Origin of the sequence: Alcaligenes sp. Me129, assembly GCF_050487245.1 — a bacterium.
GTDB lineage: Bacteria > Pseudomonadota > Gammaproteobacteria > Burkholderiales > Burkholderiaceae_B > Alcaligenes > Alcaligenes phenolicus.
In genome coordinates this window covers 115,344-229,643 of the sequence record NZ_JBKQGX010000002.1, presented here as the reverse complement: position 1 = coordinate 229,643, position 114,300 = coordinate 115,344, and the positions used below count along the sequence as shown (strand labels likewise).

Here is a 114,300-nt window from a genome sequence, read left to right as displayed (position 1 = left end):
CAATGCCCACAATCGTGAACATCAAGGCAGCGGTACGGCCATGCTTGTCGCCAAACCAGCCAAAGAAAATACCGCCCAAGGGGCGTGCCAGAAAGGCCCCGCCAAACACGGCCAATGTGGACAGCAAGGCCGCGTTCTCATTGCCGGCGTGAAAAAACAGCACGCTCAGCGTCACAGCCAGGACGCCGTACAGCTGAAAGTCGTAATACTCGATCATGGTGCCCAAACCCGCTGCGCTGGCAGCACGCCACGGCGATACGGGGGCCTCGTCCTGTGGGGACTGTTTCTTGCTCATGTCTCATCCATCCTGATACGCATAATGCGTCTATTCTGTTTAGTGTGGCTAAACAAATTATACGGATGAATATTTCAGCTTTCAATCACTGGGAAAACCCTAAAGGTCGGGGTCTTCGGCCCTGTCTTTGTCCATGGCTTCCTGAACCCAGCGTTGGGCCGGATGCAGACTGATGCCCTGTTGACGCAAGCGCCGCAGAATATCGAGCATCAGATTGCTGCGCACCCGGCGCTGGACTCGCATGGTATTGATGAAACAACGGGTGCTGAATGCCACCCCATCCCCAAAAATTCCGTCGCAAGACAAGATAGGGGCTGGCTCGGTCAGAATTTCCGGCTCGGATTGCACGGCCTCACGCAAAATCTGCATGACCGCATCCGCGTCCACATCCAGCGGAAACAGCAAGCGGGACTCAATCGCGCCCAAGGAGGTCGGGGTGTAAGTCAGATTACGCACCTGCCGCCCCATCATCTGGGAGTTGGGAACCATGACCATGGTGCGATCAAAGCGCTCAACATAGGTCGCCCGCAAGCGAATCTGGCGCACATTGCCTTCGCTGCCCTCTACCTCCACCCAGTCTCCCACTTTGACGGGACGCTCGACCATCAGCATCAGGCCAGAGGCAATGTTCTGCACAATGCCTCGCAAGCCAAAACCCAGACCCACCGTCAAGGCCGTAAAGATCCAGGTCACCGATTCAATCGGCACACCCAGCATGGACAGGCAGATCACCAACAGAACAAAATAGGCAACGTACCCAACCATGCCCACGATCGCATTTTGCAGGCCCGGCTCCAGCGTGGTGTTAGGCATGTAATGCTGACGCAGCCAGGTGCGCAGAAAATGAATCAGGACGGCCCCCACCAGCATCACGCCCAAGGCAATCAGCCACAAGTCCAGGCGCCACTGCACCGCTCCCAGACGCAAGGCCTCACGCGAGACATCCAGCCCCGACTCCAGCATCTGTTTGGGCTCAGTTAACCAATCCCCACTCACCATCCAGATCGCCAGAAGCAACACGCTCATCCGGGCGATAGCAAAAAACACAACGATGAACTGGCTTTGCACGCGAATCGGCGCAGCCTCTGGATCATGGCTGCGATTACGCAAATAGGTCAGCAAGGAATCCGCAATGTCCTGCAGCCACACCATACAAACGTAGGCCAGCAGCCCCAGGATCAAGGGCATAGTGATGAAATGCGACATCAAGTCATCCGACAGGCCTTGCCAGCCGCCGATGAACAAGCCCAACACCAGAATGTAAACAAGGACGCCGCCTTTAAAGGCCAGACGAGCCCAACTGCGTCCCGTTCGGCTCGCCCCCTGCCCCGCGACATCAGTACGATTGAACAGCTCGTCTCGCAGAACCCACAAACCATAGCCATACAGGATCAAATACAGCAGGCTGCTCACACCATCAGCCATGGACTGAAATGCATCCGATAAACCTATCGATCCCCGAAAAAAACTGCTTGTGATGTCCGCATACACCAGCAGAAAAAAAGCGGGTGCAAAGTAACGCAGCCTATGCTGAGTCTGAGTGGAAACGGGAATCAAACGCCAGGAAGCCCGAGGCTGAACCACCATACTCTTGAGGCAAGCCAGCGCCACTGCCGCAGCCCAAGCTCCTACTTTCAAATAAGCCAGAAGCTCAAACTGGGTGGGAGAAAGGCCTGGCCGTTGAAACACCAGTTCAACCAGCTGGTCCACTACCACCCAGGTAGCGATAAACCACAGGAAGAAATTAGCAATGATCAGACTGGAGCGACGCAAGCGTCCGGCTGGCAGATAACGGCTTACCCATAGGGGCATGACGCGGAACAAAGCCAGCATCACAAGCAGAACCGCCGCCGCCATCCACAATGAGGCGCTGCTTTGCTGCCAACTGCTATTGCTCCATGTTCCTCGCCACTGCTGGGCAAAGTCAGATAGTTTGGAACGGTCAGCGGGCCAGGCCTGTGCAAGTTCGGGCAAACTTTCCAGCAGGACCAAAGAGGCATTGCGTCGCCAACGCTTCGCTTTCTCATAGCGCACCGTCGCCTCTCGCAGCAACTGACGGGCTTGTTGCGCCTCCACCTGCACCAGACGCGCTACGCGCAGATCAGCCCGCAAGGCAGCATCGGCACGGCGCAATTGCATGCGTTCGTTATGAACGATGAGCTGCTCGGCCTCATCGCCCGAATCTTCGCCCAGCTCCTGCAAACGTGCCTTCAACAGGCGGCTGCGCCGCTCCAAAGACTGCACCACCCGTCCGGACAGCTCCTGCGTTCGCACCAGCTTTTGATCTTCCTCGTAGCTGCGCTCGGGCCGTATCGATACCTGGTTGCCTTCCAGGCGGTACTGCATCAGGCGGATTTCATCCTGGGCCTGCTGCAGCTCTCGAATCATCTCACGCTCTTGCTCTACCTCGGACAAGGCTTGTGCCTGTGCCTGTGGCCAGGCCCCCAGCAGAGCCAGAAACAAGAGCAAGACCTGCACACCTAGTCGTAGCGTCTTCATGGCTGTTGTCTCCCTGGGGCCTGCCTGTTTTTTTTATCGAGGTTCAATCATTCAGCAAGGGGTTGCCGCTTTCATTCTGGCTGGCGACCGGTGTATTGGGCAACACCGTCATGGTCTGAGTATGGTGCAACGCCAGACCTTCCTTGCGTAATTCATCCAGAATATCGAACATCAGGACACTGCGTACCCGGCTGCCAATGCGAGGCGAGCTTACATAGCAGGTCGCCGTGAACTGCAAGCCGTTGGCATCAAAGCCATCCAGCGTCACATCCGGCGCCGGGTCGGCCAGCACGTCGCTGTAGTTCTGCATCACATCCAGCATGATAGAACGTACCCGTTTAGCGTCTGTGTCGATAGGCATATTGATCTTGACCTTCACTACCCCCAAGGGATTGCTCAAGGTCACATTACGCACGGTTTTGGTGATGAATTCGGAGTTCGGCACGATCAAGGTGGAGCGGTCGAACATTTCAATTTCCGTGGCACGGGCATTGATCTTGCGTACATTGCCCTCTACCCCGTTCAGGCTGACCCAGTCCCCAATTTTGATGGGACGTTCGGCCAACAGAATCAGCCCCGATACAAAGTTCTGCACCACCGCTTGCAAGCCAAAACCGATACCCACCGACAAGGCTGAAATCACCCAGGCCATGCGCTCCAGACCGATTCCGAGAGACGAAATCGCCGTAGCCACCACAATAAAGTAGCCCACATAGCTGAACAGATTAGCAGTAGACACTCGCATACCCGGATCGATACGCGTGGCGGGCAAAAGCTGGTTGGCAACCCAGCGCTGCAAGGCTTTAACAAACAAAATCCCCAGCACCAGAATCAGTACGGCCAGCAGGACCGAGCTGGGTTTTAACTGAACCTGACCTAAAGAAAAACCTTTAACCAAAAAGCCCAAACGACGCTGCAGCCACTGCGTGGGGTCTTCCCCAAAAGGCAGCAAGACCAGGGTAATCGCCGTAATAATCAGGCATAAACGCAAGGCTCCGGACAGCACGATCACGATCTGGCTGCTGCCACGCAATTGCGTACTGGTCCATTCATTAGCGGCGCGCTTCTCTTTAAATTGCAGCAAGAGGCTTTGACCGATATCCGCAATCAGCGCGACCAGGACATAGCAGGTGCAAATCACCAGACTCAGCCACAACACCTCTTGCACAATCAGACTGCTCAAGGCGATGTAGCCCAGCAAGAAGGCAATCATCCCCAGCCCAATGACCACACCCAAGGTGATAGGAATGGCGCGTAACCAGGTCGCCCCCTGCTGAACCGGAGCCGTTTTCTGCGGGTCCTCGCCGCCCTCTGGAACGGGGGTCTTCTCACGCCCCTGGCTCAAGTTCCAGGCTGCAATGGCAATAAAGATGCTCAGTGTCAGCGTGTTAAAACTGTTGATCAGCAAGGTAGTGCTGAGCGTGGCATTGATCAGGCCCAGCAATTGCTGCGACATCCAGGTCAAGGCCACCATGATGCCCAGAGCAATGGGCAACCATGCCAGCTTCAAAGCCACATTGCTGGGAATGGGAGGCAAGCGCCAGCTAGGACGCTGCGCCGACAAAAGCACGCGGCCCATCCCGGTCACAAAGCCACCCAGATACAAGGCGAATACGGACTTGGACACAAAGCTGGACAGATCCGGAGCCAGATTGCCGTTCCAGTAAAACAGCCCTGCCGCCACCGATGCCAGCAAACCGGGCGTCAGGCTGTAGAGCACAATCAAGGCCGTCGCATAAAAAGAGCGTCGCAAGCGCGAGGGCTTGGTGTGGTTGATGGTAAAACGCTCCAGCCCCCGTACCGCCCACACTGACAGCCCCAACAAAACCAAAGCCAGGGCTCCTGCCGACCACAGCACATAAGCGGGCAAATCGGTTACCCGCTGAGCCAGATCCTTGCGCATGCGTTCGACCCTGGCCAGATCACCGGGCAAATCGCGCGACACATTGCGCCAGAAGCGCGGTGTCAACACGGACTGCGACTGCCGACCCAATTCCGCCTGGAAAATTACGCGGCGCTGCTTGGACACCTGATCCAGGCCTTGTGTTGTTTCCACGCCGATCAAACGGGCCAGCTTGATCATGCCGTCCAGCTCGGTCACCGCCTGCTGCAATTGAGCACGCTGACGCGCAATGTCCTCGGACTCCCCCGCCGGATCATCCACAGGCCCCAACTGATTCAGACGCGCGGTCACGCTCAACAGCTCAGGCTCCAGACGCACACTCATTTCCTGAGCCTGCTCTTGCGCCAGCAGCAACTGATTGCGCAAGGCAACCAGATCGGAATCGCCCAAGCCATCATTTTTCTGCAAACGGTCTTGGACAGTTTGCAGCGTGTCACGCAATTCATTCAGGGACTCACTGGCCTGCGCAGGCGTCAATGCCACCGTCTCGGCCGTCACAGGGACAGCGGTAACAGCCAGCACCACAGCCAGCAGCCACAAGGACAAAAAAGCACACAGGCGCGAACGGCGAAAAGCGTGCATCAATAAAACTCCGGCTAAACAATCAGGCCCCAAGCATGAAACCGCCAGGGCAGGAGAAAACATGCACAGAATACCGAACTATTGTGGGCTTGGCGCATGAGGTATTCACGAGAACCCTGTTTTTTTGGCGATAAACGCCCCGAACTGCTCACTTTTCAGGTTCCGGCTCCTTTACTCCCCCTCATCCCCTCTTCTGGCTGAATGCCAAGAAGCAAAAAAACCGGCCAGAACAGGTGCAAAACACCTACCCCGGCCGGTTATTCTGCCTGCAGGCATCAAGCCTCAGGCCCAGGAACAAGCAGGATTAACGAATCTGCTCCGCCACCATGAATCCGGACGCTCCCGCCAGACCTGGGCCTGGATGGGTGGACGCACCAATGTGGTAGACATTCTTGTACGGTGTGGCGTGAGACCGGGCACCGTTACTGGCGGCAAAGGGGCGCATCCAGAAGAATTGGTCAGGGGAGCAGATGCCCGAGTAGGGGTCGCCGCCCACCAGATTGCAGTTGATAGATTCCAGGTCCGCCGGCGACAGTACCTTCTGGCCCACGATTTGTTGACGCAAACCGGGCATGACGCCTTCCAGTTGGTCGATGATGCGCTCGGCCACGGCCTGGCCGACTTCTTCGGTCCATTTGCCGTCCTCCGGCACGTCGATCTTGCCAGCAGCATCACCGCGCAGCTTGGACGGCATGTCCTGCATCTGCATCCACAGTATCCATTTGCCTTCCGGCGCACGGCTGGCGTCCAGAGAGCAAGGCTGGCCGATAGCAACAGTGAACTTGGCCGGGATCAGGCCGTTATTGGCCTGGGCCACGCTCATGCTGACGTCTTCCAGGCTGTCGGACAGGTGCAGCAACGGTACTTTCAGCAGCTCTGGATCGCTCCAGTTAGGCATGCTGTCCAACGCCAGATGAATTTGCATGTCGCCACGGCCAAAGCGGTAGGCATTGGCTTGTTCACGTACTTGAGCGGGAGCACCCGGCAACAAACGACCATAGAGCTGTGGCGGTGTAACGTTGCACACCACATGGCTGGCTTCGTAGACTTGGCCGCCGGCACGCACGCCACGGGCTTTTTGTCCTTCCAGCACAATTTCTTCCACTTCGGTGTTCAACTGAATACGGCCACCGGCCTTTTCAATAATGGCGCACAGGGCACGCACCAGATTCTGGCCGCCGCCTTTCACAACAGGCATACCACCGGCCACCACAGCCGCAAAGGTCAGCTTGCCGATCAAAGCCGAGCAGGCGTCGTCAGGGCCCAGGCCCGAGTGCAAGACCCAGGGAGCCATCATGCCGCGCACACGGTCATCTTTCAGTTCACGATCGGCCCAGCGACGGAAGGACTCCAGGGACTCGCGACCATACTGCACCATGCCGTCCATGCGGCGCTTGCGCCATTGCGAGAACAGCAAACCCAACAAGCCACGGCTGTATGGCTCGGTGCCCAGCAAGCCGAAGGTCAGACCTGCATCGCGCTCGAACAACTGGCTGCACATGGCACCAAAGGCATCGCCATCACCAGCTTGCAAGCCATTGATACGCTGAATGGAATCGCCCACATCGTGGCGCAGGGCCAGGCCCTTGCCATCGCTGCCCACCACACCGGTGGTATAGCCGTTTTCCAGAAACTCCACGCCCTGGGCGGCCAGATCGTCTTTCAAACGGGCATAGGCAGCGCCGGATGTGAACAAGGGGTACCAGGACGACAGCAACTCATGGGTAAAGCCCGGAAACAGCTCCTCGGTACGGATACACCCGCCCGCACGGTCGTTACGCTCCAGCACCAGGACCTGCTTGCCCTTTTGCGCCAGCAAGGCTGCACACACCAGGGAGTTAATGCCACTGCCCACCACAATGACGGCATACGATTTTTTATTTGTTGAGTCTGTCATCCCACACCTTTTTTAAATTGCCCTGAACGGGGTCAGGGCTTGTGAACACGCCACAAGAAACAGCTGTCCACAAGCCCTGGACATCTTTTACCGCACTTTTCTATTTATGAGCCAGACGACTGCGCCTGCCAGCGTTCAAACCAGTGACGGGGCGACTTGCCCTGCTCTGGCCCGAGTACGGAAAAGCCACCATCGACGGGCAGATCAATGCCTGTCATCCAGGAAGCCGCTCCCGACACGGCAAACAGCACCACCTGGGCGACCTCTTCACCGGAGCCGACTCGGCCCAAAGGATGAACTTGCGCCCCAACCTGATTGGCCAGTTCGCGCGAACCGCCGCTCATGCGTTCAACGGATGGCGACCAGGTCCAGGCTGGCGAGACCGTCAGCACACGAATGCCCGAGGGAGCCAATTCCACGGCCAAGCTTTTTGTAAACTGCAGGATGGCCGCTTTGGAGGCGGGATACAGCGCGCGTCCGGCCACGCCGAATTTGCCACCTGTACTGCCCATATTGATGATGACCCCGCCCTGCCCCATATGCGGCGTGGCTTTCTGGGCCAGAATCGCGCTGGAGATCAGGTTCACATCCAGCGTTTGATGCCATAGCTCCCGGCTGGAAGCCAGGCCTTCGTCCCCGTAGGAACAGGCATTGTTCACCACAATGTCGATGCGGCCAGTTTGTGCCAGGGCGGCCTGCACGCAGGCATCCAGCTGTGCATCATCACAAATATTGGCGGCCATGAACTGGGCCTTGCCTACGGCCTGCAGACGCGCCTCGGTACGCTGACCTTCTTCCTGACTGCGACCCACGATCAGCACCCACGCACCGGCGGCACACAGAGCCAGGGCGATATCTGCCCCCAGCCCTTGCGTGGACCCGGTCACGATGGCGACCTTACCTTGTAAATTCACCTTCATGTCCTGCTGCATGTCCTTCTCCTACTGTGCTTGGGGCGCGCCGAACACCGTCGCCCAATCTTCGTCCCGGTCAATATGAGCAATCAGGCTCATGCTGGCCAGGGAGGCCTCATGGGTCGCGGGGGGAGCACCACAGGCGCTGGCCACCACCGCCACCTCATAGCCCATATCCACCGCATGGCGTACCGTGCTTTCCACCACGGAATGAGTGGCCACACCGGCAATCACCAGACGCTCCACGCCCAAACGACGCACCACCGGCTCCAACGCGGAACCAAAGAAAGCGTTGATACGCGTGTGGTGGACTTCAAACTCGTCAGGCAAGGGAGCCAGCCCGTCAAAGAACTGGGCTCCCCAGCTGCCAGTCTGCATGGCACCGATTCGTTTCACATTGTGCAGAATCGGCGCATTGCACAGCAGGTCGGCATAGTCAGGCCGATAGCCCACCCGCACATGCACAATGGGCACGCCCTGTGCGCGGGCCTGCGCCAGCAAACGGCCTGCGGCCTCGATCAAGGCCTGACGCTGGGGGCTATTGGCCTCTACCCCCACGCGGATCAGGCCATCGGCGTGCAGGACGTCGTTTTGATAATGCAGGGCCAGCAAGGCTGTGTGATGGGCTGCCGACATTAGATGTACACCTGAATAGCGCCGTGAACCGCGTCACGATCCACCAGGTTCACCTGCTTCATGCGCAGTTTCCAGCCACCGCCCTCCTGGGCCTGCAGCTTGTGAATCAGGCTGCCCACACGGTAGACCGGATCCTTGCCACGCCACTCCATGGAGTGGAAGCTGGAACGCACCACCAGATAGCCTTCCGGATCAGTGCCATCAATCATCACATTGCCCAGCACACGGCAGGACTGTGTGATTGGCTGCTGGGACCAGTTGCGGTGGTTTTCCAGACGACGGATACGCAGTTCACGCAGCAGCTTGTTTTCCCAGCACAGGGAAATGTGCTCGTAAGGGCTTTCCTGATCGTAGCTGTGAGGAATCCAGTACATGCCCTCCTCAGTCCACAGATCCAGCCATGCTTGCCAACGGCGCTCGTCCAGCAAACGAGCTTCGTGATAGATGAACTGCTCCACTTCACGGATGGCTTCCAGGCTCAGGTTCACAGGCGTGACCTGATCCACGCTGACGTCAAAATCAATATCAAACAACATAAGAATTCTCCTTGGCTCGAACAGCAGCCCGCTTAAGCCTGTGTTGCGGGGGCGATGGGCTCACCAGAAGCCGAACGCACCGTGGCTTTACCACTGTCTTCCGACTGCGCAGGCGCGTCGTACAGACTGGTAGTCATGAAATGCTTCCAGGCGCGGAACTGATTACGCATGGGCAATTCGCTGGTGCCGTTGGTGGCGACCATACCGCCTTCGATAGGCTTGTCGGTGCCGTCATAGCGGTGCATGCTGATCCAGTCTCCGCCATTGGTCTGGTTACCCTCCTGACAGCGGCCATAGACTTCGATATCGTCCGGCATCACGTTGGACGACGGCGAGTTGATCAGGTTGGCGTACATCAGGCCGCGCTTGTAAATATCGTCCGGCGCACCTTTCAGACGAAACAGCTGGATTTCCACATGAGTGCGGTCCACCGCCACTGGGCGAATCACACGGAACTGCTGGAATACGGTGTGGGGCGAGCCACTGCCGTAAATAATGCTGTTGTGACGGTTCTCGCCCAGAATGTTCAAGGCTTTTTCTTCACCGTAGGCTTCTTTCAACGTTTCGTAGTGCGCCTTGGTGATCGGGTCGGTTTCGATGGCACCTGGATTGAAAATCCCTTCCATATAGCCGTGGCCGTTATCAAAGGCATACAGGTCCAGCTTTTCCCAGAAACCGTAGGGCTCGCCGTTACCGTCCATGATGTGCAGTTCCAATGGCATGGAGCCGTAATCTTCGGCTTGCTCACGGGCGGCCACGTAGGACGACTCGTGCGTCACGTTGGCGTGCATGGTGTCGTGCAGGTTCTCGTAGAACACCTTCCAGTTGGAAGGCTGCCAGACTTTGAAGCTGCCACCGGCCACTTCCACTTCACCCACGGGTGAGCGATCGCACAGATTGTCGATGGAGGTGATGATGGGACCCAAAAACTCTTTCAGGTCCGGGCCGTGGGCGCTTTGACAGGCAAAAACAAAACCACGGTAGCTTTCCACACGAGCCACACGGCGCATGGAGAAGTCCGGGTGCTTGGGATCAAAACAGGTGTTTTCCAGGCCGTTTTTCATCGGAGCGGCCAGATGCTGACCGTCCAGCTTGAACGTCCAGGCGTGGTAAGGACAGCGAAAGAACTTGCCCGCGTTGCCACAGCCATCGGCCACTACTTTCGCACCCTTGTGCGGGCAACGGTTGTAGAGCACGTACACCTTCTTGTCGCTGCCGCGCACCAGGATGACGTCCTGGCCGCCCAACAAGGTGGTGTGGTAGTCGCCGGGATTAGGCACCTGGCTGTCGTGGCCGATGTAGATCCAGGCACGGCCATAAATGCGTTCCATCTCCAGACGGAAGATCTCGGGGTCGGTATAGACCGATTTATGTACGCTGTCTCCCCGCACCAATGCGGACAGCTGTTCGTTGCTATAGCTCATCATTACCTCCTTGCTGCCGGATGCTTGACGCACCCTCTTTATGACTTTTCCATCTTGCACTGCGGTGCAAAATGATCCTGGAACTGCTCGAATACGGTGGACACAATCTTGTTGCTCATCTGGCCCTTGTCATTCGGGGCCACTTCACGCATGTAGTAGGTCTGCACCGGATACTGGTTGTTGTTAAAGGCAAAGGCGCCGCGTACAGACTCGAACGGTGCACTGCGCAAGGCTTTACGCAGGGCCTCCCGGTCGGTAGCGGCCTTGGGGTCAGCCTTCAGTGCGCCATCCAGCAACAAGGCGGCGTCGTAGCCCTGGGAGGCGTACATGGAAGGCAGGCGACCGTAGGTCTTTTCAAAATCCGCCACAAAGCGTTTGTTGACCGGGTTATCCAGATCCGGCGACCACTGGGCGGCATTCGCCATGCCCTTCATGGATTCCCCAATCGCGGCAATCGTGTCCTGATCAGCCGAGAAGCCGGGGGTGTATACCGCCAGTTGCGTGGACAGGCCCGAGTTGATCAACTGCTTGATAAAAGACACGCCCATGCCGCCGGGCAGGAAGAAAAACACGGCATCCGCACCCGAAGCACGCATTTGTGCCAATTCGGCGGCGTAATCCATCTGGCCGACCTTCACATAGACTTCATCGGCAATCTCGCCCTTGAACAGACGCTTGAAGCCTTCAATGGACTCGCGACCACCGGGGTAGTTGGGGGCAATCAAATAGACTTTCTTGTGCGCCTGATCGGTCACGTACTTGCCCATGGCAGCGGGAATATCCTCGTTCTGCCAGGACACGCTGAAGAAATTGGGGTGACAACGTTCGCCCGCGTAATCGGCCGGGCCGGTATTGGCGGAAATATAGACCGTGTCACTGTTCAAAATCGTCGGCATCACGGGCAGCAGTACATTGGAGAAGGCCATGCCGGTAATCACATCGACCTTGTCGCGCTTGACCAGACGGTCCACCGCCTGGCGGCCTTCCATTGGTTTTTGCTGATCATCCAGCACCGTCAAGGCTACATCCACCCCGCCGAGCTTGCCGCCCGAGTGGTTCAGGCCCAGCTCGAAACCATCACGGATTTCTGCGCCAATGGCTGCACCAGGGCCAGACAAGGTGGTTAGCAGCCCCACCTTGAATACTTCCTGACTGGATGCCGGACTACAGGCCAGGGCCAAGGCCAGCGTGCTCATACAGAACGCCACTTGTTTTTTCATGTTTGTCTCCGTCCTCTGTCTTTTAAAAAACTGGACTTTAGTTCTGCCTTGGACTACCCCCAATACGCCGGAAGCTGTGTACCACTGACGCCCGTGATTTTTGCGGCGCTTGTCCTGCAAGCCAGAAAAGACGGGCCCAAGGGACTACGTGAATACAGCAATTCCCAGTCGTATCCCAATCTGCTAAGGTGCCGGGACAGGACTACTGTTTTAGGTTTGAAATACATTAGACCGGCGCAGAATGGGCGGCTATCCAGATATGGCAAGCCTTATCCCGAACCGGCAAAAATTTGGAGACACACATCATGCAAGCGTGGTTTATGTCAGGGCTGGCCCCCTTGCAACACAGTGCGCCGCGCTTTGAATCGCGCTGCCCGGACCAGACACGCAGCGAGACGGCCGGTTTTTTAACCGAGCACCGCTTGACCTGGAATGACGGCCCGGTCGATGCTTCCCTGCGCTATGCCAGCAGCCACAGCTTTTCCTTTGTCTTGCTGAAATATGGCGCGGCGGTGCAGGTGTCGCCGGGGATTCTGGAGGATTTCCTGCTGTTTCAGGTGCCTATACAGGGACGCTCCTGTATTCGGGTTGGTCGGGAGTATGTCCAGGCCAACCCTAAAATCGCCAGCGTGATCTCCCCTTCCCTGCAGGTTGAACTGGATTGGGAACAGGGCTGTGAACAGTTTTTAGTGAAGATTCCGCGCCACCGGCTGGAAGAAGTGGCCCGTCAGACCTTGGGCTTGAGCCTGGATCGGCCCATTGAATTTGCCGCTGGCATGTCTCTGGATTCGCCGCACGGCTGCGCCTGGCAGCACCAGATTGGCAGCTTGCTGGCGTACGGTGGGCATTTGCCGCCCGAAATGGACCAGTGGTCGCGTCAGGCCGAGGACAATCTTTTGCTGCATCTGTTTCATACCCAGCCGGGTAACTACAGCCAGCAATTGCAGCAAAGCGTGCGCCCGGCCAGTTCGCGCCGGGTACAAAGAGCCGAGGATTTCATGCGGGCCAGCCTGGACGAGGCCCTGACGCTGGAGCAGATTGCCACCGCGGCCTGTGCCAGTGTGCGCAGCCTGACGCTGGCATTTCGTACGGAGCGGGGGCTGAGCCCCATGCAGTTCTTGAAACAGATTCGTCTGGAAGCGGCCCAGCAAGCCATTCGTCATGCCGTGCCGGGTACCCAGGTCAGCGAGATTGCCTTGCGCTGCGGCTTCAACCATTTCGGCCGCTTCTGTGCAGACTACAAGTCCCGCTTCGGGCGTTCACCCTCGCAGGACTTGCGTATCGTGGATTAGTCCTTCAAGGCTTTGCCAGGAACCCACACACGGCCATCAAACAGGCGACGCGCCGTACGATAGAAAGAACCGGCCTTGGCAAACCACTGGCCGTCTTTCTTTTCCACTTCCGCGCCCACTGTCAGCACACCGGAAGGCATGCCCAGACGCAGTGGACCTTGAGGGGCAACCGAGTCGGACAGACATTGCGAAGGCAGGCTGCCCGTCAAACGAGCAGCCACAGCGGTGCACAGCGAGATCGTCAAGGGCAAGGCGCGGTGCGGCTGGCCATTGGAAATCACGCGGGCAACCAGATCAATCTCTTTGGCAGGAACCACGTCGCCAGACAAGGTCGGGTTGTCCTGAGCCGGCGACACGATGCAAACAAAGGGCACGATGCGAATCTGACGTGCGGCTTCCACATCGGGAGCAATGCCCATGCGTACCGACGCCTGCACACGAATTGCGTCCAGACGCTCCAGCACTTCGGGGTGCGCTTCCAGCCAGTCGGGCAATTCCAGACCGGTCAGGCCTACATCAGCAGCGCGTACAAAAACGGCTGCGTTGGCCGCGTCCACCAGCGACACCTCGATACGGCCTACGCCAGGCACATCCAGCCACTCGGTCAATTCACCGCTAGGCAGCAAGGAACCAGTAGAGGCACCGCCCGGTTCCACAAAGTCCAGACGGATAGGCGAACCCGTGCCGCCGACGCCAGGGATCGACAAATCGCCGTCATAACGGGGCTGACCATCTTCAACCGTGAGGTGGGCGTGAATGATCTTGTTGGTGTTGGTATTCAGAATGCGTACACACGCTTCGCCATCCTCAACCTTGACCATGCCCTGCTCTACTGCGTAAGGGCCGACGGCCGAGCTCATATTGCCGCAGTTGCCACGGTAATCCACCTTCTCTTCCTTGATGGCTACTTGCGCAAAGGTATAGTCCACGTCCGCGTCCGGATGGCTGGACGGGCCGATAATACAAACCTTGGACAAGGAAGAAACACCACCGCCCATGCCGTCCAGTTGGCGACCATAAGGGTCCGGCGTACCCATGGCAGCGGAAAACAGAGGCGTCCAGTCGTCGCGCTCGGCAGGCAGGTCTGCAATATTGAGCATCAAGGCTTTGCTGGTGCCACCACGCATGAACACGGCGGGAAGGGATTTTTGCTTCATCACGTTATTCCTGGTTCTTGGCTTGCGCCATTAAAGAAAATTGCGCCGTCTCCTCCATGGGTTCGGCGTGAGAGACCATCGATTCACTAACAGCGCCGGGCAGGCCGCTGCGTTGCTGCTGCTGCCGCTCCAGCTGCTGTACTTTCTCTTCACTGGCATTGCCCAGATGGCGGGCCAGCAGGGCGGAGGCCTGAGCGCGTTCGCCCTTTTCCAGCAAATCCAGAATTGCCAGATGCTCCAGGCATTGGCGACGAATACGTTCCCGATCCAGGGTTTCCTGATATTCCAGCAAGCGCCGCAACTGGTTCTGGCGTGTCACGGTCTGGGCGATAAAGCGGTTACCGGACAAGGAGGCCAAGGCTTCATGGAAGGTGGCATTGGCCTGATACATTTCCGCGTGTCCGGCATGACGCCAGCCCCCGTCGGCCAAGGCCTGCTGCTGCAAACGCACCCGACGCAAGACAGTGGAGTCAATGGCGAAGCCCGGCAGCAGCATGGCCGCTGGTTCCAGCATCTGGCGCAAGGTATAGCTTTCTTCGCAAGCCTGAGGGCCGTCAATCATGGGCAGGAAAGACCAGCCTTTGCTGGCGCGCTGTTCCATCCAGCCTTCATTGGCAGCACGAGCCAGAATGCGGCGCACACGCTCGCGCGTCAGGCCGTATCGACGCATGGCGTCGTTTTCTGACAAGGTGTCACCCCAAATGCCCGAGAGCTTGTCGCGGGCCAGTTGCAAGTAGATCTGGTCGTCCTGGCTGGTGCCCAACTCTTCTTCGATCACACCAAGCTGGTCGGCTCCTTTCAACAGATACAGGCCGCGCCGGGGCGGCTGCGCGCCCACAATGCCTTTTTCCGCCAGATAGGCCAAGGCGCCCCGTATGGGCGAGCGCGACGCACCCAGCGCCTCGGCCAGCGATTGTTCCGTCAAATGATGCCCGGCCTGCAAATGCCCTGCCCGCACGTAGTCCAGCAGGCGATGTGCCAAGGTGACATGCAAAGAATTGGATTGGCTTTTCATGCCGACATTCCTAAAAATCGAAGCGATCCCGGATCGTTTTATTGTATTATATACAAACAAAATACAATTTAATTGTTTTATCAAGGCTCCAGACGCATAATTTTATTGATTATTCTTGCTCAGGTTGGCCCCGCTTTCCTGGCTTCTTATTACGGATGAATCGTTTGCCATGTCTCAGTCTCTTGCCCTAGAAACGCTGTCCCTGAACGGACGTTCCGTACGTTACGTTCCTATCGCCGACATCCCCGGTATTGAAAAGCTGCCGTACTCGCTGCGCGTTCTGCTGGAAAACCTCTGTCGTCAAAAGGCCGTGCGTCACGCCGACGTGGATCAGGAAATTGACTCCCTGCTCCAGCGCAAGGTGGGCGACGGCATCACCTTCTACCCTGCCCGCGTCTTTGGTCAGGACATTCTGGGTTTGGTGATGCTGCTGGACATGGCCGCCTTGCGCGAAGGCGTACAAGCAGCCGGTGGTGACGCCAGCCGCGTGCGCCCTCAAGTCCCTATCGACGTGATTATTGACCACTCCCTCCAAGTGGACAGCTGGGCCAACCCCAAGGCAGCCGACATCAACCTGGCACGTGAATACCAACGTAACGGCGAGCGCTTTGCCTTCCTGCGCTGGTGTTCCAGCAACTTTGACGGCGTGAAAGTGGTGCCACCTGGCAAAGGCATCATGCACCAATTGCACATCGAGCATATTGGTCAGGTTGTATGGACCGAAGAAGGCAAGGACGTGGATCTGGTCTACCCCGACAGCTGTGTCGGGACCGACAGCCACACGCCTATGGTTAACGGCCTGGGCATTCTGGGCTGGGGTGTCGGAGGTATTGAAGCCGAAGCCGTGATGGTAGGCCTGCCCGTCGCCATCGCCCTGCCTGCCGTGGTGGGTATCGAGCTGACTGGCAAGCTCAATGACGGCGTGCTGCCTACCGACCTGGTTCTGGTCATTACGCAAAAACTGCGCGAACTGGGCGTGGTGGGCAAGTTTGTCGAATTTTTTGGCCCCAGCGTGGACGAGCTCTCCCTGGGCGACCGTGGCATGATCGCCAATATGGCACCAGAGTACGGCGCAACCGCGGTGTTCTTCCCCATCGACGACGCTGCCCTGCACTACATGCACATGACAGGCCGTCCACAAGAACAGATTGATCTGGTCGAGCAATACAGCAAGGTTCAAAAACTGTGGCGCGACCCGGCCGCTCCCGCTCCTGTTTACGACACCGTGTTGAAACTGGACCTGAGCAGCATCAAGCCTAGCCTGGCTGGCCCCAGCAATCCTGAAGATCACCTGGATCTGGACACCGCTGCCCAGTCCTTCCCCGCTCATCACCAGAAAATTGCTGGCCGTCCTTACGACCCGCAACGTACCGTACCCGTGGAAGGCGAGGACTTTGTGCTGAATGATGGCGATGTGGTCATTGCCGCCATTACTTCCTGTACCAATACCGCTAACCCCGCCAATATGATGGCCGCCGGTCTGCTGGCCCGTAACGCCGTGGCTCGTGGTTTGCGCAGCAAGCCCTGGGTCAAGACCTCGCTGGTGCCCGGTAGCCAAGTAACAGCTGACGTGCTGGAGCGCGCTCAACTGCAAGACGACCTGGACGTACTGGGCTTTAATATTGCCGGCTTTGGTTGCACCACGTGTAACGGCGGCTCGGGCCCACTGCCTGCCAATATCGTCAACGCGATTGAATCCGAAAAGCTGATTGCCACCGCCGTACTGTCGGGTAACCGTAACTTTGAAGGCCGTATCCACGCCAACGTGCGCGCTGCTTACCTGGCATCGCCCGCCCTGGTTGTGGCCTACGCCCTGGCCGGTAACCTGAATGTAGACCTGACCCGCGACCCGCTGGGCAAGGATGAGGACGGCAAAGACGTCTACCTGAGCGACATCTGGCCCAAATCTGCCGAAGTGCAAGAAGCCATCCACGGCGCTTACGACCGCGACCTGTTCATCGAACGCTATGCCGAGCTGTACGACGGTGGCGAACCCTGGGATGCCCTGGCCCGCGAAAGCAATGGTGGCCACTACCCATGGGAAGCCGACAGCACCTACATCCGCAAACCGCCTTACTTTGACGGCCTGCAGCGCGAACCGGCTCCCGTGGCCAACCTGCGCGGCATGCGTCCGCTGGCGATTCTGGGTGACTCCATCACCACCGACCACATCTCGCCATCGGGTTCGATCAGCCTGGGTACGCCTGCTGCTGACTTCCTGCTGTCCAAGGGTGTGGAGCAAAAAGACTTCAACAACTACACCACGCGCCGTGCCAACCACGAAGTGGTCAAGCGTGCGACCTTCGCCAACATCCGTCTGCGCAACAAGATTGTTCCCGGCGTGGAAGGCGGCGTCACCAAGGTGATGCCGGAAGGCGAAGTGATGCGTATTTTTGAAGCGGCCCAGACCTATCAGGAACGTCAGGTTCCCTTGCTGGTGATTGCTGGCAAGAACTACGGTTGCGGTTCTTCCCGCGACTCCGCCGCAAAAGGCCCTGCTCTGCTGGGCGTGAAGGCGGTGGTTGCCGAAGGTTTCGAGCGTATCCACCGCACCAACCTGGTCGGTATGGGTGTGCTGCCCTTGCAGTTCCAGGACGGCACCAATGCCGATACCCTGGGCCTGGACGGCACCGAAACCTTTGATGTGAAGGGCCTGGAAGAAAACCTGGGGGTACGCTCGCAGGCCGAGCTGATCATCCATCGCCTGGATGGCAGCACCCAGTCCGTGCCGGTGATTGTGCGTCTGGATACGGTCGAGGACATGGAGTACTGGCGTCATGGCGGTATCCTGCCACGCGTCTGGCGCAAATACCTGGAAAACTAAGCCTTTACAGGCTTAGCTTGTCCAGTTAGCGGTATCAAACGCCAGGGGTCACACCCTGGCGTTCTTGTTTAACCAGCCGCAACCAATGCTCGATGCGCAGCAAGGCATGATTCGCACTTTGCTGGCGGATTTCATCCCGCGTGCCATCGAAAACAATCGTTTCCGTATAGACGACCAAAGGATCAAATTTATCCTGTGGCTTGAACAGCCAGGCAAAACATTGCGTGCCGGCCGGAATCTGCGGCTCCGCAATATCGTCAGCCACCCCCGTATTGGCAATGATCAAATTGGCCGGGGTCAATTCTGCGGCTCCTTTGGCCATGGCCCGCGCCACTGCCTCACTGCACAGATTGTTTTCCGCCAGCACCCGCTGATCGACGCCCAGGCAGCGATACTTGGCCTGCGGAGAATACGTCACAAAAGCACAGTCCAGTACAGCTGCCGCCCCCGCTTGGTCAGCCAGCGTGGACGCAATCAACCCTGCCGTGCAGGATTCTGCGGTTGCCAGCGTCAGCTGGGCCTCGGTCATGGTTTTGACCAAGCGTGCAAGATCTACATCGTTCATGGCATACCCTCCTTATTGCTGAAACAAGGACGGTTTATTCAACCATAAAGTAAAAAAGCAGGAAACCAGCCCCTGCTTTCTGCTCACCATCTGGAACATGCGCTTACGCTGCCCCGCCCAGGCACTTGATCAATCCCCGAACAGGCTGGACATATCCGTTGCTTCCAGCCCCAGATTGCTGGCCAGCGCGTCAAAACAACGCAAGGCCGCTTCTATATCTGCGTCCGCAATCCCTTCAAACAGGGGAGCACGGGATTGGCGCAGCAATTCCAGCAGGCGTTCGTGAAAGTCCCGCCCTTTTTCAGTCAGACACAACAGGCGAGCGCGCTTGTCCTGCTCGTCGGGCACACGCTCCAGCAAACCGCCAGACTCCAACTGGTCGATCAGGCGCACCAGGGTGGGGCCTTCCAGACGCATCATGCGTGCTAACTGCCCTTGCCGTATGGGTTCCCCCAACTGGGCCAGATAGCGAATCGGCAGGATGGTGGCCTCGGACACGCCATAACGCACCAGCGTCTGATCCAGTTCACGACGATACAGGCGCGCCAGCACAATCATGGACAGGCCAAATCGTTCATAAAGTTGGTGATTCATCAGGAAGTCTCCACAGCGCGCGGCGTAGCATCAGGCGGGTAAGCATAAACCAGAACCGCTTGCGCCCCCTGCAAGGACTGCGCCACATCCATGATCGCCTGCCTCAATACCGTGTCGGTACAGGATTGGCTGATACGCAGCAATTGCTGGGCCAACTCCACGGGCTGATGCTCAAACCCTTCCAGCAACTCACAGACCAGCTCCACACAGGCTTGCTGCTCCGGTCCGCGTTTGGCCAGCCGCTTCAGCGCGACCACGCCATGGCCCAGGTTGATCAAGGACAGCAAACCATGGGGGGTCTGCTCGCCCATCCAGTGCCAGAGACGCACCCATTGACGCACTACCCGCGCACGCCAGACCCGGAACAGGCGCGGGCGCGAACGCTTGATCAACGGATACAGTTCGCGCACCACACGTCTGACCAAGGCTTGGCCACGAGGATGAGTCCGGCGAGGCAAAAGGAAGAAAGCACTGCACACGACCGCAGAGCCCGCCAGCAAAGGCAAGGACTCCTTCAAGATGATGGGCCAAGTAACCGCCGCCATCCCGGCCTGACTGGCCAGCTGGAAACACATATTCGCGTCCAATGCCCAGGTCGACGTAGGACGGTTGGCACGTAACAAACCGCCGACCACCAAAAAAGGAAGCACGGACAGAATGACCTGCCAGTCCGCAACCAGGTGTACCTGGACGAAATAGCGATAAAAGCTGGCTACCAGCACGCCCACGGCAATCCCGGTAAACATGGTTCGGCTCATCAATTGCGGACGCGGCATGGAGCCCAAAATAATGGAGAACGTACACACCCCAATCGCCATCAACTCCAGCGCGGGGCTGGCCAAAGCGTAAGCGATGCCACCTGCAGTGAAAGCGGCCAGGCCACTGACCAGGCCTGTGCGGATTGCCAAGGGCCAATCCACCGAAACAGCAGGCGTCGTCAGAAAACGGTGCCGTCTGGGCTGCACCCGTTCAGCGAACAACCCCTGCTCCGCCCTTTGTATTTGACCCATTGCACGGCGCAAGCGCGCCAGACTGATCTGCCCCTCGTGCCGCAAGGCTGTCTTGCCCAGCACCCGCAAACTCAGACCGTCCTGCAAGCGTTGTGCCTGTTCCTGCAAGTCGCGTGCGTAATCCGCGGCAGGCGAGAGGCCCTGCTCCCTTTGCTGGACAATCAGCGCACTGGCGGCCAAAAGCTCAATCACGGCGTACAGAAACGCATCCACATAAGGCAGGCGTCGATAAGCATCCAGAGAGCCGGCCGCCAGAATACGGGCTTGGGCATCCAGATCCACAATCTCCTGGCGAACACGGCTCCACGAGCTTTGATCCGGCTGCTGATAAGACGGCCCCAAAGCATGAGCAGCGATGCGCAAGGCATCCGCCGCCAGGACACGTACGCGCTCGTAATACGTTTTGCGCTGACTGCGCGGCGTTGTCCGCGAGCACAGCAAGGTAGTGACCACGACCCCGATCAGCGTGCACTCCACTCGCGACAAGGCCAAATCCAGTGACGCCTCCGGAGCCAGCACCGAGGGCAAGACCACCACGCCAATCGTGATCCCCGCCAGCATGGGCAAGTAAGAAAAAGCGCCCCGAAACACATGGGTCAAGGCCGAGGCCACCCCCACCACCAGGGCCATCCCCAGCAATTGCAGATAAGGATTGGGCAAGTGCAGGAACGCCAATCCCAAACCGGCCCCCACCAACGTTCCCAAAATCCGCCACAAAGCCCGCTCGTACACCAGCCCCCGATACGCTTGCGACAGCACCCACACCGGCATGGCAGCCCAAAACGGGTTATCAACGGAAAGCAAAACAGCGATGGTGAACGACAGCCACGCTGCCAAGGCCAAATTCAGGCCATGCAGGAGCGCAGGTCGATCCAGCTGGATCCAGGAAAATGAGGGAAACATAAAAGACAGGAGACAGAACAAAGGCTAAAGCATGATTATATAGATAGCTTACCTACCTATTCAATTACAGCTAGCTGAATATCGTGTTTATGGCAGCTCCGGCCCTGCCCGCCATACACAAGCCTCAAGGCGGAACACGCTGTTTCATGCTGCACCGCAACAGCCTCCCTGGTTTCCATCACGCCTTTCAAAGCTAAACAATTTGCGCCCTGCCCCGCCCTTTTTCAGCCACTCCGTGGTTGTTTGTTAGTTTTCATAAACTATCGCCATCCAGGCATGGTCAAACCGTACGGGAGCGTTCTATGATGTTGGCAGCCTGACCGGCAGGTACCCGAAATCCTGCCCGTCACCCCGTTTTCTTGGCAGGAGTCTTTATGCAAAAGTGGCTGACACGCTACACCGCCTTCTACATCATCATTGGCCTGACCGCCTTTTTCTTGCTGCTTTCCTTGTTCAGAAGCGCAAGCTGGCTATGGCTGGCGATACCAGGGCTGGCCCTGTGCATTCAGGGCTTGGTGGACATCACTCAAACTCGTCACGCCATTCGTCGCAACTACCCGGTTATCGGCAATCTGCGCTTTATCTTTGAAGCCATACGCCCTGAGATTCGCCAGTACTTTCTGGAAGGCGATGAGCAGCAACTGCCTTTTTCGCGGGCGGACCGCTCCCTGGTGTACCAGCGCGCCAAACAGCAGGTCGACAAGCAGCCTTTTGGTACTCACCAGGAGGTCTACAACAATGGGTACGAGTGGATCAACCACTCCATGACGCCCAAGCACATCAAGGACTCACAGTTCCGTATCACGGTGGGTGGGCCGGACTGTACCCAGCCTTATTCGCTGTCGGTGCTGAATATTTCGGCCATGAGTTTTGGGGCGCTGTCGGCCAATGCCATCCTGGCCCTGAACAAGGGTGCCAAGATGGGCAATTTTGCGCATGACACGGGCGAAGGCGGCATCAGCACCTATCACCTGCGTCATGGCGGTGATCTGATCTGGAATATTGGCTCGGGCTACTTTGGTTGCCGCGATGAACAAGGCAACTTTTCTCCCGAACGCTTTGCCGAACGAGCCACTCAGGATCACATCAAGATGATTGAAATCAAGCTGTCGCAAGGGGCCAAACCTGGCCACGGCGGCATCTTGCCCGGCACCAAGGTCTCGCCTGAAATTGCCCTGGCACGCGGTGTGCCGGAAGGCGTGGACTGTAACTCGCCCCCCAGCCACAGCGCCTTCCATTCTCCCGTAGAGCTGCTGGAATTCGTGGCCAAGCTGCGTACCTTGTCCGGTGGCAAGCCCGTGGGCTTCAAACTCTGTATTGGACATGCCTGGGAATGGTTTGCCATTGCCAAAGCCATGCTGAAAACAGGTATCACACCGGACTTTATTGTGGTCGATGGTGCGGAAGGCGGTACCGGTGCCTCCCCCGTGGAGTTCATTGACCACGTCGGCACCCCCTTGCGCGAGGCTCTGCGCCTGGTTCATAACACGCTGGTGGGTATCGGTTTGCGCGAACAAATCCGCCTGGGTGCCTCGGGCAAGATCATCAGCGCCTTTGATATGGCCCGCATCATGGCCCTGGGCGCTGACTGGTGCAATAGCGCGCGTGGTTTCATGTTTGCGGTGGGTTGCATTCAGGCCCAGGCCTGTCATACCGACAAGTGCCCCACTGGCGTGGCGACACAAGATCCGCAGCGTCAAAAAGCCCTGGTGGTTGATGACAAATCCCTGCGCGTGGCCAGCTTCCATGGCAATACGCTCAAAGCCCTGGCTGAACTGTTGGGTGCGGCGGGCCTGGAACATCCGGACCAGCTACGTCCTCACCATATTGCCCGCCGTATCAGCAACGGCGAAGTGCGCGTGATGTCGGCTCTGTTCCCGGATCTGAAAAAAGGCGAACTCTTGCGCGGCCACTATCGTCAAACGATTTTCCGTGTGGGCTGGCCTATGGCCAACCCCGACTCCTTTGAACCGGCCTATAGCCTGAGCAAAGCCTTGTCGTACTTGAATGATGAAGCTGATCCTGAAGAAATCATGAAAAAACAGGACGCAGCTGATAGCGCAGGCCAAGCCCTGGCCTGACGCGGCATGCGGCAGTCTCCCTAGCGGGACTGCCGCACCGTCCCTACCCCTGCATCCATTTCCCCATAGATTTCAACGCCGGAAGGTCGACTCCAGCTGCTGTCTGCAGAGCGATCCGGTGTTGAACACGCCGCCAGCCCCAGCACCATGACCAAGGCGCTCAGCACCCCATAAATCTGTCGCATATCAAGCTCCTTGATGATAGGCGTCTACTGTGCCACAGAATCTGGGCAAACTGATTTCCATCTGTACTAGAATGCTCTGATCATGATCAGGCACTGCGCATTCCCCACCTCAGGTACTCGCAGCCGGTTTTTACTGGTGCTGGCAATCTGCGCCCTGCTTTTGCGTGGTCTGATCCCCAACGGCTACATGCCCAGCGCCGACCCTGCCAATGCAGCCGCGCTCAGCCTGTGCGTTCAGGGCGACCCTTTCCTGGCGCAATGGAGCAGCCAGCTACCTGGTGGCCCAAAGCACGACGAGCAACATAGCCTGCATGCGGCCTGTCTGTTCGCCCAGGCCCAGGCGCAAAAAGCCCTGAATGATGATCCCAGCCCTGCCTGGAATCTGACACCTACACCACGACATACCTGGGACACTGCCCAACAGGCGGCGGCTCCCGTTCTGCCCCTGACGGGCCCGCCCCTGAGTGCGCGCGGTCCCCCCTCCACGCTCGTTTCCTGACCAGCCTCGGCTGCCCGGCGCAGCCACCTTATGTTGTCAATTAGCGGGATATTTCTATGAACGCCTCCTTCTCACGCCGCCAGCTCCTGCTTGCCATGCTGGCGACTCCTCTGGTCCTGAGCGCCTGCGGCGACAAGGCCCCCAAGCAGCCCGCCTTTCGTAATCTGGAAGGTGTAGACATGAGCAGTGCCGACTTTGCCAAGGATTTCAGCTTGCTGGATACCGAAGGCCAACGTCGCACCATGGCCGACTATCGCGGCAAGATCGTGCTGATCTTCTTTGGTTTTACCCAATGCCCCGACGTCTGCCCGACAGCCCTGACTCGTGCCGTCGACATCAAGGAACAGTTGGGCGAGGATGGCGACAAGCTGCAAGTCTTGTTTATCTCCATTGACCCGGAGCGCGACACGCCCGAACTGCTGCAAGCCTACATGCAGGCTTTCGACCCCAGTTTCGTGGCCCTGCGCCCCACCGAGGAAGAGCTGGCCAAAACCGCCAGCGACTTCAAAGTCTTCTATCAAAAGGTTCCTACCGGCTCCAGCTACACCATGGACCACAGCGCCTTGACCTATGTGTATGACACACAAGGCAAGTTGCAGATCGCCCTGCGTCATACGCAAACGGCTGAAGAAGCCGTGGCTGATATCCGCCAGGTACTGGCTCTGAGCAAGTGAACCCCAACAGGATTACCAACATGAAACGTACTATTGCTCGCTCTCTTTTTTCCCTGGCCGCCTTGCTGAGCCTGCCCACCCTGGCCCAGGCCGAAGTCACCGTTACCGATCCCTGGGTTCGCGCCACGGTTCCCGGCCAGCAAGCCACCGGCGCCTTCATGGTGCTGCAATCTACCGAGAACGCCCAATTGCTGGGCGCCAGCAGCAGCTTGAGCAAGCAGGTGGAGGTCCACGAAATGGCGATGGAAAACGAAGTCATGCGCATGCGCCAGGTTGAAAAACTCGACCTGCCCGCTGGCAAGGCTGTGGAACTGAAACCCGGCGGCTACCACATCATGCTGCTGGGTCTGGACAAACAGGTTGAGGCGGGCAGTTCCGTGGATCTCACCCTGGAAATCCAGAATGCCGCCGGTCAAAAGGAAGAGCTGAAAATCAGCGCTCCGGTCCGTGCCTTGAACACCAAGGCTGGCCAGGGTCACCAGGGCGCACACGGCCACTAAGGCCCTGTTCCCACCCCTTCAAACTGCCTGTTTTACCGGTTTGAAGGGCTTTGTTTCAGACTTCCGGGTTTTCCATAATTGGCTGGTTTTGATTAGCTAACGTACATTGAAACCACTGACATAGTGTCAGTAAGCTGTCTGAAACACAGCTTTCCCAAACTGTCATCATGACAGTTCACCGCCGCCAGAGCGGCCCATAGGCCCTACCGCAACGGTAGGGCCTTCGTGTTTCTGCAGCAGGCTCTTTGCATATCACTAGGCCCTTGCCCGGGTCTGGAGTAAAGTTAAGACCGTAGCGTCGGTTTAACCTTGCAAGGAGTACATAGATGGCTCTAAGTCCACATGACAACAATCGCTCTGAGTTGCTACGTCAACTGCCCTTGAAACCAGGATGGTTTATTGGTCTGGGCATCGCCCTGATTATTCTGGGTCTGATCGCCTTGATCTACGTGGTTGGCGCCACGGTTGCCAGCGTGGTGTACGTCGGCATCCTGATGACCATAGGCGGCGTGCTGCATCTGGCTCATGCATGGAGTTCCAAAGGCTGGCGCGGCTTTCTGTTCTGGAGCTTGAGCGGCATTTTGTACTTGTTCGCCGGTTTGATCGCCATCAGCAACCCCTTGGTAGGTGCCACCGTCCTGACCCTGATTTTTGGCGCCTTCCTGATTGCTTCCGGCGCATTCCGACTCTGGATCTGGTTTCAGAACCGGGCCCAGGCAGGTGGCGGCTGGATGGCCTTTTCCGGCCTGATTACACTGGCAGCCGGTTTGATCATTGCCGCAGGCTGGCCCGGCAATAGCGTATGGATTCTGGGCCTGATACTGGGTATTGATTTGCTGACCCAAGGTTGGGCCAGCTTGTTGATTGGTATGGCAATCAAGCGCAATCAGAACTAAACCAGCGGCCAGGATCAAACCCCTGCGTCGGGATTGATCTCCGCTGACTTAATCACTGCAAATCACTCCGAAAAAATGCCCGACCAGAAGCAGATTCTGGTCGGGCATTTTGCTATCTTGATCTCCCGCCCTGGACTGTAGGCCTGCCACCAGGCTGCCAAGCCTGCAACTAAAGCGGTACAGAGCAAACCCTACAATCGACTATCGGACTTCCAGCGCCGGCAGAGCGGCATCCCGTCCCCGCAGCCAGGGCTGACGCGTATGGGCCAGCATCTGCGCATCACCGGGGCTATCACCATAGGCCATATCCAGCTCCACGGGTTTATCGCCCAGCCACGCCTGCAAGCGATTCACCTTCTCCTGCCCCCAGCAATTGGCGCTGGCCATGCCCACACAACCTTGTTGATCATCAAAGGCCAACTCTGTCGCTAGCACCTGAGCCATTCCCTGTGCTTGCGCCCAGGGCTGTAAATAAATGGACGGCGAGGCACTGACCAGCACCACCGTATCTCCCCGCTCTCGATGGGCACGGACTCGTTCCATCATTTCCGGGCGGACAATCTGCGGCACATAGTCCCGCACATAGGTGTCGGCTAAAGCCTGAACCTGCTCCCGGCTCAAACCACCCAAGGCACTGCGTAGAAAACGATGCTTGATCGCCTGACGACGCTGCGGACCGCGATCCCAGACCAGGACGCGTGGCACGCAAGCTAAATAGGCACGAATACAGACCGGCCAGCCTCGCATGCGACGTATGAAGTCCTGCAAGCTGTCCCGGTCTGTAATCGTGCCATCAAAATCAAATGCGACCAGCACAGGTACCCCTTTGGTTTTCAGAAAAAGGGCTAGTGTAAAGGGGAACACCAGCCCTTCCCAAGCCCTGCTTTATAAGGCCCAGCCACCCAGGTAGAAAACAACCAGGGCAATGGCAATCAGAACCGTGCCCACATTCAGGCGACGCAGTTCACCCGAGAACAGGCGACCCAGCACCAGCGTGCAAAAGCCCAGCATGATGCCTGTGACGATATTGACGGTCAGCACGATAAACACGGCGCACACCAGACCCGCCATGGTGTCGACCGTATCTTCGGTATTCAGATGACGCACACCGCCCAGCATCAGCAAGCCCACATACATCAAGGCAGGCGCAGTCGCATAGGAAGGCACCAGACCGGCCAAAGGCGACAGGAAGATCAGCATCAGGAAACCCAGGCCAACCACCACCGCGGTCAGACCGGTACGTCCCCCGGCGGCTGTGCCGGCAGCAGATTCAATGTAGGCGGCGGCAGGCGAAGCCCCCAAGCTGGCAGACACCAAAGAGCTGAGCGAATCCGTCGTCAGGGCGCGGCTGCCATTGATGATCTGGCCATCCTTGTCCAATTGCCCGGCATTGCCCGCTACCGCACGAATCGTGCCGGTCGCATCAAACACGGCTGTCATCACCAGAGCCAGCACACTGGGCAGGACGACCGCATTCAAGGCCCCGCCTATGTCCATGGCACCGATCAAGGAGTTCTCGCCCAGCAAGCTAGGCATGGCAAACAGGCCAGTAAAGCGCACATTGGGATCGAAGATCAGGCCTACCGCCGACAGACCCAAGATCACCAGCAAGATACCGCCCGTGACACGACGGCGCTCCAGGCCAAAAATTGCTGCCAGACCCAGCACACTCAGCCAGACCGGCATGGACGTGACGTCCCCCAGGGCAACCGGCAGACCTGCGCCCGTATTACGGGTCACCAGACCTACCTCGTTGGAGGCGATCATCAGCAAGAACAGGCCAATTCCGATACCCGTGCCATGCGCGATGCCCAGGGGCAAATTGCGCAGAATCCAGGTACGAATCCCGGTGGCGGAAATCAGGGTAAAGATCAGGCCCATCAGGAACACGGCACCCAGGGCGACGGCCGGGCTGAGTTGCTGACCCAGCACCAAGTCAAAAGCCAAGAACGCAGTCAAGGACAAGGCACAGCCCACCGCAATGGGCAGATTCGCCCACAGCCCCATCAGCAGGGAGCCAAAAGCGCTGGTCAGACACACGGCCACAAAGACCGACGAGGTATCAAAGCCCGCCTTGCCCAGCATGGACGGTACGACAAATACGGAATAAACCATTGCCAGGAATGTCGTCAGCCCTGCCAAGACCTCCTGACGCAGAGAACTGCCGCGCTCTGTATAGGCAAAATGTTTCTGCAACCAACCGCCAGCAACCGGAGGGACCAGGGCCTCCTGCCCTGGCCGCAATGCGGATTCTTGCTCAGCCATACTTCATGCTCCTTTATCAGTATTGTGATGTCTGAAACGGTACGTTGCCGTCATCAGGAATCAGTAATGGACAGTTCCAGCCCCAAAGGGGGCAAGAGACTTCTCACACGCTGAATCAAAGAAAACGCCGAGCAAAGACGAGTCCTGCCCTGCCCGCAACAAGGTGCAGACATAGGCAGAAAGAAGTAGGTATGCGGGGGTGTCTCCGACCGAACCGAGGCCTTTGCGGCGCTTCTTTTGATCCCGATAATGGGAAGTGAGGCCCATTCTACGAGCCGTCAAGGACGGGAAAATCACCTCTAGGTAATGAGGGTTATCAATCGCTTCGGTGGCGAGATACAGGCATATAGGCTTGGCCGATGAACTGCTGGCGCAACTGCTGCCATTGACGTTGCATCTCCTGGGCCTGCTGCTGGTCGGGTCGCAAACGCTCTGGTTCCAAGTGCATCAGAGCCAATCCATATTTGGCCGCCGACAGCTCCTGCGCGACGCTGGCTGACTGCTGCACCGCCTGGGCAGGACGTTCCTGCCATAAGCTGCCCAGGCCGCTCAAACTGTCAGAAGCCTTGGCCAAACGCTGACGTACCGAACCTGCAATACTGACAGGCCAGATCTGGGTAAACATCACGTACATCACCGCATTGCCCAGCAAAATACCGATCACCCGATCACGGGCCGAATCCAGGTCAAAGCTGGGACCAAAGCCCTGCAAGGTCACCAGATAAAAGGCAAAGGCAATTTGAATGCCGGCATACGAGATACGTTCCGGGCCATAAAATACCCAGGCCCCTAACAGGGACACCAGAAATACCACAACCATCAAGCCGCCAATATCCAGCAGATGCGGCATCACAAACAAGATAGTGATAAAGCCCAGCGCCGCCCCCAGCAAACAGCCCACAATCCGCAAGGTCAGCTTGTGTACGGTTTCCCCGGTAGAGCCCAAAGCGGCCACGTAGCAGGTAATCATGGCAGTATGAATGCCCTGCCAGTCTGCCGCGCTATAGATCAGATAACAAAGCACTGCAGCTGCCGTCGCCTTCAAGGCATGGTGCTGATAAACCGGATTACTAAAGGCGTCGGGCACCATGAAGGAGCCATGTTCCGGATCCGCTTTGCCAATAGACACCGCCCCCGACAAGGCCAGCAAGGCATCGCGCAAATCTTGTTCGGCCAAAGAACTGGAGGCTGACAGCTCGGGCAGATCATCCATCTGCGGCAAACGCCCTTGTTCAATCTCCTGTGCGCTGCGTTCGCACATCTGGGCAAATGCTGTGGCCTGCTCATTGTCCAGATGCTGATCGCGCAAGACGGCAACCGCCAGCAAGGCTCGGTAGGTATTCAAGATGGCCTGATCCAGTTCTGCCTGCTCTTGTGCAGGCCGCAAATGAAACAGCCGTATCCAGCCCAGTCGCTTCTGTTGTGCACTGACTCCCAAAGCCAGTTCGTTCCACAAATCCTGCGTATCTGCCTGCCCCATCAAACCCTGGGCCGACAAACGCAAACGCGCTGCCAGTTCACGGCGCAACACCTTGTGCGGGTACAAACCAAAACAGAGATTGAAGATCAGCACCAGGCCCATGGGGGCGCAGGTCATCAACCAGGCATAAAGCACGGCACGGGTAGCAATCTCGCCAAAGGGCACATAGCCCAACAAGGTCAGCACAAAGGCGATGACCAAGGCAATAATCCCGCCCAAAGGGCCCAGCTTGCTGGCTACCCCGAGAAACAACAGCACAAAGGAGGTCAGCACCATGGCCAGCAAACGCCAGGCCGGATACTGAATCGTGACCTGAATCAATGGCACCATCAGCAGCACCACAATGGACACCAGCACCACCAGAGCCAGCGCCAGTACCGAGCTTTCGCCGGCATCGGACTTCATCACAAAGAAGATCACAAAGCAGCTGACGGCAGACTCGGGAATACCGTAGTTCATGGCCAGCAGCACCATCAAGGCGCACAGCACTGCCACGCGCCAGCTTTGCGCCAGACGACCGGGGGTGGGCTGCAAGTCTTGCCAGACCAGCCGCGCCAGACCCGACACGCCGGTCTTAGCAGTTGCCATCGCGATGAATAATAGTGGTGGCCGAGGCACCCATGCGCATCAAGTCCTCGGGCGGGGCATCCAGACGGATACGCACCGGAAAGCGTTGCGCTACCCGTACCCAGTTCATGGATTTCTGAATATAGGGCAGGCTGCGCGGCAGATTGATCTGCTCCTGACTGCTGACACCCCAACCAATTTCCTCTACCTTGCCCGAGAGCTTGCGCGAAGGATCGGACATCACATACACCGTGGCGCAGGCCCCTGGCTTGATCTCTTTCAGATCCGTTTCACGGTACATGCCCGTGACATACCAGGAATCCGTATCCAGCAAGGTAAAGACAGACGTGCCGGGCATCAGATGTTCTCCCGAGCCGATACGCAAGCCCACGATACGACCGTTGTGCGGTGCCTTGACCTGAGTATGTTCCAGATCACGCTGGGCCATCGCCAAACCTGCCTGTCGCGCTTGCACCATGGCTTCTTCTGCCTGCGTATTGCCGACCAGAGCCTGAGCGGCCCCGGATTGCTCTGTTGCCTGTTTCAAGGTGACTTGAGCATCACGCAGCAAGGTATTGGCTTCATCCAATTGCTGTTGGGAGACATAACCCTTGGCCGCCAGATTCGCCAAGCGACGCTGGCTTTGCGTGGCCATCGTCAAATTGGTTTTAGCGCGGGTAATCTGATCATCGGCAATGACGGCGTTATGCCCTTCTGCGCGCACAGCCCGTTGCTTCATGTCCAGCGTAGCCTGAGCCAGCGCCAGTTCAGCCTGGGCCTGTTCCAGACGCAGCTGATAAAACACCGGGTCTACGGTAAAGAGCAGTTCATCGCGGCTGACGAACTGACCGTCACGCACCATCATGCGCTCAATGTGTCCAGGCAAGGAGCTGGAGATATGCACCACATCGGCACCGATCACCGCGTCTTCGGACAAAGGGTTGTTGGCAGAGCGCTGCAAATACCACCAAGCCAAGACAATGGCGGCGACAACAATCAGCACGCTCAGCAGGCGGGCAGCGCCTTTACGGGGGGAGGATTTCTGTGCCTGGGTCATGGCTCAGTCACTCGAAGAAAAGAAGAAGTGCGGCAAAGGTCAGTGCCAGCGTCAAGCAGGCATAGACAGGCAAACGCATGGGCAGGGCATCATCCACACCTGCACGAATCAGCCCCCAACGAATCAGCAAGGTCAGCAGCACGGCGCCCAGCACACACACCAGCCAGGCCGGGAAATACGAACCCGCCACATAGACCGACGGGGCAAGAGAACATCCCCCCAACAAGGGCAAGACAGCCAGACCGGCTAGTAGCGCACGCATGCGTGGCATCTCCCTGATTATTGTTAAACCGATCTGCGCATGGCGCCCTGATCGCTGCGACGAATTGTACCTGAGCCCTTTCAAAGACATCATTTATATCTCTGCCGGATTAAGCAACTGTGTATCTATGATTTTCACGAGTATAGTGACAAACATCTTTCTGATAGGGTCTCAATAACCTCGGTTATTTACACAGAGTTGCCATGGATGACGTAAACCTGACTTTAAGCATGCTGGCCGCCGTTTTAATCAGCAACAGCGTGGTCAAGATAATACCTGTTGCCATCCCTGCCCCTCTCGTACAGATTTTGCTCGGCTTTCTGATTGCCGGCTGGTTCAATCATGGGATGACCCTGAATCCGGATCTGTTCTTTTATCTGTTTCTGCCGCCCTTATTATTTCTGGATGGCTGGCGCATTTCCAAGGAAAGTTTAATTCGGGACCGAATTGGCATTCTGGTTCTGGCTTTTATTCTGGTCTTTTTAACGGTATTCGGATTAGGCCACGTGCTGCACTGGCTCATTCCTGCCATGCCTTTGCCAGTGGCCTTCGCCTTGGCCGCCATTGTCTCACCAACTGACCCAGTTGCCGTCTCGGCCATTACCCGCCGCGTGCCTCTGCCGCCACGACTGCAGGCCTTGCTGGAGGGTGAATCCCTGTTCAACGATGCCAGCGGTCTGGTTGCGTTTCGACTTGCTGTAGCCCTGGCCCTGGGCGGCTCTTTCTCCATCACGTCTGCCAGCCAGAACTTCCTGTGGCTAACGCTGGCCGGCCTGGTCGTGGGCGTAGTGACCACGCGTGCCCTGCTTTTTCTGCGTAATCTCTTTGTGCGCCGCTGGGGCGAAGAGCCAGGGCCAGAGGTTCTGTTCAGCCTGCTCCTGCCTTTTGCGTCCTACTTCCTGGCCGAACAAATGGAGGCCTCTGGCATTCTGGCCGCTGTCGCAGCAGGCGTGACCATGAGCTACGCCGAGCTCTCGGGCAATGCACTGGCGGCCACCCGTATGCAGCGCAAGACCGTCTGGGACACCTTGCAACTTAGCTTGAATGGCATGATGTTCGTCCTGCTGGGCGAGCAACTACCCGCTATCTTTCGCGGCGCGGTACAGGTTGTCCAGGAGACCGGCCACCATAATCCAGCCTGGCTGCTGGTCTATGCGGTCGCGATGTGTACCACCCTGATTTTGCTGCGCTTTCTATGCGTTTACGCTTACCTGTGGCTACGACGCGGCCTGTCCCTGCTGGGCTTGCATCATGATGCTGAGACCGCCCAAGCCAACCCGCGCCTGGTGCTGGTGCTGTCCATTGCCGGGGTACGAGGTGCCGTCACCCTGGCCGGTGTCATGACCTTGCCGCTCACTCTTGCCGATGGCAGTCCTTTTCCTGCCCGAGATCTGGCCATTTTCCTGGCCTCCGTCGTCATTATCGTGTCACTGCTGACGGCCAGCCTGGCCCTGCCACCCATCATGAAACGAGTCAGCTTCCCTGCCCTGCGTCGACGTCAGGAGCAGGAAGAACGGGCCGAGCAAGCCGTACGTCACGCCAGCGCCCAGTCGGTGGCGCAGACATTGAATGACTTGATTGCGCACAATCCCGAGTCCTCAGGGGCGCGTTACACGGCCATGGCCGACCGCGTCCTGGGCACTATTGCTCACAGCCCTCAAGGCGACGGACTGGAGCCGGATCTGGCAGAACAAGCACTGGAAAAAGACATGCAAATCCGGGCCATCCACGCCGCGCGTGAGGCCGTTTACACCTTAGCTCGCACACACCAGATATCCGATGAAATCGCTCGCGAACGGGTCCGCCTGCTGGATCTGATCGAACTGCGTATGTCTTGAGTCCGCCTTCCTTTCATTTATCGTTGATTTTTTAGGACGCCATGCAGACTTACTCCTACCTGGGCCAGTCCCCTGCCCTGCGCCAACAACGCCAAGCCTATCGTCACGGCTTGCCAGCCTGTGTTTGCGCCCACCCCTCCATTCCCTTCATTCACAAGCGCTTGAGTGCATCAGCCAGTTTCGCCCCCAGCGCGGTCCCTGCAGGCCCGGCCTTCCAATCCAATAATGCCCTGGATCAGAAACCCATCGCCCTGGCTCCCAAACTGATCCTGAGCAATCTGCGCCTGTTTGATGGTGAAACAACAGAGCTGAAAAACGGGCTGGCCGTCCAGATTGACCAGGGCCGCATCACTGCCGTCATGCCGGTTGCCGAGATTCCGGCCGACGCCACCGTCATGGACTGCCAGAACAAAGTCTTGATGCCTGGCCTGATCGACGCCCACTGGCATAGCCTCTTGTGCGCTGTCGACCAGATGACCGCCATGATGGCCGACCCGGCTGACCTGCATTTGATTGCCAGCAAAGAAGCCGAGCGCACCTTGCTGCGCGGTTTTACCACCGTGCGCGATGCCGGTGGCCCCAGCTTCTCCTTGAAACGCGGTATTGATATGGGCTTGCTGCATGGCCCGCGCATCTATCCTAGCGGCGCCATGATTGCGCAAACCGGCGGCCATGCAGACTTTCGTATGCGCTACGAAGTGCCACGCGCAGAAGGCGAGCTAAGCCACACCGAACGAGCAGGTGTAACCTGCATTGCCGATGGCGCCGACCAGGTCCTGCGTCGCGTTCGTGAGCAACTGATGCTGGGCGCCAGCCAGATCAAGCTGATGGCCGGGGGCGGTGTCACCTCCTTGTACGACCCACTGGAAGGACTGCAATTTAGTGATGCCGAACTGCGTGCCGCGGTGGGCGCCGCCAGCGACTGGGGCACCTACGTGATGGTGCACGTGTACTGCGCTCGTGGTATCCAGCGTGCGATCAAGGCAGGCGTGAAATCCATCGAACACGGCCAACTTGCCGACGAGGAAACCGCCCGCATGATGGCTGGCGAAGGCGTGTGGTGGAGCCTGCAACCCTTTTTGGCCGATGAAGACGCCAACGTCCAGCACGACCCACGCAGCAAGGCCAAGCAACAACAAGTTGCTGTAGGAACCGTACGTGCCTACGAACTGGCCGATAAATATCAGATCCAGACCGCCTGGGGCACGGACATTCTGTTCACCCCCGCCCATCTACCACACCATGGCCGCATGTTGTCCAAGCTGACCCGTTTTTACAGCCCACTCAAGGTGCTGAAAATGGCGACCGGAGATAATGGCCGACTGCTGCAACTGTCGGGCCTGCGCCAACCATACGAAGGCGAACTGGGCGTGATCCGAGCCGGTGCCCTGGCCGATCTGCTGTTGATTGATGGCGAACCCGAACAAAGCCTGAGCTTTCTGGAGCAGCCCGAACAGAACCTGCTCTTGATCATCAAGGACGGCAAGATTTACAAGAACGCCCTGCCCGCCTGAAACCTCATCAAGGAGCTCCCATGCCCAACGAAGTGATGCAGTTATTCAAATTGCTCGGCCTGGGGCTGGCATTTTTGCTGCCCCTGGCCAATCCCCTGACTTCAATGGTGATGTACCTGTCGTTGGGCGAAACCTTGAGCGCAGCAGAAAAGAAGCAGCAACTGCGTCAGGCAACGCTGTATGTCATTCTGGCCTTGCTGATTACCTACTACGCCGGTTTGTGGATTACTTCGGCACTGGGCATTTCCATGGTGGACATGCGCATCGGGGGCGGGCTGATCGTGGCGTATATCGGCTTTCGCATGTTGTTTCCCCCCACTGTCAGCGACGTGGTTTCCAAAGCAGCCGATCAGAACACCGCTGCCCACAACAATATCGCCTTCGTTCCACTGACCCTGCCCTCCACGGTCGGTCCCGGCACTATGGCTCTGGTTATCAGTGCCTCCTCCAAAATGGCTGGCATGCGCGGGCACTATGCGGAATGGGTGCTGGTGGCCACGCCCATCATTCTGGCCATCCTGATTGGTTTGATCTTTTTCATTTGCCTGCGCTCCTCGCTCAGCATCGTGCGTGTGATCGGGCATAACGGCGTCGATGCCATTTCACGCATCATGGGGTTCTTGCTGGTCTGCATGGCCGTACAACTCGTCCTTGAAGGCGGACAGCAGTATGCTGCTACGCTGCTGACTCATTCTGCTGCCTCCTGAATTTATGTCTATGACTTGTTTTCCTGCATTGCGTCTGACTCTGGCTGTGACGGCCGCCCTGACTCTGGCCGCCTGCGCGGCGCCTGATCACAAACCCATGGCCCAGGCCATGCCCGAGCAAGATGCGCCGGAACCACCTCGCCTGACATTGGCCGATTACAGCGGCCCGGATCAAAACCAGCCAGCGCCCCGCGTGCAAGCCCATCACGAATACAGCCTGCCAGAACTGATCGACCTGGCCCAGCGCCTGAACCCCAGCACCCGCATTGCCTGGGGCGAGGCCCAACAAGCCGCAGAAGCTGCCGGTATGGTGGAGAGCACCTACCTGCCCTTGATCTCCGCCAGCGTGGTGGGCGGCTATATGCGCAGCGACCGCGACAGCAGCGTGCACATTCTGGGTAGAGAAGTCGATGTGGACTACGACACCCATTTAAGTGGCGCCGTCCCTTCCCTGACCTTGAAGTGGCTGCTGTTCGACTTTGGCAAACGCGCCGCCTTGCAAGAGGCAGCCGACAAACTGGCCATGGCCAGCCGGATTACCTTCAGCGGTGTGCATCAGGCCGTGATTGCAGAAGTATCCATCAGCTACTTCAACTACAACTCGGCCCGCCAACGCGAGCAAATCTCTGCCCAAGGGCTGAAAAATGCGGCACTGATTGAAGATATCGCCCTGGAGCGGCAGCGCAATGGGCTGGGCACCCAGATTGAAGTCGCGCAGGCACGACAACTGAAAGCCCAGGCCCGCCTGCACCACGTGAATGCCAGCACCCTGGCACGTCAGTCTTATCAAACGTTGCTGGGCGCAATTGGCCTGTCCCCGGAAACGGAGCTGAAAGTCGCCGATAGCGCCACCCGCCCTCTGCCCGAGGATCTGGATATCCCTGGCAATGACACACTGAAAAAAGCCATCGCCCAGCGGCCCGATGTACAGGCCCTGCAAGCCGCCCATCAGGCCAGTCTGGCAGGCATAGACTCAGCCGAAGCCAGTTTCATGCCCAAGCTGGCCTTGATGGGTTTTATCTCCAAACGCATGGGTTCATTAAGTGTAGGCAGCCTGCCCGAAGTCAGCCCGCAATCCTCCTCCCGAGGCGCCGTGCTGGCCCTGAATATCCCGATCTACGACGCTGGGCTACGCAACAAGCAAGTGCGCGAAGCCCAGTTGCGTGCCGACACCGCGCGCGAACGCGTCGCCAAAACCGAACAAGACGCCTACAAGCAAATGATCATCGCTGCCGACGCGCTGCGAGCTGCTCTGGAGTCTCATCAAGCCGCCACCAGCCTGGTCGAGGCGGCACAAATCACTTACCAAGGTGCGCTGGAATCCTATAAGGAAGGTCTGACCGGCATGACCTTGCTGACCGAAGCGCACAGCGGTCTATTGGGTGCACAAGAAGCCCAGACTATGGCTCATACTGCAGGTTTGGTCGGCTCTGTAAACCTGGCCTTTGCCATGGGTGAACTCAATCAAGCCCCCAAGACCCCTGGGGATGCCACTAAGTAGTAGGCAAAGAAGAAGCAAGCCACACTCTACTTGGGAGCAAAAATAAAAAGGGAGCCATGCAAGGCTCCCTTCTCATGTAGCAACCGCTACTGCAGCAACTTACTGCTCTTCAATCGCATCCAGCGCCTTGGCCAAACGCTCCACCGAGCGCTCCAGATTGTTCAGCTTGTCCAGACCAAACAGACCAATTCGGAAGGTCTTGAAATCGGCAGGTTCATCGCATTGCAAAGGCACGCCCGAGGCGGCTTGCAAACCAGCCTTGGCAAACTTCGCGGCCGAATGTATCCCGTCGTCCGTGGTGTAGCACACCACCACCCCCGGCGCTTCAAAACCTGGTGCCGCCACGCTGCGGAAACCATGTTCGCTGAGCAAGGCACGCACCTTGCGGCCCAGCTCCAGCTGACGATTGCGGATCCAGTCAAAGCCCAGAGCTTCCGTCTCGGCCATCGCCTCTTGCAGCACCTTCAAGGAGTCCGTCGGCAAGGTGGCATGGTAGGCATGGGCCCCACTCTCATACGTTTCCATGATCTGCAGCCACTTGCGCAGATCGCAGGCAAAGCTGGTGCTGGTCGTGGTTTCAATGTGCTGACGAGCACGCTCGCTTAACATCACCAGACCGCAACATGCCGAGCCAGTCCAACCCTTTTGCGGCGCGCTGATCAGCACGTCCACACCCACATCCTTCATATCCACCCACACGGTGCCCGATGCAATGCAATCCAGCACAAACAGACCGCCTACCGCATGCACGGCATCGGCGACCTGACGCATATAGTCATCGGGCAACATGATGCCGGAGGCTGTTTCCACGTGCGGGGCAAACACCAAAGCCGGTTTTTCAGCCTGAATCGCAGCAACTACTTCTTCGATAGGGGCCGGTGCGTAAGCGGCCTGCTTGCCTTCCTCAATCGGGCGTGCTTTCAGAACCGTGGTGCTGGCGGGGATGGAACCCATGTCAAAAATCTGAGTCCAGCGGTAGCTGAACCAGCCATTGCGTATCACCATGCACTTTCGGTCCGTTGCAAACTGACGGGCCACCGCTTCCATGCCAAACGAGCCACTGCCCGGCACCACGATGGCCGAATGTGCCTGATAGACCTGTTTGAGCGTGCGAGAGATTTCGCGCATCACTTCCTGGAAGGTCTTGGACATATGGTTCAAGGCGCGGTCGGTGTAGACCACCGAATATTCAAGCAGGCCGTCCGGATCAACGGGAGTGCTGGTTTGAGACATGAAAACCTCGGAATTCAGATGTAGAAGATATAAGGATCGAAGGATTTTAGACCAAGCCGCTTGGTACGGGCAGCTTGACCCCAAGACCCTTCCGGTCAGAAGAAATTGCACAGACAGGCCGAACAAGAACAACCTGAATGAGAATTATTGCTATTATTCACTATTCTTTTTTCCGCCTGCTCCGCTAAGCCGCTCAATGTCTCACCCTTCACGTCCCATAAAAGCCTGGCTCGCCTCGTATAGCGAGCTGTTTGGCGTATGGCGGCGCAAGGCCGAGAGCCGGGAAGACGCGGAAGATGCCATGCACGACACCGTTGTGGGCATGCTGGAAAACAACACTACCCTGATCGACAACCCACGTGCCTATCTGGCACGAGGCACCAACAACCGTCTGATCAGCCGCCATCGCCATCAAACCGTCCTGACTGTCTTACCCTTGGACGAGCTAAGCGATACCGAGCATCCGCGCCAGGCCGGGGCTGACAGCCACGCCCAGTTTGAGCAATTAGCCGACGCGCTGGTGAACGCGCTGGCCGACTTGCCCCCAAAATGCCGAGAGGTCTATATCAAGCATCGACTGGAGGGCTGGACCCATACTGAAATTGCCCAGGACATGGCCCTTTCCCGCAGCATGGTGGAAAAATACATGACTCGTGCCTTGCGTCACATCCATGAACGGCTGCACCATTACGTACCTGACTGACGCCATGTCGTACACAAAGCCCGCGCCATGACCCACCCCTCTTCCTCCGACGAACTGGATCACCCCAGCGATGCCGCTCATTGGTTCGCCCGACTGCAATCGGGGGAAGCCAGCGAGCAGGACCACCAGGCCTTCCAAGCCTGGCGGGACGCTGATCCTGACAACGCGCGCCGCTACCGCGAGGTGGAGTACCTGTGGCGCGCCAGCCAGGCCGTCCCGGAAGAACGCCTGCGCAGACTGCTGCCCCACTCCCCTGGTCGTGTGCCATCCCCCAAGCGCCGTTATCTGACACTGGGTTTGGGCGCACTTGGCATGCTGGCCCTCTCGGCCGGAGCCATCCATCAGTCGGGCTGGTTGAATCCGGTAGAAGAAACGGTACAGTTGCTCACTGCCAAAGGCGAGCGTCAGCAAATCACCTTGCCCGATGGCTCTGTTGTGGACTTGAATACCGACACCATCGCCCAGGCTCGTTTATCTGCCTCCAAACGGGAAATCGAACTACTCCAGGGTGAAGCTTTTTTTGCTGTCCAACACTACCAAACCCTGCCCTTTATCGTGCGCACCGACTTGGGCACCGTAACCGTCACCGGCACCCGCTTCAATGTGCGACGGCTGGGAGACAGCCTGCAAGTCAGCGTTCAGTCCGGCTCGGTCAAAGTGGAGTCCGGTCCTTGGTGGCGTCGCCAGGAACGCCTCCTGGAGACGCAGCAACAAGTCCTGTTGCGCCAAGGTGCAGAACCCGGTCCGGTACACATGGCCGACGTGGAAAGCCTGACAGCCTGGCAACGCGGCAAGATCATTTTCAAGAACACGCCTTTGGAAGTGCTGGTACAGGAAATGGCTCGCTACCTGCCCCAGCCCTTGACGCTGGACGCCCCCGCCCTGCGCCAGCACCGTATCTCCGGTATTTTCGATGTCGACCAACCCGAAACCGTCGTAAAGGCCTTACCGGCCATTGCCCCAGTCCGGGTCCAAAGAGATGCGTCAGGTGTGACGCACATTGTGGCGCGCTAAAAACAGAGCTTCCTGGGCCTGTTACAAAATAATCATGATTCTCATTCCGGTGATTGAGCACCTTGTGCGTCTAGGTAGGTGAAGGAGGCTATCCCGTGCAGGACGGCCCCCTGAGTCCCTTTGGCCAAAGGCTGGGCGCGTCTATCGCGCGAGATGTATTTTCATTGGAAAACGTAGGATCGTGAGCCCCTTTACCCCACGTCGTCGCCACTCGCCCCTTTTGCAGGCGAACTTGAGTGCCTTGACCTTAAGCCTGAGTCTGGCCTTCAGCCTAGCCCCTTCTGCTGTGCAGGCCCAGCAAACTGTCTCTATTCAGATCCCTGCCCAGCCCTTGGGCGATGCCCTGCTGAAACTGGGCGAACAGACCTCTTTGCAGATTTTTTTCTCTCAGGATGTAGTTGCCGGACGCCAAGCCCCCTCGGTCTCGGGTCATCTGGCACCTGAGCAAGCTTTGCGTCAATTGCTGGACGGTAGTGGCATCAACTACACCCGAGACGGCAACACGGTCACCTTGTCAGCCGGTGTGACTCAATTGACGCCAGTCACGATACGCCGCGCCCCCACAGACACCGCTGACAGCTACGTCGCACTAAGCAGCCGCGGTGGCAAGCTGGACGTACCCTTGATCGAAACCCCGCGTTCGGTCTCCATCGTCACGCAAAAGCAGTTAAAGATTCTGGCCCCGCAAAGTATTGAACGCGCCCTGGCTTACACCCCTGGCGTTCAGACTGACGTGTCCGGCTCGGGCGACCTGCGCATGAGTGGCGCGGTGATACGTGGCTTTAGTGACGGCAGTGCCTACTACAAAGATGGCTTGAAGCAACTCTCGGCAGGCACCTATGGGTCCTGGAATGATGATATGGACAGCCTGGACAGCATCGAAGTGCTGAAAGGCCCGGCCTCGGTCCTGTATGGACAGGGACGCCCCGGCGGCGTGGTCAACGTGGTGTCCAAGCGCCCCACAGCCGATCACGTGAACAGTCTGGGACTGGGCTATGGCAGCTACCAGCGCCGTCAGTTAACGGCGGATCTTGGTGGAGCCTTGAACGACGATCAATCCCTGCTGTATCGCCTGAATCTGTCCGGGCGCAAAAGCCATGGACGCACCATAGACTCGCGCGACGATCGTGTCTCGGTGTCCCCCGCCCTGCTTTGGAAACTGTCGGACCGGACCAGCCTGACACTGTTGGGTTCGTATTCACGTGAACGAGGCACTCCCAAGTCCTGGTGGCCCAATCTGTTTTATTACCCCGAAGTCACTGACCTGCCGCTCAAACGCACCGCCGGGGACCCGGCGTTTGACTACTTCAATCGCGACACCAAAGCCATTGGCTATGCTCTGGAGCATGACACCGAAAGCGGCTGGCGCTTGCGTCAGAACCTGCGCTATTCGGAAATCGACATTGATTACCGCCATATCTACGCCATGGCCGTTCTGGCCGACCAGCGCAGCGTCTCCCGCGCCAGCCTGGCCCAGGAAACCAAAGGCCGCACCTTCACGGTAGACAGCCGGGTCGGCAAGGACTTTAACTGGGGACCACTGGAGCATACGTTGGAGTTTGGTGTGGACTATCTGCGCTACAAGGAAAACGACGGCTTGGGCTTTGGCTGGAACGTACCTGATCTGGACATGCTCGACCCGGTATACGGGCTGTCCATCACACCGCCCGAACTGGATTACTCCGAGCGCGATCTGAAGCAGACCGGCATTTACATGCTGAACCAGCTGAAATGGGACCAGTGGGTTGCCAATGTCAGCTTGCGTCACGACACCGCTCGCACCGTACAAAGCAGTGCGACGCAGCCGCGCATGACGGACCGCGCCACCACCGGCAGCGCGGGCTTGCTGTACCTGTTTGACAATGGTGTGGCTCCATACATCAGCTATTCCACCGCCTTTGACCCCACAACAGGGCGGGCCGCCGATGGCACGGCATTCAAGCCGCGCGAGGGCAAGCAATACGAAGCCGGGGTGAAGTATCAGCCACCGGGAACCGATGCCCTGATTACCGCTGCGGTGTTTGACCTGCGCCAGACCAATGTCACCACGCCCGATCCGAACTTCCCGCGTTTCAGCGTCCAGACAGGAGAAGTACGATCCACGGGTATCGAGCTGGAAGCCAAGCTGCCCATTAGCTCTCAGCTCAACCTGATGGCGGGCTATACCTATCTGGATCCACGGACTACGCAGAGCGAGCGCCCGGCAGAAATTGATCGGCAGACGTTGCAAACCGCACGTCAGACCGCCAGCCTGTGGCTGGACTATCGGCCCCAGCAAATTCAGGGCTTGATGGTAGGGGCGGGTGTACGGTATCGAGGCAAATCGCCCAATGATGTACGGCCGGATGGCAGCCTGAACTACAACCCTTCTTTCACCTTGGCAGATATGGCGGTGGCATATGAGACGTCCCGCTATCGGGTAGCCCTGAACGTCAACAATGTGTTCAACAAAAAGTATTACACCGGCCAGTTCCGGGGCATGGAACGGGAAGTGATGTTGAACATGAATTTGTATTGGTAATCATCTTGCTGAACAGGAGGCTGTCTTGCCTGACAAGTACAGCTTACTCTGACTAAGTGCAGCGGCAGGCCGCGTCTTTCTTGACTCGGCCTGCTGCTCTGAGTACCGTGATGAGCACGTTTCATCTAGTCCGGGTTTCATCATCATGCAGGTAGCACACTTCAGCCAGAACACCTTGGGACGCGATATTGCGGTTGGCGATATTCACGGTTGCTTCTCCAAGCTGAAAACGTCTTTAAAGCGGATTCGTTTTGATCCGTCCAAGGACCGCCTTTTTTCGGTGGGCGATCTGGTGGATCGTGGTCCGGAGTCGCATCATGTTCTGGAGTGGCTGGACCTGCCCTGGTTTCATGCGATTTGTGGCAATCACGAGCAGCTGACCTGGCGGCGGGCGATTGGGCAGCCTATTCAGGAAGTGGATCATCGCGTGCATGGTGGGCTATGGCTGGACGATTGCACCTCGGACGAGCAGGCACTGATCGCTCAACGTCTGCAAGCCCTGCCTTTGGCGATGGAAATAGAAACGCCCTTGGGACTGGTGGGTATGGTTCATGCCGACTTTCCCTACGACAATTGGCAGCACATTCATACCGAGGGTTTTGATGCCAATGACCGCTATGTCTGTATGTGGTCCAGGGATCGCTATGTGACTGGCTACGATGGCATGGTAGAGGGTCTTCGGGCTTTGGTGCATGGGCATCAGACGACGCACAAGATGCGGCAATTAGGGAATGTGTTTTTCATTGATACCGGCGGGTGGCTGGATCATGGGCATTTCACCTTGTTGGATTTGAAGCGCTTGGTGGCTTTGTAGCGTCTTTCGGCTCTTCGCTCTCAATTAGAGATTGTTTTTACCTAATTAGTCTCTGGGAAGGCGCTGTTTCGGTCCTGCTGGGGTGTCGGGGCTGAGCACTGGCCGGCGCTGCGCGCCGGTACCCTTGTCGAGAACTCGATCGGGGCGCATCCTGAACTCGCCGGGTACTTGGTCCCCCGGACCAAGTACAAGCGTCCGGCTCAAACAGCAGGATGCTTGTACCCCCGATCGAGCCCTCGCCTGCGGCCAGTACTCTGAATCGCCCCAACACCCCAGCAGGACCGAAACAGCTCTCAGCGATTATTTGCAAAGACAATCCTTATGCGGCAACTGATTGCTGCTTATTGGTTTACTGAGTGCTGATGGCTAATGGCTAATCGCTAATGGCTGATGTTCGACTCGCCTTGAACACGGAATCAACGACACTACGTCTGATGGACGTACAAACCTGTCTTCGTCAATGTCGGTACTGGCCTCGTCTCTCGCGGTATCTATGCCTACCTGAACAACAACCATCATGACGAGCGCTTCGGCTTCAAAAACAAACGACAAGCTCAAGATTACGCACGACTGCTTGTTAGGCCGGGATATCCTCAGCAAGATTCATACTCCCATAAAAACACCAGGCACTCGATAGCTAGTAGTGGGCTCCTATTTTTCTATCCCCCACACCCTCTACCCGCCAACTGCTGAAAGTGACGGTCAACAAGCAAACCTCGACACCCTTCCAGCTCCCAACGCACTTAGAGCAGCAGAAAGAAGCCACATACAGCCAGGCCCCAAAAGGACGGAAGTCTCAGTTTTATAGTCATTGTGAGCCGGTCTGGGCCGGGGGGCCGTCCTCTGGGCGATTCAGGCTTCTTGCCGCAGGCGGGCTTGCTATTCGGGGTTCAAGCGTCCTGCTGTTTGAGCGAAATGCTTGTGCCTTGTCCGGGGGACAAGGCACTTTCGCGAGTTCAGGATGCGCCCGAATAGCAAGCCTGACCAGGGCACCGGTGCGCAGCACCGGCAAGGAGCCAAGCCCGGAGGACGGCCCCCCGGCCCAGACCGGCGTTTTCACGAGTCACTATCTAAACATGCAGGCTCTCTGCACTCCTTATCTCCCAACCCTCCTGCTCCACACCCCCCACTCCTCAACACTCAGGAAAACGAAGAAGAAGAAGAAGAAGAAGAAGAAGAAGAAGCCCAAAACAAAACCGCCTCAGTTCCCAAAAGAAACTGAGGCGGCCTCATCTTCAAACAAACAGCAAACAGGCCAAAGGCTTACTTCTCCATGCCCCCACCCAAGATCACGCCGTTCACCTCCTTACCGTAGTAACTTTCCTCGCCATCATGGAACTCCACACGCGCTTGCTCAACCGTCCCCTTCTGACGAGCATCCTTGGGACGCTCATGACTGTTGATGTAAGCCGCTACGTCCCAGGCATCCTGATCGGACAAGGAGAACGGTTTACCCAAAGGCATATTGGCCTTGATGAAACCAGCAGCCGTATCAATACGAGCCATCCCTGCACCCCAGTTATACGAGTTGGGGCCCCACAAAGGCGGGAACACCACACCACTTTCGGCATCCTTCTGCCCCTGGCCATCGACCGCATGACACAAGACACAGTTGTTGGTATAGACCTCTTTACCGCGTGCTACGTCATAGCCCAGTTCGGTCTTTTTAACTTTGGGGAAACCAGCACCCGGCAACTTCTGACCCGTAGGCGCGCCATCGGACATCCAGTACATATAAGTCATCAAGTCACGATACACGTCGCTGCCAGCGGGCGGCGCAACACCCGAGGGCGAGGCCTGCGCATTCATGGAATAGGTAAAACAGCCAATGATGCGATCTTCCAGCGTGCTGATCGCCTTGGTCTTGGCACGATAGGCGGGATAGCTGACATAGGCTCCCCACATAGGCGCAGAGTGTTCACGACGACCACCGTCCAGGTGGCAGTTCACACAAGCCAAAGTATTGCCCACGTGATCCGACACCGTGGTCGAGGTTTCCATAAAGATCTTGTGACCGCGACGAACCGCCTCGCCATACGGCGTATCCGGAATGCTGCTCTCTGGCGGTGGCACGTAGTAACCATCTGCGCCTACCGGCATACCAGCCGTGACCGAATGCTTGTCCTTGCTCTGTGCCTTGCGATCGGCTTCCATGGCCTCACGACTATAGGTGGCCTCGCCAAGCTGGATGGTGCCCTTGTCGGGCGAACCCAAGGAAAAGGACAACCAGCCCTTGGCATTCAAACCGTAGCCAATCGCAAAAAGCAGCACACCAATACCGGCCCCCCAGGCCAGTCTGCGTCCACCCGACATGGTGGATTTGCTGCGACCATTTTTTTGAGTGTCTTTCATAAAAAGCTCTCTGTTCTGATCTTATTTCGCCTGCTTGCCATTGGCTGGCAGCGAGGCGGCGTAATAGGAAACCGCATACAGGTCCTCGTAGGACAAGCGCGATGCGATGTCATCCATCAGGCTTTGCGGCGAGTTGTGACGATGGCCGCCTTTCCAGGCCGACAACTGACTGAACAAGTACTCGGCCTGTTGCGCAGCCAACGGCGGGAAAGACGTACCTACGCCTTCACCCTGACTGCCGTGGCAACTGATACATGCAGGCACGTTCTGCTTCCAGTCCCCTTTATGGAACAGGGCTTCGCCACGGGCCAGGTTCGCTTCCGAACTGGGCACATTAATGGCGGGAGCAGGCAGCTTGGCGTAGTAAGCAGCCAGCTCTTTCATATCCTCAGGCTTCAAACCGCGAGCTACGTACTGCATGGACTCGTTCAGGCGTGTACCTTGAGCAAAATCCTCCAGCTGCTTGAGCAGATACGCCTCGGGTATACCGGCCAAACGAGGAGTGATGCCTGCGCCTTCACCGGCCTCGCCGTGGCAGGAAGCACAGCTCCACACACTGCCCTGCCCCGAATGCACCAGTACGGGCGCATCCTTCAGTGCGGGGATGGCTGGCACCACAGGGGTGTCGCCTGCATTGGAAGCAACAATAGCGGCGGTCGGCTTGTCCGCTGCGGCATGTGGCGCCAGATCGTGCAGGTAAAGACCCACACCGGCCAAGGCCAACGCGAACAACACAGCCAACAGGAAGATTGGAATGGGACGCGGCGGTTCCCACGGCTCGAAGGTGGGGTCGATGTTCTCGACCTGGGGCGAACTAGAAACTTTTTCCATTGTCATGACTTGTCCTATTTAGCGCCCGAATCCGTCGAGGCTTCAGCGGGGCGACGATCGTAGCCACGGTCACGTTTATCCAGTTCCTGCGCGCTGGTCGCATAGGTGCGATCCAGAGCCAGCAGGTACTCCACCAAGTCCAGCGCTTCCTTGCGAGCAACCACATGCTTGCCCGCAGGCTGCAGGGACTCTGGCAAACGCACCACTACATCGCCTTCGGAAACCTGGTCTTTCAGCTCGAACATATAGGGATAGGACGGCATCAGGCTCCAGTCAAAAATCGCACGGGGCTGATACAGGTGGGTCAAATGCCAGTCACGGCTTTTCATGCGCGCACCGACGTTAAACAGGTCCGGACCGGTACGCATGGTGCCCAGCAGGTGGGGCGAATCGTAAAAGTAATCGCCCGGTGTGGAGGCACGGCCCCAGCCACGTGCCGTATCAAACAGGGTTTGACCGGTAGAGCGTGGCTGCTGGCTGTGACAGTACAAACAGCCGTTGGCCACGTACTCGTCACGCCCCAGCAGTTGCTGGGCGGTATAGGGTTGCAACTGCTCCGGCGGTTCCGAGGTACGCAATTGCCAGGCTGGCAAAATCACCAGCATCAAGGTAGCCAGCAGCAACACGCCAATGGCCCCGATTAGTAAAGGTAAGAGTCGATTCATGACGCATCTGCCCGAGCAAGTGTAGGAGTCGCATTAACAGCGGAACCTTTGCGCAGCAAGAGCAAGGCAAAGTGAGCCGCAAAGACAAAGTGGCCCAGTGTCATCATGGTGCCGCCAATAGAGCGGGCTTCCAGATACGGAACCATCTTGCGAGTGATCTCGCCAAAACTTGAACCTGGGTCCATCAAGCCCATGCCCTGCACCACACCGGCAATGCTCAGAGCCAGCACGTAGATCGTGAAGCCTGCCGTCACCAGCCAGAAATGGGTTTTGATCAGAGCCGGGAAGGGCCAGCGACGTCCCAGAATGTGCGGCATCATGTAATACAGCGTGCCGAACATCACCATGGACACAAAGCCGTAGGCGCCCAGGTGAGCGTGACCGACGGTGTAATGCGTGAAGTGCGTGACCGAGTTCACCGAGCGGATGGCTTCCAGCGAACCCTGGAAGGAGGACAAGGTGTACATCAGCGCGCCAATCCAGACGAAACGCAGGGCCATGGATTGCTTGAAGGCCCACAGGTTCTGCGCAACGGTTACGTGCTGGTTAATGGCCACGGCAATCACCGGCACAAACATCATGATGCTGTGCACCACGGACAAGGTGACGGCCCAGGTTGGCACCGGACCGCCCATCAAGTGGTGAATACCGACCTGGCTGTAGAACAGCGCCAGACTCCAGAAACCCAGCAAGGACACGTTGTAGGAATACACGGGCTTGCCGATGATCTTGGGGATGATGTAGTACGCCGCACCCACACCCATAGGCGTCAGCCACAGACCCAGCACGTTATGAGCAAACCACCAGTTCACGGTTGCTTGCTGAGCACCGATGTGCAGACCGGGGATGTTGGAGACCAGGAACAGGAAGGGAAACCAGACCATGCCGGCCAGGAAGTACCAGCCCGACACATAGATGTGGCGCGATTTGCGGTTGGCGGCGGTTTCAATGGCAGGCCAGGCCAGGAAAAAGCCCCCTACTGCCAACAGAATGTCGATCTGCCAGGGGAATTCCAGCCACTCGATCCCGTCGGACCAGCCATTGGCCACGGCAATCGTGCCGCCCAATACCCCCAGGGTCCACAAGGCGGCGCCGAAGTACACCATATTGGGACGTCGCAAAGGCGTATGAAAAATACGCGGCAACAACCACAGGGCCACGCCAATCCCGGTCACCGACAACCAGCCGTAAGCCACGATGTTCAGGTGCAAGGTACGCGCACGACCAAAGGTCACTTGTGCCACGTCGGCCAGCCAATCGGGCCAATGCAATTTCAGCGAGGCCATCACGCCAAACACCGAACCGATCAGCAGCCAGGTAATCCCGACCGTGACCAGAAGCAGAACCGGCCCCCGACCACTGCGGTCAATACCGGCACGCAAAACGTCAAAGCGATGTGTCTGTGCTTCATTCTCCCCCCCAAAGGAAGCACTATCATCCGGCTGACCAAGCTCACCTTTCATGAAGATGGTCTCAGCTTCGTTCTTCCCAACGAAGATCAGCTTGTTTGCCACGGCCCAGACAAGAATGCCCAGTGCCACCAAAGAGGCGACAAAACTGGTCGCCAGTAATATTCCTAATATAGGAGTCATGTGAATAAATGCCCGATATCTGTCATGCGGCTAAGCCTAAAGAAACGTCATTGCCCAAGCCGGTTTTATTAAAAAAGTAAGTACCGAGATACAAATGCAATGCAATCTACATCACAGTAGAGGATCAGGATTAAGGCCAAATTAAGAGAACTTTCCCTCTCGCCCCTGCCCCCAAGACTGCTAACATGAACGCCGAAACGTAATAAACATCAGGCTTTGCCTGCACAAGCCGCATTTACCACAGGGGGGAGAATGCACGTTTTACTTGTTGAAGATGATGCGCTCGTCGCCAGCGGAATTGTGGCGGGCTTGCGACTGCATGGGCTGACCGTGGACCACGTGGGCACGGCCAGCCTGGCCGACACGGCCTTGCTGTCTTCGCACTTTGATGTCTGTATTCTGGATCTGGGTTTGCCTGATCAGGACGGGCTGACGCTGCTGCGGCGTTGGCGCGAACAAGGCCGTAAACTGCCCATTCTGATTCTGACGGCTCGCGACGCCCTGCATCACCGGGTTGAAGGGCTGCTGGGTGGGGGCGATGACTATGTCATCAAACCTTTTGACCTGGACGAGCTGCTGGCACGCCTGCATGTATTGACACGACGTGTAGCGGGCCACGAAACAGATTGCATTGAATATGGGCGGCTCAGTTTCTGTGCCTCCACCGGCCATGTCACCCTGGACGGCAAGCCAGTCAGTCTGGCGCGACGTGAGCTCTCCTTGTTGCGTGCCCTGCTCAGCAAACCGCACACCATCCTGAGTGCCGAACAACTGTGCGACAGCGTCTACGGCTACGATCAGGATCTGGAAAGCAATGCCATCAATGTGCACATCTACCATTTGCGCCGCAAGCTGGGCAGCAATATTGTCGAGACCGTGCGGGGCCTGGGCTACAAACTGGGGCCTGCCGGTTAGGTATTTCACACCATGAGCCTACGCCTTAGATTGCTGCTGGTTATCGGCATTTCCCTGACCGTGCTCTGGAGTGCAGTCGCCACCTGGATGCTGATGGATGCACGCCACTCCTTGCGTGAAGCGCTGGATAGCCGACTGGCAGCATCGGCCCGCATGGTGGCTGGACTGGTTGCCCAATTTCCAAACTTGCAGGAGTTGGCCCAATCCGCAGAGCGCCCCCTGGACATCATTGCCCGAGATGGGGTGGCTTGCGAAATCAGTGTGGTGCGCAGCGAAGTAGAAATTCAGGCGGTCAGCCGAACTGCGGGTAGCCCGGATATGTCACAAGTGGCTTTGGGCTTTGGCACGCACGTGCATGGTGGCAAGCGCTGGCGCACCTTTGTGCTGCGCGAAGGCCATATTCAGATTGCCGCCGCCGACAGCATAGAAATACGCGAAGCACTGGTACGGGAAATCATGCTCTCGGCTGGCCTGCCCTTTGTCGTGGCCTTGTTTGGTAGCCTGCTGCTTTTGTGGGTTGGTATCGGTCACGGCCTGGCTCCCCTGGAGCGAATTCGGGACATGCTGTCGCGCCGTCGTCCCGGGGACGACAGCCCACTGCCCAAAGTCAACGTCCCGGTTGAGCTGCAACCCTTGCTGCGAACCCTTGAGGAACTACTGGAGCGGCAACAAGCCGCCATCATGCGCGAACGCCGCTTTACCGATAGCGCTGCCCACGAACTGCGTACACCCCTTACCGGAATCAAAACCCATATTCAAGTTGCCCATCTGGCTGCCCAGCGTCCTGGAGAACGCAACACGCTGGATACGGCCTTGAGCCAGGCAGACCAGGGCGTGCAACAGCTACAGAACATTTTGCAGCGGCTGCTGGAGTTGGCACGGCTGGACGGGCAAAGCGCCCGAATGGAAAGTAGCCAGGCCGACGAGGCGGTATACGCTGCCCTGCATGCCCTTAAAGCCATCTACGGCGACACCATAGACCAGATCACGCTGGATATACGCAGCAAACCCGGCCCGGTGCAGATTGAAAAATCCCTGCTGACAGTGGCCGTACAGAATCTGATCGACAATGCCTTGCGCTATACCAAAGCCCAGCAACCGATCAGCCTGCGGATTGAAGCAGGAGAGCCGGGCTATCTGCGTCTCAGGGTGCTGGACCACGGTCCCGGATTAAGCGACAGCGAACGGGATCTGGCCATGAACCGTTTTTGGCGCGGCTCGCAACAACAGGCGGGCTACGGCTTGGGCTTGTCGATTGTGAACGCGATCGCCACCCAGCATGGCGGAACGCTGGAGCTGCTGAATCGCAAAAGTGGCGGGCTGGAAGCGCGTCTGACCGTGCCCCTTGCCGACCAGGGCAACTAAAACCAAGCCACGCAATAAAAAAAGGCCGGAGCCCATCAGGGTCCGGCCTTTTCTGTTTGACGAGGTGCTTGCCTGTTTCAGGCAAGCCCATCATCAAAGAATTTGGATTTTAGTTGCGCATGGGCCTTTTTGGCCTGCACCTTCGATGAAGGAAACGCGTTGGTTCTCTTCCAGAGTTTTGAACCCGGTTCCCTGAATTTCACTGTGGTGTGCGAAGAGATCCTTGCCGCCGTTCTCCGGCACGATGAATCCGAAGCCTTTTTCGCTGTTGAACCACTTCACAATACCAATTTCTGTCTTCAAAATAAGTCCTAAATGTAATAACGATCAGAGAAAAAAATTTTCTCTCCCTGAACTATCCTCCGATTGCGTCCACAAAGATAGCTCCGTTACTTTTTAATTGTAAAAATCCGGAAATTCTGTTGTTTCCTGAGCCTGTCCATCCTGTTTGTCTAGCGCCGCCCTTGCATCCGGGATGCCACTGCGCACCATGTCCGGGCCAGTTGCCCCTGCCATCTCCAACACAAGAACGCCTGGGGAAAAGCGCCGCCATTTCAGCGCCAAACGGTATTTGAGGCCTGAACAACTTACTTCAGCCTATAAAAAATCCCCACGCAATCAAAGCACTCTTGGCTATACTGGCTCGCACTTAGCGGTCTACTTATCCTGATTGACGTGTGTCATGTCATGATCACGAGGAACATACAATGAATCGTAGAAACTTCCTGCTGGCCACGCCGGCTGCCGCATTTGGAACCCTGGTTCTGCCCTCTGCCAGCCTCTCGGCCCCCGCCATCATCACCAACACCAGCCAGATCCTGCCGCGCCACACCAAGGGCCCGCGCATTGTCATTTGTGGGGGCGGCTGGGGCGGAATGACGGCCGCCAAGTACCTGTCCAAGCTGGTGCCCCAGGCACAAGTGGTGCTGATCGAACGCAACCCCACGTTCTGGTCCGGCCCCATGAGCAACAAGTGGCTGATTGACATCGTCAACACGGATTTCCTGAACCACGACATGCTGGCGCCCTCCATCAAGTACGGCTACAGCCTGGTTCATGCCGAAGTCACCGCCATCGAGCGCGACAAGAAAACCGTGCGCACGACCCAAGGCGCGCTGGAGTACGACTACCTGATCCTGTCGGGCGGCATACGCAATGCCTACGATGCCTGGTTTGGCAATGACACTTACGCGGCGGAATACACCCGCCAGCACTTTCCCAACGCCTACATCCCGAATGCCGAGATGTTTGCCTTGAAGAACAAGCTCAAAGCCTTCAAGGGCGGCACCATTGTGATGACGCTGCCCCCGCCACCGCATCGCTGCCCGCCCTCGCCCTACGAGCGCGCCTGTTTGATGGCCTGGCATATCAAGACCAACAAGATTCCGGGCAAGATCATCATTCTGGACCCCAAGCCCACCATTGCCCCGATTGGCGAGGGATACCGCGCAGCCTTCCAGGAGCTGTACCCGGACATCATCACCCACGTCCCCAATGCCCGAGTGCGTGAGGTCGATCCCTTCAAGAAGCACATCAAGACCACCGCCGGCGATTTTGATTTTGACGACGCGGTGCTGATGCCCCCGCACCAGGCCGCCGATATGGTCTGGAACGCAGGCCTGATCGGTACAGGCCCCGATGGCAAACCCACGGGCTGGGCCAATATTGACCCACGCCTGTTCACTGCCCGCGACGACGACAATGTCTACGTGGTGGGGGACTCCATGGGCTTTATTTCCGACCAGTTCGGCCACTACCCCAAGAGCGCCCACGTGGCACACGCCGTAGCCAAGATTGTTTCCCAGAACCTGGCCGAACGTATCGCGGGCAAGGAAGTGGTGCCCGTGCTGCCGGATAATCTTTGCTACATGATGGTCAACGGAGATCCGCAAGAAGAAATCTCGGTCAAGTTTGAATACGAGCTGGACGCAAGCGGCAAGGTTCTGCAAACCCAGATCGACATGGATGTCCGTACCCCCGACCTTGTTCAAGAAGACTTCCAGTGGATCAAGACCCGTTTCAATGACTTCCTCTAAACTTCCCTCCCGTTTTGTCCGCCGCCGCCAGCTTGTACTGGGCAGTGCCGCCGGACTGGGTGCCGCGTGGCTACCCCTCAATCTGCATGCGCAAGTCGCCTTTGACCAATTGCTGAAACCGGCCACTGCGGCCCAGGTCCAAGCCATTGTGGACGAGTTCCTGAAAGGCGCCAGCCCAGAAGAAAAAGGCATGAAGCTGGATATGCCCGCTCTGGGCGACAACCCCGCCGCAGTGCCCGTCAAAGTGGTGCTGGACTTGCCCGCAAGCGACGATGTGTATTGCCAGGAACTGATCATTCTGGCCCAGGGCAACCCGCATCCGCTGGCCTGCCGCTTCAACTTCACCGCCCTGGCCGGAACAACGGAAGTAGCAGTTCGCCTGCGCCTGATTGAAACCCAAACCATCCGCGCCCTGGCACGGTTAAGCGATGGCCGCGTCCTGAGCGCCCAGCATCACATCACGGTGACTGCTGGCGGCTGCGGCATGTAAACAAGGGGCACTCATGAGTAAACCACGTATCTGGATCAGCAATGCCAAGCCCAAGGCGGGCGACATTGTGCGCGTGCGCGCCCTGGTCGAACACCGTATGGAAAGCGGTCTGCGCCTGAGCAAGGAAGGCCAGGTTGTGCCGCGCAACATCATCCACGAATTCAAGGCCACCTTTAACGGCGAGCCCTTGTTCAACTGGCAGCCGGAAACAGCGATTTCCCAAAACCCGTATATTGAATTCACCTTTGTTGCACGACACTCCGGGGCTCTGGAAATGAGCTGGACGGACGATCAAGGCGCTGTCATTACCGGCCAGACGGAGCTGAGCATCAGCGACTGATTGCGGACCAGTTCCAGCCCGGCCCCCTGACCTGCCCCATTCAGCGCCCTTAACGGGCGCTGAGTTCATAACAGTGTTCTATATAGTCATACAAGGTGGGCGTAAGGGGAATGCTACGCTGAGCGTCCTTTCCTACAACGATGCACATTGACAAGAAGAATGCCCATGTCCCTCTCTCTGGTAGGTCGTCTCCTTTTTGCCCCCGCCTTGCTCGTGGCCAGCAGTGCCACCGCACCGGCCTGGGCCAGTTCCACGCAGGACATCAAAACGGTGGCCAGCTCCTGTGCGAACTGTCACGGCCCGGATGGGCGTTCCACGACCATCATTCCCTCGCTGGCTGGCCGCCCCGAAGCGGTGTTGCTGGAGCAACTGCGCGCCTTTGCCTCCGATACGCCTCCGGCTGGCACCACCATCATGAGTCGCCTGGTCAAAGGCTACCAGGATGCGGATCTGGAAGCCCTGGCACGTTATTTCTCTGCAGTCTCCTCCACCCCTCGCAGCGTTGCGGAAGGACGTTAAGAATGAGCACCCCCTTGAACTCCTCCCGTCGCCAGTGGCTGAGCCGTGTCGGTAAAACCAGTGTGGCTGGTCTGGCCTTGAGCACCCTGCCTGTGTACGCGCGCAGCAGCTCGGCCCATGTCGTTGTGGTCGGTGGCGGCTTTGGCGGTGCAACCGCTGCCCGTTACTTGAAGCGCGGTGATCCATCCCTGAAAGTCACCTTGATTGAACCGGCCACCACCTTTTACACCTGCCCGTTCACCAATCTGTATCTGGCCGGCTTGCGCCGTTTTGAACAGCAGGGCCACGGCTTTGATGATTTGCGCGCAGCCGGTATCGATGTCATTCACGACCTGGCCACTGCGGTCGACTCCCAGGCCAAAACCCTGACCTTGGCCAAGGGCCAGAAGCTGTCTTACGACAAGCTGCTGCTCTCACCCGGTATTGATTTTCGCTGGAACACGCTGGAAGGCTATGACGAAGCCGCTTCCTTGCTGGCCCCGCACGCCTGGAAAGCGGGCGATCAAACCCGTTTGCTGAAAAGTCAGCTGGATGCCATGCCCGACGGCGGCACCTTCATTATGGTAGCCCCCGAAAACCCCTTCCGCTGCCCGCCCGGCCCTTACGAGCGCGCCAGCATGGTGGCTCATTACTTCAAGCAGAACAAACCCAAATCCAAGATCCTGATTCTGGATGCCAAAGACAGCTTCTCCAAACAGGGCCTGTTCCAGGATGGCTGGAAACAAGTCTATGGCGACATGATCGAATGGGTGCCCTTCTCCAAAGACGGCAAAGTCACGCGCGTGGATGCCGCCAAGCTGAGCGTGGAAACCGAGTTTGGCGAGATCCACAAAGCCGATGTGCTGAACGTGATCCCGCCACAAAAAGCCGGAGCCATTGCCGAACAGGCCGGTGTCACCAACGCCAGCGGCTGGGTGCCAATTGACCCGCATACCTTCGAGTCCGAACAGGTCAAGGACATCTATGTGGTGGGCGATGCCACCATTGCCTCACCCATGCCCAAGTCCGGTTTCTCTGCCAATACGCAAGCCAAGCTGGCAGCGGCTGCCATCATTAATGCCTTGAGCGGCAAGCCTGCGCCACAGGCCACACTGAGCAATACCTGCTACAGTTTGATCGCTCCCGACTATGGCATTTCTGTGGGGCACTTGTACGCCTTTGCCGATGACAAGCTGGCTGAAGCGTCCGGCGGGGTCAGCCCTAAAGAAGCCAGCCCGGCCTTTCGCAAGCAGGAAGCCCAGTATGGCGAGGCCTGGTATGCCGCGATCAGTCGCGACATCTGGGGCACCAAAGGCTAAGTGGTTCCAACCCGGTCCTAACATCCAGCGCACATGATGAATACAGAACTTGTACTGTGGGTCAGCTTGGCCATTGGCCTGCTCTTTGGCATTAGTGGCCAGCTCAGTGGTTTTTGCTTTTATCGTGGCTTGACCGAGCGCTGGTCCGGGCGTAGCGGCTACAAGCTTCAGGGCTTTGCCCTGGCGCTGGCCGTGGCCCTGGCCGGGACACAACTGGCGGCGGGCTACGGGCTGATCAGTCTGGACAAGGTCCTGTACCTGAACCCCACTTTCTCCTGGCTGCTGGTGCCGCTTGGAGGTGTGCTCTTTGGGGCAGGCATGACCCTAGCTAATGGCTGCGGCGCCCGAGCTCTGGTTCTGTTGGGACAGGGAAATCTGCGCTCCTTTGTCGTCGTGCTTTGTCTGGGTATCGCCGCCTATGTCACCTTGACGGGCCTGCTGGCGCCGCTGCGCATGAGCATCGCCCAAGCCAGCAGTGTCACCTTGCCCGCAGCGACCCTGTCCGAGGGTCCCCTCCGCTCTATGGTGATTGCCCTCCTCGTCGCCGCCCTGATCGTTTTTGCCTTACTGCGTCGCCAGGACGGCCAACGCCTCAATGACCTGCTGGCCGGAGGATTTGTAGGGCTGCTGATTGTGGCAGGCTGGCTGACTACCGGCTGGCTGGGCGATGATCCCTTCGAGCCTTTACCCGTCAGCTCGCTGAGCTTTGTCGCCCCGATTGGGGAAAGCATTCAATACGCCATGATCTCCACCGGCATGAGCCCGCGCTTTACCATCATGATTGTGGTGGGTGTGGTGGCCGGCTCCTTGCTGAGCGCCCTGCTGCGTCGCCGCTGGAAGCTGGAAGGTTTTGAGTCGCCCCACCACATGCTGCGCTCCATGGCAGGCGGTACCTTGATGGGCGTAGGTGGCGTGCTGGCCCTGGGCTGCACCATAGGCCAGGGCTTAAGCGGTCTGTCTACCTTGTCGGCCACCTCCTTGCTGACAGTGCTGGGCATTATCGTCGGTGCACGCCTGACCTGGGCTCGCCCAAGCGCCTGACTCCGTGTTTCAATAAGGGCTTGATTGACGGTGCTTCAGAAGGCCCAGGCGAGCTCCGGCTGACATTCGCTGAAGCACTCTTACCGAGCCCACTGCAATGCGACAGATCCTCCTTGTTGTCGATGTGCAAAGCTGCTTTTCACCGCCCCCCTGGCTGATCGACGGCATTAATGCCCTGAGCACCCGCCTGCCTTGCGCGGCCTTGATTGAACTGCACGACGAGTCTCAAACCCCTTTTTCCAATCAGCTAGGCTGGTGTCCGCCGCGCAGCGATCGCTGTCTGGTCGATGCCAAACAAATCTTCATCAAGCACGGCTACGCCCCCAGCCCCGCTGCAATGGAATATTTGCAGCAATGTCAGGCTGATCGCATTCTGGTCTGCGGCATTCAAACCGATACCTGCGTGCTGGCTGCCGGGTTTGCCTTGTTTGATGCCGGGCTGCACCCCACCCTGATTACGGATCTGACGGTTGGCTCGTCCCTGGATCGCTCCGGCGAGCTGGGTATCAAATTGTGGAAACATCACTTCGGGAGCACGATCCACAGCAGCGAACTACTGGCTGAACTGGACCGGCAGTAATCACGCGCATGGGCGGGTAAAGCCGGACTTGGCTCAGCAACCCAAAGGTAGCGCCCACACGCGTCAAGCCACTACTCTGCAGCGAACCGCTCATCAAATCCGCCCCCCTGTTCTCTCTGCTGCATCAGACAAATGCTGATTGAACATTCAACCATCACGCCCCTGATTAATCATTACGTTTAGCGTAATCATTCACCCATAAGCTTTATTGATAGCCCTATACCGCCACTGATATGGTCGTTTCCAGAAACCTGCAAAAGGTTCAATTACAAGGAGACGAGACATATGCATTGGCTATCCATTGCCGTATTAGGAGGCATGTTCGTACTGGCGACCGCCCTACCCATCAATATGGGGCTGATTGCTTTTGTAGGCGCTTTTCTGGTGGGCACGCTGGTGGCGGGCATGGGCGCCAAGGAAATCATGGGCGGCTTTCCGGCTGACCTGTTTCTAACACTGGCCGGTATTACCTATTTGTTCGCTCTGGCTCAGAACAATGGCACGATCAACTGGCTGGTCAGCATGGCCGTTCGAGCCGTGCGTGGCCGCATCGCCGCCATTCCCTGGATCATGTTTCTGATCACGGCCGCATTGACCGCTGTGGGTGCCGTCAGCCCGGCCGCCGTTGCCATCATTGCCCCGATTGCGCTGGGCTTTGCCCGCCAGTACGGCATCAACCCGCTCTTGATGGGTTTGCTGGTGATTCATGGCGCCCAAGGGGGCGGCTTCTCCCCCATCAGTATTTACGGTGGCATCACCAACCGTGTGGTCAGCGCCGCCGGTTTGCCCTTGAATGAAATGGCCACCATGATGGCCAGCCTGAGCATCAACCTGGCCGTATCCATTTTGCTATTCGTGTGGATGGGCGGTTTGAGGCTGATGCGTCAGAAAGTGGACTTAAGTTCGGCAGACGTAAACGTTGCCCGCGTAGCCCATGGCTCGGGTGGCCCGCAAGTATTTGGCGACGCTGAAGCCGAAGCCTTTGGTGAAGAGCGCAAGACCGCCCGGAAAAGCCCCGATGCCCTGGTCGAAGCCGGTAATGGTGCCAACGAGGCCCCCCAATGGTATCGCGTTCTTACCTTGGTCGGCCTGTTCATCCTGGCCGTGCTGACTTTGTTTTTCAAACAGGATATTGGCTTTACCTCGATCACCATCGGTCTGGTACTGACCTTGATGGCCCCCAATCTGCAAAAACGCGCACTGGGCCAAGTGTCCTGGCCTGAAATCATGCTGATTGTGGGTGTCAGCACCTATGTGGGCGTGATGGAATCCATGGGCACGATTGATTTTGTCGGCCATAGTGTTGCCCAGCTGACCTCTCCCTTGATGGCGGCCTTGCTGCTGCTTTTTGTGGGCGCGGTCGTGTCGGCGTTTGCCTCCTCCACCGCCGTGCTGGGCTCGCTGATTCCGCTGGCGGTGCCCTTTCTGCAAGGCGATGGCGGCGTGGGGCCGGTGGGCTTTATTGCGGCTATGGCCGTATCCTCCACCATTGTGGACGTCAGCCCCTTTTCCACCAATGGCGCACTGGTACTGGCCAATGCCCAGGGAGTGTCGCGTGATGCCTTCTTCCGTCAGCTATTGCTGTACGGTGCTGCCGTCACGGTTATTGCCCCAGTCGTCGTCTGGCTGCTGTTTGTGGTGCTCTAAAACTCCCGGCGAAGCAGAAATCCAGCTGGCCCCGGCACTTTGCTAGCCGGGGCCTTTTTGATGAGGATTCTGACCTCATCAACCGGCAGTTAACGCTCTCTGGTCCAACTGCATAGACCATAAGATTTGCTAGTGGCGTGGAATGCCTGCAAGGCATATTCCCTTCTGCCTCATCCCGGCGTTCAGCCCTCAGCCCGGAACCGACAAGATTTATTCCCGCCCGAGTCTCACCAGCTCATCGCCCCGCCTCCCTCTCAACCGCGTTTTTCCCTATGGAAAACGCCAAAACAGCTATGGCGCCGCATTAATTTCTGAATAAAGCCTTGAAAGCTGGAAATTCCCAACACCGAAATGAGAATGATTGCTATTATTCTGCCGTTGTTTCAAGCCTGATGCCCTCTTCCCCTCTCTGTCACCAAGAACTTGCTTACTGAAAAGCGAAGCTTGCGTGATGAGCGCAGCGTACAAGAATGGCGGACTCAATCCGTCACCCACCGTTGCCAAGCAAGCACGGCTTTTCTCGGTTTAATGATCATCAATCCAGCATCCGGAGACGGTGTTGTAGTAGGAGGCGCGTCAGCGTGAAAGAGTCATTTCGCCAATGTATGGCATGGCTGCATACCTGGGTCGGTCTGGTGGTGGGCTGGATCCTGTTTTTCGTCTTCGTCACTGGCACGGCTGGCTATGTGGACGATGAAATCACTCGCTGGATGGAGCCGGAGCGCCCCTTGCCCATGCAAGTCCTGCCCGAGCAATCCAGCCAGATGCTGGATAAGGCCCTGACGCAGTTGCAAGCGCATGCCCCGGCAGAGTCCAAAGCCTGGACCATTACCCTGCCGCATCAAGCCCTGAACCCGCGTGCCACGCAAGGGCTGTCCATTGCCTGGGAAGAAATGCCCCAGCCCGGTCAACGCGGCCGTCGCGGGGGTGAAGAACTGGACCCTGTCACCGGCCAGATTCAGCCGGAAGTGGAACCCCGCGCAACTGCTGGTGGCACCGGCCTGTACCGCATGCATTACGCCTTGCACTACCTCCCCTATCCGGTCGCTATCTGGCTGGTCGGTATCTGTACCATGCTGATGCTGCTGGCCGTGATTACGGGCGTGGTGACTCACAAGAAAATCTTCACCGACTTTTTCACCTTCAGGCCCGGCAAGGGGCAGCGTTCCTGGCTGGACGCGCACAATATCGTCAGCGTCATGTCCCTGCCCTTTTTCCTGATGATTACCTATACGGGCCTGATTTTTTTCATGTCCATCTACATGCCGACCGGACGAGAAGTCATATACGGCGCGACAGAAGAAGGACGGCAGGCTTACTTCCAGGATATTCGTCAGCAAAAACGCGACTTCCTGCCCGTGAGCATGCCGCAGGCTCCCCTGGGCCAGATGATGCACAGCGCAGAACAAGCCTGGGGCAAGAACAGCATTGCCTCGGTGCAGATTACCCATCCGGCAGATAGCCAAGCCTATGTAGAACTGCGTCGCACCGGCGTCACGGGCGTGTACTGGACCCGTGCCGAGACCCTGCGCTTTAACGCCTCTGATGGCAGCCTCATGGAGCCGGAGGACAATAGCAATGTCACCGGAGACACTCACCGCGTGCTACTGGCCCTGCATGAAGGTGTGTTTGCCGAATGGTGGTTGCGCTGGCTGTACTTTATTTCAGGCTTGCTGGGCTGCGCCGTCATTGGGACAGGTCTGGTGCTGTGGACGGTAAAGCGTCGTACCCAGCATCAAAAACGCAAGGCCAAAGCCGCCCCGCTTAGCGCATCCGAGCGTTTTGATGCCGCTGGCCTGCGTTTAGTAGAAATCCTGAATGCCGGAACTCTGGCCGGTTTGCCCTTGGGACTGGCGGCCTACTTCTGGGCCAACCGCCTTTTGCCTGTGAATATGGCCGACCGCGCCGCCTGGGAGTTTCATGCTCTGTTCCTGGTCTGGGGCTGGTCCTTCCTGTATGCCTCCTGGCGACCATTAAAACGCGCCTGGCTGGAACTGTTGTACCTGACAGCCGCCGCCTACGCCTTGATTCCTGTCCTGAACCTGCTGACGACCGACCGCCACCTGGGTGTCACCGTCATCCATGGTGACTGGGGCCTGGCAGGCTTTGACCTGACCATGTTTGGCCTGGCCGCTATCTTTGTCTATATCGCCATCAAAATGAAACGCAAATGGCACATTGCCAGCCTGCCTAAAAAAGCCGCTGCCCCGGCCAGCTTGCAAACTGCGGGAGTGAACGGATGAGTGGACTGACTTCCCGCTACCGCCTGCAAGTGCTCTCGCGCATTGTGGCGGCCACTGTCGGCGGTTACGCCCTGGCAGCCGCCGCTACGGTGTTGCTGACCTTGCTCTGGCCTCTGCCTAAAGCCCAGGCCGTTCTGGCAGCGAATATGTTGAGCTTTGTCTGGTACACCATCGCCGTGATGTGGGTGTTCAGCACTAAAAGTGCCACTCGCGCTTGGGTGGGTATGGTTCTACCGACGGCTTTGATCGCCTTGCTGAGCGTTCTGTTGATGCCTGCAGGAGTGCTGCCATGAGCAATACCAGTCTGTGGCTGAATCTGGCCGTTTTTATCATCAGCCTGGTGGGCTTTATCTGCCTGGCTTTGGCCAGTGATCGCCAGGGGGAATTCCTGCTGCATCGCATGCCCAGCGAGAAGGAAAGGCGGATCTTTCGTCTGCTCGGCTGGCCCTTGCTGGCTGTGGCTTTAGCTCTATGCTGGCAAGGCTGGGGCTGGAGCATGGGCACCGTTGCCTGGCTGGGTTGGCTGACCATGGCCGGTGCCGGGTTGACCTTTTACTTGCCCTGGTGGCCTTGGCAGGAAAAGAAACCTGTGCGGGCCAAACCTGCACCAGTTGCGAAGGCAGCGCCTAAAGCGGTTGGAGCGGACAACACTGCATCGACATCAAATGACGCTGTAGCTGGGAAAAATGGAGTGGCGGCGGCAAATTCAAGCGCTGCTTCAACTAGCGCTACACACACAGAACCTGCTCACGCTGGAACGGCACCAACAACATCACGGTTTTCCACACGTCGCCTGGTTTTTGTCAGCGGCCTTTTGGCCATCCCTGCCGCCTTCATGATTTATCTGGCGCAACAAGGCCCCGAGCCTGTGTTTGGCAACCATGCCCTGCAAGGCCAGATTGGCCCCTGGTCGTTTGCTCTGGCTGAGATGAATAACAAAGCCCCCATCAGCGGGCCCACCGGCGCTCATCGCAAAGCATTTCAGATTCGCTTTTGCCAGGCCTGCGACCCACATATACGCCGCGCCTATCTGCAAGTGAGCAAGCCCGAGCCTATGCCTGCGCCCCGTCAAGCTTTCAGCAACACGCGCTGGACACGAGCGGTAGAAATCGTCATTCCGCCCAATAGCGAACTGGAACATCAACTATGGCTAACCGTGGAAGCCAAGAGTGGAGAGATCTACCATCAGGCTTTTGATTTCCACCAGGTATCCCCCATGACGGCGGCATTCATCCAGCAACAGCCGTAAGCGCGATCCGAATAGAAAGGGCCAAGATTGAACCGCCCCCCGAGTGTTGAACAACAATTCACGCTTTGGTGGGCCATTCAAATTCCAACCCTTTTTTATTCCTGGGCAACGCGGGTTCCTTGATGAAACACCATCTGCCAACGCCCCTGACTCTGCTTCCAGATGGAGCTGCGCAAGGACTGCTGCGGCTTTTCATCACCTGATACCTCACACACATAAGTCGCCAGGACGACATCCTCTGACAGGATGGTCAGCTTGAAGTTGCTGAGGTGGCGCTGCACAAAATCCTGTTCAGGCAGATCGCCTAGCACTTCTGCTCTACCCCACGCCGCGCCTCTGGCTCCGAACTCTACAAACTCGTCGGCCAGTAAAGCGCCAAGCGCCGCCACGTCCTGACGAGTGGCACGCTCAAACAGGCGCTCCTCAAGAGACAGGATCAAGGATTCAAGGGAATGAGGCACGTGAATGTGGGGGACTTGGGAGTGATATTCAGCGTCAGAATCGTCAACACAATTCTTCATAAACCAGACAAAATCCTACACCTGACACAAGCCGCCACGCCACCGATATTTCTCACATTTACTATAAAAAAACACCACCCTAAACAAAGGAAAATTTTTGACAGTTGTTTTCCTTTCAAGCACTTAGCGCTTCCCGCTTATCGCTAGAATCCAGCCGTGTTAAATGACTAACAGGGCAATATCATGTCTTTATTAAAACGATGCACCGCAGAAACGCTGGGCACTTTCTGGCTGGTCTTTGGGGGCTGCGGGAGTGCGATCTTTGCCGCTGCCTACCCTGAACTGGGGATTGGTTTTGCCGGGGTAGCCCTGGCCTTTGGTCTGACTTTGCTGACCATGTGCTATGCCATCGGCAATATCTCTGGTTGTCACATCAACCCGGCTGTCACGCTGGGCCTGGTCGCTGGGGGACGCTTCCCCGCTCGTGATGCCATTCCCTACATCATTGCCCAGGTTCTCGGCGGTCTGCTGGCCGGCGGTGTTCTGTACCTGATCGCCAGCGGCAAAACCGGCTTTGATCCCGTGGCAGGTTTTGCCTCCAACGGCTTTGGCGAGCACTCGCCCGACAACTACAGCCGCAACGCAGCCCTGATCGCAGAAATTGTGCTGACCGCCTTCTTCCTGTTCATCATCATGGGCGCCACCCACAAGCGTGGTCACGCTGGCCTGGCAGGCGTAGCCATTGGTCTGGCACTGACTTTGATTCACCTGATCAGCATCCCTATCACCAACACTTCCGTGAACCCTGCGCGTTCTACCGGCGTGGCCTTCTTCCAGGGCACCTGGGCCATGGAGCAGCTGTGGCTGTTCTGGGTGGCTCCCTTGATTGGGGGGGTGATCGGCGCGCTGGTGTATCGCTTTCTGCACGCCAACGACGAGTAAGCTGCGCTAACTCCTGCTGGCAGGACCCTTGAGCCGCATTGGCTTGAATCGAGCATATGGCCCGTTCAAGACAATGCGGCTCAATGCTATTTATGGACCCCAGTTGTCACCCTGCAAAGCACCAGGCTTGTCGCGCTTCTGTAGTAGGATTTACACCCTGCCCCAAGCAAAGAGGCAGTACGCGCTGCACCTGGCGACTCAACCCAGACTCATACGCTTATCAACGCCCGCAAACCCGGAGAACCCCATGAAAAAAGCATTGAATACCGGCCTGATCGCTTTAGGACTGAGCTTGATGGCAAGCGCCTCTTCCGTTCAGGCAGCCGACTGCGACAGCATGAGCAATCAAAATGCCATGAACCAGTGCTTTAGCAACGAGTACAAGAACTCGGACGCCGAACTGAACAAGCTCTACAAGGAAATCAGCCATCGTCTGAAAGATGATGCCGATACCCTCAAAGCCTTGCGCAACGCCCAACGGGCCTGGATCAGCTTCAGGGATGCAGAATGCGACTTTGCAGCGATCAACACCGAGGGCGGCAGCATTCACTCCATGCTGATCACCACATGCCGGAATGAATTGACCCAGGCCCGTATCAAGAACCTCAACACCTACCTGTCCTGCGAAGAAGGCGATATGAGCTGCCCGGTTCCACCGGCCATGTAATGACATGCCCGACACCAAACACCCATCCACGCGCGATTTGAACGACCTTTACTACTTTGTACAGGTCGTGGACCACGGAGGATTTGCACCGGCCGGACGGGCTTTGGGCATCCCGAAATCCAAGCTCAGCCGACGCATCACCTTTCTGGAAGAATCCCTGGGTGTGCGTTTGATCCAGCGGTCCAGCCGCCATTTCAGCGTCACGGAAATTGGCCAGATGTACTACCAGCGCTGTGTAGCCATGCTGGTGGAGGCCGACTCCGCTCAGGACATCATCGAGCGCCATCGCAGCGAGCCGCAAGGCTCAGTACGCATCAGTTGCCCCCTGGCTTTGCTGGACTACGGCGTCAATGAATTGCTGGCCCGCTATATGGCGGCCTATCCGCAGGTCAAGCTGGAAGTGGAAAGCACCAACCGCCGCGTGGACGTGATTCGCGAAGGCTTTGATGTGGCCTTGCGCGTCCGCTTCCCTCCTTTGGAAGACAGCGGTCTGGTGATGAAAGTCCTGGGCGAGAGTACACAGTATCTGGTTGCCAGCCCGGCCCTGATCGAACGCATGGGCGGGCTGCCCAAGCTGGACCAGTTAGGTAGCTGGCCTGCCTTGAGCGACGAGCATCTGCAACGCAATCCCTCCTGGCAACTGCAAACCGCAGAAAACACCCTGATGGAAGTCCCCTATCAACCCCGGCTGGTCTGTGACGACCGCATGACTTTGCTGCAATCAGCCTTGCAGGGAATTGGCGTCGTTCAGATGCCGGCCATGCTGATCGCTCCGTACATGCAGGACGGCAGACTGGTAGATGTGGCCCCCGGCTGGAACCCCCGCTCCGGCGTGGTACATGCCGTCTTTCCTTCACGCCGAGGCCTGGTGCCTGCGGTACGCGCTCTGCTGGATTTTCTGGGCCAGGAGTTCGTCACTATTTTGCATACGCCCGCCCCCTGAATCCCTGCTGCAAATTACCCAAAGCCTGCTTGCAAGCAGTCGTTCTAATTATGGAACGCTGATGGCCATATTCTTATCTATTCAAGCCATCGTTGCACTCCTATAGTCTCTTCATCACACTATTCATGATGGGGAGTACATCAACATGAACGCCAAAATGGCTGCGGCTACCGCCGCTATTCTCTGGGGCTTTACCTACATTCTGACCACAACCTGGTTGCCACCTAATCCCTTGTTCCTGGCTGCTGTCCGGGCGCTGGGAGGCGCCATCGTCCTGCTGGCATTGGTACGCAGCCTGCCGCCCCGTGCCTGGTGGGGGCGCCTGGCCGTGCTGGGCACCCTGAACACCGGCCTGTTCTTTGGCCTGTTCTTTATCGCTGCCACCCGTCTGCCCGGTGGCGTGGCCGCCATCTTCCAGGCGCTGACACCGCTGGCCACCATCTTTATCGCCTGGGGCATTTTGCGTGCTCGCCCTGCCCTGACGCGGATTGGAGCCGTTCTCTTGGGTGCGCTGGGCGTGTCGCTGGTTGTCCTGTCCAGCAATGCCACTCTGGATCTGATCGGCATTGCCGCCGCTTTGGGCAGCATGTTGTCCATTGCGACGGGCGGGGTCTTGATGAACAAATGGGGTGCGCCACCTATCCCTTTGCTGGGTTTTACCGGCTGGCAGCTCTTGATTGCCGGTGTGGAACTGAGTGTGGTTGTGCTGCTGACGCAGGACATTCCAAGCCAGCTTATCCCTGTGCATTGGCTGGGCCTGTTTCTGCTGGCAACTGTACTGACGGCTGGTCCCTTCGCGCTATGGTTCAGTGCCATCAAGCAACTGGGCGCCGTCACCGTTGCCCCCTTCATGCTGCTGGTGCCTGTGACCGCTTTTATTCTGGACGCGCTGATCAAGGGCATCTGGCCCACCACGCTGCAACTGGTGGGAGTGGCACTGGTCATGGGTGGACTGGTCTTGAGCCAGCAAACACTGACCGTCGCACGCTCCACGCTGGAAGCATCTGTCCACAAGCCCTGAACGCCCCACCCAAGGAGGAGGCATCATGAACCACGTCATACAAGAATTACTGCGTTCACGAGTGTATTTTGTACTGGCTACTCTGCTCCTGACCTACATTTTCTGGTGGAGCGGTGTGAATAAGGTTTGGGACTTCAGCGCTGCAAAAAAGGAAATGGCCCACTTCGGACTGGAGCCCCAGGCTTTATTCGCCGTGCTGACTATCACAGTTCAATTGCTGGGCAGCTGGCTGATTATCAGCGCGAGTCGCCTAGCCTGGTTGGGAGCGCTGATGCTGAGTGTCTTTACTTTGTCCACGATTCCCCTGGCGCATCGGTTTTGGGAAATGCAGGGCTTGGAAGCCTTTCTGGAACAAGCTCTGGTGCAGGACCATATCAGTGTGATCGGCGGACTGGCGGTGGCCGCCGCTTTGGCTCATGCTTACCGGCAGGTGCGCCGGTAAGCGCGATATCAAGCGTTCTTCTTGCAAAAACGGCAGACATGGTTTGATGTCTGCCGTTTTCCTTTACAGGGCCGGTTCGGGCTGATCAGGGTCGCGCTGTATATCAAAACCAGCGGCCCGCCAGGCTTCCAATCCGCCTTCCAAAGGGCGCACCCGACTATAGCCACTTTGCAGCAAGCGTTTGGACACCAAGGCTGCGGACACCTCATTGGGGCAATCGCAATACACAATAATTTCCCCGTCGGTAATCAAATTCAGCGTGGCCTCACCCAAAGCCAGACTGATCGCCCCCGGAATACGTCCTTGCGCCTGCATCAGGGTCGAACGCACATCCACAATCGTGGGGGGCGTGTCCGAGGACAGCATCTGATGCAACTCTTGCACGCTGACACGCTCCATGCACAAGGATTTCATGAAGCGATGGCGCTGCCACCACTTTCTGGCAATGAATACCGCCAAAGCCAGTGCCAACAGGATTCCACCCACCACCCCCAGACTGATCAGCACATTCAGCAGCTCATCCACCGCCGAGCTGAACAAGGAGCCCAGGAACACGGCAGAGCCGGCCCAGACCGTAGCCCCGATGATGTCGTAAAGCAGGAAGCTTCTTCTGGGCGTTCCCACCGTACCGGCCAACACACTGGCAATGGAAGCAAAGCCGGGTATGAACTTGGCCACCATCAAGGACGGTGCCCCCCAACGCATATAAATGGATTCGGTCTGCCGAATACAGGAGTCCGGCGACAGTGAAATTTTGCACAGCAAAGCCAGCAATTTGCCACCATAGCGTCGCCCAGCCAGATACCAGCCGTAATCCGCAATCATCGCGCCCAGCACGGCAAAACCCAGCAAGCCCCACAGGCTATAACCACCGGACTCGTGCAAGGCACCCGTTACCACCAACACCGGATAGGCCGGCACCGGCGCCCCTGCCTGCTCCACCAGGACATTGAAAAACACGATCAACAGACCGTGTTGCTCGATAAGTTGCAGAATCGATTCGACCATATTGCGAGGTACAAAAATTGCCAGACAGCCGATATTGTAGGCTGGTGTCGGCCGATTTCTGTTTCAACGCTAAAGCTTTACGGCATAGCTTCCATGCAAAAAACACGGTCCCTTTCAAGGGCATCTGGCCAGACTCGACGCCGCTACTTTCATCACGCCCCTGCACTATCCCCGAGGCTGGCTCTGCAGCCACAAAACCGCTCAACAAACAAGAACTATTCTCATTAAAAGCCTACAGGTTAACGCTAGTAGTCATCGCTTTTTACCTGTCTATACAATAGCGGCGTCAATAACGGTTCAGGTGAGAGTCTTCACTTTGATGAAGCGCCGACGGAGCAACGACCCCGGAATCTCTCAGGCAAAAGAATCCTGAACCTTTGACCATCTGGAGAGAGGCACACCCGTGCCCACCGAAGGGGACCATCGCGAACCGATGGATAAGCTCTCAGGTAAACGGACAGAGGGGGTACAGAGGCCATATGGCCTGTGTTCACCTATTCGTCCGGAGCCTATTTATGAGCAGATAGTCAGGCGCCTTTTCTGGCCGCCTGGCATACCACATCCCTATTCCCATTTTTAATCGCACACAGGTCTGTTTTGACATTTCATGTCGTCAGAACAAGGAGGACTGCTGTGCGCTCCTCAGCTTAATTTAGATCGGCATCAAGAAAACCGTCCTTGAGGACGGGTTGTGCCCTTTGTTTTCTCGCAGCACAGTCATAATTACGCATTTGAACGAAAAAAAATTAGGAGAACAGTGTGTCTCAGCAACATTCATCTGGACTGCAGCGCTCGTTGAAAAACCGGCACCTGCAACTGATAGCAATTGGAGGCGCTATCGGTACAGGGCTATTTATGGGCTCAGGCCGCACCATTAGCCTGGCCGGACCCTCGGTCTTGTTTACCTACATGATCATTGGGTTCTTTTTATTCTTTGTTATGCGGGCGATGGGGGAATTGCTCCTGCATAACCTGGAATACAAATCTTTTGTGGATTTCTCCGCCGATATTCTCGGGCCCACCATGGGTTACTTTCTGGGCTGGAGTTATTGGTTCTGCTGGGTGGTGATTGGTATTGCGGATATTGTCGCCATTACCGGCTATACCCAGTTCTGGTGGCCGGACATTCCGCTCTGGTTACCCGGCCTGGCGTGTATCGCCTTCTTGCTGATCTTTAACCTGCTGTCGGCCAAATTGTTTGGCGAGCTGGAGTTCTGGTTTGCCCTGGTCAAGATCATCGCCATTGTGGCTCTGATTGGTGTGGGTGCTTACCTGCTGTTCACCGGCTTTGTAGGCCCAACCGGCGAAAAAGCCAGCCTGACCCACTTGTGGGATCGCGGCGGCATGTTCCCCAATGGCCTGCATGGTTTCTTCGCCGCCTTCCAGATCGCCATCTTTGCCTTCGTAGGGATCGAGCTGGTGGGTACGGCCTCGGCTGAAACGGCTGACCCTGCCAAGAACCTGCCCAAAGCCATCAACAAGATTCCCGTTCGCGTGATTGTGTTTTACGTGCTGGCCCTGACCGCCATCATGACCGTCACCCCCTGGGATATTGTGGCGCCCAACAAGAGCCCGTTTGTAAACATGTTCTTGCTGATTGGCGTGGGTGCAGCAGCAGCCATCATCAACTTTGTGGTGCTGACCTCGGCCCTGTCGTCCGCCAACAGCGGCATGTTCTCGACCGGTCGCATGTTGTACGGTCTGTCCAAGAACAAGCTGGCTCCAGAGGCATTCAGCCAGTTGTCGCGTAACGGCACTCCCCGTAATGGTCTGATCTATTCTTGCGCCCTTTTGCTGTCCAGCCTGTTCCTGCTTTACGCAGAAGGCGACGTAATGCGTGTGTTCACCATTGTGACCACCGTGGCCAGCATCTGCTTTATCTTTGTCTGGGCCGTGATTCTGATCACCTACCTGAAGTACCGTCGCATTCGTCCTGAGGCCCATGCCGCATCGAGCTACAAAATGCCCTTTGCGATTCCCATGTGCTACCTGACCCTGGCGTTCTTTGCCTTTGCGCTGTACCTGTTCAGCCAAGAAGAAGAAACCCTGATCGGCCTGATGGCTACGCCATTCTGGTTCCTGGCCTTGTTCATCTGCCTGCCTTTCTACAAGAAACGCATGAAGCAAGATCTGGCCCTGGGTCTGGCCGCGCAAAACATGCGCTAAGTTGTTGAAGTACACGGCACGGCTCTACCCGGAGCCGTGCTGATGCAGTCGGGTCTGGCCACGTTCTACACAACTTGGCTGGCACACACTGGCAACACTCCACCTTGCTGTCCCTGGACAGCAGATCTGGAACGAGGCTGGAGCCCGGCCGCAAAAAGCCACCCAAACGGGTGGCTTTTTTCATGCTCATTGTCGCCCCGAAAGTCTGGCTTTCACCTTCAGGCCCAGCACGATTTCCCAAGAAAATCACCCTTATTTACGCCTTATTACCCTTAATTATTAAACTCAAGTTTACGTAAGGGTAAACCCAAGTTGTGACCAGCCAAAGCTTACTCATAGACTAAACCTGATGTGTGGCCAATAAAAACGTACAAAAGGGACAAGCATGGTTTTGCGTCTAATCGACTCAATCAATGAATGGATAGGAAAGCTCATTTCCTTTATTGCCATCATTTTCTCCGCCATTATTATTTACGAAGTGTTCATGCGCTATGTGATGAATCAGCCCACTCGCTGGACTTTTGACGTCACCAAGCAGCTATATGGGTTCTACTTTCTGATGCTGGGCGCCTACGCACTTAAACATCAGGCCCATGTCCGGGTGGATTTGCTGATCAACCGCTTTTCCCCCACCGTTCGCAAATGGACCGAGATTGCGGGTTATCTGATTTTCTTCTTCCCTTTTGCCTGGGTATTTCTGACACGCAGCTACGACTTCGCCATGCGCTCGCTGGCGCAAGGCGAAACCACGTACGGCGCAGTACAGTTGCCCGTCTACCCCTTGAAGATGTCCATGGTCCTGGCCGCCGCGCTTTTGCTTCTCCAGGGCATTGCTGAAGTTATTCGTTTGTTGACCCAGAAGGAAGCCGCTCACCATGACGCCTGAACTGATTGCACTTGTCATGGGTGGCCTGCTCCTGCTTGGGCTATTCATGGGCCACCCCTTGGCCTTTGTTCTGGGTAGTACCGCCGTCATCGGCGCACTGGTGGCTGGCAAGCCCATGGTTCTGGGCATTGTCGTCAACCGCATTTACGGCGATGTCCTGGACAACTACACCCTGATCGCCATTCCTTTATTCATCCTGATGGCGCGCTTCCTGTCCGACTCGGAAGTGACTGACAAAATGTTCGAAGCCTTGCGCCTGCTCATGTCCCGCGTTCGTGGCGGGCTGGCACTGGCCGTGGTGTTCATCTCCATCCTTCTGGCGGCCACCACCGGCATTATTGGCGCCTCCATTACCGTCACCGGCATGATGGCCTTGCGCCCCATGCTGCGCTACGGCTACTGCCCCAAGCTGACCACCGGTGTTATTGCGGCCTCCGGCTGTCTGGGCATTCTGATTCCACCGTCCATCATGTTGATCCTGATGGCCAGCTACTCTCCCCTGTCCATCGGTGAATTGTTCGCCGGCGCATTGATACCGGGTGTCCTGCTGGGCCTGCTGTATGCCGTCTGGGTGGTGTTCGTAGCCTGGCGTCACCCGGAACGTGCCCCCTCGGTGGAGCCTGATGAAAAGATCTCCAAGCCCGCCTTGATCCGCATGCTGCTGGTGGAAGCCGTGCCTCCTATCTTTTTGATTCTGGGCATTCTGGGCTCCATGCTGGCCGGTATTGCAACGGCCACCGAAGCCTCGGCCATTGGGGTATTGCTGTCCCTGCTGATCGTTATTTTCCGGGGCAAGTTCAAATGGTCCATTTTCCTGAATGCGCTTTACGAAACGGGCCGTACTTCCTCCATGATTTTATTTATCGTGGTGGGTGCCACCGCCTTTACCGGCGTCTTTAATATCACCGGCGGTCTGGGTGCCGCACAAGACTTGATGCGTGGCCTGGATATGGAGCCCTGGCTGCTTATCGTGGTGATGCTGCTGATTATTTTTGTGCTGGGCTGCTTTCTGGACTGGACCGGCATCGTCCTGCTTTCCTTCCCAATTCTGTTGCCCATTGTGCAAGAGATGGGCATTAGCCTGCTGTGGTTTGTGATTCTGGTCGCCGTTGTTTTGCAGACCTCTTTCCTGACCCCTCCCTTTGGTTACGCGCTTTTCTATTTGCGAGCCATTACGCCCAAATCCGTCAAAACCATGGAGATCATTACCGGGGTCATTCCATTCATTGGCCTGATTATTTTGATGTGCATCTTGCTGGCCATTTTCCCTGGCCTGGCCACTTGGCTACCCACCGTCTTGTACGGAACTTAAATAAAACAAGGAGACACCATGAAGCTAACAAAGAAGGCACTCTTCGCCTTGAGCGGCTTTGCCCTGCTGGGCATGACAAGCCTGAGCCAGGCGGCACAGAAGTGGACCATGACCAGTACCTGGCCTGCTTCGATCGAACTGGTCGAACTGGACAAGAAATGGGTAGAGCTGGCTAACAAGCTGGTCGGTGATGAGTTGAAGATCGAATTCTTTGAAGGCGGCGCACTGGTTCCAACCGGCGAGGTCTTCAGCGCGGTGGAGTCCGGCACCATACAAGCCGGAGCAGACTGGCCAGGCTATTGGGCCGGCCGCAACCCGGCTTTCTCCCCTTTAGGGACACACTCCAGCCTGTTCAACGCGGTTGATTACGCAAACTGGATCAAGGAATGGGGTGGCGCCGAGCTTTATAACGAGATCTACGGCAAGTACGGCATGGTGTACCTCCCCTACGCCATCACCAATAACGAATCCGGCTTCCATACCAATGTGCCGATTCGCAACCTGGAAGAAATCAAGGGCAAGCGCCTGCGTCTGTCTGGTCTGGAACAAGGCAAGGTGCTTGAAAAAATTGGTGGTACGCAGGTGTCCATGGCTGGCCAGGAACTGTATCAATCGCTTGAGCGTGGCGTGATCGAGGGAGCCGAGTTCTCCACTCCGAACGTGGACGTTTCTGCCGGTCTCCATCAGGTCACCAAGCACTGGACCACGCCGGGTTGGCACCAGTCCGCTTCCGTGTTTGGCGTCATGATCAATAAAACCGCCTGGGATGCACTCAGTGATTCGGCCAAGGAGAAACTGCAAATTGCCGCCGACGCCACCATGATGTGGTCCATTGCTTTTACAGAGAAAAAAGCGACGGAAGGTCTGCGCACCTTCCAGAAAGCTGGTGTGGAAATCCACCGCATGGACGATGAAAGCCTGAAGACTATTCAGCAAGTCACCAACGAGGTGATGATTTCCATGGCCTGCAGCAACCCTGATGCGGCCAAGGTATATGCCAGCCAGATGGAGTATCTGCACGACTACAAGGACTGGCGCGAAACCTCCATGCCCTTCAATCTGGGACGTCCGATTGATGGCCCGGATCTGGAGAAAATCAAAGCCTGCCTGAAATAAAACGCCCTCCTCCAGTGAGCTTAAAAGCGATAGTGGTCCGCCACTATCGCTTTTTTATGCGCCCCGCAATCAAGTCTGAATCACTTTGATCGCTACAGGACCTGCAGAAAGGCCAGCAAAGCCTGAAGTTCCTCATCGCTCAAGTTCAAGACCTGTATCCGTTCCGATTTACGCGGCACCAAAAGGCCGGTTTCTTTAGGGTCCGGCCCCATTGCCACGTCATACATACGCAACAAGCCATCCAGGCTGGGGAACAAACCGTTATGCATCCAGGGACCTGCCTTGGCAACATTGCGCAGGCTGGGTGTTCGGAACAGCCCCAGATCCGCAGGGTCTCGGGTCCATTCAAATCGTCCCAGATCCTGCAAGCGACGCCCATAAAAAGACAGACCGATATTGTGAAAACCGTTGTCTGTCAGCATGGGACCGTTATGGCAATTCATGCAGCGCGCCTTGGTACGAAACAAGTGCAGGCCGATCAGTTCCTGATCATTCAAGGCAGCCGTATTCCCGGCGATAAATTCATCAAAGCGCGTTGCTGCCGGGCGAATGGTAACGACATAGGCGGCCAAGGCACGGGCCAATCGCTCGGCGTCGATGGGATTGGATGAGGATGCGCCAAAGGCCTGTTGAAATGCCTGTCTATAGTCTTCCGAGTCCTGCAAACGTGGGATCAAGTCACTCAAGGCATGGTTCATTTCTACCGGGTTTTCTATGGGGCCGACAACTTGCTCCTGCAAGGTTCGCGCACGGCCATCCCAGAACAGAGCGTCAGCAAAAGGCGCAGCAAACAAGGGTGGAGTACGGCGTTTTCCCATCAAACCATCCTCCCCTACCGCTGATGCCTTGCCATCGGTAAAGGACTTGTCGGGCTGATGACAGGACGCACAGGAGATCTGCTTTTTACGGGACAGCTGCTTGTCAAAAAACAATCGTGCCCCCAAGGAGACGATCTGCCTGTTCTTGGCATCCTCTGCCGCCTCGGACTGGGCGCTGGAGCCCGGCCCAGGCACAGGCACAGGCACAGGCCCCCATTCTTGCCAGGACTGCCCCGGATCAATGGTGGGCGCTGGCCATTGAGCGGGGACATTTTTATAGAGGGCGCGTAGACACCTGGCCTCAAGCATGTCCTTAGCTCCACAGGATTGCTCTGTTGTCTCCGACGCAGAAGGCCCCGTAATGACCACAGGAGCAGAAGCTAAACCTGAGCCAAGCTTCTGGTCCGCTCCTGTCTCCACTCCCCCCGCCGCGCAGGCTGCCCCTGACAGCACTGTTGCCAGTGCCGCCATCAGCAAACTTGCGCCAGCTTGTCCCCCTTTTAATACCGATAGGAAGCGCGCAGCCACAACTCTCGTCCTGTGCGATATAGGTTCGGGTTCAGCACCGAGGTTGGTGTCGAGACCACCACGGGTGCTTGCTTGTCCAGCACGTTCAGCACATCCAGCCCCAGGCCCAGACCTTTAAGCATGGCCGGCTCCCAATCCAGACGCATATCCCAGGTCCAATAAGAACCGACCCGACCGGATTCATACTTCTCCAGCCCATCACCCCGATTCAGACCCACATAGTGCACATCCATGCGAGCGCTGTTCCAATTGATCCGGTTGTTCATCTGCAAGCCATACCGCGCCCACATGCCGGTTACGCCAGCGCTGACTCGCCAAGGCAGGTTGTAGTCCCCCACTGGACGATCACCACGGCGTATCAGGTCGCCGTTGTAATAGATGTTCTCCTCCTGTGCCTCGGCTTCACCGTCATAACCGTCGGCCAGCTTGTTATTACGCTTACTGTGCTGATAGGTCACATCCACACGCCCCGTCCACAAGCTCTCGCCCAAGGTCCAAGGGGCCGTGTTCATCAAACTCAAGGTAACGGCATCGGTTTTGGACTTGCCATTATTGGTGTAGGTGTAGCCTGTCTTCGCCAGCCCTTCGATAGAGACTTGTTGACGGCCATAGCGGCGCACATAGGCCAGTTCGGCGGCCACTTTGTTCGTCAGCTGTTGCTGCAAACGCAAGGCCCACTCGTCGTCATACGGGGTTTTCAGGCCATCCAGCTTGTAGGCCGTATGCGAAGGACGGTCTACCGGATTGCCGCCCGTCACCAGCAAGGTGTGCAGTTGGCTCTTGCGCTCGCGCATGGCAATTCCAAGAATATCCATGCCGTAATAGCGCGACCAGCCACCCGACAGACGGGTTTCACCCGTTCCCAGCACATCCCATTCCAGCAAGGTGCGCGGAGCCAGATTGGTATTGCCAAAGTAATTGTCCTTATCCATGCGCAAGCCCGTTGTCAGGGCCAGACGCTGCCAGGACATGCGGTCCGATACATAAACGGACGCATTGGTATAGCTGACGCCCACCTCTCCAGCGCGGTAATAATTCAAGACCTGAACCTTGCTGGGCTGCCCATCGCTGTAATGGCGTTTCTGCCCCCCGTAGGCATCCCGATCTCGGACAAACTCTCCCTTGGTATGGGCCAGCTCAAAACCTACGTAGGGCGTATGTTCGATTGCCCCGGTCTGAAACGGCTTGAACTCCAGTCGGGTCTTCATGGTCAGATTGCGTTGCTCGGTGGACTCCTGCCCGAAACCACCGCTGATATAGGTGTAGTCGGGGCGGCCATTGGGCAGAAACACCATATTGACCATATATTCCGTGCCGTCGGAATTACGGTAGCTGTTCATCTGGTCGTAACCCAGCTGCAAGCGCCCCTGCCCCCAGCCAAAATCATGGTTCAGGTCAAAGCCCAGACCATAAGCTTTTTGTTGATGCTGCCACTGAACACGATTGGCCATCATGCCGGAATCGACCAGATCCTCGCGTCGATCCGCGTACTTGAGGGTCAAGGCGGAGTCCGTGCTGGCGCTCCAACGGGTATGGACTTTGGCGAACACATTATCGACACGGTCTTTGGAGTTGGTATTCACATCGGTGAACTCCTTCTCGTGCAAGACGCGCATGGTGCGATCAATGCTGGATTCACGCCGGGACACATTGATCAAGGCCGCTGTATTGTCGGTCATGCCCACATCCAGCATGGCGGACGAAAAACGCTTGGTCCAGGCAGGGGTGAATCCGGGCTCACCCGCCCCAAACTTTTTCTTTTGCTCTTCAGGTACAGTCTGCGACGTCAACCCGGAGGAGTTGTAGCTGAAGTCCGCACGGAAGCTGTTATTGCCCTTGGGATCACGCACCTTGGCATCGACCACGCCCCCAGTGAAGCGGCCGTATTCCACGGGAATGCTGCTATCGAGCACCGTCACGCTTTCCAGCATATTCGTGTCCAGGTTGTAGGCCTGGGCGTAGGCAGGCACATTGCCCACCTGCAAATTCAAGTTACGACTGGCTGGATCAATCTGATTGGTGGAACTGATGCCATCAATCTGGAACTGATTCTGGAACGGACTGGCCCCATAGAAGCTGATATCTTCCAGCGCCAGAGAGCCACGGTTGGCACTGGTTTTTGCGGCCTCGTTCTGACGCACGGCCGGGTTATCGGCCAGAAGGCTGGACAGATCACGGTTACCTGCAGCACGTTGATCCAGTTCCTCGCGGGTATAGTTGCGTTCACCAACACGCTGGCCTTGTACACGGACGGGCTCCAGCACGGACAAACCTTTGGCAACAGTAGCCGTCACAATCGTATAGCGCTGATCGCCCTGGGCTCTGGCCGCCAGTCCCCAAGGGGCCAGTAAGGTATCCAAGGCCTGCTCAACCGTCAGTTCGCCCTGCAAGGCCACGGCTCGCTTTTCCCGAACCTGTCCCGGTGAAAACGCAATTTCCACCTGGGCCAGACGGCCAATTTGCAAAAGTGCATCAGCCAAAGGCTGAGAGGCCATATCCAGCACAATAGGCCCGGCAGCGTGTGCCGGCATGGGCTGCATCACGAACAAAACACTGGCCATCAAGAAAGCCAGTTGCCCCTGCTTGAAGCGCGAGCCTTGGGAAGAAGAAAGAGACTTGGTTGTCACGCCGGGGCGAGCTTGCCTGCGCAAGGCAAAAAGAGACGGCGTGTCCTGCAAAGCGCACTTCATGATTGAGCATCCTATGTAAACAACTACCCTCAGGACGCTGTGCTACCCCTCTCCCCTCACCCCTGATTGCCATCGTATTTTTTAATTGATAATAGTTATCATTAGTAAATAACTATAAGCCCTGGTAACTCCTTGATTTGCAAGCCTTGGCCCAGGGTCAGCAAGTTCAGTGCAGCGGCTGGGCGAGCCGCTTGCACCACACCGGACACTCGCATTGAGCCCGCCTGCTCGCTGCCAATCCAGATCACTCGATGTGTGTATTCGCCCAACTGGCGGGCTACGTCCCTCAAGCTGACATCATCAAAGCTCAACAATCCGTTGGTCCAGGCCGGTGCCGCTTCCGCTTGAGTGGAAGCCCTAGACTGAGCCAACTGCGCCCGCAGTTGCCCGCCCGCTACCGTGACACTGTCTCCCGGCTGCAAGATTACTGGCTGCGAGCTCTCGCAAGACTGGCACTGCACCTGCACGGTATGTTCGTATACCGCCACGGCGCTGATCTGATCTTTAAGGCTGACCTCGTAGCGCGTTCCCAAAGCCGTCGCTTGTGCCGGACCGGCCTGCACGGTGAACGGACCTGTCTGGGGCGAAGCAGGCACCACCTGGAAGAAGGCACGCCCCGACTCCACGCTGACTTGTCGTTGGCGATTTTCAAAATTCAGACGCACACGAGTCTGTGCGTCCAGAATCGCCACCGAACCATCAGGCAAACTCAACTGAGTGATCTCCACCCCGCTGCGGATCGAGCCTTGCAGCTCAAACATCTGCCAGGCGTAAAAAGACGCACCCATCAAGACACAGGCACTGGCCAGGGTTTTGACGCGTGACTTTCTCTTTTTACGGGCGATAGGCAACACCGAAACCTGATCCAGCCTCCGCCAACTGGCTGCCAAGGCATCGTAGGTTTGGGCATGCAACGGATCGGCTTCATACCAGGCGTCGAACTGGGCCTGGGCGTCCGGCTCCAGCTTGGTGCCTTCTTTGCGCACCACCCAGCGGGCGGCGTCTTCGTCTACACGGCTCCAGGCCGAATCTGACTGCGCGTTCATACTGCGGAATTAAAGACTTGGTGCGCCACCAGCAAAATGCGCATCATGTGTTTCTCAATCGTGCTCTCGGACACTGACAACTTCTGGGCGATCTGCGCGTAGCTCATCTCTTCACAGCGATGCATCATGAAAATCCGCACACTGCGCTGGGACTGGGCCATCAAGGCCTGCTCCAGGCGCTGCAAGGTTTCCTTGGCCAGCACTTCCTCATACGTATCCGGGGCATGGTGATGGGCGACACTCAAGGCATAGCCATCGAAAGCAGCCTGCTCACGTGTTTGACGCCGATACCAGTCCGCCACAATATTGGCAGCCACTCTGAACACATAAGCCCGGTGGTTGTCTGCCGTGACCTGCTTGCCCTTCTCCAGCAAACGCAGCCAGGTGTCATGCGCGCAATCTTGCGCCAGTTCAGAGCAGTGAGTACGCCTGCGCAGATAGCGGATCAAATCCGGGTAATGGGTCAGGAACGCCGCCGTCAGCTTGGACATAGAGACAATCAGGTTAATAACTAATTAATAATCATTCTCATTATTATATACACGTCCAGCGCCTTGTTTGCTACTACCTGCCATCAATACGCTAGCTGATAGTTGCTGTCGCCTGGATGCCTTATTCTGTCTGCAGACATAAAAAAAGCGCAGCGTGTCTATACGCTGCGCCTGCAAAAAAACCAAGTTTGGGTACTTAGGCTTTCTTCAAATACATGGCCTTCAACAAGTAGCTGATGCCATCAATTTTGCAATCGACTTCGTGGTCACCACGAACCAGACGTATGCCTTTGGCCTTGGCACCTTTCTTCAAGGTGCTGGAGCCTTTGACCTTCAAGTCGCGGATCAGAATCACATCGTCACCCGCGGCCAGCAAGTTACCGTTGCTGTCTTTAACGATCAGCTCATCGTCATCGGTGTCTGATTCGGCAGCCGGGTCCGCATCTTGCCATTCATAGCCGCAATCGGCACATACCCATTGCTCCGTGTCATGGTAGGTATTTTCCAAGGTGCACTGAGGACAGGGAAGCGGTGTGCTCATATTTTTTTCCTGTAAAAAGCTGGGTGCTGCTGCACCAGAAGTGCGGCCAGTTTAGCCTTTTGCATCCGGAAGACCAAAAACGCAAGATTCACATCAACCATGGCAATGGGCTTGCGGCCAAGCCGTACCTCATTCATAGCAACGTCAGCCCCCTTAAAAAGGGCAAACAAGCTGCGCATCAGGCTACAGAATTAACAATCTCTTCAAACACCAATCCCATACTGCCTCCACCGACTGTCTGACCGGGGCTGATCGCTTGCGTACCAGATAGAAATCCGGCCCTAAAGCCCCTGCTTCCGCCACCTGAACCAAACGCCCAGCGGCCAGATCTGTTGCCACAAAAGCCCTGCACGCCAAAGCCACACCTTGACCCGCCATGGCTGCATCCAATGCCAGCGTTGTCTGGTTGAACACCGGGCCCGGCAATCTGCCACTGCCTTTCAAAAACGTAGCCCAATGATCGTGAGCATCATGCAATAAAGGTAAAGCACGCAGTTGCTCAATCGACAATGGAAGCGTCATGTTCCCTATCAAACGAGGACTGGCCACGGCCACCAGATCCTGACGAAACAGCAGTTGGGCCTCCAGATCCGGAGCAAACGGTGGACGAGTCAGGCGCACGGCAATATCAACCTGATCGCGCTCAAAATCCGACAAGGCCTCGGTTGCCACGGTACGCAGCTCCACATCGGGCAAGACCGCTTGCAAATCCCCCAGGCGGGGAATCAGCAATTTGGCCGCCACCGTGGGCGTGACGCTGATCGTGACTGTATCGGGGCGCACCAACAAGCGCCCTGTTGCATCAGCCAAAGTGTCAAAAGCACGAGTCACCTCGGCCAAATAGGCCGCGCCCGCTAAAGTCAGCTGCAAACCACGCGGATGACGCTGAAACAGCGCCAGCCCCAGATGCTCTTCCAAGGCCCGAACTTGCTGGGCGACCGCACCTTGAGTCACGCCCAGCTCATCAGCAGCGGCACGGAAACTCAAACGACGGCCAGACACTTCAAAAGCACGCAAGGCATTGAGCGGAGGCAATGAACGGCGAGATTTCATCATTATTCTGACAGTAGTTTTTCTACATCCTGGAAGGTTTATTTATCGCATGATTTTTCCATTTACAGCTGAAATAATAGTATTAATCTCAGCACACGGAGGCTCTCATGACTGTAGAAAAAGTAGCACTGATTAGCGCAGGCGGCTCGGGCATGGGCGCCGCTGCGGCCCGCAGGCTGGCTCAAGATGGTTATCGCGTCGCCATCCTGTCCTCGTCCGGCAAGGGCGAGGCACTAGCTAAAGAACTGGGCGGGGTGGGCCTGACTGGCTCGAATCAATCTAACGAAGATCTACAGCGCCTGGTTGACCTGGCCATGCAGCGCTGGGGGCGTATCGACGCCCTGGTCAGCTCCGCCGGACACGGTCCACGCGGCCCGGTTCTGGAGATCAGCGACGAAGACTGGCATAAGGGCATGGATGTCTACTTTCTGAATGCCGTGCGTCCAGCACGACTGGTAGCGCCCATCATGGCCGCGCAAGGTGGTGGGGCTATTGTGAATATTTCTACAGCCTGGGCGTTTGAGCCTGCGGAGATGTTCCCCACTTCGGCGGTATTCCGCGCCGGGCTGGCCAGCTTCACCAAGATTTTTGCAGACAGCTATGCAGCCAAGAATGTACGCATGAACAACGTGCTGCCTGGCTGGATTGATAGCCTGCCGGCGACCGAAGAACGGCGAGAAAGCGTGCCTATGGGACGTTATGGAAAAGCCGAGGAAATTGCCGCGACAATTGCGTTTTTGTTGTCGGATGGGGCTGGCTACATTACGGGACAGAACATCAAGGTGGATGGTGGGCTGACTCGGTCAGTGTGAACTGCCAAGCGCTGAGCTGACTGGCTGTATTCACACTAAGGCCGCTGTGCGCACACTAACCAAGGGCCTTATGGGATCCATGAGTTCAATCCAGCAGCTGAGGCATAAACCAGCAAAGCAGTAATCATGTCTTGACGCAATGCTACGGTGCCTGGACGTCCAGGTCGGCTCGAACGAGAGCCGACCTACTCACACCGCACAACATCAACTCTGAACCTCTGCACCAAAAACCCCAGGCGAACAATCACATCCCAGCTGCTAACGCGCTTGTCCGTGCCACGGAACAAGCTTGGCCTGCAATCGACGCAAACCGATTTCAAGCGCAAACGCCACCAAGGCGATAAGCAGAATCCCCGCCATCACCACGTCAGTTGCCAGAAACTGCCCTGCTGACTGAACCATAAATCCCAAACCACGCGTGGCAGCAACCAGCTCCGAAGCCACAAGGGTTGACCACCCCACTCCCAAACCGATGCGCAAGCCCGTCAAAATATCAGGCAAGGCACTGGGGATAATGATGTAACGCAGCAACTGAGCACGCGTCGCCCCGAAAGATTGAGCCGCACGCAGTTTCACCGGATCCACATTACGCACACCACCTGCCGTCGCAATCGTGATCGGCGCAAAAATTGCCAGATAAATCAGCAGCACTTTGGACAACTCACCAATCCCAAACCAGATCACGATCAGCGGCAAATACGCCAGCGGAGGAATCGGACGATAGAATTCAATCAAAGGATCCAGAATGCCTTGGGCAATGCGATTACGACCAATCGCGATACCCGTAGGAATCGCCAACAAGACAGCGGCAAACAATGCCAAGCTAATCCGCCACAAACTGGCCGCCAGATGCTGCTGCACCGTGGCATCCATATAACCCACAGTGAACAGACGAAAAACGCGACTCAGCACAGCCTGGGGTGAAGGCAGGAACAGCGGGTCCACATAGCCCCAAGCGGTGACGGCCCACCACAAGAACGACACTCCACTTAAAGTGAGCAAACTAATCACGGCAATAGAGACTTGCCGGGGCTTAGTGGACGCTGATTGATTAGGCTTGGAATCGCTGCCCACACTTAAAGACGAAGCGCCCGACAAACCTGCGATATCGCCTGCTTGCAGAACCTCGCCAGCGACAGAGGATTTCATGAACAATCTCCTAAGTTCAGGCCGAAGCGGCAACAGGATGCGCCGAGAACACATGCTCCAGCACGCGCTCTCGCGCCGCGATGAACTCCGGCGAGGACTTCACCTGACGCACCGGCTGCCCATCGGTGTAACGTCGCCCAAAATCCAGCACCAAACGCTCCACCACATGCCCAGGCGTACCACCCAAAATGATCAGATCGGTAGCCAAAAACACAGCTTCTTCAATATCGTGAGTAATCAGAAAAACAGGCTTGGCGCTACGCTGCCAAACATTTAACAGCAGCGTCTGGGCCTGCTCGCGGGTGAAGGCATCCAGCGCCCCAAACGGCTCATCCAGCAAGAGCACACGCGGGTCCGCTGCCAGAGCACGAGCAATACCCACCCGCTGCTTCTGACCACCAGACAATTGCCAGATACGGCGCTGCTCCAAGCCCTCCAGCCCCACCAAAGCCAATTGATGACGGGCCGCAGCCTGACGCTGCTCCTTGGGTTCCCCCCGCAGCGTCAAACCAAAAGCCACATTTTCCAGAACCGTCTGCCAAGGCAGCAAGGCGTCGTCCTGGAACACCACACCGCGATCAGCCCCAGGGCCGCGCACAGGTTCGCCATCCAAGATAATCGTTCCAGCACTGGGGAAGGTGAAGCCTGCAATCAGATTCAACAAAGTAGTCTTCCCACTTCCCGAAGGCCCCAGCACCACCACCAACTGCCCCGGCCCCAATTGCAGCGACACATCTCGCAGCGCCAAATGATCGGCACCGGGATAGCGTGCGCTGACGTGATTCAGTGTTAACTGCGCCATCAGAATTACCTGGCCAGCGAGGCAGCCGCCTCGACATATTTGCTGGTGGTGTAACCCGCGTAATCAGGCAAGACCTCATCGATGCGGCCCTGCTCTTTCAGGAAGGCAGAGGTATCGGCCAAGGCCTTCGCAGTGGGCTGACCTAAAGTTTTGATTTGATCAGCCGCAGATAAAAAGCCGCTGCCAGCCAGAACATTGGGAATTTCTTGAGGCGTCGCACCAGTCAAGCGGGACAGCTTGTTGATATGGTCGGCATTGGCTACCCAGGCAGCAGGATCGTTCGTATAGCCCTCGTACGCAGCCAAAGTGACACGCGCAAAAGCCGACACAATATCCGGATGTTTTTCCGCAAAATCCTTGCGCACCAACCACACATCAAAAGTCGGAGCACCCAGCTTGGCCAGTTCCCCTGAACTGATCAGCACCTTGCCGCTTTCCTTGGCCTTGCTCAAGGCCGGGTCCCACGTATAAGCACCATCAATATCACCACGAACCCAGGCCGCTACGATATTGGCCGGCGTCAGATTGATGATATTGACCTGCTTGGGGTCTATTTTCCAATCCTTGAGCGCAGCCAGCAGACTGTAATGACTGGTCGACACAAAAGGCGTGGCAATCGTCTTGCCAACAAGATCTTGCGGAGCCTGAATACCCGAACCGTTACGCACCACCAGCTCTTCGCTGGTGCCCAGCTCAGCAGCAATCAGGAATGTCTCGATAGGAAGCTTGCGACTGGCCGCAGCGGCCAAAGGGCTGGAGCCTAAATAGGCAATCTGCACATCACCCGAAGCGACAGCATTGATGACCTCTGCCCCACCATCAAACTTGCGCCAGTCGATTTTGGCGCCGGTTTCTTTTTCATAAACACCGTCTGCCTGCGGCACGTTCGACGGAGTGGGAATGGTCTGATAAGCGACCGTCAGGCTGGTGGCCTGGGCTGTCAAAGATACGACGCTGGCCGCCAAGGCCAGGCCCAGATGCTGCAAAGTTCTCGTCAACGACATGAAGCATTCCTCGATTATTTTTGCGGCTGGATAAGCCGTTAGGTCGAGGAATCAGGATAGACAAAGCGAGACGGCTGGCAAAAGACCGATTTCGCTTATTGTTAGTGCGTGAATTTATGAGGTGGGTGAACACCCTAACTACGCACTTTACATTGCATAAAAGTATCCGAACGGATACAATTAGCCCCATGAACACGATCAACCGCACCGAGACCTTCAGCTCCTGGCTATCGGGCTTAAAAGACCTCAAGGCCAGAGCGAAAGATCGTGGTTCGCATTAAACAAGCCAGCCTGGGTAATTTCGGAGACGTAAAGCCAATTAGTGATGGCGTGTCTGAGATGCGCATCCACTTCGGCCCGGGCTATCGTCTCTACTATGCTCGTGAGGGCCGTGTGGTCTATCTGCTACTTAGCGGGGGCGACAAGTCCTCTCAAAACAAGACATAAAAACTGCAATCGCTATGTGGAAAAAAATTCAGGAGGATCAATCATGACCGCCATCAAAACTGCCCCTTTCGACGCCGCTGAATATCTTGATAGTGAGGAATCTATCGCCGAGTACCTCTCTGCTGCTTTGGAAGAGGACGATCCAGCCTTGTTCCTTTCTGCGCTTGCGGATGTGGTTAAAGCCAGAGGCATGACAAAGATGGCAAAAGACGCCGGTGTAGGCCGAGAAAGCCTGTACAAGGCCCTGGCTCCCGGTGCCAAGCCACGATATGACACTGTGCTGAAATTAGCGCGGGCTGCTGGAGTGAAATTAACGGTAGAGCCGCTTCATGCATGATAGAGCGCTATCAGGGGTTGGCGGACAAGCGCACTTTCAATTGATCTGCCGTAACAGAAAAAAGCCACCCACTGAGTGGTGGCTTCTTCATCTGAAAAAACAATAAAAAACGGCCCACACTCCTGTGGACCGTTTTCTTTATCTTGGTGGCGCATCCCTGATTCGAACAGGGGACCTGCGGATTATGACTCCCCACATCCGCAAACAAAACAAATAAGAAAGACCTTTAAAATCAATCAACTGCAGAGATAATCACACACCACACAACAGTCCGATTTTGGCTTTTTTATGGCATTTTTTGGCTATTCACGACACATTCCGGTCACAGCACAGATAAAGAGGCCCGCCCTAGAGCGGGCTTTTTTTCGCCCACGCATGACAGTAGGCAAGGCTAGGCAGACTACAGTGCCCCTAAGCCGGCGAGCGACTACTTTAACCGCTTGAAATGTTCTTCCAACCGCTGAATTCGAGTTTTGATTTCTGCTTTATCAAATGCATCTTTGATGGCCTGGCTATTCAACAACCTCTGTTGCTCGCTGGCGGGTAAATCATCCCATAAGCTCAATAAGGACGCCCCTAAAAAACCAAGTATCAACTGATCATCTTCATCTAGCTGATCTACGGCTCGTGCCACTGCCAAGGCTTTCAATTGAGATCCGCCATCGTCATCCCATTGCCCGCCGCCTGATGAGACTTCTGTATTCATGACGCCCTCCCTAATCGGCGGTTAAACGAATTGTCAGTATAGACCTCTTCAGCCTTGCAAGCAGATTTAAAGCAAAGCGCACAGACTGAATTCCCCTTAAAATACAATGATTTACAAATTAGCATGGTGGGTATTTTCAGGATCAGCCTAGTATGAACTTAGACCTTCTCGTTGACACCCTGAAGGCGCTACTGGCGCTGTTGCTCAGACTCTCTGAGAAATATCCCGCCAGTCATGGCAGGAGTGCCTATGACACACTATCTCCGGTCCATTGGAAGAAAAGTTAACTTGCTTCGCTTCCCCCTTCTCTCGGCCGCCGACCCCGCCGAACCCACTATCCCGGACCCCCGCGACAAACGCCCCGTTGAAATCGAACGGATCCACGAAGACGATCAGACATTACCTGCAAACGATGAGCCCATCGGCGACAAGAAACCTCGCTCCCCTCCTCCAGCGCAAAACGATCAATCCATTTTTAACTAACTGTTAGTGCATCACAGCACAAAGCAGTGCCCTCAAATCGCCTGATTTGCTGCTGGGATTCACCTATTGGAGTCTCTCATGACACAAACAACCAGCTCGCCCAACAAACCCCAAGCCCCTTCCCAAAACCCATCACCGTCTCCTGATCGAAAAGCGGCCATGCATCCTGACGACAAGAAGGATGGCAATAAAGATGGCAAAGCTCCGCAGGACCAGCCGAAAGGCAAATAAGTAGCTTTCGCAGACTCGCCCCAACGAGTCTGCAATACGGGACTGCCAAACATTCCGGCAACAGCCCCTCCCCCTGAGGACTCCAACAACAATAATAACTTTTCATCACTCTGGCTAATGTCTGGAGCTCCCCCCTTCAGGAGAACAAAGTGCCCTATCAAAGCTCACATAATCTGTGCACTCTATGCCAGCTGTTACCCTTATCCTCTTCGATCAGCCTCAAGCACGAATTTATGGCTGTTGCTGGCCCTTGCTTGCAAGGCTCTGGTGAAGCTCAAAAATCTTTATACCAATGCTCCAATTGCAAAACATTGTGGTTGTATGAGCGCGACCATTGGGGCGCTTGCCTAGGCTTTAAGCTATGGCAGGGTACGCAGCAGGATTTCCAACGCTAGTACACTGTGTAGAGTTGTAAACAAAAAGGCCTGCGATGATGTGTCATTGCAGGCCCTTTCTATAGCGGGATAGGATAGCGATTCAAGTCTCGAGGTTTATCTTCCCCGCACAGCCCCTCTTCCTGTGGGTTTGTGATCATGGGCAGCGCTGGCGCGCCTGATCCCCGCATTAGGAGCCTGAGCTGGCCAACCTACTTGCGGCGGAGTGAGCTCAGACTTGCGTGTACTTGGCTTCTTAGGCGGTTTGCCTCTCTTGTCCATTATGACCTCCATTGGTCAATGGCAGCCCCAACAAATGTTAGGACATAAGTACAGGATAGGCGATAAACCGATAAATAGCTTGTTTATCTTCATCTGGTAGCCAGTACGCAAAATAAAGCCGCGTGAGGCTGAACAAGCCACCGCGGTCCGAGCAGTCCCAGACTGTCGCGTCCGCTTAGTAATCCCAACTGCGCGAGTAGATGTTCTTCCCCTGCCAGATGTCACACACGCGTAAGCTGATAAACACAAAAGCCTAAAGTCAGCGTCGTCACTCGGTAAACAGAAGAACGCCGGTGGCGAACTACCGTCAGAAATTAACCCGAATGTGCGCGCTTGCCGGGATTCTTCTTGCTGCGGGTATGCGCACCACGCTCCTGGCTAACACGTTGGCCCCGGAATTTCGTACTAAGGCTCACGCCCTTGGGAGTGGCAGGAGGGGGAGTACGCTTACGGTCGGCTTCAGTAAAAATTTTGGTGCCCATGGGAATCTCTCTAGTTTGGTTAACTTGCGCTTATGTCGCGTTCGCTCGGTTTAATCGTGGCAGCAAGAATCATCACCAATTAACCTGCCACCTCATCTAGCATAGCAGGCATTGCTAAAACCGGTCCGAACGGCCCAATGGGTCGATGACATACACCCATGGAATGACTCACTTATAAGAGCCAGCACCCACACCTTGATAGAGAAATGCCTTATGGTCGATATACACGGCCACCAACCTGTAGTTTTAACGCCAGAAGTTGCGCGGGAGTGGGCTTCACCGGACACCAATATCGAATCAGCGCTGGAACTACTAAGCACGTCACGGCCAGAGACAGACTTCACTTGGCACCCCGCCACCAAGCAGATGAGCAATGTAAAGTGCCAGGCTCCAAACACAAATTACCCTACAGCCATATAAGCACTCTTTCCACACATTGCTTTACATCCGTAACTTTTTGCGCATTTTAAAAACCCGTCTGAGCGTAAAGTCAGAAAGAACTAAAACAATGAGAATTGATTTGTATTTCCCGAACTAGTTAGAGCTTAGCTGTTACCTGTATCAACCTTTACCAAAGGAGCAATATATGGGAAAGCTAGACCACGGCACCATGTGCATCATGTGTCAGACATTGCCACTTTCCAAGCCCCACACTTCGGGCCACCCCAACATGACAACTTTAACTCCCAAAGAGGATTCTGGACAGTTTGGCATTAAGCGTCTTTACCAATGCACAGTCTGCCACACGCACTGGCTTTATCAGCAGGACAAATGGCAAGCCTGCTTAGGGTTCAAGTTATGGTCAGGTACATTGAACACCTTTTTGACTCACGACAATCGGCAAGCTCCTCAACCTTCAATACTGTCGACGACCAGCACAAGCGAAGGTGCGGTTCGCTTTAATTAAGAGGGATGATCCTACCGCCAGAAAGCAAGGCGGACATCCTTTTAAAGACCCACGAAACCAATTCGCCCAAATTAAGTGAAAAAATGACTAACTCAACAACTATCTCTAAGCTATTGGCAGCCTCAGCACTCAGCTTTGGGTTAAGCGCCGGTGCCATGGCAGAAGACAGGCCCTCCCACCCTGACCTTTCTGCAACAGCCGGGAAAGGAGCCGCTGAGGAGAAAACCCCAGGAGAAGCAAGCGCTAAAGAGGTACACAACCGCGGGGCCGATACTCAACAAAACACACCTGACGCAGAAATCACAAAGCAGGTAAAGGCCCGCCTAGCCGCCCAGAAAGAACTGCAGGGCAACACCATTTCAGTCGAAACCAAAAATGGAGTCACTAAGCTCACTGGTGCAGTTTCAGATGACAAGCTGCTGAAGAAGGCAATTTCAGATGCTGAAAGCATCAAAGGCGTGAGCAAGGTTGACGCCACCGGCTTGACAGTGAAGGCCAACTGATCGACATTCCTCCGATCAAAAACACAGCCGCCCCCAAGTTACAGCCTCCGTTTCCACATAGCGCAACACTCTTATCGGCGTGGCGTCAATCTCAGCATGAGAGCGCCACTGGAAAGGCCGCTGGGCGGCGGCGCAGTAGCTACCGCCCTTCGCTGCCACACATCCGCTTGCGAGTACGGTCGCGCACAGCATCGTCATCCAGGCGCTCAATCGTTTCAGTTGCATCTCTTGATACCTCCACGGCAGCCATGTCTGCCTTTGTTTGTTTTTGCTCTGCCTGGGCCTTACCCTGACGCCACCCGATCTGCAGCAGCGCCAAAGCGGCAAGGTTCAGGCCCAGCAGCACCTTGCCGCCTGATTTGTTCCAGCGTAGGAATTGCTCAAAAGCACCGGCCTGGTCGCCGGCATTGAACAAACGCACCAGCGTAGAACCTTTGAAATGCAGATACGCCAATGTTGTAGGCCAGATCCACCATGGCATCGATCTGGGCCTGGGTCGCAGGACGAGTCAGGGCTTTCAGAACACCAGTCACGAACTCACGGGCTAGCCGGCGCTGCAGGCGCTGGTCGGCGTCGGCTTGGCTGATGCGCGGACCCTGAACGACGCCCGGCCCGGTATCGGCGAAGCCTTCTCTGGTTCTGGTGCGGCCTGCTCCACCTTCTGCGGACGAAAAAAAAGGGCCAGCAGGCCCCAGATCAAACTCAGCAAGGACTTCATTCTGTTTTCCCTCCAATCGCGCCTTCGCGCAGTTCAGTCATGACTTCAAGCAGGTCAGCCTTGCGCCGCTTGTCGAAAAGGTTAAAAGCCCAGCGCACCACGGCCCAGCCTGGCAACCCAAATGCGAACGCCAAACCGAGCATGGCCACCAGACCAACTGAGTTGTTTGCCCAGTGATGCAGCTCGTACTGCTAGATCACAGCGGCACCGCCCAAGATCGAAGCCACCACCGTGCTGACTACGCCCACAATCCATTCAGACTGCGTGCGCGGCCGCTCCATCTGCTCTTTAACAACTGACGACATAATGAATGGCCTGCCGACGCACAGGACATGTGAAAGCGGGCCAGCAACAAAACTAACCCCGGCGACTCAGAACCGCTATCTCGCAAGCATGACACGCATCTTGTCTCTTGCGGCAGATGCTGGGTGGATCGACCGCAAGCCCAAGCTACAGATGGCAAGAGAAGCAACCGTACGCGTTCGCTGGCTTACCCAGGCAAAGGCCGATCAATTCCTAAACGCTATCCGTTTGGATTGGGTGCGAGACTTCTGCGAGTTTGCGTTGGCAACGGACTGCCGCGCTGCCGAAATATTCTCACTAACCTGGGACAAGGTGGATCTGGGTAGGAGTCTGGCCTGGGTCACGAATGACTTACCCATGTCGGGCCGTGCACGAGCAGTCCCATTGAACGAGCATGCCGTGGAGGTGGTTCAGCGCAGAATAGGAACCCATGCAAGCCTGATGTTCTCTCGAATATGGGCAGGGTCGCAAATTGAGCAGATCGACCGCAGAGCATTTACTGCGGCAATGAAGGAGGTTGAGCTACGGGACTTACACTTTCACGACCTGCGTCACACATGGGCGAGCTGGCATGTTCAGAACGGCACCCCACTCTTTGTATTGAAAGAGCTAGGCGGCTGGGAGACTTTGGACATGGTGAAGAAGTATGCCCACCTGGACGCAGGCCATCTGGCACAGTACGCCAATCATGTCACGTTTAGGTCACAGCAAACAGCAGGCAAGAAAAAAGCCACCGCATCGGGTGGCTTTAATGTCCTGATTTAACAGGGGTATTCTGGTGGCGCATCCCTGATTCGAACAGGGGACCTGCGGATTATGATTCCGTCGCTCTAACCTGCTGAGCTAATGCGCCGAAGAAGAAATTATAGCAAGGTTTCGTCTTTTAGCAAGCACTTATCTCGATCTTTTTTCATCTTTTTGATGATTCTCTCCTATGAAAACGCTAAGCCCTTGTATTCATTGAGCTTCCCTTCTTCAACGCCTGCTTCGGCCACTCAACCAAATGATACAAAAAGTAAACATGCCAGCCATTCCCTGCTACTCCTCCCCCTTGCGCCCTATCAAGCCTGTTTGTCATCCCCTATTGCTACACTGCCTGCTTGGCGTTTGATCCGTCCTTGTTAATTGACTGACGTCCGTGATCCGGACTTTCCACAGGAACTTTGTTTATGGCCAGTACGCTTGCTATTGTTGTCTCGCTTTTGCTGCTGATGTTCTTCGCTTATCGGGGGGTGACGGTTCTGTTGCTGGCCCCCTTGATGGCCGCCCTGGCTGTGCTGCTCTCGGGGGACTCCGGGTTTTTGTTGCCCATCTATACTTCCACCTTCATGAGCGCGCTTAGCGGCTATGTGCTTCAGTTCTTGCCCATCTTCTTGTTAGGTGCCTTGTTTGGTCAGTTGATGGCAGACTCCGGAGCGGCTCAGGCGATTGCTCAGTGGATCACGCGCAAGCTGGGACATCGTCATGCTATTGCCACCATCGTGATGGTGTGCGGCGTACTGACTTATGGTGGTGTGTCCTTGTTCGTGGTGGCCTTTGCCATCTATCCGATCGCCAAGGATCTGTTTCGCGCCGCAGGCATCCCCAAGCGTCTGATTCCCGCGTCGATTGCTTTGGGCTCCTTTACCTTCACCATGACGGCTCTGCCTGGCACGCCTGCCATTCAGAACGCGATTCCTATTCCTTATTACGGCACTAACGTGTTTGCTGCACCGGGGCTGGGGATTATTGGTGGTTTGATCATGGCTTTGGGTGGCTTGTGGTGGCTGCAGTCGCGTGCGCGCAAAGCTATTGTGAATGGCGAAGGCTATGGCGACCACGGTCAGGATCATTTCGATGCCAGCGACGATCACAGTACGCATGGTCAGAAACCCATGCCTATCTTCCTGGCTATCTTGCCGCTGATTCTGGTGATTGGCGTCAATGCCTTGTTCACCTATGGGATTTTCCCCGGCACGAACTTCGAGTTCATGGCCGAGCGCTTCCCTCAGGTTGATCCCGCCAAGATTACGGGTCTGTGGGCGCTGATTATTGCCTTGATTACCGCGAACCTGGTGCTGATCATCAGCCGCTTGGGTCACTGGAAGAGTCTGCGCGAGAGCATCAATAAAGGCGTATTTGGTTTCATGCTGCCTTTGTTCAATACCGCCTCTGAAGTTGGTTACGGCGCGGTAATTGCCAGCCTGGCAGGCTTTGCGATTATTCGGGACTTTGTGTTGAACGTGGCTCCTGGCAATCCCCTGATCTCGGAAGCAGTCGCCATGACGACATTGGCCGGGATTACAGGCTCGTCTTCAGGTGGTTTGAGTATTGCCTTGCAGACGTTGGGTTCGGATTATTTGGCGATGGCTCAGCAAGCTGGCATCAGCCCTGAACTGCTGCACCGAGTGGCAGTGATGGCAGCGGGCGGTCTGGATACCCTGCCCCATTGCGGCGCGATCATTACCTTGCTGTCCATCTGCAAGCTGAACCACCGTCAGTCCTATGGCAATATCGCCATGGTGACAATGGCTGCTCCTATCTTTGCGCTGATCACCGTGATTACGTTGGGTACGATTTTTGGCAGCTTCTAGATTTTCTTCTTATCAGTGCATCGAGCCAGCCCATTGGGCTGGCTTTTTAGTCCACATGGAGACAGCCGACACACCAGGACCGTAGAGTCAGGACTTTAAAACTACACCCAAGAACCATTTAAACCTGCATAAGTAGAAACACCAGCAACAACAAGCGATCCCATAAGTAACTGATTTACAACAATAAAAATCAACATAACATAAACAATATAACCATTATCACGCTATTTTCAGATATTCTCCGCCACTATCAGAAATGCTTCATGCCTATGAAGCTAGCCAGCTAACTAAAAAATAATCAGGTCCCGCTACGCCATCTACAAAAAAGCGAAGCAAGGTCCTACCTAATAGCGAAGATTCGGAGACACACATATGAAATTTGGCCAAAAGCCCAACTTCGGGTTCTGACACGTCCCTATCATCAGCCACGCTCAACGATGCTGTACGACTACGCATCTGAAGGCGGAGTGTTGCTCTCAATATCGCGACGTATCTTTTATTATCCGGAGGTCCTGCATGAGCACAGCGCCTTTTAATCGGCGACAGTTCCTAAAATTTAGTGTCGTATCCGGCGTATCCATTTATATGGCGCCTTTTTTACCCAAAACGGCACAGGCCACACTTCTGGGAGAACAAGACTCCCGCCCTACGCCCTGGAATAGCGTAGAGCGACAAGTACCCTTCAAGATTGACGGCACGCGACAAGTCACCGGCAGCAAATTTTTTGTGCGTGATATTCGCGCCAAAGATATGCCCGGTTGGCCAGAGCATCAGGCTCACGCCTTTATCCTGCGCGCCGCTCAGGCTGATCATCGTTACATCGGCTTGGACCTGGAAGCACTAGGTGCCGACCTACAGCCCGATATATTGATCCAGGCCCAAGACCTCGCCAAGGCACAACTGGAACTGCCTGACTACTACAACGACGAGATGCTATTGGCCACCGGTAAGACGGCACGCTTTTTAGGGCACCCGGTCGCCATCTTGATCTACAAAGACTTTGATCGCTACCGCCGCGCTAAAAATGCCAGCAAGAGATCCGCCGTGCTGAAGTATGGAGACAAGACAGGCTTCAGGGAAATAGATGCCTATGGTGGAGCACGCTATATCCGTGTAGAGGGCGATACGCCAGGGGCCGACGATATATTCTCCAGCATGAAGGACGGAGTCGTGTTTCCGGAAAAAATTCAGGGAAACTCGCCTGTATGGCCGTCCAGCAAGGGAAACACCAATACAGCGAAGGCCATCGCCTTGAGCGAAGCGATGCAAGAACGTTTCGACCAAGCGCCTGATGATTGGCTCGTGTTCGATGGTGAGTACTACTCCCAATCGATCGACGGCGCCCCTTTAGAACCGGAGTGCATCAATTGCTGGTATGACAACAAAAACAAAGAGCTGCAAATGGTGGTCGGCTCCCAAACCCCGGGGGCGGATGGAGCAGAAGCTGCGGGCATAGTGGCCGCATCCCAATTTGGTTTGGAGAACATCATTGTCCACCCCTGTACGGCCACAGGTTACGGAGTCAAGGAGCACAGCGCTTTCAACCACTACGGAGTTGTTGCTGCCCTGTTTGCAGACAATATGCCCGTACGGCTAGCCAATGACCGCTTTGAGCAGTTTCAAGCTGGTCAAAAACGACACTCCAACCGCATGAACAACCGCATTGCTATCGACAAAAAGAGCGGCAAGATCATGCAGTACCAGAGCTTTAGCATAACGGACGGTGGGGGCAGGGCTACGTGCAGCTGGGCGGTCACCACAGGCGGCGCACAAAGCGCACAGGGTATTTACTATCTGCCCAAGAGCGACTCCTGGGAAATTGCACTGGCCTCGCGCGCGGTGGAGGCCGGCTCCATGCGTGGTTATGGCAAGGGACAGACCATGACTGCCATGGAACTGATGTTGGACGAAGCAGCCGCTCGCCTGAACATGGACCCCATCGAATTGCGCCTCAAGAACGTCATGCGCAGCGGTCAGAAAAATATGGAAGGAGGGATCCCGGCGGGCTCCCTGCGTGCCCGGGAGATTTTAGAAAAAGCACATCAACATCCATTGTGGACCGGGCGGGACAAGAAAAAGAAAGAGTTTGAAGCCAGCAACCCAGGCAAGCTGTATGGCGTGGGCTTTGCCTGCGTTATGAAAAACTATGGCACCGGCGCGCAAGGAGACCATTCTGGTATCGAAATTGATGAGCAAGGGCAAGTCCACCTTCGCACCTCTACGGTAGAAATTGGTACGGGCTCGGCAACGTCCCAAGCAGTGATCTGTGCCAAGTGGGTTGGCCGCGCTGCACACACGGTAAAGGCTTCACATCTTGACTGGCCCGAGCTGGATATGCAGGCTACTCACAACCCCTACACCTTAAAACAGCCTGATCAAGACAAGCATCAAGCCAATCCACGCTGGACACCGGTTCTATCCTCCGGCTCCTACGCCAGCAGCTCCTCCTACTTTGGTTCTCACGGCACCTCGGAAGCGGCTCGCTTGCTGTTTCTGTATGGACTATGGCCAGCCGCCTTGTCCATCTGGGGGGAAGGTTACGGTGGTGGTCAAATCGCCCCCTTGACCGTACGCCCTGAAGACGCCAGCTGGACCGACGATGGCCTGCTCAGCACCGGAGGTCTGGAACCCCTCACGCTGCCACAACTGGCCAAGCGCGCCCACGAGCTGGAATTGGTTACCGGTGTTGTGCTGCATGCGTTTAACCGCTACCAGTGGGCCGAGGCCGACTTTGAGGTAGCTGGCCAAAACCTGCGACTGCCGCTGGATGGGCTGGCACTGCGCCATGGAGCAGGAACCAAGACCGAACAGGCCAAGGCGCGTAATGGCTACCAGCGACTGGAGCGTCGCAATATCAGCTACCCGCCTGTGTCACGTCGTCGAGGCGGTTACCTGTATTACTCCGCCGTTGGCGTGTTAACGGAAGTGGAGATCGACAGCAAAAGTGGTGAGCAGACCTTATTGTCAGCACATACGTGGCTCGACTGCGGCAAGCCCATCGTGCCCCAACTAGTCATGAGTCAGGCCGAGGGGGGGCTAGCCATGGGATTGGGTCAGGCCTGGTTCGAGGATCTACCGCTGCACGAAGGTGGCCCCGGCGATGGCTCCTGGAATTTTCACCGCTATCGCCTACCTCGCGCCAAGGATGTGGCCGTCTGGAACACCAGTTTCGAACTACTGGACCAGATTTCCGAGACGGACTCTCCCAAGGGAATTGCCGAAGTGGTGATGATCCCCATCATTGCTGCCGCTGTCAGCGGTGTTAACCACGCTACAGGACAGTTCTTTCGTGAACTGCCTGTGACCGCAGAAAAAATCAAGGAGCGCTTGGCATGAGCAGCCCCACTAAGACCTTACACCTCAACATTAATCGGGTGGACTTGCAAACAATGGACGTCAGCCCAGATCTGCCCATGATCGACTTTCTGCATGAGCATGCAGGGCTGACCGGCACGCATTTGGGCTGCGGAATGGGGATTTGCCATGCTTGCGTTGTCATCGTGGATCACCCGGACGGGCGTAGCGAAGAAATACAAACGTGCATCACGCCAGCCAGTTACTTTGAGGGCAAAAAAATACGCACGATCGAGGCCCATGCCCAGCGGGATGCACAGGACAAGGTCACGCAACTGCACCCTGTACAACAAGCCTTTTTGGAGCACTTTGCCTTTCAGTGTGGTTACTGCACCCCCGGCTTTGTAAATGCGGGAATTGTGCTGTACGAGTCCCTGCAAAAGCAGCCGGTTTCACGTGAACAAGTTGAAGCCAAAGTATCGGAAGGTTTACAAAACCATATCTGCCGCTGTACGGGCTATGTCCGTTACCACCAAGCAATGAGGGACCTGATTCTCGCCACTCCAGGCATGGTCAGTTAGGTCGCAAAGGCTGCGGGGGATCTAGCTGGTGATCCCCTGGCAACTGCACGGCAAAACTCTGGGCTTAGCCACGCTGGTATCGTGGCGTTCGAGTACTCGACAGTACGCCTTCCGCTGCAACGCCATCTGTCTGCTTGTCACTCACATGGTTAGCTAGAGGGAAGGCTTACATCGCGCAGTACAGTGCCTCGAAGCACACGGCTCCTTTTACCCTGTGCTAGGATTTGGATCTATGGCCGCATATTCTCAAGGCCCTCTATCAGGAGCACACCATGAACTACACCTACACCCTTAATGAGTTAGGCACTGAAGCGATTCGTCAGTTTGTTCTGGATCGTGGTCAGCCTGATCTGAACCTGCAGGCTTATATCGCCGCTGCCGAAGTAGAGGCCGATAATTTCAATGCGGGCGGCAGCCAGCGCGGCCAGATCGAGATCGATTCCAACTGCAGCAAGGATGGTTTGACGCATACCCTGTTACTGGAAAAACACTGGTTTGCGACCCAGCCTGTTCCTGAGGCGCCCAGTGAAGACAGCTTCTTCTAAATAGAAGCTGGGCTTGTCTGTCAGTTCACAATCGACTGACCAACTGTCAGACAGACACAAGCTCAGTTATCGGCCCCTCGTCTCTCTATAGATATTGGCCCAGGTAAGCCCAAACCGCTGCCTGAGCCTCAAACTGTCTGAGGGGCCAATAAGATTCATATAGAAACTGGGCATATTGCCGCATGATCTGATGCCTGCGGGTGCCGGAACACCATCAGAGGAAAACCTGTCGCTTGCGTTCCAGGAGTCAACGAGCCCGCAAAGCAGGGCCCTACCCGCCCTAATCCACCTGCAAACCAATCTTGTAAGCCAAGGCCCCAAATCGGTCGATGTCGTTCCAGATCATGGCCTTGAAGCCACTGGCTTGTGCTGATTCATTGCCTTCTTGCGGCGTATAACCCAATGCCAGCAATTGCGATTGCATGGCCGGGTCCGTCAGGGCTTTTTGCACGACGCGGTTCAGCGTATTGATAATGTGTTCAGGCGTGTGAGACGGAGCCAACAGGCCGTGCCATTGGTCCAGCTCGAAATCACTATGACTGACTTCAGCCACGGTTGGCACTTTAGGCAGAACGGGGCTGCGTTGGGCAGAGGTGACGGCCAAGGCGCGCAAGTGTCCGGACTCGATCAAGGTAGCCGCGCTGGACAAGGTCACAATGCCTAAAGGCACCTGGCCCGCGACCACATCGTTCAAAGCGGGGCCGCAGCCGCGATACGGGATATGCAGCAAGGCCGTGCCTCGCAAGTCATAGAGCATCTCTCCCGCCAGATGCTGAGGAGTGCCATTTCCGCAGGACGCATAAGCCAAGGCCGGTTCGGACTGCTGCTCCAGAACTTGTTCCAGATTCTGAATATCCGAGCCGTGTCCGGTCACGATCACGGAGGGCACAAATCCTATATTCGCAATCGGCGCAAAGTCTTCTTTGGGTTTGAAGCCCAGGTTACGAAATACGCCAGGATTGATGGCAAAAGAGCTATTGGCCATCAGCAAGGTGTAGCCGTCAGCGCGGGCATAAGCTACCGCCCGCGCACCAATATTGCCGCTGGCACCAGGTCGGTTGTCGATAATAACGGGTTGGCCCAGCGCTCTTTCCAGCCGGGGGCCCAGTTTGCGGGCCAGCAAGTCGGTCCCGCCGCCAGGCGGAAAGGTGACGATCACGGTAATCGGCTTGAGGGGATATTTCACAGCCTGCTCGACTGCCACCTCCCTTGCCTGCGCCGCTGGATTACCCAAGCCTAGCGCCACCATTCCCAGCAAGGTGGCTGCTGCCGCCCGCTTCCCCACCTGAAAACCCGCCATTACAGCTAACACGTTTCTCTACTCAAGCGTCCAGACCAATATCCAGTACACGGGCACTGTGCGTAATCCAGCCCACTGCGATTCGGTCTACACCGCAACGGGCTATTTCTACGGCTGTTTCCGGAGTGATACGACCAGAGGCTTCTGTTTTGGCTCGGCCTGCCACGCGGGCCACGGCCTCGGTCAAGGTTGCGGTGTCCATATTGTCCAAAAGAATACTATCCACACCCAGTTCCAGCACTTCATCCAGCTGCTCCAGGGTGTCGACCTCCACCTCAATGCAAACCAGATGGCCAATATAGGCACGGGCTGCTTCCACGGCGGCTTTGACGCCCCCGGCAACGGCAATGTGATTGTCTTTAATCAGTACCGCGTCATCCAGGCCAAAGCGATGGTTACTGCCGCCCCCGACTCGAACCGCGTATTTCTGCACAGCGCGCAGGCCGGGCATGGTTTTGCGGGTGCAGGTGACTTTAGTGCCGTAAGGCGCAATCGCACGGGCGATGGAGGCGGTTGCCGATGCCACGCCACTTAAATGCCCCAGGAAGTTCAAGGCGCAGCGCTCTGCCGTCAGCATGGAACGGGCCGAACCGCTGATGACCGCAATCTGCACCCCCGGAGTCAGGACATCGCCATCTTGCAGTTGGGCCTCAAAGCGCAACGTAGGGTCCAGCAAGGTAAAGGCCAGACGAGCCAGATCCAGGCCAGCCAACACACCATCCTCGCGGGCCACCAGGCGCATTTGCGTGCGCGTTGCTGCGGGAACGATGGAGTCCGTCGTCAGATCACCAGCGCGACCCAAGTCTTCTTGCAAGGTGGCGCGCACCAAGGGTTCCAGGATGACGTCGGGCAAGGAAGGAATACGGTGAGCTCGTGTCTCTGCAGCTTGCGCTATCGGCTCGGGGGCGTTAATTATGCTCATTATGAGTATTTAAATCGCTAAAAATAAGGCCTAATGGCACGGTGCATTTATGCTATTCCTGAGCATAAGCACTGTCAAGCCATAGGCCCGCTTTTTAACGCGCTTGTTTCGCCAGCGGCAATTTACTGCCCGAGATCGCCCGTTCAAACAAAACGTCTCCACGAAAGCGAAACAATTTGGCGGGTCGGCCTGAACCACCCACACTCATGGCGCCGGTTTCTTCCACCAGGGCTTGCTGTTCAATCAAACGGCGAAAGTTCTGCTTATGCAGTCCCCGCCCTGCCAGGGCTTCAACGGCCTGCTGCAATTGCAGCAAGGTGAATTCTGGCGGCATCAGTTCAAACACCACAGGACGGTATTTGATTTTGGCGCGTAGACGCGCCAGACCTGTGGCCAGAATACGGCGATGATCGTGACGCATGCCCAGGCCCAGCTCGTAATGCTTGCCCAGCTCTTGCTGTTCACGCTGGCGACGGCGACAGGACTCGGGCAACAAGCCCGCTTCATACAGCAGTTCGTAACGCTGCAAAACAAAGTCCTCGTTCCAGATCGCCCCTTCCAGGCCAAAGCTGTAATTGACGCGCTGGCGGCGCAAGGCCCGCAAGGATTCGTCCTGCTCGCACCAGTCCAGCAAGGCAGGCACGATGGTTTTCTGAATAATGTCCGGTGCACCATCGCGTCGATCTTCCCACGGGAAGTAACGGTAGCAGTCCTGCCAGATCACCTGGGCTACATCCGGCTGGCCCACTTCACGCGTCAGCCCGACATAGCTGACCGACACAATACGCGTGCCCTGCGCGTCAAAACGGTCCCTGTCTGCAAAGGTATACAGCTGCTCCACATACCCCACCGGGTGATGGGTTTGGGTTTCCACCCAATCGCGCAGCCCCGTTTGCAAAGAACGGTGCGTGTGCTGAAACGGCCCGGCGGGCAAGGCTTGGCCGGCGTCCGTGGTCAAGACACGGGGCTCGCCGTCGCTGACAGCTACTAAAACAGCCACCAGTTCAGCACTGACTACAGGTTCCTGCGTATCGATCACATATTCTCCTTCTGAATCGCGCCAGCGCGCATCTGGCGGATTATAAGCGAGGCCCGCCCTGCTCCGGCGGGCGGCAGGGGCGCTATCCGAAAATACAGTGGGTACCTTATTTTCAGATGATCAAATTATGACCCATGAACATCTAAGCCTAAAGAAATTCGCCTGGCTGCCGTTAAGCGTTTGAACTGTATGTGTTTGCCATAAATGACAAGCAAGCGCTCAGTCAGAGGCCGGATCAGACAACAGTTTCACGCTTTGTTCTGCTCCGCCATTCGCAAAAATAGAAGGTTTCTGACAATTCAGGTCGATCACGGACAGACAGAAGCCTATGCCCCGTTTTTGCATGGCCCATGCGGGCTTGACGGCCCCCCGCGTCCCCTTTGTTGTTCTCCTCCAGGATGATGAATGCGTAAGAATTTCCCCATTACCCAGGACGAGGTTCGCGTCCGGGCCGATCAGTACCTTATTTCAAAAACTGACCTGAAAGGTCGGATCACCTACGCGAACGCAGCCTTTATTGCGATCAGTGGCTTCACCCGTGAGGAGCTGGTTGGCAAGGCCCATAACCTGGTCCGTCACCCCGACATGCCGCCCGAGGCCTTCCAGGACTTCTGGGACACCTTGCAAAATAAACGCCCCTGGATGGGCGTGGTAAAGAATCGCCGTAAAGACGGTGGTTTTTACTGGGTGTACGCCATGGCGGTGCCTATTTACGAAAATGGCACCGTCGCTGGCTATGCTTCGGTACGCGTAAAGCCCAGCCAGGAACAGATCGACGAGGCCGAAAGCCTGTACGCCGCCATTAATGAAGGCCGCGCCAAAGGTGTGCGCCTGCATGAAGGCCGTGCTGTGCCTACCGGCTGGCGCAAGGCCTTGAGTCAGTTGCGCCGCCCTTTCAGCAATTCCTTGCGTGCCAGCCTGTTCCGTATGGGCGCCCTGGCTTTGGCCACGACCGGCACCGCCCTGTACTTCGCCCTGACAGGTGGCGTACCTCAAGGCTCGGGTTTGTGGCTGACTGGTGGTTTGTGCCTGGCCAGTGCCGTGATGATGGGTTACGGCTGGCTGATCGCCCAGCGTGTGATCCGCCCTCTGGACCAGGCCTCCCTGATCGCCCAGCAAATTGCCACCGGCAACTTGCAGCTGGATATTGACATCAACTCCAGCGAAAGCAATTCGGAAATTGGTCAGCTCTACTTCTGTCTGGATTTGATGCGCAAGAGTCTGGTGGGAATTGCCAGTGATGCTCGCACCGGGATTGATGCCTCTATCCATGCGGCCCGCATTCTGGAAGTCAACAATACCAATCTGGCATCGCGCACCGAAGATCAGGCCGCGTCCTTGCAGGAAACCGCCGCCAGTATGGAAGAGCTGACGGTAACCGTGCGTCAGAACGCCGATAACGCCAATCAGGCCAGCCAGTTGGCCGATGCAAGTATGCAGATTGCTCAGCGTGGCGGCGAAGTGGTCAATGAAGTGGTGCAGACCATGCAAGGCATTCACGACAGCTCGCGCCGCATTGGCGATATCGTCACCGTCATTGAAGGCATTGCCTTCCAGACCAATATTCTGGCGCTGAACGCGGCGGTGGAATCGGCCCGTGCCGGTGAGGCTGGCCGTGGCTTTGCGGTGGTGGCCGGTGAAGTGCGCAGTCTGGCCCAGAAGAGTTCCCAAGCTGCTGGCGAGATCAAGAACCTGATTGATGCCTCGGTAAGTCGTATGGCCGTGGGTGCCGAACAAGCTGCCCGCGCGGGCGCCACCATGGGCGAGGTCGTGGACTCGGTAAAACGTGTCACGGATATTATTGGCGAGATCTCCACCGCGTCGATCGAGCAGGCCAGCGGTCTGGATCAGATCAACGAAGCGATGGCCAAGATGGATGGGGTTACCCAGCAAAATGCTGCCCTGGTACAGGATCTGGGCAACACCATGAGCGACCTGGCCTCCGAAGCCTCCGAGCTGGCCGATGCCATCAAGGCCTTGAATACCGGCTCTGTCGATTCCAACCAAAGTGCTCCTGCTTTGGCTCAGTTGAGCAAGGCTCCCACCATGCAGGTACTGTCCTACCAGAACACGCAGCCCTTTCAGGCTCAAAGTGCCAAAACAGCGAATGCCCGCCTGGAAGCGATTCGCCGCTAAACCATAAAATCAGGATCGGCAGCGGCTCTGCTGATCCTGATAAAACTGACAGCTAGACAAAACAATAATTCCGGGATCGGTTTTGATACCCGGAATACTTGAAAATAATAATTAATAATAAAATCAAGGAAGTAGACTACGGGAACCTTACTCTGAAACCCTGGATTTTGTTTGTCATTACATTGACACATTTAGACTCTAATACAAATACTAAGTAACAAAATTGAGTCAATATGCAACATAATGATCTGTCCTTTTCCGCCTACGTCTTTAACAGGGCCAGATCATGCGTGAAAACCAAGCCATTACGTCTCATGAAACACAGGTACCCGAGAAAACCTATTTAATCTCCAAAACAGACCTGAAGGGGCGCATCATCTACGCCAATCCGGTCTTTATCGAGGTTAGCGGCTACAGCCATGATGAGCTGATCGGGGCGCCCCACAATATCGTGCGTCACCCCCACATGCCGGCCGTGATTTTTCAGGATTTATGGCAGACCCTCAAGCAACAACGATCCTGGTCGGGGCTGATCAAGAACCGCCGCAAAGACGGCGGCTTTTACTGGGTGAAGGCCCGCGTCATTCCTTTAATAGAGAATGGCCGCGTCAATGGCTATGCCTCGGTACAGGTACGCGCCCAGCCCAAAGAGATCAAGGAAGCAGAATATTTGTACCACTCCATCCAGCAGCAAGGGTTGCGCGGCTTTCGTCTGCATGAAGGCCAGTTACAAGCCAGAGGTTGGCGCTCTGCCCTGAATACCCTGCTCCAACCCTTGAACCGCAGCCTGCGCGCCAGCTTGCTACGCTTCGGGATTCTGACGGGCAGCCTGGTAACCTTGAGCGTCGGTTTGTTATTGGGCAGTGGTGCATCCGGCACCTATCTGACCGCCGGGCTGGCCTCGCTGGGGGTGTTCAGTCTGGCCACCTTGGCCTACGGCTGGATCGTGACCCAGCGCATGATGCAGCCCCTGCACAGTGCCACCCATATTGCTCAACAAATTGCGACGGGCAATCTGCTGATCGACCTGAACCCGCAACACACCCGTAGCCAGGAAATTGCACAGCTGTATTTCTATATGGACATGATGCGCAAGAGCCTGCTGAACCTTGCCCGCGATGTGCATCAGGGCATACAGGCCTCGCTGGATGTGTCCACACAAATTGAGGACGGCAACCGCCAGTTATCCCACCGTACCGCCACCCAATCCGGCTCCTTGCAGCGCACGGCTGCCAATATGGAGCAGCTGACCATGAATGTGCAGCAGACAGCGGACAATGCCAGGCTGGCCAATCAACTGGCCGACCAGAGCCTGTCTACCGCAAGGCGTGGGGGCGAAGTGGTGCAGGACATGGTCAGCACCATGCAGGACATCCACAATAGCTCCGAGCGCATTGGCGATATTGTGTCGATTATTGAAGGGCTGGCGTTTCAGACAAATATTCTGGCACTGAACGCCGCCGTGGAATCCGCCCGTGCGGGCGAGGCTGGCAAAGGGTTTGCGGTCGTGGCCGGTGAAGTACGCAGTCTGGCGCAGAAAAGTGCGCAGGCCGCCGGGGAAATCAAGAACCTGGTGGAAGACTCCTTGAAGCGCATGGCAACCGGCGCCCATCATGCCAAACGGGCCGGTTCTACCATGGATGAAATCATGCAGTCCGTCTCGGATGTGACGCATCTGATCAGCGAAATCTCCACGGCCTCCAATGAGCAAGCCAGCGGTTTGGCGCAGATTAACGACGCTGTCTCCACCATGGACAGCGATACCAATGACAACGCCGATCTGGCTCGAAATTTGGGAGTGACAGTGCATGAGCTCAGCCGTCAGGCACAAGAGCTGAAACTGTCCATCCAGCTTCTGAATACGGGGTCGACTGGCCGTTCTACCTACGCCCCCGACCCGAATGCCACCCAGGAGCCAGTTCCCTTGCTGAAAGTTGCCTGATAAGAAAGCCGTGGGGGCAAAGCGCTGAGCGTCTCGCTGCCCCGCCCCCCTACTCCTGCCTCGATAAGGCAGCGGATTCAGCTAACCCTGATCAGAAATGCTCTGCCCTGTTTTCCAAGCACGGCCAAGGCGCTCACAGGACACTGATCTGGCAGGCTCTTTTTAAACCAAACCCAGTAACAGAATCGCGTGCAGGCCTACGCCAACCAAACCGCCAACCACCGTGCCATTAAAGCGTATGTATTGCAGATCCGTGCCTACGGTCAGTTCCAGCTCGCGCACCAGTTGCCTGTCATCCCATTGACGCACGGTGCGCGAGATATGGTCTTTGGCCCCTTCACGTAGTTGCTCGGCCAGGCCCGCTGCTGCGGACAGCATGTGTTCATTCAAGGTTTCACGCAGCGTCGCATCCGTATTCAAGCGTGTCCCCAAATCCTGCGCCACCTGACGCAGATGGGCCGCCACAGAAGAATCCTCTCTGGCCAGATCATTGCGTACAACACGCATCACATCCGTCCAGACGCCATCAATGTACTCACCCACATCTTTATGGTGCAAAAAGCGCTGCTTGATCGCCTCTACCTGCTCCATCAAGTCCGGGTCCTGACCCAGGCGCTGAATATAGTCGTGTACCCATTGCTCGTAATCCTTGCGCAAGGGGTGCTCGGGCTCGCTCAAAATGGTTTGCACTTCATCCACCAGAGCCCGCGCCAGACGGTCGGCCATCTTGCCCGACAACTCGTCTACCGAGGTCACTACCCCGACCATGGCCAGCAGCTTGGGCCACTCCCGCTGAGCGTAGCGCACCAATACATCAGCCACACGCTGTTTGACTGCCTCGTTGGACAAATAGCCACCCAATTGCTGCAAGACTTCGTCCAGCAGGCGCTGGTGTCGGGCATTGCGCGTCAGCAGCCCCAGAATCTGGGAACTGGAACCGGCCATGTCCACCCGCATCAAGTAGCCACGTACGCCATCGGTCAGCGCTTGTTTAACGCTGCGCTCGTCCAGCAAGCGCAGAGCCTCGCCCATGGCGGTTTGCAAGGCACGGCTGACACGTTCGCTTTGTTCAGGTTGCGACAGCCACTGCCCCAAACGCGCTGCCGGGTCCAGGCTGCGCAGCTTTTCCAGCAACATGGCAGAGTCCAGAAAGTGGTCGCGTACAAAGACGCCCAGGCTTTCACCCAGGCTGTTTTTCTTGTTGGGAATAATCGCAGTATGTGGAAACGGCAGGCCCAGCGGGTGGCGGAACAAGGCCACGACGGCAAACCAGTCTGCCAACGCACCGACGGTGCCGGCCTCGCTAAAGGCACGCAACCAGGGCCAAAATCCGGCAATGGGCGCCGCCTCGCCCTGCCGCATCATGGCGTGGCTTAGCAGGAACAGGCAGATAGTCAGCGCCAGCAAAGCCAATGCGCTGCGCTTCATGCGACGCAGGCGGCGTTCGGGCGAGTCAGGGCGAGAGGACGATGTAGACATTTCCACAGTCTATGCGTAGTTCAGCGCAAAAGCGGTATTGAATAGTGCGGAGCCAAGTCTCGGGGAAAACAATTCCAGGCCTCAGACCTCCCGTTCTGCCACAGAAATCTCATCACGAGCTGGGCATCACTGACGGTCAACACGGACAGAGTCAGACCTCAGCCCTCTTGGCAAGTTCACACATAGTCACCAGGCCCTTATTGTGGCCCTGTCTTTTTCTGCCTGTCCAGAAACGAATCAGCCTGGGCGAGCCCAGGCTGATCAAGACCCAAAGTCAAACAGTCTTTACTTGCAGGCTTGCTCGGCGCGCTTCACAAAGTCCGTTGTGGCATCACGCAGGGCTTTGGCAATCTGACCAGACTGCTTGGGAGCCAGTGTGACCCCGCCGGTCGCTGTTGCCGCGCAGGCCGACAAGCCCTGGCCGGTGATATCCACCACATTGATACGCAAACGTGGCTTGGCACGCGCAATGCTGCGCGACACGGCACAAATATCCTGATCGCAACCGTCATTGCCATCCACAAACAAGACGATCAAGGCATCCCGATTCACCCCATCGACCCGGCTGGCCGCCAGATTCAGGGACTGCACCAGGTTGGTACTGTCCTTGGCCTCGATATTCTGGATCAAGCTCTTCAAGCGTCCACGCTGTGCGGTCGTAAAGCGGCCCTGGTAATTGGGTGCTGCACACTGCTGCGCAAAGGTCACCAAGTGCAGATCCTGCCCGGCCGGCAAACTGTCCACCATGCTGGAGAAAGCACTGCGTGCCGCATCGATACGCGAGGTGCCCTGAAACAAGGTTCGAGCACGTTGGGTAGCGTAATCACTCCAGGAGCCCATATCGTCCAGATCCTGGCTGAAGAACCACTCCTCGTCCTGAATCTTGGCATTGACGCTTAGCAACATGGACATGGAGGAATCAAAAATGATGTAGACCTCGGGCTTGAGTACCTCCCCCTTTTCGTCCTGAGCACACACAAAGTTAGGATCAGACGACACCTTGGGACCCGGTTTGGGTTCAGGCTTAGGTTTGGGTGGTGGCTCGGGCTTGGGCGGTGGCTCCGGTGCAGGAGGCGGCGCAGGAGGCTCTTCCACCACGGGCTCGGGCACAGGCTCTATTTTGACTGGTTCGGGCTCCGGTTCGGGAACAGGCGTCACCGGCTCTTCTGGCGGTGGTGCAGGAGGTACAACAGGCTCTTCCACTACGGGATCAGGCTTGACCACAGCGGGTGGCTCTACCGGAACCACATCCTTATCCCACCAACCTGGGGGCCACTTGAACCACCAGGACAAGAACAGCGCCAGCAACAAAGCCAGCAAAGCAGCCAGCAAGAACCACAGCCACGGACGACCTTTGGAGGCAGCCACCGTAGTGGCCGCAGCCCCTGCCCCCACGGCTGCTGCCGCAGGCACCACAGGTGGCACAGGCAATGGCGGCGCCACCCGCTTCTGATAGGACTCGAACAAGGGCTCGGGCGACAGCGCCGGGTTCTCGCTCATGAGTAGCAAAGGCTTGCCGCCTACGCTGTAAACCGCGCCTTTGGCCGACACGTCTTTCAGCAAAGCTTGCAGCGCTTGCGCGTCCTGCGTCGCCCCCTGCTCTTGCAGCTGGCGGCTCAGGACCTCGATCCGGTCCAGCGATTGCTGGTAACGCGCATCCAGAGCCTGTTGCTGTGCCGCCGACAAGCTACTTTTGGGCACGGCCTGGCCCTGCATGCCCGTCCACCAGGCGGTGGTGTCGGAACCATCAGCCTGATAGGTGGAAAACAGATGCGTTAAGGGTTCGTCCTGACGTTTCAGTACATTGAGCGCATGCTGATGCTGCTGATACGCCGAGGATGGTCCAACCGAATCAAGAATGACGCGCTGCATAGGCTTTTACTCGTCGTATCCCAAACTGGACTGCAGGCGGCTGACGTCTTTTTGCAGCTTCTGCAATTGCTGCTGCTTTTGGGCGATCGCGGCCGGACTATTGTCTTCGGTAGAGCGGTTCACGTCTTTCAGGCCTTTATCCAGGTCCTTGAGCTGGTTTTGCAAACCGGCTTCCTTGCCTTTGCTGGCCTGCAAACTGCGAACCAGTTGCCCCATGGAGCGGTTCAGGGCCGTTTGGGCCTGACGCTGCTGGGCCAGACTGGCCTTGCTCAGGCTTTGCTGGGTCTGAATATCCTTGTAAACCTGATGAAACAGCGCATTGGCTTCCTGCGCGCTCAGCAAGCTTTGTTCGCGCGCATCAATATGCTGGCGATACGCACCCGAGGTGTCGCAACTGATTTTGGTAAAAAAGCCGGCGTCCTGATCAGAAGGATCGCATTCGCTCATGGTGGTGGCACAACCGGCCAGCAACAGGCTGGCTGCCAAAGGGGTCCAACGCAGAAATACTCGCATAATCCTTAACCCAAAGTAACGGCGGAACGCATGGAATACAGGTCGTCTACTTCTTTCTGCAGCACGGCCACTTTCACATTCATCTGATCAATTTGACGATCCAGACGCTGGACTTCGGACTTCTTGCCCCCGTCCTTGCGTTCAGCATCGGCCACGTCGCGGTACAGGCTGACCTTTTCGTTCATGTTTTTCAGATCACGGTTGAGCACTTCGATATTTTTATCGATACGGGCCAATTGCTTCTCGGCCTGTTTTTTCTCCATCGTTTTTTCTTTCATGTGCTTTTCGATTTCAGCAATCTGCCGCTTGTCGTCAGCAATCACTTGTTGAGCCGTATTGGTACGCTCAATGATATTGGCCGTATCGGCTTCTACGTCGCGCTGCATGGCGGCCAGACGATCCGAGGTATTGGCGTATTCCGTGCGACGCTGGTCCAGATAGTAGTTGGTCCCCATAGCGACACCACAAGCGGCCACACCCGCAATAATCGCGCAAGCCGCTTTATTGCTGGAGTTGGACAACATGCAAGCCAGCACACCCACTGCCGCAGCACCAGCACACGCCTGAAAGCCCGAGCGGCTAAAGAATTTCGCATCCTGACCACTGGTCAGACGATCATCGGCCTGGGTACCGCCCAGCAAACTACTGCCAGTACTGGCACAACCCGAGAGCAAGGCCACGCCCAGCATCAGGCTGCCCAGCAAAGTTCTAGGGGTAAAACGGCGCACGTGTTGCATAACTTCCTCTTCCAATTGAAGTACGTCTATTTTTATTGACTCGTGATTCACGAGTTGGGCACGGATTTACAACTGTTTTTCCAGGCATTGATATCAATGGCATCTGTTTTCAGATAGTCCTTCTGATTTTTCCAATGCACTTCCAGGTAGGGTTTCAAGGCACTGAGGCTCTTGTTTTGTTCCATCATCTGGCGCTCTACCGGCACCTGTTTTTCCAGCAAATTCAGGCCATACAAGGACGAGGCGTCAATCAAATTGCTCGCATAATAGCGGGCCAATTTGGCAACACGATCTTCCTGTTCGTCCAACTTCACCTTACGGCTGGCACATTGCTTGTCGTCCGTATCGGCTTCACACAAGGCATCGTAATTTCGGTGCAGCAATTCCACGAACAGCACGTCGTCCTTCAGCTTGGTGCACAGGAACGAGCCCAGCTCCAGATTGGCGCGAATGGCTTGGTCACGCATCTCTTCCTGACGCAGATTGGCCGCCCGCAAATCCCCTTCCAATTGCTTCAACTGGGCTTTGAGCTTGTCGTCTTCCAGCGTACTGGCCAAGGAGCCCAGGCGCTGCACCGCGGACTCTTCGGCTGGCTCATTCGGGTTCACCGAGCCTTGCTCGGTGCCCAAGGCTTGCCAGCTCTTTTCAATCGCCTGCACACGCTCGCGCGAAGTCAGGGCAATCGACACCAGGGCCAGACGCATGCCGGTTGTTTTGGCTTTTGTTGGTCCTTTAGGTCCGTAGTACGCCAGCTCTTTACGAGCCGAAGAACGCAGTGCTTCGGGCTTGGACAGGAAATTGCCGCCACGCACCACAAAGCCACCGGCCTGTCCGTGCTGACGATCCAGCTTGTTCAGGCGGAAAGACTCCAGAATGATCTCGTCTACATTGCCCAGCATGTCATGCAGGCCCAGCGGGTTGGGCTTGAGCCGTCCCATCAACTGAACCGCCCCATTGGAGGACTGGGCACCGGCATACCATTCGTAGTCATTCATGCCTTCGGGCATGGGGTAACGCACATCACGGAACTCGGCCGAGGACAGGGCTGAGCCGCCGCGGGCGGCATATTCCCATTCAATTTCGGTAGGCAGACGCACAAAACCAGCCAAGCCATCTTCTTTGGGCAGCTTGTCGGCGGCGTTCTCGCGCAACCACTGGTTGTACAGATCGGAGAAATGCACCGCATCCATCCAGCTGATGTCGGTCTGCGGCACCACCAAGTTGTTCTTGGGCGTAGGGCAAGTGGCCTCGGTCAAGGCCTGGTACTGCAACTTGTTCAGTTCGTACTTGGCCATCAAGTAGTAGCGCGACGAACCCGCCTTGCTATCGGTAAAGCTGCCTGCAATGAACTCGGGGCGCTTGTGTTCGATATAGCCCCATTCCTCGGCTTCCTGTCCTACCACCACTCGCATATCGTCTAAAGGTCCAGCCACGGGCACGGCCACGCGACGAAATACCATGGCGCCTTCGCAAGGCATGGGCAGAACCACATCCCCTTCGGCTGGCTTGGGGTTGTAGTACTTCTCGTCCCAGGGCGCTGCCTGCGCCACAGCGCTGAAACCCAGCAGCAAGCTGGCTGCACTGAACAAAGGTTTAAATTTCACGCAAACTCTCCGCAGGTTGAACACGAACGGCCCGCCAGGCTCCGATCGCCGCCACCACACACGCCAACCCTGCCACCATCAATAAGGCGTACAGGGCATGGGCTACGGTAATGCGACATACGAAGTCCGTCTGCAGGCCATCTCCCACCAGTAGTTGATTGAATAAGGTGCTGCCCAGGCCATACAGGCCCAGTCCCAAGGCATAGGCGATCAGGCTTAGCAAAATGGCCTGAATCAGCACGTAGCGGATGACGCCACCGCTATCAATACCCAGCAAACGCAGGACCGCCAAATCTTTACGTTTACGATCCACGTTCGCCAAAAAGGCCCCACCCAAGGAGGCGGCGCAGCCCACAATGGCTGTCAGAGCGATCACACCAAAAATCAGGCTAAGTACCCGGTTGATAGCACGCACGTTTTCAATATCGGCGTAACGGCTGGCGACCGGAATGCCTTGCTGCTCCAGTCCGTGTGCCACCTCGCCAACCTGATCAATCGTGCTGGCATAGACACGGGCGCGGGCGTAGAGCACGGGCATATCGGCAGCCAAAGGCTTGCCGGTCAGCAGGGAAAAGTCGGGGATTTGAAAACCATCGCGGGCGTATTCCAAGGCCAGCAAAGTTTCCGGGGCGACGAATACGGCAGGACGCGAATAGCGGTGCTCCGCCAGCACATCTACCACTGTCATGGCCTTGTTGCCCTGTTCAAGCTGCCCGTCCAGGCGGCGGTTCAGGCGCAGATGCACAGACTCACCCGCCGTCCAGTTCAAACGACGGGCGGCTTCCTGAGTCAGGATGATTTCATTGGGAGACAAGTTACGGGCCTGAGTTTGCAACAAGGGATCGCCCTGTGCGCTGGCCAGTACTTCTACATTTTCCAGAAAGCGGCGTCGGTCCAGGCGCAGATCTGCCTGGGTATTCAAGGAGCGCGTCATGCCAATGGCATAGCCCACGCCGGGCATTTCACGCAGCGTGTTCAGCCAGGCTTGGTCAAAGCTGCCGCTACTCAACATCTTCACTTCCAGATTGCGCGGATCTTGCAGCAACTCCTGCTGCAACTGGGTGACCACACCGTGCTTCAGGCCAAAAAGCAGCAGCAAAGGGGCCACTACGGCCACCATGGCTGCAACCATGCAAAACGAGATGCGCCAGTCAAAACGCAAGTCGGCCCAGGCCAGACGAAAGACGTTTACAAACATGGGGCGGCAACCTCGGGAACAAAAATGCTCAAACCCGGTTCCAGCCTGGCTTGCAAGCGCGGAATAGCGAACTGGCTCAAACTGTCCCAATCGTGAGAGACCAGCAAGACCGCCAAATCCAGCTCCTTGGCCAGACTGAAAAACAGCTGGAAAACATGGTGAGCCGTTTCAGGGTCCAGAGCGGCAGTAGGTTCATCGGCCAGCACCAGACCGGGAGCATGTGCAATGGCGCGAGAAAAGGCCACCCGCTGTCGTTCCCCAATCGACAAGGCTGAAGGGTACAGATTCAGTAGCCGCTCAAGTTTCAGGGTAGCAATGGCCGCGTCCAGATGGTCCGCCTTGATCGGCAAGCCCAGCAAGCGGCGCGGCAAAACCATGTTTTCCCAAACCGAAAGATACGGCAGCAAGCCGCCGTTCTGCAGCACAAAGCCCAGGTTCGTGGCCCGCCATTGGGCCAATTCAGACTCGCGCCCGCTGGCATACAAGGCCTTGATATCCCTGGCCTCTTGACCCAAGGTGAAAACCTGGGCCTGAGCGGGCCGCAGGAGCAGCCCCAGGGTTTCCAGCAAGGTGCTTTTGCCGCAACCGCTGACGCCGGTTACGGCCACAATCTGCCCTGCGTCCAGAGCAAGCTCGGGCAGTTGCACACGAAAAGCGTGGGAGCCTTGCCCCCGGGAGACCTCTAGCTGCTGAATGCGGAGCATGTCAGGGCATCATCTCCAAAGGCACGGGATAAACGTCATCACGTGCATCCGCGCCTTCAGCCAAGGACACCCAGCGATCCGCATCGGCGTTATAGCGCTCGTAGTGGCGCAGCTTGGTGCTCAGATCGCGAATGAATTTCTCCTGGCTCAAGGCATCCCAGCTGGTCCAGGTATCTTCATCCAAAGTCAGCACCGCGCTTTGGTAAGGCAGATCTTCCAGGTACTCGCTCATCAGGCCCAGTTCGGCCAGCTTGGTGCCCTTTTCCTGTTTCAGGGTGCTGGGGTCCGCCCCCATCGCCGCTGCTACGGAACGCAAGCGGTTGAACATATCAGTGGGCGAGATCATGCCTTCATTAGCCGCATCCAGAATCTGTTTGACCACATCGCTCAAGTCACTTAGTTGGGCTTTGGTCAACAAGACACGGACGTCGGTTGTCGGGATGTTCTGGCGCACCAAGTCCCGGTCGCTGATCCAGGCATGGAACACTTCAGGCGCGGTGGTGCCCGTGGTTTTGCCCAAATACGCCAGGCGCATGGCATGGCCGATCAGCTCGGCGTCGGTCAGCATCTGGTCGGTGGTGGTGTCGCCGGTCTCCTGGGCACGCGCCGCACTGCCAATCGCATCCCCTCCCTGGTAAGCCACTTTGACCTGCTCGGTCAGCGCGGTCGCCAGATTATCGACCATCTTGCCGAACTGGTTCACGTCACCGGCATTAACCGGGTAGTACAGCGAGGTCTGTGTGCCACCGTAAGTGGACAGTTCGCGGTACTGATCTTCGGCCTTGGCATGGTTGTTCTTGCCCGATGGTGTCTTCAAATGCAGGGTGTAAATTGCCACTCCGGGCTTGGCCGCTTCAATACGCAGTTGTGGCGCGTCCAGTCCAGTCGAGGAGTACTTGTTATTGCCTTCCAGCGCCCCGGCATCGGTAATCAGCACCACATAACGTGCGCCAAAATTGTTCCAGTTCACCTTGTCCAGCGCTTCCAGCACGCCCGCGTAGGCATCTTCGTCATAGGCAACGGTGGATACCTTGGCCTGCTTCAAGTCCGACACTTTGGACAAGAAGTCCTCGCTACTGGTTACGGTATTGGGGTCCGCATACACATGCGTCAAATACTCGATCCCTGGCGCGGCTTCCATATTGGAGCGAAACGCGATCAGACCAAACTTGACCTGATCGGACAAGCCCTGCTCTTCCACCTTGCTATAGACCTTGCGCACGGCCTCGCGGGTGCGATCAATGTAGGGGTCCATGGAAATGGTGGAGTCAATTACAAAGACCACGGCCGCACTAAAGCCCTTGATCTGGGACGTGCGTTGGGCGGCGTCCTGATCCTGGGTTTGCTCAGATTCTTGTTTAGCGGCTTCCGGCTCTTTCTGATCTGCGGTGTGCTTGGTGACGGACGCCACATTCAGCAAACGAGTACGGAAGCCGTTTTCAGTCATGAC

At 56.7% G+C, this 114,300-nt stretch carries 105 protein-coding genes, 1 tRNA gene and 1 riboswitch (2 of these 107 running past the window's edge); of the genes, 50 read left to right on the top strand and 56 right to left on the bottom strand.

Annotated elements, in window-relative coordinates; translation table 11 throughout:
* From ACLPGZ_RS03065 to ACLPGZ_RS03025, 9 genes are all read right to left on the bottom strand, one after another.
* Positions 1-295: the 5' end (the start) of an MFS transporter gene (locus ACLPGZ_RS03065; protein ID WP_009459482.1), read on the bottom strand. 1,004 nt of this gene lie to the left of the window's left edge; 295 of the gene's 1,299 nt are visible here — the first part of the coding sequence; it begins with the start codon at positions 293-295; its stop codon lies off the left edge, out of view.
* Between the two features lie 99 nt (positions 296-394).
* The gene (locus tag ACLPGZ_RS03060; RefSeq protein ID WP_226349539.1) at positions 395-2,794 is read right to left on the bottom strand and encodes a mechanosensitive ion channel family protein; all 2,400 of its coding nucleotides are present in this window, start codon (positions 2,792-2,794) and stop codon (positions 395-397) included.
* A gap of 43 nt (positions 2,795-2,837) precedes the next feature.
* A complete protein-coding gene (locus tag ACLPGZ_RS03055; protein WP_181900222.1) occupies positions 2,838-5,279 on the bottom strand; it encodes a DUF3772 domain-containing protein in 2,442 nt (813 codons plus the stop codon).
* A 304-nt stretch (positions 5,280-5,583) separates the two neighbouring features.
* Positions 5,584-7,176, bottom strand: coding sequence for a phytoene desaturase family protein (locus ACLPGZ_RS03050; protein WP_239055365.1), 1,593 nt, complete (start codon positions 7,174-7,176; stop codon positions 5,584-5,586).
* A gap of 104 nt (positions 7,177-7,280) precedes the next feature.
* Positions 7,281-8,108 carry an SDR family oxidoreductase gene (locus ACLPGZ_RS03045; protein ID WP_042488955.1) on the bottom strand — a complete coding sequence of 276 codons (828 nt, stop codon included), beginning with the start codon at positions 8,106-8,108 and terminating at the stop codon, positions 7,281-7,283.
* A gap of 9 nt (positions 8,109-8,117) precedes the next feature.
* Positions 8,118-8,726 carry a cysteine hydrolase family protein gene (locus ACLPGZ_RS03040; protein ID WP_060186055.1) on the bottom strand — a complete coding sequence of 203 codons (609 nt, stop codon included), beginning with the start codon at positions 8,724-8,726 and terminating at the stop codon, positions 8,118-8,120.
* Complete coding sequence (locus ACLPGZ_RS03035; RefSeq protein WP_035268326.1) at positions 8,726-9,262, bottom strand: aromatic-ring-hydroxylating dioxygenase subunit beta; 537 nt, start codon at positions 9,260-9,262, stop codon at positions 8,726-8,728. The genes ACLPGZ_RS03040 and ACLPGZ_RS03035 overlap by 1 nt, the downstream gene beginning before the upstream one ends.
* 32 nt (positions 9,263-9,294) lie before the next feature.
* Complete coding sequence (locus ACLPGZ_RS03030; RefSeq protein WP_239055364.1) at positions 9,295-10,686, bottom strand: aromatic ring-hydroxylating dioxygenase subunit alpha; 1,392 nt, start codon at positions 10,684-10,686, stop codon at positions 9,295-9,297.
* A gap of 38 nt (positions 10,687-10,724) precedes the next feature.
* Entirely contained in the window at positions 10,725-11,906 is a 1,182-nt protein-coding gene (locus tag ACLPGZ_RS03025) for an ABC transporter substrate-binding protein (protein WP_009460946.1), read from the bottom strand.
* Between the two features lie 305 nt (positions 11,907-12,211).
* Here ACLPGZ_RS03025 and ACLPGZ_RS03020 point away from each other — a divergent pair, with 305 nt between their 5' ends.
* Positions 12,212-13,198, top strand: coding sequence for an AraC-like ligand-binding domain-containing protein (locus ACLPGZ_RS03020; RefSeq protein ID WP_009460948.1), 987 nt, complete (start codon positions 12,212-12,214; stop codon positions 13,196-13,198).
* On the opposite strand, the gene ACLPGZ_RS03015 is transcribed toward ACLPGZ_RS03020, so the two are convergent.
* Together ACLPGZ_RS03015 and ACLPGZ_RS03010 are read right to left on the bottom strand one after the other, a co-directional pair.
* The gene (locus ACLPGZ_RS03015; RefSeq protein ID WP_239055362.1) at positions 13,195-14,355 is read right to left on the bottom strand and encodes a 2-methylaconitate cis-trans isomerase PrpF family protein; all 1,161 of its coding nucleotides are present in this window, start codon (positions 14,353-14,355) and stop codon (positions 13,195-13,197) included. The genes ACLPGZ_RS03020 and ACLPGZ_RS03015 overlap by 4 nt on opposite strands.
* Before the next feature lie 4 nt (positions 14,356-14,359).
* A complete protein-coding gene (locus tag ACLPGZ_RS03010; protein WP_239055361.1) occupies positions 14,360-15,370 on the bottom strand; it encodes a GntR family transcriptional regulator in 1,011 nt (336 codons plus the stop codon).
* 169 nt (positions 15,371-15,539) lie between these two features.
* On the opposite strand from ACLPGZ_RS03010, the gene acnA reads away from it, so the two are divergent.
* A complete protein-coding gene (gene acnA / locus ACLPGZ_RS03005) occupies positions 15,540-18,194 on the top strand; it encodes an aconitate hydratase AcnA (RefSeq protein WP_239055360.1) in 2,655 nt (884 codons plus the stop codon).
* 34 nt (positions 18,195-18,228) lie between these two features.
* Here the strand turns inward: acnA and ACLPGZ_RS03000 are convergent, their stop codons facing one another.
* From ACLPGZ_RS03000 to ACLPGZ_RS02990, 3 genes are all read right to left on the bottom strand, one after another.
* Complete coding sequence (locus tag ACLPGZ_RS03000; RefSeq protein WP_009460955.1) at positions 18,229-18,759, bottom strand: CinA family protein; 531 nt, start codon at positions 18,757-18,759, stop codon at positions 18,229-18,231.
* 129 nt (positions 18,760-18,888) lie between these two features.
* Positions 18,889-19,353 carry a MarR family winged helix-turn-helix transcriptional regulator gene (locus ACLPGZ_RS02995; RefSeq protein ID WP_009460957.1) on the bottom strand — a complete coding sequence of 155 codons (465 nt, stop codon included), beginning with the start codon at positions 19,351-19,353 and terminating at the stop codon, positions 18,889-18,891.
* Positions 19,353-21,266 carry an FUSC family protein gene (locus ACLPGZ_RS02990; protein WP_239055359.1) on the bottom strand — a complete coding sequence of 638 codons (1,914 nt, stop codon included), beginning with the start codon at positions 21,264-21,266 and terminating at the stop codon, positions 19,353-19,355. The genes ACLPGZ_RS02995 and ACLPGZ_RS02990 overlap by 1 nt, the downstream gene beginning before the upstream one ends.
* Before the next feature lie 374 nt (positions 21,267-21,640).
* On the opposite strand from ACLPGZ_RS02990, the gene ACLPGZ_RS02985 reads away from it, so the two are divergent.
* Positions 21,641-23,347: an FMN-binding glutamate synthase family protein gene (locus ACLPGZ_RS02985; RefSeq protein WP_035268337.1), complete on the top strand. Its 1,707-nt coding sequence runs from the start codon at positions 21,641-21,643 to the stop codon at positions 23,345-23,347.
* A gap of 20 nt (positions 23,348-23,367) precedes the next feature.
* Here ACLPGZ_RS02985 and ACLPGZ_RS02980 read toward each other — a convergent pair whose 3' ends face one another.
* Complete coding sequence (locus ACLPGZ_RS02980; RefSeq protein ID WP_157664272.1) at positions 23,368-23,532, bottom strand: hypothetical protein; 165 nt, start codon at positions 23,530-23,532, stop codon at positions 23,368-23,370.
* 82 nt (positions 23,533-23,614) lie between these two features.
* Here ACLPGZ_RS02980 and ACLPGZ_RS02975 point away from each other — a divergent pair, with 82 nt between their 5' ends.
* From ACLPGZ_RS02975 to ACLPGZ_RS02960, 4 genes are all read left to right on the top strand, one after another.
* The gene (locus ACLPGZ_RS02975; protein ID WP_035268339.1) at positions 23,615-24,031 is read left to right on the top strand and encodes a hypothetical protein; all 417 of its coding nucleotides are present in this window, start codon (positions 23,615-23,617) and stop codon (positions 24,029-24,031) included.
* 56 nt (positions 24,032-24,087) lie between these two features.
* On the top strand, positions 24,088-24,705 hold the full coding sequence (locus ACLPGZ_RS02970) for an SCO family protein (protein WP_026484718.1): 618 nt from the start codon (positions 24,088-24,090) through the stop codon (positions 24,703-24,705).
* A gap of 20 nt (positions 24,706-24,725) precedes the next feature.
* Entirely contained in the window at positions 24,726-25,205 is a 480-nt protein-coding gene (locus ACLPGZ_RS02965; protein ID WP_321216851.1) for a copper chaperone PCu(A)C, read from the top strand.
* Positions 25,206-25,531: 326 nt separating this feature from the next.
* Entirely contained in the window at positions 25,532-26,101 is a 570-nt protein-coding gene (locus ACLPGZ_RS02960; RefSeq protein WP_009460967.1) for an HdeD family acid-resistance protein, read from the top strand.
* Between the two features lie 201 nt (positions 26,102-26,302).
* On the opposite strand, the gene ACLPGZ_RS02955 is transcribed toward ACLPGZ_RS02960, so the two are convergent.
* From ACLPGZ_RS02955 to ACLPGZ_RS02935, 5 genes are all read right to left on the bottom strand, one after another.
* Positions 26,303-26,917 carry an HAD-IB family hydrolase gene (locus tag ACLPGZ_RS02955; RefSeq protein ID WP_035268864.1) on the bottom strand — a complete coding sequence of 205 codons (615 nt, stop codon included), beginning with the start codon at positions 26,915-26,917 and terminating at the stop codon, positions 26,303-26,305.
* Between the two features lie 69 nt (positions 26,918-26,986).
* Complete coding sequence (locus ACLPGZ_RS02950; RefSeq protein WP_035268349.1) at positions 26,987-28,366, bottom strand: NCS2 family permease; 1,380 nt, start codon at positions 28,364-28,366, stop codon at positions 26,987-26,989.
* 316 nt (positions 28,367-28,682) lie between these two features.
* Positions 28,683-30,434 (bottom strand): FUSC family protein, encoded by a 1,752-nt coding sequence (locus ACLPGZ_RS02945; protein ID WP_429640983.1) that lies wholly within the window; start codon positions 30,432-30,434, stop codon positions 28,683-28,685.
* A complete protein-coding gene (gene mdtN, locus ACLPGZ_RS02940; RefSeq protein WP_021446781.1) occupies positions 30,421-31,470 on the bottom strand; it encodes a multidrug transporter subunit MdtN in 1,050 nt (349 codons plus the stop codon). The genes ACLPGZ_RS02945 and mdtN overlap by 14 nt, the downstream gene beginning before the upstream one ends.
* A gap of 7 nt (positions 31,471-31,477) precedes the next feature.
* Positions 31,478-31,732: a YtcA family lipoprotein gene (locus ACLPGZ_RS02935; RefSeq protein WP_179136438.1), complete on the bottom strand. Its 255-nt coding sequence runs from the start codon at positions 31,730-31,732 to the stop codon at positions 31,478-31,480.
* Between the two features lie 203 nt (positions 31,733-31,935).
* On the opposite strand from ACLPGZ_RS02935, the gene ACLPGZ_RS02930 reads away from it, so the two are divergent.
* The 4 genes from ACLPGZ_RS02930 to ACLPGZ_RS02915 are packed head-to-tail and all read left to right on the top strand — an operon-like array spanning position 31,936 to position 37,292.
* Entirely contained in the window at positions 31,936-33,570 is a 1,635-nt protein-coding gene (locus ACLPGZ_RS02930; RefSeq protein WP_060186963.1) for a Na+/H+ antiporter, read from the top strand.
* 41 nt (positions 33,571-33,611) lie between these two features.
* Positions 33,612-35,084 carry a metal-dependent hydrolase family protein gene (locus tag ACLPGZ_RS02925; RefSeq protein ID WP_083053824.1) on the top strand — a complete coding sequence of 491 codons (1,473 nt, stop codon included), beginning with the start codon at positions 33,612-33,614 and terminating at the stop codon, positions 35,082-35,084.
* Between the two features lie 20 nt (positions 35,085-35,104).
* The gene (locus ACLPGZ_RS02920; RefSeq protein ID WP_009460989.1) at positions 35,105-35,791 is read left to right on the top strand and encodes a MarC family NAAT transporter; all 687 of its coding nucleotides are present in this window, start codon (positions 35,105-35,107) and stop codon (positions 35,789-35,791) included.
* 10 nt (positions 35,792-35,801) lie between these two features.
* A complete protein-coding gene (locus tag ACLPGZ_RS02915) occupies positions 35,802-37,292 on the top strand; it encodes a TolC family protein (protein ID WP_258866303.1) in 1,491 nt (496 codons plus the stop codon).
* A gap of 99 nt (positions 37,293-37,391) precedes the next feature.
* Here ACLPGZ_RS02915 and ACLPGZ_RS02910 read toward each other — a convergent pair whose 3' ends face one another.
* Complete coding sequence (locus ACLPGZ_RS02910; RefSeq protein ID WP_115635027.1) at positions 37,392-38,525, bottom strand: aminotransferase class V-fold PLP-dependent enzyme; 1,134 nt, start codon at positions 38,523-38,525, stop codon at positions 37,392-37,394.
* Positions 38,526-38,721: 196 nt separating this feature from the next.
* On the opposite strand from ACLPGZ_RS02910, the gene ACLPGZ_RS02905 reads away from it, so the two are divergent.
* The 4 genes from ACLPGZ_RS02905 to ACLPGZ_RS02890 all read left to right on the top strand — a co-directional run bounded on the left by ACLPGZ_RS02905 (position 38,722) and on the right by ACLPGZ_RS02890 (position 43,577).
* The gene (locus ACLPGZ_RS02905) at positions 38,722-39,228 is read left to right on the top strand and encodes an RNA polymerase sigma factor (protein ID WP_035268361.1); all 507 of its coding nucleotides are present in this window, start codon (positions 38,722-38,724) and stop codon (positions 39,226-39,228) included.
* A gap of 27 nt (positions 39,229-39,255) precedes the next feature.
* On the top strand, positions 39,256-40,242 hold the full coding sequence (locus tag ACLPGZ_RS02900) for a FecR family protein (protein WP_239055353.1): 987 nt from the start codon (positions 39,256-39,258) through the stop codon (positions 40,240-40,242).
* Positions 40,243-40,423: 181 nt separating this feature from the next.
* Positions 40,424-42,763, top strand: a complete 2,340-nt coding sequence (locus ACLPGZ_RS02895) for a TonB-dependent siderophore receptor (RefSeq protein WP_239055352.1) — start codon at positions 40,424-40,426, stop codon at positions 42,761-42,763.
* A gap of 145 nt (positions 42,764-42,908) precedes the next feature.
* Positions 42,909-43,577, top strand: coding sequence for a metallophosphoesterase (locus tag ACLPGZ_RS02890; protein WP_035268369.1), 669 nt, complete (start codon positions 42,909-42,911; stop codon positions 43,575-43,577).
* 1,263 nt (positions 43,578-44,840) lie between these two features.
* Here the strand turns inward: ACLPGZ_RS02890 and ACLPGZ_RS02885 are convergent.
* From ACLPGZ_RS02885 to ACLPGZ_RS02870, 4 genes are read right to left on the bottom strand one after another with little or no spacing between them, the layout of a single operon-like run.
* Positions 44,841-45,929, bottom strand: coding sequence for a c-type cytochrome (locus ACLPGZ_RS02885; RefSeq protein ID WP_239055351.1), 1,089 nt, complete (start codon positions 45,927-45,929; stop codon positions 44,841-44,843).
* 21 nt (positions 45,930-45,950) lie between these two features.
* Positions 45,951-46,766 (bottom strand): c-type cytochrome, encoded by an 816-nt coding sequence (locus tag ACLPGZ_RS02880; protein ID WP_026484488.1) that lies wholly within the window; start codon positions 46,764-46,766, stop codon positions 45,951-45,953.
* Positions 46,767-46,774: 8 nt separating this feature from the next.
* Positions 46,775-47,425, bottom strand: a complete 651-nt coding sequence (locus tag ACLPGZ_RS02875; protein WP_009461016.1) for a cbb3-type cytochrome c oxidase subunit II — start codon at positions 47,423-47,425, stop codon at positions 46,775-46,777.
* On the bottom strand, positions 47,422-49,017 hold the full coding sequence (locus ACLPGZ_RS02870) for a cbb3-type cytochrome c oxidase subunit I (protein WP_031232271.1): 1,596 nt from the start codon (positions 49,015-49,017) through the stop codon (positions 47,422-47,424). Before ACLPGZ_RS02870 ends, ACLPGZ_RS02875 begins: the two co-directional genes overlap by 4 nt.
* Before the next feature lie 252 nt (positions 49,018-49,269).
* On the opposite strand from ACLPGZ_RS02870, the gene ACLPGZ_RS02865 reads away from it, so the two are divergent.
* Positions 49,270-49,932: a response regulator gene (locus ACLPGZ_RS02865; protein WP_021446792.1), complete on the top strand. Its 663-nt coding sequence runs from the start codon at positions 49,270-49,272 to the stop codon at positions 49,930-49,932.
* A gap of 12 nt (positions 49,933-49,944) precedes the next feature.
* Positions 49,945-51,297, top strand: coding sequence for an ATP-binding protein (locus tag ACLPGZ_RS02860; protein ID WP_060186959.1), 1,353 nt, complete (start codon positions 49,945-49,947; stop codon positions 51,295-51,297).
* A 93-nt stretch (positions 51,298-51,390) separates the two neighbouring features.
* Here the strand turns inward: ACLPGZ_RS02860 and ACLPGZ_RS02855 are convergent, their stop codons facing one another.
* Positions 51,391-51,600 carry a cold-shock protein gene (locus ACLPGZ_RS02855; RefSeq protein WP_009461028.1) on the bottom strand — a complete coding sequence of 70 codons (210 nt, stop codon included), beginning with the start codon at positions 51,598-51,600 and terminating at the stop codon, positions 51,391-51,393.
* A gap of 404 nt (positions 51,601-52,004) precedes the next feature.
* Here ACLPGZ_RS02855 and ACLPGZ_RS02850 point away from each other — a divergent pair, with 404 nt between their 5' ends.
* The 11 genes from ACLPGZ_RS02850 (at position 52,005) to ACLPGZ_RS02800 (ending at position 62,740) form a co-directional block, all read left to right on the top strand.
* Positions 52,005-53,333 (top strand): NAD(P)/FAD-dependent oxidoreductase, encoded by a 1,329-nt coding sequence (locus tag ACLPGZ_RS02850; RefSeq protein WP_429640982.1) that lies wholly within the window; start codon positions 52,005-52,007, stop codon positions 53,331-53,333.
* Complete coding sequence (locus tag ACLPGZ_RS02845; protein WP_088452464.1) at positions 53,320-53,823, top strand: thiosulfate oxidation carrier protein SoxY; 504 nt, start codon at positions 53,320-53,322, stop codon at positions 53,821-53,823. Before ACLPGZ_RS02850 ends, ACLPGZ_RS02845 begins: the two co-directional genes overlap by 14 nt.
* 13 nt (positions 53,824-53,836) lie before the next feature.
* The gene (gene soxZ, locus ACLPGZ_RS02840; RefSeq protein WP_239055349.1) at positions 53,837-54,163 is read left to right on the top strand and encodes a thiosulfate oxidation carrier complex protein SoxZ; all 327 of its coding nucleotides are present in this window, start codon (positions 53,837-53,839) and stop codon (positions 54,161-54,163) included.
* Between the two features lie 165 nt (positions 54,164-54,328).
* Positions 54,329-54,682, top strand: coding sequence for a c-type cytochrome (locus ACLPGZ_RS02835; protein WP_239055348.1), 354 nt, complete (start codon positions 54,329-54,331; stop codon positions 54,680-54,682).
* A 2-nt stretch (positions 54,683-54,684) separates the two neighbouring features.
* On the top strand, positions 54,685-55,980 hold the full coding sequence (locus tag ACLPGZ_RS02830; protein WP_026484494.1) for an NAD(P)/FAD-dependent oxidoreductase: 1,296 nt from the start codon (positions 54,685-54,687) through the stop codon (positions 55,978-55,980).
* Between the two features lie 36 nt (positions 55,981-56,016).
* Positions 56,017-57,021, top strand: a complete 1,005-nt coding sequence (locus ACLPGZ_RS02825) for a YeeE/YedE family protein (RefSeq protein ID WP_429640981.1) — start codon at positions 56,017-56,019, stop codon at positions 57,019-57,021.
* Between the two features lie 97 nt (positions 57,022-57,118).
* The gene (locus ACLPGZ_RS02820) at positions 57,119-57,601 is read left to right on the top strand and encodes an isochorismatase family protein (protein ID WP_371477403.1); all 483 of its coding nucleotides are present in this window, start codon (positions 57,119-57,121) and stop codon (positions 57,599-57,601) included.
* 285 nt (positions 57,602-57,886) lie between these two features.
* Complete coding sequence (locus ACLPGZ_RS02815) at positions 57,887-59,248, top strand: SLC13 family permease (protein WP_088452458.1); 1,362 nt, start codon at positions 57,887-57,889, stop codon at positions 59,246-59,248.
* Between the two features lie 581 nt (positions 59,249-59,829).
* On the top strand, positions 59,830-61,491 hold the full coding sequence (locus ACLPGZ_RS02810) for a PepSY-associated TM helix domain-containing protein (RefSeq protein WP_429640980.1): 1,662 nt from the start codon (positions 59,830-59,832) through the stop codon (positions 61,489-61,491).
* Positions 61,488-61,784 carry a DUF3649 domain-containing protein gene (locus tag ACLPGZ_RS02805; RefSeq protein ID WP_060186954.1) on the top strand — a complete coding sequence of 99 codons (297 nt, stop codon included), beginning with the start codon at positions 61,488-61,490 and terminating at the stop codon, positions 61,782-61,784. Before ACLPGZ_RS02810 ends, ACLPGZ_RS02805 begins: the two co-directional genes overlap by 4 nt.
* Positions 61,781-62,740, top strand: a complete 960-nt coding sequence (locus ACLPGZ_RS02800) for a DUF3325 domain-containing protein (protein WP_429640979.1) — start codon at positions 61,781-61,783, stop codon at positions 62,738-62,740. Before ACLPGZ_RS02805 ends, ACLPGZ_RS02800 begins: the two co-directional genes overlap by 4 nt.
* A 95-nt stretch (positions 62,741-62,835) precedes the next feature.
* Here the strand turns inward: ACLPGZ_RS02800 and ACLPGZ_RS02795 are convergent, their stop codons facing one another.
* Complete coding sequence (locus ACLPGZ_RS02795; protein WP_250756978.1) at positions 62,836-63,261, bottom strand: nuclear transport factor 2 family protein; 426 nt, start codon at positions 63,259-63,261, stop codon at positions 62,836-62,838.
* A gap of 183 nt (positions 63,262-63,444) precedes the next feature.
* On the opposite strand from ACLPGZ_RS02795, the gene aqpZ reads away from it, so the two are divergent.
* From aqpZ to ACLPGZ_RS02770, 5 genes are all read left to right on the top strand, one after another.
* Complete coding sequence (gene aqpZ / locus ACLPGZ_RS02790) at positions 63,445-64,143, top strand: aquaporin Z (protein ID WP_060186952.1); 699 nt, start codon at positions 63,445-63,447, stop codon at positions 64,141-64,143.
* Positions 64,144-64,390: 247 nt separating this feature from the next.
* Complete coding sequence (locus ACLPGZ_RS02785; RefSeq protein ID WP_115635007.1) at positions 64,391-64,810, top strand: lysozyme inhibitor LprI family protein; 420 nt, start codon at positions 64,391-64,393, stop codon at positions 64,808-64,810.
* 4 nt (positions 64,811-64,814) lie between these two features.
* On the top strand, positions 64,815-65,753 hold the full coding sequence (locus ACLPGZ_RS02780) for a LysR substrate-binding domain-containing protein (protein ID WP_429640978.1): 939 nt from the start codon (positions 64,815-64,817) through the stop codon (positions 65,751-65,753).
* 145 nt (positions 65,754-65,898) lie between these two features.
* The gene (locus ACLPGZ_RS02775; protein WP_088452444.1) at positions 65,899-66,774 is read left to right on the top strand and encodes a DMT family transporter; all 876 of its coding nucleotides are present in this window, start codon (positions 65,899-65,901) and stop codon (positions 66,772-66,774) included.
* A gap of 25 nt (positions 66,775-66,799) precedes the next feature.
* Positions 66,800-67,216, top strand: a complete 417-nt coding sequence (locus ACLPGZ_RS02770) for a DoxX family protein (protein ID WP_060186949.1) — start codon at positions 66,800-66,802, stop codon at positions 67,214-67,216.
* A 63-nt stretch (positions 67,217-67,279) separates the two neighbouring features.
* Here ACLPGZ_RS02770 and ACLPGZ_RS02765 read toward each other — a convergent pair whose 3' ends face one another.
* The gene (locus ACLPGZ_RS02765; protein WP_060186948.1) at positions 67,280-68,224 is read right to left on the bottom strand and encodes a rhodanese-like domain-containing protein; all 945 of its coding nucleotides are present in this window, start codon (positions 68,222-68,224) and stop codon (positions 67,280-67,282) included.
* A gap of 290 nt (positions 68,225-68,514) precedes the next feature.
* Positions 68,515-68,604: riboswitch (glycine riboswitch) on the top strand.
* A 379-nt stretch (positions 68,605-68,983) separates the two neighbouring features.
* Here ACLPGZ_RS02765 and ACLPGZ_RS02760 point away from each other — a divergent pair.
* The 4 genes from ACLPGZ_RS02760 to dctP all read left to right on the top strand — a co-directional run bounded on the left by ACLPGZ_RS02760 (position 68,984) and on the right by dctP (position 73,704).
* On the top strand, positions 68,984-70,390 hold the full coding sequence (locus ACLPGZ_RS02760; RefSeq protein WP_031232286.1) for an amino acid permease: 1,407 nt from the start codon (positions 68,984-68,986) through the stop codon (positions 70,388-70,390).
* Between the two features lie 385 nt (positions 70,391-70,775).
* A complete protein-coding gene (locus tag ACLPGZ_RS02755; RefSeq protein ID WP_009458438.1) occupies positions 70,776-71,276 on the top strand; it encodes a TRAP transporter small permease subunit in 501 nt (166 codons plus the stop codon).
* Positions 71,266-72,588 (top strand): TRAP transporter large permease, encoded by a 1,323-nt coding sequence (locus ACLPGZ_RS02750; protein ID WP_035269167.1) that lies wholly within the window; start codon positions 71,266-71,268, stop codon positions 72,586-72,588. Before ACLPGZ_RS02755 ends, ACLPGZ_RS02750 begins: the two co-directional genes overlap by 11 nt.
* Positions 72,589-72,606: 18 nt before the next feature.
* Positions 72,607-73,704: a TRAP transporter substrate-binding protein DctP gene (gene dctP / locus ACLPGZ_RS02745; RefSeq protein WP_137431333.1), complete on the top strand. Its 1,098-nt coding sequence runs from the start codon at positions 72,607-72,609 to the stop codon at positions 73,702-73,704.
* A gap of 92 nt (positions 73,705-73,796) precedes the next feature.
* Here dctP and ACLPGZ_RS02740 read toward each other — a convergent pair whose 3' ends face one another.
* The 7 genes from ACLPGZ_RS02740 to ACLPGZ_RS02710 form a co-directional block, all read right to left on the bottom strand.
* Entirely contained in the window at positions 73,797-74,831 is a 1,035-nt protein-coding gene (locus ACLPGZ_RS02740) for a cytochrome-c peroxidase (RefSeq protein WP_429640977.1), read from the bottom strand.
* A 191-nt stretch (positions 74,832-75,022) separates the two neighbouring features.
* Positions 75,023-77,740 (bottom strand): TonB-dependent receptor, encoded by a 2,718-nt coding sequence (locus tag ACLPGZ_RS02735; RefSeq protein WP_115634997.1) that lies wholly within the window; start codon positions 77,738-77,740, stop codon positions 75,023-75,025.
* 101 nt (positions 77,741-77,841) lie between these two features.
* Positions 77,842-78,786 carry a FecR family protein gene (locus ACLPGZ_RS02730; protein ID WP_115634995.1) on the bottom strand — a complete coding sequence of 315 codons (945 nt, stop codon included), beginning with the start codon at positions 78,784-78,786 and terminating at the stop codon, positions 77,842-77,844.
* On the bottom strand, positions 78,783-79,277 hold the full coding sequence (locus ACLPGZ_RS02725; protein ID WP_009458412.1) for an RNA polymerase sigma factor: 495 nt from the start codon (positions 79,275-79,277) through the stop codon (positions 78,783-78,785). Before ACLPGZ_RS02725 ends, ACLPGZ_RS02730 begins: the two co-directional genes overlap by 4 nt.
* A 196-nt stretch (positions 79,278-79,473) precedes the next feature.
* Positions 79,474-79,818 (bottom strand): zinc ribbon domain-containing protein YjdM, encoded by a 345-nt coding sequence (locus ACLPGZ_RS02720; RefSeq protein ID WP_009458410.1) that lies wholly within the window; start codon positions 79,816-79,818, stop codon positions 79,474-79,476.
* A complete protein-coding gene (locus ACLPGZ_RS02715) occupies positions 79,815-79,997 on the bottom strand; it encodes a hypothetical protein (RefSeq protein WP_035269160.1) in 183 nt (60 codons plus the stop codon). The genes ACLPGZ_RS02720 and ACLPGZ_RS02715 overlap by 4 nt, the downstream gene beginning before the upstream one ends.
* Before the next feature lie 4 nt (positions 79,998-80,001).
* The gene (locus tag ACLPGZ_RS02710) at positions 80,002-80,874 is read right to left on the bottom strand and encodes a LysR substrate-binding domain-containing protein (protein WP_115634991.1); all 873 of its coding nucleotides are present in this window, start codon (positions 80,872-80,874) and stop codon (positions 80,002-80,004) included.
* Between the two features lie 104 nt (positions 80,875-80,978).
* Here ACLPGZ_RS02710 and ACLPGZ_RS02705 point away from each other — a divergent pair, with 104 nt between their 5' ends.
* Positions 80,979-81,683 (top strand): SDR family oxidoreductase, encoded by a 705-nt coding sequence (locus ACLPGZ_RS02705; protein ID WP_060186934.1) that lies wholly within the window; start codon positions 80,979-80,981, stop codon positions 81,681-81,683.
* Positions 81,684-81,941: 258 nt separating this feature from the next.
* On the opposite strand, the gene tauC is transcribed toward ACLPGZ_RS02705, so the two are convergent.
* Genes tauC through tauA form a run of 3 tightly spaced genes read right to left on the bottom strand, consistent with a single transcriptional unit; the run spans position 81,942 to position 84,638 of the window.
* The gene (gene tauC, locus ACLPGZ_RS02700; protein WP_429640976.1) at positions 81,942-82,832 is read right to left on the bottom strand and encodes a taurine ABC transporter permease TauC; all 891 of its coding nucleotides are present in this window, start codon (positions 82,830-82,832) and stop codon (positions 81,942-81,944) included.
* A 16-nt stretch (positions 82,833-82,848) separates the two neighbouring features.
* Positions 82,849-83,634: a taurine ABC transporter ATP-binding subunit gene (tauB, locus tag ACLPGZ_RS02695; RefSeq protein ID WP_429640975.1), complete on the bottom strand. Its 786-nt coding sequence runs from the start codon at positions 83,632-83,634 to the stop codon at positions 82,849-82,851.
* A 5-nt stretch (positions 83,635-83,639) separates the two neighbouring features.
* Complete coding sequence (gene tauA / locus ACLPGZ_RS02690) at positions 83,640-84,638, bottom strand: taurine ABC transporter substrate-binding protein (protein ID WP_239055330.1); 999 nt, start codon at positions 84,636-84,638, stop codon at positions 83,640-83,642.
* Between the two features lie 267 nt (positions 84,639-84,905).
* On the opposite strand from tauA, the gene ACLPGZ_RS02685 reads away from it, so the two are divergent.
* Both ACLPGZ_RS02685 and ACLPGZ_RS02680 read left to right on the top strand, forming a co-directional pair.
* Complete coding sequence (locus ACLPGZ_RS02685) at positions 84,906-85,085, top strand: type II toxin-antitoxin system RelE/ParE family toxin (RefSeq protein ID WP_239055329.1); 180 nt, start codon at positions 84,906-84,908, stop codon at positions 85,083-85,085.
* Positions 85,086-85,128: 43 nt separating this feature from the next.
* Positions 85,129-85,422 carry an addiction module antidote protein gene (locus ACLPGZ_RS02680; protein ID WP_203144927.1) on the top strand — a complete coding sequence of 98 codons (294 nt, stop codon included), beginning with the start codon at positions 85,129-85,131 and terminating at the stop codon, positions 85,420-85,422.
* A gap of 427 nt (positions 85,423-85,849) precedes the next feature.
* Here the strand turns inward: ACLPGZ_RS02680 and ACLPGZ_RS02675 are convergent, their stop codons facing one another.
* Positions 85,850-86,128 carry a hypothetical protein gene (locus ACLPGZ_RS02675; protein ID WP_239055328.1) on the bottom strand — a complete coding sequence of 93 codons (279 nt, stop codon included), beginning with the start codon at positions 86,126-86,128 and terminating at the stop codon, positions 85,850-85,852.
* A 249-nt stretch (positions 86,129-86,377) separates the two neighbouring features.
* Here ACLPGZ_RS02675 and ACLPGZ_RS02670 point away from each other — a divergent pair, with 249 nt between their 5' ends.
* Together ACLPGZ_RS02670 and ACLPGZ_RS02665 are read left to right on the top strand one after the other, a co-directional pair.
* A complete protein-coding gene (locus tag ACLPGZ_RS02670) occupies positions 86,378-86,611 on the top strand; it encodes a hypothetical protein (protein ID WP_203144929.1) in 234 nt (77 codons plus the stop codon).
* A 78-nt stretch (positions 86,612-86,689) separates the two neighbouring features.
* Positions 86,690-86,842: a hypothetical protein gene (locus ACLPGZ_RS02665; protein WP_181363933.1), complete on the top strand. Its 153-nt coding sequence runs from the start codon at positions 86,690-86,692 to the stop codon at positions 86,840-86,842.
* A 970-nt stretch (positions 86,843-87,812) separates the two neighbouring features.
* Here ACLPGZ_RS02665 and ACLPGZ_RS02660 read toward each other — a convergent pair.
* Entirely contained in the window at positions 87,813-87,980 is a 168-nt protein-coding gene (locus tag ACLPGZ_RS02660) for a hypothetical protein (protein ID WP_203144930.1), read from the bottom strand.
* Positions 87,981-88,892: 912 nt separating this feature from the next.
* Here ACLPGZ_RS02660 and ACLPGZ_RS02655 point away from each other — a divergent pair.
* Positions 88,893-89,390 carry a BON domain-containing protein gene (locus ACLPGZ_RS02655; protein WP_238441673.1) on the top strand — a complete coding sequence of 166 codons (498 nt, stop codon included), beginning with the start codon at positions 88,893-88,895 and terminating at the stop codon, positions 89,388-89,390.
* 139 nt (positions 89,391-89,529) lie between these two features.
* On the opposite strand, the gene ACLPGZ_RS02650 is transcribed toward ACLPGZ_RS02655, so the two are convergent.
* Genes ACLPGZ_RS02650 through ACLPGZ_RS02635 form a run of 4 tightly spaced genes read right to left on the bottom strand, consistent with a single transcriptional unit; the run spans position 89,530 to position 90,251 of the window.
* Entirely contained in the window at positions 89,530-89,871 is a 342-nt protein-coding gene (locus ACLPGZ_RS02650) for a glycoside hydrolase family protein (RefSeq protein ID WP_238441674.1), read from the bottom strand.
* A complete protein-coding gene (locus ACLPGZ_RS02645; protein ID WP_338018799.1) occupies positions 89,771-89,977 on the bottom strand; it encodes a glycoside hydrolase family protein in 207 nt (68 codons plus the stop codon). The genes ACLPGZ_RS02650 and ACLPGZ_RS02645 overlap by 101 nt, the downstream gene beginning before the upstream one ends.
* On the bottom strand, positions 89,935-90,108 hold the full coding sequence (locus ACLPGZ_RS02640; RefSeq protein WP_238441675.1) for a hypothetical protein: 174 nt from the start codon (positions 90,106-90,108) through the stop codon (positions 89,935-89,937). The genes ACLPGZ_RS02645 and ACLPGZ_RS02640 overlap by 43 nt, the downstream gene beginning before the upstream one ends.
* On the bottom strand, positions 90,105-90,251 hold the full coding sequence (locus ACLPGZ_RS02635; RefSeq protein ID WP_239055327.1) for a hypothetical protein: 147 nt from the start codon (positions 90,249-90,251) through the stop codon (positions 90,105-90,107). The genes ACLPGZ_RS02640 and ACLPGZ_RS02635 overlap by 4 nt, the downstream gene beginning before the upstream one ends.
* A gap of 250 nt (positions 90,252-90,501) precedes the next feature.
* On the opposite strand from ACLPGZ_RS02635, the gene ACLPGZ_RS02630 reads away from it, so the two are divergent.
* Positions 90,502-91,176 (top strand): site-specific integrase, encoded by a 675-nt coding sequence (locus ACLPGZ_RS02630; RefSeq protein WP_239055326.1) that lies wholly within the window; start codon positions 90,502-90,504, stop codon positions 91,174-91,176.
* An 11-nt stretch (positions 91,177-91,187) separates the two neighbouring features.
* Here the strand turns inward: ACLPGZ_RS02630 and ACLPGZ_RS02625 are convergent.
* Positions 91,188-91,264: transfer RNA gene (locus tag ACLPGZ_RS02625), tRNA-Met, on the bottom strand.
* 316 nt (positions 91,265-91,580) lie between these two features.
* On the opposite strand from ACLPGZ_RS02625, the gene ACLPGZ_RS02620 reads away from it, so the two are divergent.
* From ACLPGZ_RS02620 to ACLPGZ_RS02605, 4 genes are all read left to right on the top strand, one after another.
* A complete protein-coding gene (locus tag ACLPGZ_RS02620) occupies positions 91,581-92,984 on the top strand; it encodes a GntP family permease (RefSeq protein ID WP_083053860.1) in 1,404 nt (467 codons plus the stop codon).
* A 516-nt stretch (positions 92,985-93,500) separates the two neighbouring features.
* Complete coding sequence (locus ACLPGZ_RS02615; RefSeq protein WP_429640974.1) at positions 93,501-96,320, top strand: xanthine dehydrogenase family protein molybdopterin-binding subunit; 2,820 nt, start codon at positions 93,501-93,503, stop codon at positions 96,318-96,320.
* Positions 96,317-96,859 carry a (2Fe-2S)-binding protein gene (locus ACLPGZ_RS02610; protein WP_009458347.1) on the top strand — a complete coding sequence of 181 codons (543 nt, stop codon included), beginning with the start codon at positions 96,317-96,319 and terminating at the stop codon, positions 96,857-96,859. Before ACLPGZ_RS02615 ends, ACLPGZ_RS02610 begins: the two co-directional genes overlap by 4 nt.
* A gap of 272 nt (positions 96,860-97,131) precedes the next feature.
* Positions 97,132-97,404, top strand: coding sequence for a hypothetical protein (locus ACLPGZ_RS02605; protein ID WP_009458345.1), 273 nt, complete (start codon positions 97,132-97,134; stop codon positions 97,402-97,404).
* A gap of 280 nt (positions 97,405-97,684) precedes the next feature.
* Here the strand turns inward: ACLPGZ_RS02605 and ACLPGZ_RS02600 are convergent, their stop codons facing one another.
* The 3 genes from ACLPGZ_RS02600 to ACLPGZ_RS02590 form a co-directional block, all read right to left on the bottom strand.
* Entirely contained in the window at positions 97,685-98,704 is a 1,020-nt protein-coding gene (locus ACLPGZ_RS02600) for a tripartite tricarboxylate transporter substrate binding protein (RefSeq protein WP_203145897.1), read from the bottom strand.
* A 22-nt stretch (positions 98,705-98,726) separates the two neighbouring features.
* Positions 98,727-99,626, bottom strand: coding sequence for a carboxylating nicotinate-nucleotide diphosphorylase (nadC, locus tag ACLPGZ_RS02595; protein ID WP_239055324.1), 900 nt, complete (start codon positions 99,624-99,626; stop codon positions 98,727-98,729).
* A 94-nt stretch (positions 99,627-99,720) separates the two neighbouring features.
* Positions 99,721-100,665 (bottom strand): NUDIX hydrolase, encoded by a 945-nt coding sequence (locus ACLPGZ_RS02590; RefSeq protein WP_035269142.1) that lies wholly within the window; start codon positions 100,663-100,665, stop codon positions 99,721-99,723.
* Positions 100,666-101,070: 405 nt separating this feature from the next.
* Between ACLPGZ_RS02590 and ACLPGZ_RS02585 the strand changes: the two genes are divergently transcribed.
* Both ACLPGZ_RS02585 and ACLPGZ_RS02580 read left to right on the top strand, forming a co-directional pair.
* Complete coding sequence (locus ACLPGZ_RS02585; RefSeq protein WP_035269140.1) at positions 101,071-102,801, top strand: methyl-accepting chemotaxis protein; 1,731 nt, start codon at positions 101,071-101,073, stop codon at positions 102,799-102,801.
* Between the two features lie 286 nt (positions 102,802-103,087).
* Positions 103,088-104,743, top strand: coding sequence for a methyl-accepting chemotaxis protein (locus ACLPGZ_RS02580; protein ID WP_239055323.1), 1,656 nt, complete (start codon positions 103,088-103,090; stop codon positions 104,741-104,743).
* Positions 104,744-104,905: 162 nt separating this feature from the next.
* Here ACLPGZ_RS02580 and ACLPGZ_RS02575 read toward each other — a convergent pair whose 3' ends face one another.
* The 8 genes from ACLPGZ_RS02575 to ACLPGZ_RS02540 all read right to left on the bottom strand — a co-directional run.
* Positions 104,906-106,222, bottom strand: a complete 1,317-nt coding sequence (locus tag ACLPGZ_RS02575; protein WP_239055322.1) for a DUF445 domain-containing protein — start codon at positions 106,220-106,222, stop codon at positions 104,906-104,908.
* 285 nt (positions 106,223-106,507) lie between these two features.
* Positions 106,508-108,094: a vWA domain-containing protein gene (locus tag ACLPGZ_RS02570; protein ID WP_239055321.1), complete on the bottom strand. Its 1,587-nt coding sequence runs from the start codon at positions 108,092-108,094 to the stop codon at positions 106,508-106,510.
* A 6-nt stretch (positions 108,095-108,100) separates the two neighbouring features.
* Entirely contained in the window at positions 108,101-108,607 is a 507-nt protein-coding gene (locus ACLPGZ_RS02565; RefSeq protein WP_035269134.1) for a hypothetical protein, read from the bottom strand.
* Between the two features lie 5 nt (positions 108,608-108,612).
* Positions 108,613-109,344 carry a hypothetical protein gene (locus ACLPGZ_RS02560; RefSeq protein WP_035269133.1) on the bottom strand — a complete coding sequence of 244 codons (732 nt, stop codon included), beginning with the start codon at positions 109,342-109,344 and terminating at the stop codon, positions 108,613-108,615.
* 47 nt (positions 109,345-109,391) lie between these two features.
* Entirely contained in the window at positions 109,392-110,948 is a 1,557-nt protein-coding gene (locus tag ACLPGZ_RS02555; RefSeq protein ID WP_239055320.1) for a formylglycine-generating enzyme family protein, read from the bottom strand.
* Complete coding sequence (locus ACLPGZ_RS02550) at positions 110,938-112,146, bottom strand: ABC transporter permease (protein WP_239055319.1); 1,209 nt, start codon at positions 112,144-112,146, stop codon at positions 110,938-110,940. Before ACLPGZ_RS02550 ends, ACLPGZ_RS02555 begins: the two co-directional genes overlap by 11 nt.
* Complete coding sequence (locus tag ACLPGZ_RS02545) at positions 112,137-112,850, bottom strand: ABC transporter ATP-binding protein (protein ID WP_239055318.1); 714 nt, start codon at positions 112,848-112,850, stop codon at positions 112,137-112,139. The genes ACLPGZ_RS02550 and ACLPGZ_RS02545 overlap by 10 nt, the downstream gene beginning before the upstream one ends.
* Position 112,851: 1 nt before the next feature.
* Positions 112,852-114,300, bottom strand: the 3' portion of a protein-coding gene (locus tag ACLPGZ_RS02540) for a vWA domain-containing protein (RefSeq protein WP_203144941.1). Its footprint extends 546 nt past the window's final position; the window shows 1,449 of its 1,995 coding nt (coding positions 547-1,995); the start codon falls outside the window, past its right edge; the stop codon is at positions 112,852-112,854.

Excerpts from the sequence above, each read along its gene's own strand:
- ACLPGZ_RS02545 (WP_239055318.1), bottom strand. The coding sequence starts at position 112,850 with ATGCTCCGCATTCAGCAGCTAGAGGTCTCCCGGGGGCAAGGCTCCCAC.
- aqpZ (WP_060186952.1), top strand. The coding sequence starts at position 63,445 with ATGTCTTTATTAAAACGATGCACCGCAGAAACGCTGGGCACTTTCTGG.
- ACLPGZ_RS03040 (WP_060186055.1), bottom strand. The coding sequence starts at position 8,726 with ATGTCGGCAGCCCATCACACAGCCTTGCTGGCCCTGCATTATCAAAAC.
- nadC (WP_239055324.1), bottom strand. The coding sequence starts at position 99,626 with ATGAGCATAATTAACGCCCCCGAGCCGATAGCGCAAGCTGCAGAGACA.
- acnA (WP_239055360.1), top strand. The coding sequence starts at position 15,540 with ATGTCTCAGTCTCTTGCCCTAGAAACGCTGTCCCTGAACGGACGTTCC.
- ACLPGZ_RS02770 (WP_060186949.1), top strand. The coding sequence starts at position 66,800 with ATGAACCACGTCATACAAGAATTACTGCGTTCACGAGTGTATTTTGTA.
- ACLPGZ_RS02820 (WP_371477403.1), top strand. The coding sequence starts at position 57,119 with ATGCGACAGATCCTCCTTGTTGTCGATGTGCAAAGCTGCTTTTCACCG.
- ACLPGZ_RS02915 (WP_258866303.1), top strand. The coding sequence starts at position 35,802 with ATGACTTGTTTTCCTGCATTGCGTCTGACTCTGGCTGTGACGGCCGCC.
- ACLPGZ_RS02740 (WP_429640977.1), bottom strand. The coding sequence starts at position 74,831 with ATGCTTGAGGCCAGGTGTCTACGCGCCCTCTATAAAAATGTCCCCGCT.
- ACLPGZ_RS02580 (WP_239055323.1), top strand. The coding sequence starts at position 103,088 with ATGCGTGAAAACCAAGCCATTACGTCTCATGAAACACAGGTACCCGAG.
- ACLPGZ_RS02605 (WP_009458345.1), top strand. The coding sequence starts at position 97,132 with ATGAACTACACCTACACCCTTAATGAGTTAGGCACTGAAGCGATTCGT.
- ACLPGZ_RS03020 (WP_009460948.1), top strand. The coding sequence starts at position 12,212 with ATGCAAGCGTGGTTTATGTCAGGGCTGGCCCCCTTGCAACACAGTGCG.
- ACLPGZ_RS02805 (WP_060186954.1), top strand. The coding sequence starts at position 61,488 with ATGAGTGGACTGACTTCCCGCTACCGCCTGCAAGTGCTCTCGCGCATT.
- ACLPGZ_RS03055 (WP_181900222.1), bottom strand. The coding sequence starts at position 5,279 with ATGCACGCTTTTCGCCGTTCGCGCCTGTGTGCTTTTTTGTCCTTGTGG.
- ACLPGZ_RS02780 (WP_429640978.1), top strand. The coding sequence starts at position 64,815 with ATGCCCGACACCAAACACCCATCCACGCGCGATTTGAACGACCTTTAC.
- ACLPGZ_RS02925 (WP_083053824.1), top strand. The coding sequence starts at position 33,612 with ATGCAGACTTACTCCTACCTGGGCCAGTCCCCTGCCCTGCGCCAACAA.
- ACLPGZ_RS03030 (WP_239055364.1), bottom strand. The coding sequence starts at position 10,686 with ATGAGCTATAGCAACGAACAGCTGTCCGCATTGGTGCGGGGAGACAGC.
- ACLPGZ_RS02950 (WP_035268349.1), bottom strand. The coding sequence starts at position 28,366 with ATGGCTGAGCAAGAATCCGCATTGCGGCCAGGGCAGGAGGCCCTGGTC.
- ACLPGZ_RS03015 (WP_239055362.1), bottom strand. The coding sequence starts at position 14,355 with ATGAAGCAAAAATCCCTTCCCGCCGTGTTCATGCGTGGTGGCACCAGC.
- ACLPGZ_RS02965 (WP_321216851.1), top strand. The coding sequence starts at position 24,726 with ATGAAACGTACTATTGCTCGCTCTCTTTTTTCCCTGGCCGCCTTGCTG.
- ACLPGZ_RS02665 (WP_181363933.1), top strand. The coding sequence starts at position 86,690 with ATGACACAAACAACCAGCTCGCCCAACAAACCCCAAGCCCCTTCCCAA.
- ACLPGZ_RS02980 (WP_157664272.1), bottom strand. The coding sequence starts at position 23,532 with ATGCGACAGATTTATGGGGTGCTGAGCGCCTTGGTCATGGTGCTGGGG.
- ACLPGZ_RS02560 (WP_035269133.1), bottom strand. The coding sequence starts at position 109,344 with ATGCAACACGTGCGCCGTTTTACCCCTAGAACTTTGCTGGGCAGCCTG.
- ACLPGZ_RS02585 (WP_035269140.1), top strand. The coding sequence starts at position 101,071 with ATGCGTAAGAATTTCCCCATTACCCAGGACGAGGTTCGCGTCCGGGCC.
- ACLPGZ_RS02890 (WP_035268369.1), top strand. The coding sequence starts at position 42,909 with ATGCAGGTAGCACACTTCAGCCAGAACACCTTGGGACGCGATATTGCG.
- ACLPGZ_RS02730 (WP_115634995.1), bottom strand. The coding sequence starts at position 78,786 with ATGAACGCGCAGTCAGATTCGGCCTGGAGCCGTGTAGACGAAGACGCC.
- ACLPGZ_RS02815 (WP_088452458.1), top strand. The coding sequence starts at position 57,887 with ATGCATTGGCTATCCATTGCCGTATTAGGAGGCATGTTCGTACTGGCG.
- ACLPGZ_RS02870 (WP_031232271.1), bottom strand. The coding sequence starts at position 49,017 with ATGACTCCTATATTAGGAATATTACTGGCGACCAGTTTTGTCGCCTCT.
- ACLPGZ_RS02670 (WP_203144929.1), top strand. The coding sequence starts at position 86,378 with ATGACACACTATCTCCGGTCCATTGGAAGAAAAGTTAACTTGCTTCGC.
- ACLPGZ_RS02660 (WP_203144930.1), bottom strand. The coding sequence starts at position 87,980 with ATGGGCACCAAAATTTTTACTGAAGCCGACCGTAAGCGTACTCCCCCT.
- mdtN (WP_021446781.1), bottom strand. The coding sequence starts at position 31,470 with ATGACCCAGGCACAGAAATCCTCCCCCCGTAAAGGCGCTGCCCGCCTG.
- ACLPGZ_RS02620 (WP_083053860.1), top strand. The coding sequence starts at position 91,581 with ATGGCCAGTACGCTTGCTATTGTTGTCTCGCTTTTGCTGCTGATGTTC.
- ACLPGZ_RS03035 (WP_035268326.1), bottom strand. The coding sequence starts at position 9,262 with ATGTTGTTTGATATTGATTTTGACGTCAGCGTGGATCAGGTCACGCCT.
- ACLPGZ_RS02975 (WP_035268339.1), top strand. The coding sequence starts at position 23,615 with ATGATCAGGCACTGCGCATTCCCCACCTCAGGTACTCGCAGCCGGTTT.
- ACLPGZ_RS02610 (WP_009458347.1), top strand. The coding sequence starts at position 96,317 with ATGAGCAGCCCCACTAAGACCTTACACCTCAACATTAATCGGGTGGAC.
- ACLPGZ_RS02615 (WP_429640974.1), top strand. The coding sequence starts at position 93,501 with ATGAGCACAGCGCCTTTTAATCGGCGACAGTTCCTAAAATTTAGTGTC.
- ACLPGZ_RS02935 (WP_179136438.1), bottom strand. The coding sequence starts at position 31,732 with ATGCGTGCGCTACTAGCCGGTCTGGCTGTCTTGCCCTTGTTGGGGGGA.
- ACLPGZ_RS02785 (WP_115635007.1), top strand. The coding sequence starts at position 64,391 with ATGAAAAAAGCATTGAATACCGGCCTGATCGCTTTAGGACTGAGCTTG.
- tauA (WP_239055330.1), bottom strand. The coding sequence starts at position 84,638 with ATGTCGTTGACGAGAACTTTGCAGCATCTGGGCCTGGCCTTGGCGGCC.
- tauC (WP_429640976.1), bottom strand. The coding sequence starts at position 82,832 with ATGAAATCCTCTGTCGCTGGCGAGGTTCTGCAAGCAGGCGATATCGCA.
- ACLPGZ_RS02550 (WP_239055319.1), bottom strand. The coding sequence starts at position 112,146 with ATGTTTGTAAACGTCTTTCGTCTGGCCTGGGCCGACTTGCGTTTTGAC.
- ACLPGZ_RS02985 (WP_035268337.1), top strand. The coding sequence starts at position 21,641 with ATGCAAAAGTGGCTGACACGCTACACCGCCTTCTACATCATCATTGGC.
- tauB (WP_429640975.1), bottom strand. The coding sequence starts at position 83,634 with ATGGCGCAGTTAACACTGAATCACGTCAGCGCACGCTATCCCGGTGCC.
- ACLPGZ_RS02970 (WP_026484718.1), top strand. The coding sequence starts at position 24,088 with ATGAACGCCTCCTTCTCACGCCGCCAGCTCCTGCTTGCCATGCTGGCG.
- ACLPGZ_RS02905 (WP_035268361.1), top strand. The coding sequence starts at position 38,722 with ATGTCTCACCCTTCACGTCCCATAAAAGCCTGGCTCGCCTCGTATAGC.
- ACLPGZ_RS03050 (WP_239055365.1), bottom strand. The coding sequence starts at position 7,176 with ATGACAGACTCAACAAATAAAAAATCGTATGCCGTCATTGTGGTGGGC.
- ACLPGZ_RS02850 (WP_429640982.1), top strand. The coding sequence starts at position 52,005 with ATGAATCGTAGAAACTTCCTGCTGGCCACGCCGGCTGCCGCATTTGGA.
- ACLPGZ_RS02650 (WP_238441674.1), bottom strand. The coding sequence starts at position 89,871 with ATGCCATGGTGGATCTGGCCTACAACATTGGCGTATCTGCATTTCAAA.
- ACLPGZ_RS02710 (WP_115634991.1), bottom strand. The coding sequence starts at position 80,874 with ATGATGAAATCTCGCCGTTCATTGCCTCCGCTCAATGCCTTGCGTGCT.
- ACLPGZ_RS02845 (WP_088452464.1), top strand. The coding sequence starts at position 53,320 with ATGACTTCCTCTAAACTTCCCTCCCGTTTTGTCCGCCGCCGCCAGCTT.
- ACLPGZ_RS02800 (WP_429640979.1), top strand. The coding sequence starts at position 61,781 with ATGAGCAATACCAGTCTGTGGCTGAATCTGGCCGTTTTTATCATCAGC.
- ACLPGZ_RS02995 (WP_009460957.1), bottom strand. The coding sequence starts at position 19,353 with ATGAATCACCAACTTTATGAACGATTTGGCCTGTCCATGATTGTGCTG.
- ACLPGZ_RS02930 (WP_060186963.1), top strand. The coding sequence starts at position 31,936 with ATGGATGACGTAAACCTGACTTTAAGCATGCTGGCCGCCGTTTTAATC.
- ACLPGZ_RS03010 (WP_239055361.1), bottom strand. The coding sequence starts at position 15,370 with ATGAAAAGCCAATCCAATTCTTTGCATGTCACCTTGGCACATCGCCTG.
- ACLPGZ_RS02860 (WP_060186959.1), top strand. The coding sequence starts at position 49,945 with ATGAGCCTACGCCTTAGATTGCTGCTGGTTATCGGCATTTCCCTGACC.
- ACLPGZ_RS02715 (WP_035269160.1), bottom strand. The coding sequence starts at position 79,997 with ATGCGCAGCTTGTTTGCCCTTTTTAAGGGGGCTGACGTTGCTATGAAT.
- ACLPGZ_RS02630 (WP_239055326.1), top strand. The coding sequence starts at position 90,502 with ATGACACGCATCTTGTCTCTTGCGGCAGATGCTGGGTGGATCGACCGC.
- ACLPGZ_RS02945 (WP_429640983.1), bottom strand. The coding sequence starts at position 30,434 with ATGGCAACTGCTAAGACCGGCGTGTCGGGTCTGGCGCGGCTGGTCTGG.
- ACLPGZ_RS02600 (WP_203145897.1), bottom strand. The coding sequence starts at position 98,704 with ATGGCGGGTTTTCAGGTGGGGAAGCGGGCGGCAGCAGCCACCTTGCTG.
- ACLPGZ_RS02990 (WP_239055359.1), bottom strand. The coding sequence starts at position 21,266 with ATGTTTCCCTCATTTTCCTGGATCCAGCTGGATCGACCTGCGCTCCTG.
- ACLPGZ_RS02910 (WP_115635027.1), bottom strand. The coding sequence starts at position 38,525 with ATGTCTCAAACCAGCACTCCCGTTGATCCGGACGGCCTGCTTGAATAT.
- ACLPGZ_RS02865 (WP_021446792.1), top strand. The coding sequence starts at position 49,270 with ATGCACGTTTTACTTGTTGAAGATGATGCGCTCGTCGCCAGCGGAATT.
- ACLPGZ_RS02565 (WP_035269134.1), bottom strand. The coding sequence starts at position 108,607 with ATGCGAGTATTTCTGCGTTGGACCCCTTTGGCAGCCAGCCTGTTGCTG.
- ACLPGZ_RS02960 (WP_009460967.1), top strand. The coding sequence starts at position 25,532 with ATGGCTCTAAGTCCACATGACAACAATCGCTCTGAGTTGCTACGTCAA.
- ACLPGZ_RS02830 (WP_026484494.1), top strand. The coding sequence starts at position 54,685 with ATGAGCACCCCCTTGAACTCCTCCCGTCGCCAGTGGCTGAGCCGTGTC.
- ACLPGZ_RS02765 (WP_060186948.1), bottom strand. The coding sequence starts at position 68,224 with ATGGTCGAATCGATTCTGCAACTTATCGAGCAACACGGTCTGTTGATC.
- ACLPGZ_RS02875 (WP_009461016.1), bottom strand. The coding sequence starts at position 47,425 with ATGAATCGACTCTTACCTTTACTAATCGGGGCCATTGGCGTGTTGCTG.
- ACLPGZ_RS02920 (WP_009460989.1), top strand. The coding sequence starts at position 35,105 with ATGCCCAACGAAGTGATGCAGTTATTCAAATTGCTCGGCCTGGGGCTG.
- ACLPGZ_RS02680 (WP_203144927.1), top strand. The coding sequence starts at position 85,129 with ATGACCGCCATCAAAACTGCCCCTTTCGACGCCGCTGAATATCTTGAT.
- ACLPGZ_RS02675 (WP_239055328.1), bottom strand. The coding sequence starts at position 86,128 with ATGAATACAGAAGTCTCATCAGGCGGCGGGCAATGGGATGACGATGGC.
- ACLPGZ_RS03000 (WP_009460955.1), bottom strand. The coding sequence starts at position 18,759 with ATGAACGATGTAGATCTTGCACGCTTGGTCAAAACCATGACCGAGGCC.
- ACLPGZ_RS02825 (WP_429640981.1), top strand. The coding sequence starts at position 56,017 with ATGAATACAGAACTTGTACTGTGGGTCAGCTTGGCCATTGGCCTGCTC.
- ACLPGZ_RS02575 (WP_239055322.1), bottom strand. The coding sequence starts at position 106,222 with ATGTCTACATCGTCCTCTCGCCCTGACTCGCCCGAACGCCGCCTGCGT.
- ACLPGZ_RS03060 (WP_226349539.1), bottom strand. The coding sequence starts at position 2,794 with ATGAAGACGCTACGACTAGGTGTGCAGGTCTTGCTCTTGTTTCTGGCT.
- ACLPGZ_RS02705 (WP_060186934.1), top strand. The coding sequence starts at position 80,979 with ATGACTGTAGAAAAAGTAGCACTGATTAGCGCAGGCGGCTCGGGCATG.
- ACLPGZ_RS02640 (WP_238441675.1), bottom strand. The coding sequence starts at position 90,108 with ATGAAGTCCTTGCTGAGTTTGATCTGGGGCCTGCTGGCCCTTTTTTTT.
- ACLPGZ_RS02755 (WP_009458438.1), top strand. The coding sequence starts at position 70,776 with ATGGTTTTGCGTCTAATCGACTCAATCAATGAATGGATAGGAAAGCTC.
- dctP (WP_137431333.1), top strand. The coding sequence starts at position 72,607 with ATGAAGCTAACAAAGAAGGCACTCTTCGCCTTGAGCGGCTTTGCCCTG.
- ACLPGZ_RS03025 (WP_009460946.1), bottom strand. The coding sequence starts at position 11,906 with ATGAAAAAACAAGTGGCGTTCTGTATGAGCACGCTGGCCTTGGCCCTG.
- ACLPGZ_RS02655 (WP_238441673.1), top strand. The coding sequence starts at position 88,893 with ATGATCCTACCGCCAGAAAGCAAGGCGGACATCCTTTTAAAGACCCAC.
- ACLPGZ_RS02720 (WP_009458410.1), bottom strand. The coding sequence starts at position 79,818 with ATGAGCACACCGCTTCCCTGTCCTCAGTGCACCTTGGAAAATACCTAC.
- ACLPGZ_RS02835 (WP_239055348.1), top strand. The coding sequence starts at position 54,329 with ATGTCCCTCTCTCTGGTAGGTCGTCTCCTTTTTGCCCCCGCCTTGCTC.
- ACLPGZ_RS02885 (WP_239055351.1), bottom strand. The coding sequence starts at position 45,929 with ATGAAAGACACTCAAAAAAATGGTCGCAGCAAATCCACCATGTCGGGT.
- soxZ (WP_239055349.1), top strand. The coding sequence starts at position 53,837 with ATGAGTAAACCACGTATCTGGATCAGCAATGCCAAGCCCAAGGCGGGC.
- ACLPGZ_RS02775 (WP_088452444.1), top strand. The coding sequence starts at position 65,899 with ATGAACGCCAAAATGGCTGCGGCTACCGCCGCTATTCTCTGGGGCTTT.
- ACLPGZ_RS02880 (WP_026484488.1), bottom strand. The coding sequence starts at position 46,766 with ATGACAATGGAAAAAGTTTCTAGTTCGCCCCAGGTCGAGAACATCGAC.
- ACLPGZ_RS02795 (WP_250756978.1), bottom strand. The coding sequence starts at position 63,261 with ATGAAGAATTGTGTTGACGATTCTGACGCTGAATATCACTCCCAAGTC.
- ACLPGZ_RS03045 (WP_042488955.1), bottom strand. The coding sequence starts at position 8,108 with ATGCAGCAGGACATGAAGGTGAATTTACAAGGTAAGGTCGCCATCGTG.
- ACLPGZ_RS02725 (WP_009458412.1), bottom strand. The coding sequence starts at position 79,277 with ATGTCCAAGCTGACGGCGGCGTTCCTGACCCATTACCCGGATTTGATC.
- ACLPGZ_RS02570 (WP_239055321.1), bottom strand. The coding sequence starts at position 108,094 with ATGCAGCGCGTCATTCTTGATTCGGTTGGACCATCCTCGGCGTATCAG.
- ACLPGZ_RS02735 (WP_115634997.1), bottom strand. The coding sequence starts at position 77,740 with ATGAAGTGCGCTTTGCAGGACACGCCGTCTCTTTTTGCCTTGCGCAGG.
- ACLPGZ_RS02635 (WP_239055327.1), bottom strand. The coding sequence starts at position 90,251 with ATGCTCGGTTTGGCGTTCGCATTTGGGTTGCCAGGCTGGGCCGTGGTG.
- ACLPGZ_RS02750 (WP_035269167.1), top strand. The coding sequence starts at position 71,266 with ATGACGCCTGAACTGATTGCACTTGTCATGGGTGGCCTGCTCCTGCTT.
- ACLPGZ_RS02900 (WP_239055353.1), top strand. The coding sequence starts at position 39,256 with ATGACCCACCCCTCTTCCTCCGACGAACTGGATCACCCCAGCGATGCC.